This window comes from Streptomyces sp. NPDC048612, assembly GCF_043199295.1.
Classification (GTDB): Bacteria; Actinomycetota; Actinomycetes; order Streptomycetales; family Streptomycetaceae; genus Streptomyces.
In genome coordinates, this window is record NZ_JBICVV010000020.1 from 56,825 (window position 1) to 158,266 (window position 101,442).

The following is a 101,442-nucleotide window of genomic DNA, read 5'->3' on the forward strand; positions in this document are numbered from 1 at the left end:
CGGTGGGAGCTCGGACCGGTCGTCAGCGTCTGGCTGCCGGCCCGTGGCCGTACCGCGCGCAATCTGGCGGTACGCCCGGACGTGGTCTTCAATCTGCCGCCGGACGGGACGCGGACCGAGGAGGGGGCGGGTGCCCCGCCGTCCGCGGACGCGCCGTGGACGGAGCCGTCCGAGCTGGTGCGGCCGCCCCGACTGGTGCACTGTCCGGTGCAGTTGGAGGCGCGCCGGGTCGGCGAGCGGACGGTCACCGACGGCGCGTGGACGCAGATCGAGGCGCAGGTGCTGCGGGTGCACGCCGATCCGCGGTGGGTGCTGCCGCCCGGCGGCCGGCGGACCGACCTGGGGGCCTGGCATCCGCCGGTGCACGACTTCCGGCCGCCGGGCACTCCCCCGCCGCGGCCCGTACCGGCGCCCGCGCGGGAGATGGCACGGCAGTGGGAGCGGCGCTTCCCGGCCGCCCGCGGCGGTGCGTAGCCGCCGCACCCGGGGGTGAAGACGCCGCGGCGCCTGTCCTCCGGTCGGGGGAGGAGGCAGGCGCCGCGGTTGTTCCGCACGACGTTGTACGGGACATCGGGGGACGTCCGGTCACACGGTCAGTGCCCGGTCCGTCGGCTTGATGGGAGCCGGCAGGGCGCTGGCTCCGGTCAGGAAGCGGTCCACGCCCTTGGCGGCGGAACGGCCCTCGGCGATGGCCCACACGATCAGCGACTGGCCGCGGCCCGCGTCACCGGCGACGTACACGCCGGGGACGTTGGTGGCGAACTCCTTGTCGCGGGCGACGTTGCCGCGCTCGTCGAGCTCCAGGCCGAACTGCTCGACCAGGCCGTTCTCCTGGTCGGTGCCGGTGAAGCCCATCGCGAGGGTGACCAGCTGGGCCGGGATCTTCCGCTCGGTGCCGGGCTTCGGCTCCGGGCGGCCGTCCTTAAACTCCACCTCGGTCAGGTGCAGCCACTGGACGTTGCCGTCCTCGTCACCCTCGAAGTGGGTGGTGGAGACGGAGTAGATCCGCTCGCCGCCCTCCTCGTGCGCGGAGGTGACCTTGTAGAGCATCGGGAAGGTCGGCCAGGGCTGGTTGGCGTTCCGCTCGTCGCCCGGCTTGCCCATGATCTCCAGCTGGGTGACGGAGGCCGCGCCCTGGCGGTGGGCGGTGCCGACGCAGTCCGCGCCGGTGTCGCCGCCGCCGATGACGACCACGTGCTTGCCCTCGGCGGAGATCGGGGCGACGGTCAGGTCGCCCTCCTGCACCTTGTTGGCGAGCGGGAGGTACTCCATCGCGAAGTGGATGCCGTTCAGCTCGCGGCCGGGCACCGGCAGATCGCGGGAGGTGGTGGAGCCCGCCGCGATGACGACGGCGTCGTAGCGCTTGCGCAGCTTCTTCGCGTCGAGGTCCCGGCCGATCTCCACCTCGGTACGGAACTTGGTGCCCTCCGCGCGCATCTGCTCGATGCGGCGGTTGATGTGGCGCTTCTCCATCTTGAACTCGGGGATGCCGTAGCGGAGGAGACCACCGATACGGTCCGCGCGCTCGTAGACGGCGACGGTGTGGCCGGCCCGGGTCAGCTGCTGGGCGGCGGCCAGGCCCGCGGGGCCCGAGCCGATGACGGCGACGGTCTTGCCGGAGAGGCGCTCGGGCGGCTGCGGGGTGACGTCCCCGTTGTCCCACGCCTTGTCGATGATGGAGACCTCGACGTTCTTGATGGTCACCGGCGGCTGGTTGATGCCCAGCACACAGGCGGCCTCACAGGGCGCGGGGCAGAGGCGACCGGTGAACTCCGGGAAGTTGTTGGTCGCGTGCAGCCGCTCGCTGGCCTCGGTCCAGTCCTCGCGGTAGGCGTAGTCGTTCCACTCGGGGATGAGGTTTCCGAGCGGGCAGCCGTTGTGGCAGAACGGGATACCGCAGTCCATGCAGCGCGAGGCCTGCTTGCTGATGATCGGCAGCAGGGAGCCGGGCTGGTAGACCTCGTTCCAGTCCTTGACGCGCTCCTCGACGGGGCGGGTCTTGGCGATCTCGCGCTCGTGGTTCAGGAAGCCCTTGGGGTCAGCCATTGGTCGCCGCCTCCATCATCTTCTCGTGGGTCTCGGACTCGGAGAGTCCGGCCTGCTCAGCGGCGTCCTTGGCGACGAGCACTGCCTGGTAGGTGGGCGGGATGACCTTGCTGAAGCGCGCGGCCGCGGCATCCCAGTCGGCGAGGAGCTTGGCGGCCACGGTCGAGCCGGTCTCCTCCTGGTGGCGCTGCACGACGTCGTGCAGCCACTGCTTGTCGTCGTCGTTCAGCGGGTTGACCGCGTCGACGAGCTCCTTGTTGACGTTCGCCTTGTCGAGGTCGATGACGTAGGCGAAGCCGCCGGACATACCGGCCGCGAAGTTGCGGCCCGTCTCGCCCAGCACGACCGCGTTGCCGCCGGTCATGTACTCGCAGCCGTGGTCGCCGACGCCCTCGGAGACCACCGTGGCACCGGAGTTGCGGACGCAGAAGCGCTCGCCGACCCGGCCGCGGAGGTACAGCTCGCCGCCGGTGGCGCCGTAGGCGAGGGTGTTGCCGGCGATGGTGGAGTACTCGGCGAGGTGGTCGGCGCCCCGGTCCGGGCGGACGACGACCCGGCCGCCGGAGAGGCCCTTGCCGACGTAGTCGTTGGCGTCGCCCTCCAGGCGCAGCGTGACGCCGCGCGGCAGGAACGCGCCGAAGGACTGGCCGGCCGAGCCGGTGAAGGTGATGTCGACGGTGTCGTCGGGCAGACCCGCGCCGCCGAACTTCTTGGTGACCTCGTGGCCGAGCATGGTGCCGACGGTCCGGTTGATGTTCCGGATCGCGACCTGGGCCCGCACCGGCTGCGCGGCCTCGGCGGTGTCCGCGGAGAGCGCGTCGGCGGAGAGCTTGATCAGCTCGTTGTCGAGCGCCTTCTCCAGGCCGTGGTCCTGCTCGATGACCTGGTGGCGGACGGCGCCCTCGGGCAGCTCGGGGACGTGCAGCAGCGGGGCCAGGTCCAGGCCCTGCGCCTTCCAGTGGTCCACCGCGCGGGCGGTGTTCAGCAGCTCGGCGTGGCCGATGGCCTCGTCGAGGCTGCGGAAGCCCAGCTCGGCGAGGATCTCACGGACCTCCTCGGCGATGAACTGGAAGAAGTTGACGACGTACTCGGCCTTGCCGTTGAACCGCTCGCGCAGCGCCGGGTTCTGGGTGGCGATGCCGACCGGGCAGGTGTCCAGGTGGCAGACGCGCATCATGACGCAGCCGGAGACGACCAGCGGGGCGGTCGCGAAGCCGTACTCCTCGGCGCCCAGCAGGGCGGCGATGACGACGTCGCGGCCGGTCTTGAGCTGGCCGTCGGTCTGCACCACGATGCGGTCGCGCAGGCCGTTGAGCAGCAGCGTCTGCTGGGTCTCGGCCAGGCCCAGCTCCCAGGGGCCGCCCGCGTGCTTGAGCGAGGTGAGCGGGGAGGCACCCGTACCGCCGTCGTGGCCGGAGATCAGGACCACGTCCGCGTGCGCCTTGGAGACACCCGCGGCGACCGTGCCGACGCCGACCTCGGAGACCAGCTTCACGTGGATGCGGGCCTGCGGGTTGGCGTTCTTGAGGTCGTGGATCAGCTGAGCCAGGTCCTCGATCGAGTAGATGTCGTGGTGCGGCGGCGGGGAGATCAGGCCGACGCCCGGGGTGGAGTGCCGGGTCTTGGCGACCCACGGGTAGACCTTGTGGCCGGGCAGCTGGCCGCCCTCGCCGGGCTTGGCGCCCTGGGCCATCTTGATCTGGATGTCGTCGGAGTTGACCAGGTACTCGCTCGTCACACCGAAGCGGCCGGAGGCGACCTGCTTGATGGAGGAGCGGCGCGCCGGGTCGTAGAGCCGCTCGGGGTCCTCGCCGCCCTCACCGGTGTTGGACTTGCCGCCCAGCTGGTTCATGGCGATGGCGAGGGTCTCGTGCGCCTCCTGGGAGATGGAGCCGTACGACATGGCGCCGGTGGAGAAGCGCTTGACGATCTCGGACGCCGGCTCGACCTCCTCGATCGGGATCGAGGGGCGCTCGGAGGCGAAGGAGAACAGCCCGCGCAGCGTCATCAGCCGCTCGGACTGCTCGTTCACCCGGTCGGTGTACTGCTTGAAGATGTCGTAGCGGCGCGAGCGGGTGGAGTGCTGGAGCCGGAAGACGGTGTCCGGGTCGAAGAGGTGCGGCTCGCCCTCGCGGCGCCACTGGTACTCGCCGCCGATCTCCAGCGCACGGTGCGCGGAGGCGATGCCGGAGGCCGGGTAGGCCTTGGCGTGCCGGGCTGCGACCTCCTTGGCGACGACGTCCAGGCCGGCGCCGCCGATCTTGGTGGCGGTGCCGTGGAAGTACTTCTCGACGAACGCCTCGTCCAGGCCGACGGCCTCGAAGACCTGCGCGCCGCGGTAGGAGGCGACGGTGGAGATGCCCATCTTGGACATGACCTTCAGGACGCCCTTGCCGAGCGCCTTGATGAGGTTCTTGATGGCGTCCTCGGCCTCGACGCCGGGCAGGAAGGTGCCGGCCCGGACCAGGTCCTCGACCGACTCCATGGCCAGGTACGGGTTGACGGCCGCGGCACCGAAACCGATGAGCAGCGCGACGTGGTGCACCTCGCGCACATCGCCGGCCTCGACGAGCAGACCGACCTGGGTGCGCTCCTTGGTGCCGATGAGGTGGTGGTGGACCGCGGCGGTGAGCAGCAGCGACGGGATCGGCGCGTGCTCGGCGTCGGAGTGCCGGTCGGAGAGCACGATCAGCCGGGCGCCGTCGTCGATGGCGGCGTCGGCCTCGGCGCAGATCTCCTCGATCCGGGCGGCCAGCGACTCGCCGCCGCCGGAGACCCGGTAGAGGCCGGAGAGGGTCACGGCCTTCATGCCGGGCATGTCGCCGTCGGCGTTGATGTGGACGAGCTTGGCCAGCTCGTCGTTGTCGATGACCGGGAACGGCAGGGTCACGCTGCGGCAGGAGGCCGCGGTCGGCTCCAGGAGGTTGCCCTGGGGGCCGAGCGAGGAGATCAGCGAGGTGACCAGCTCCTCGCGGATGGCGTCCAGCGGCGGGTTGGTGACCTGCGCGAAGAGCTGGGTGAAGTAGTCGAAGAGCAGCCGGGGGCGCTCGGAGAGCGCGGCGATCGGCGAGTCGGTGCCCATCGAGCCGATGGGCTCGGCACCGGCCTTGGCCATCGGGGCGAGGATGACGCGCAGCTCTTCCTCGGTGTAGCCGAAGGTCTGCTGGCGGCGGGTGACCGAGGCGTGGGTGTGCACGATGTGCTCGCGCTCGGGCAGGTCGGCCAGCTCGATCAGACCGGAGTCCAGCCACTCCTGGTACGGCTGCTCGGCGGCGAGCTGCGCCTTGATCTCGTCGTCCTCGATGATCCGGCCCTCGGCGGTGTCCACCAGGAACATCCGGCCGGGCTGCAGGCGGCCCTTGCGGACGACCTTGGCGGGGTCGATGTCCAGGACGCCGACCTCGGAGGAGAGCACGACCAGGCCGTCGTCGGTGACCCAGTAGCGGCCGGGGCGCAGACCGTTGCGGTCGAGGACCGCGCCGACCTGGACGCCGTCGGTAAAGGTGACGCAGGCCGGGCCGTCCCAGGGCTCCATCATCGTGGAGTGGTACTGGTAGAAGGCGCGCCGGGCCGGGTCCATCGAGGGGGAGTTCTCCCACGCCTCGGGGACCATCATCAGCACGGAGTGCGGCAGCGAGCGGCCGCCGAGGTGGAGCAGCTCCAGGACCTCGTCGAAGGAGGCGGAGTCGGAGGCGTCCGGGGTGCAGACCGGGAACAGCCGCTCCAGGTTCTCCGCGTTCTCCTTGCCGAAGAGCTTGGTGGCGAGCTGCGACTCGCGGGCCCGCATCCAGTTGCGGTTGCCCTTGACCGTGTTGATCTCGCCGTTGTGCGCGACGAAGCGGTACGGGTGGGCCAGCGGCCAGCTCGGGAAGGTGTTGGTGGAGAACCGCGAGTGGACCAGGGCGACGGCGGTGGCGAAGCGGCGGTCGGAGAGGTCCGGGAAGAAGGGCTCCAGCTGGCCGGTGGTCAGCATGCCCTTGTAGACGATCGTCCGGGCGGACAGCGAGGGGAAGTAGACCCCGGCCTCCCGCTCGGCGCGCTTGCGCAGCGCGAAGGCCTTGCGGTCCAGCGCCAGGCCGGTGTTGACCCCGTCGCTCACGAAGATCTGGGAGAAGGCCGGCATGGTGGCGCGCGCGCCGTTGCCCAGCAGCTGCGGGGCGACCGGGACGACCCGCCAGCCGATGACGTCCAGGCCCTCCTCGGCGGCGATCGTCTCGATGCGCGAGACGGCCTCGGCCGCTTCCTGGGCCTCGGACGGGAGGAAGGCGATGCCGACGGCGTAGGCGCCGGCGTCGGGGAGCTCGAAGGTGACGTTCTCGCGAAGGAACGCGTCCGGCACCTGGAGCAGGATGCCGGCACCGTCGCCCGAGTCGGGCTCGGAGCCGGTGGCACCGCGGTGCTCCAGATTCGTCAGGACGGTGAGCGCCTGCTCGACCAGTGCGTGGCTGGCCTCGCCGGTGAGGGTGGCCACGAAGCCGACGCCACAGGCGTCGTGCTCATTGCGGGGGTCGTACATCCCCTGCTGGGCGGGGCGGCCGTCCATGGGCGACCAGGCGGCGGCGTCGCTGCTGCTGGTGGTCGCGGAGTGCGTGGACGCGAAACGCATCGGCTCTCCCAACGTCGTAGTGGCAATCGGGGTACCTCCCGGGCCTTCGAGGCCCGGGGGAATTGCCGAGGGACGACGTTGGCCCTCCGCGAAATTTCGTGCAGGTTACAGGATGACTCCCTTCTCAAAAAGCGAAAAGGGGCTTCCAACATGCGGACACCGCACCTGCGGTGAAGTCAGTACGCGGACGGATACGGGGCCGTCCAGCAAGGCGGCGTTGGCGAGCGACATTGCCCGCGACGCCTGAGCCTTATGCCCGGCCGTCAACAAACCGAAACCGCTGGGTAACGCTGTAATTATGCAGTCACCCGTATGACACGTCAGCCTACGACGGTTCCGAACACTGCTCCCAGGACGTACGTCACACCCGCCGCGGCACCGCCGAGGGCGAGCTGCCGCAGCCCGCTGAACCACCAGGAGCGCGCCGTCACCCGCGCCACGACCGCCCCGCAGACGAACAGCCCGGCCAGGGCCAGCAGGACCGCAGGCCAGATCGCGGAGGCCCCCAGCAGGTACGGCAGCACCGGCAGCAGCGCACCCAGCGCGAACGACCCGAAGGAGGAGACCGCGGCGACGGCGGGCGACGGAAGGTCGGAGGGGTCCACACCCAGCTCCTCGCGCGCGTGGATCTCCAGAGCCTGCTCCGGGTCCCTGGAGAGCTGCTCGGCGACCTGCCGGGCGAGCGCCGGCTCGACCCCGCGGGACTCGTAGAGCGCCGCCAGCTCCTCCAGCTCGTCCTTCGGGTGCTTGCGCAGCTCGGCGCGCTCGATGTCCAGCTCGGCCTCCACCAGCTCACGCTGCGAGGCGACCGAGGTGTACTCCCCCGCCGCCATCGAGAAGGCGCCGGCCGCCAGGCCCGCGAGGCCGGTGATGACGATCGCCTGCTGCGAGAGCGCACCGCCGGCGGCGCCCGTCATCAGGGCGACGTTCGAGACCAGCCCGTCCATCGCGCCGAAGACGGCGGGGCGCAGCCAGCCGCCGTTCACATCGCGGTGGGTGTGGTTGTCACGGTGGGCCACATGCGTCGGCGCCGCGGCATCCATGATCTCCATGACGGACATATCGGTACCTACTCCCTGCGAGCGAGGTGTGGGCCGATGGCGGCGCTTCCCCCTCCAACGCTTCGACGCTATGCGGGAATTACCCTCCGCCGCTAGCAAGGAAGGCCGAACTTACCGCGCTGACCTGCGGCTTTTCCGCGCGACCGGGGATGAGATCCGGGTCACACGGGCGCGCGGGGCCGCTCGGACGCGGCGCTCCGGGGCCGTCCGGGCGAGTCGACCGGGTGACCCTGCCGCCCGGGACAGGAGAGCCGGGCCGCCGCGTGGCACGGATACAGCGCAGCGGTCCGCCGTCGCCCCTCCCCCACCGTGGAAGGACTCACCCGCCCATGACCTACGCAAGCGAGCAGACCCCGGCCACGGCGCACGCCCCCGAGGCGCAGGCCACCCGGACACTGCCGGTCACCCCCGTCACCGCGGTCGCGAAGCCGTCACCCGCGCCTCCGGTGCCGTCCCCCGCGCCGGTCCCGCCGTCCCTGGAGGACCGGGCGGTCGGCGCCCTGGTGGGTGCCGCGGTCGGCGACGCGCTCGGCGGGGCGGTGGAGGGCCGGACACCGGAGGAGATCGTGCGGCGGCACGGCGGCCGGGTCGAGGGCGTCGTCGGCCCGTTCCACGACGACTGGCGCACCGCCCGGCCGCTCGCGCCGTACCACAAGGGCGACGGCCACGTCACCGACGACACCCTGATGACCCATGCGCTGGTGCGGGTCTACGAGGCGGTGCGCGATCACCTCGACGCCTACGACATCGCCGACCACCTGGTACCGGATCTGATCGGCACCCCGCGCTGGATTCCGGAACTGGAGGCCGAGGCGCTGCCGGTGCAGCGGATCTTCCTGGCCGAGAAGTGGATCGTGGCGCGGCTGCACTACGGGCACGCCGACCCGCGCGAGGCGGGCGTCGGCAACATCGTCAACGGTGGTGCGGCGATGTACATGGCGCCGGTCGGCATCGTCAACGCCGGCAACCCGGACCGGGCCTACGCGGAGGCGCTGGACATCGCCGGGGCCCACCAGTCCTCGTACGGGCGGGAGGCGGCGGGGGTGTTCGCCGCGGCGGTGGCCGCCGCGTTCGTCCCGGACGCCACGCCGTCCTCGGTCGTCGTCCAGGCGCTGCGGCTGGCCAAGGACGGCACCCGGGCCGCGATCGAGGCGGTCTGCGAGGCCGCGTCCTCGGTGTCCGGCCCCGAGGAGGCACTGCTCCCGCTGCGTGCGGCCGTCGCCCCCTTCGACACCGTGGGCCCGGACTACCGCAACCCGTCGCTGGGCGCCCGGCGGCCCTCCCGGCTGCACGCCGTCGAGGAACTCCCCATCGCCCTGGGCATGCTGCTGATCGGCGGCGGCGACTACCGGACCACGGTCCTCGGCTCGGTCAACTACGGCCGCGACTGCGACGCGATCGCCGCGATGAGCGGCGCGCTGGTCGGCGCCCTGCGCGGCGCTGCGGCGGTGCCGACCGAGTGGAGCGCGGAGGTCGCCCGCGCCAGCCGCCTCGATCTGCAGGCGCCCGGGGCCGCGCTGGCCACCGTCGCCCGCGAGATCTTCACCCGCGACCGGGCCCGCGCCCGCACCCATGAGCAGGCCTTCACCGCGATCTCGGCCATCCCCGCGATGACGGAGACGGGCGAACGGTGACGCCCACGGCGGTGGCCGCCCGGCCGCCGGGGCCGGACAGCACAGCGCCGGGCGGACCCGGTCTCTCGGGTCCGCCCGGCGCGCACGGCGGCCGGTGGCCGCCTCAGGGCTTCTTGGTGCTGCCGCTGCCGGCGGGCTTGGCGTCCGCGTCGGGTGCGTCCTCGGCGTCGGCGTCAACCTCGGCCTTCCGCTCGCCGGGCTCGTCCGGAGCGGTCTCCGCCGCACCGTCGTCGGCCGTGGCCTTCTCCGCCGGGGCCTCGTCCTTCGCGGCGCCGTCGTCCGCGCCGTCCTCGGCGCCCTCGCCGTCCGCGCCCGCCACGGGCTGTGCGCCCGGTTCGACGACCGCTTCCCGACCGGGGGCCTTCTTGGCGGAGATCACGAAGTAGACGACTGCCAGGACGAGGACGATCAGCGCGACCCAGACGTTCAGCCGCAGGCCCAGGATGTGGTGCGCCTCGTCGACCCGCATGTACTCGATCCAGGCGCGACCGGCGCAGTAGGCGGCGACATACAGCGCGAAGGCCCGTCCGTGGCCGAGCCGGAAGCGCTTGTCGGCCCAGATCACCAGCGCCGCGACGCCGATGCACCACAGGCACTCGTAGAGGAAGGTCGGGTGGTAGGTGCCGCCGATGCGGCCGATGGCCGGGTCGGAGCTGATCTCCAGCGCCCACGGCACATCGGTCGGCTTGCCGTACAGCTCCTGGTTGAACCAGTTGCCCCAGCGGCCGATCGCCTGCCCGAGGGCCAGGCCGGGCGCCAGCGCGTCGGCGTACGCGGGGAGCGGGATACCGCGCCGGCGGCAGCCGATCCAGGCGCCGACCGCGCCGAGAGCCACCGCGCCCCAGATACCGAGGCCGCCCTCCCACACCTTGAAGGCGTCGAGCGGGTGGCCGTTCGGCCCGAAGTACGGCTCGTACGTCGTGATGACGTGGTAGAGACGGCCGCCGACCAGCCCGAAGGGCACGGCCCATACGGCGATGTCGGCGACGGTTCCGGAGCGGCCACCGCGCTGCACCCAGCGCTTGTTGCCGAGCCAGACACCGACGAAGACGCCGATGATGATGCAGAACGCGTAGCCGCGCAGCGGGATCGGGCCGAGATGTACGACGCCGACCGACGGGCTGGGAATGAATGCGAGGTCCATGGCAGGGACGACGCTACCGCGCCGGGCGGGGTCGGCGGCAACCCGGCCCGGCTACGGCTGCGTAACGACCCCGTCCCCGCGCCGTGACGCTGTGTGTCCGGCGCGGCCGCGGCGCCCATGGACCCTGGCTCCTCTAGGACGAGGGCCCGGCTCCCGGGCCGGTCAGGCCCGCCGGGGGTGCGGCGTTCCGGCTCGTCGGCTCGGCCCGGGGCGCGGCGCTCCTGCCGTTGTGGTGCCGGCCCTGGGACGACGGGCCCGTGTGCGGTGCCGCGCTCTTCTTCCCGGGGCGTTCGGCCTTGTCGGCGTCCAGCACCATCTTCTTGAGGTCCGCGGGGGTCAGCCGGCCGCCCTTCTCCTTGGAGAGGTCCTTGCCGTTGAGCAGGACGGTGGGCGTGCCGCGGAATCCGGAGCCGGCGAAGGCGTCGCTGGACTTCTGCACGAAGCGGTTGTAGGTGCCGTCGTTGACGCACTTGGTGAAGGCGGGGGTCACCAACCCCTTGACCTTGCCCGCGAGTTGGAGGAGGTACTGCTTGTTCGCGAACTTGTCCTGCGGCTCGGGCGGCTGGTGGGAGTAGAGGACGTCGTGGTAGGCGCGGAACTTCGCGGCGTCCTGCGCGCACAGGGCGGCGTTGGCGGCGTTGCGGGAGCCCTGGCCGCCGGCGTTGCTGTCGATGATGGTCACGAGGTGGTACTCGCTCTTGAGCCGGCCGGAATCCTCCAGCTCATGGATGACCGGGCGGAAGGCGGTCTCGAACTGCCGGCAGGCGGGGCAGCGGAAGTCCTCCCACACCGTGAGTGTGGACGGGGCGCCGGCCGCGCCGACCGGGACGGCGGGCTTGGCGCCGTCGCTGGCCTTCTTGGGGACGGCGACCTCATTGTCGTTGGCGGCGGGTTCCTCGGAGGACGACGACGCCCAGACGGCGATGCCGCCGGCCACCGCCAGCACCACCACCACGGCGCCCGCGACGATCGCCTGACGGCCGCGCCTGGCGCGCGCCCGCTCCCTCGCCCGCTCTTCCTGGAGTCGCTCGCGGGCGGATTTCTTACCCTCATGATTCTTCTGGCTCACGCCCCTGCACAACGAGGCGGAGGGGTGCCGTCGCACCCCTCCGCACCGATGTTCGCCCTATCGAGGGACAGCGACCGGGCTTCCGCCTCTGCCGCCCGGCCGCACGCCGCGCCCCTAGGAGCGCTTGCGGACACCCTCGGCCAGCTCGCCCGCCAGGGCGCGGACCCCGGCGAGACCGGCCGCCAGGTCGCCGTCCGCCGACAGCAGCAGCTTGACGAACGCCGAGCCGACGATCACTCCGTCCGCGAACCGGGCCACCTCGGCGGCCTGTTCGGCGTTGGAGACCCCGAGGCCGACGCAGACCGGCAGCTCGGTGGTCGCCTTGGTGCGCCCCACGAGGTCCTGCGCCTGCTCGCCCACCGACTCTCGGGTGCCCGTGACGCCCATCAGCGAGGCGGCGTACACGAAGCCGGAGCCGGCCGCCGTGATCTCGGCGAGCCGGGCGTCCTTGCTGCTGGGGGCGACGACGAAGACGGTGGCCAGGCCGTGCTTGCCGGCGTGCTCCCGCCACGTCGCGGACTCCTGGACGGGCAGGTCGGGCAGGATGCAGCCCGCGCCGCCCGCCTCGGCCAGCTCGGCGGTGAAGCGCGCGATGCCGTAGCGGTCGATCGGGTTCCAGTAGGTCATGACCAGGACGGGCTTGCCGGTGGCCGCGTGGGCCTCGCGCACGGTCCGCAGGACGTCGGCGATCTTGACCCCGCCCCGCAGGGCGATGTCGTCGGCGGTCTGGATGACCGGGCCGTCGAGGACCGGGTCGCTGTGCGGCAGCCCGATCTCCACGACGTCCGCGCCGCCGTCGAAGACCGCCTTGGCCGCCTCGATGCCGCCGTCGACGGTCGGGAAGCCGGCCGGCAGGTAGGCGACGAGCGCGGACCGGCCCTCGGCCTTCGCCGCGGCGAGGGTGTCGCTCAACAGCTGGATGTTGCCGCTCACTTGGCGTCTCCCTCGATCTCCGCGCCGGCGGCGTCGGTGTCCGCCTCGACGGCGGCGTCGGTGTCGTACAGGCCGAAGTAGCGGGCGGCGGTGTCCATGTCCTTGTCGCCGCGCCCGGACAGGTTGACGACGATCAGGCCGTCGGGGCCCAGCTCCTTGCCGAGCTCCAGGGCACCGGCGAGGGCATGGGCGCTCTCGATGGCCGGGATGATGCCCTCGGTCCGCGAGAGCAGGCGCAGCGCCTGCATCGCGGCGTCGTCGGTGACGGCGCGGTACTCGCCGCGGCCGCTGTCCTTGAGGTAGGCGTGCTCGGGCCCGATGCCCGGGTAGTCGAGACCGGCCGAGATGGAGTACGGCTCGGTGATCTGGCCCTCCTCGTCCTGGAGGACGTAGCTCCGCGACCCGTGCAGGATGCCCGGCTCACCGGCGCTGAGCGTGGCCGCGTGCTCGCCGGTCTCGATGCCGTGGCCCGCGGGCTCGCAGCCGATCAGCCGTACGCCGGTGTCCGGGATGAAGGCGTGGAAGAGGCCGATGGCGTTGGAGCCGCCGCCGACGCAGGCGACCGCGGCGTCCGGCAGCCGGCCGGCCCGCTCCAGGATCTGGCGGCGCGCCTCGACGCCGATGACGCGGTGGAAGTCGCGCACCATCGCCGGGAAGGGGTGCGGTCCGGCGACGGTCCCGAACAGGTAGTGGGTGCGGTCGACGTTGGCGACCCAGTCGCGGAAGGCCTCGTTGATGGCGTCCTTGAGGGTGCGGCTGCCGGACTTCACGGCGATGACCTCGGCGCCGAGCATCCGCATCCGGGCGACGTTGAGGGCCTGCCGCTGGGTGTCGATCTCGCCCATGTAGATGGTGCAGTCGAGGCCGAACAGGGCGCAGGCGGTGGCGGTGGCGACGCCGTGCTGGCCCGCGCCGGTCTCGGCGATGACCCGGGTCTTGCCCATGCGCTTGGTGAGCAGCGCCTGGCCCAGCACGTTGTTGATCTTGTGGGAGCCGGTGTGGTTGAGGTCCTCGCGCTTGAGGAACACCCGGGCACCACCGGCGTGTTCGGCGAACCGCGGCACCTCGGTGAGCGCGCTGGGGCGCCCGGTGTAGTGGACCAGCAGGTCGTCGAGTTCGGCCGCGAACGCGGGATCGCCCTTGGCCTTCTCGTACTCGGCGGCGACCTCGTCGACCGCGGCGACCAGCGCCTCGGGGATGAACTTGCCGCCGAACGCACCGAAATAGCCTTCGGTGTCCGGCACCCGTCCCTCGGGATCGGGAAGGAAGAAATCGGAGGACATCAGTCGCACTCCTCGCCGGGGCTGCATGCCCCGGAAGTCCGGTTAATGGCGGGATGGGCAGGATGGTGCGCGGCGCGCGCCGAGCGGGCGGGCCGTCGCCACCGCGGAGTGGCGCGGGCGCCGGCGGAGGCCCGGCCGGTGCCGTGGGGCCCGGCTTCGGCGCTCCCCCGCCCCCTCCCCCTCTCCCCCTTCGGGGGAGGGGGCGGGGGTGGGTTCGGGGGTGGGGGGGGTGAGCAGGCGGTCAGATGACCGCTGCCTCCCCCCATTTCCCGGCGCCCGTACGGGGTCGGCGCGTCAGCGCGCGGACCCCTGCCGCCATCGCCTGCCGTTGATCTGTCCCGGCTCGGAACCGATGTGATACCTGACCCGGCGCCCGTGGACCCGTCGTGCGGGTGCCCGGCAGCCCCGGTGCCACGGCGGCAGCGCACAGCGCTGCGGGGCGGAGCTGCGGCGCGGTGCGGACGGGACCCCGCGGACCGGCACCGGGCAGGGGACGCGGACGGCCGCCGCCCCGGCGCGCGCACCGGCCGGGCCCGGGTGCGGTACCCGGACCTGGCAGCGGAGGGCGGCGGTGGCGGTCATGTCGGTGGGTGCTCCCGGCCGCTCAGGACCGGCCGTGCCGGATCGCCGGGTGGGAACCCGCGGCGACCAGGTCGGAGACCGCGGTCTTGGGGTCCTTGCCGGTGACCAGGGACTCGCCGACCAGCACCGCGTCCGCGCCGTCGTTGGCGTAGGCGATCAGGTCGTGCGGTCCGCGCACACCGGACTCGGCGATCTTGACGATGTGGTCGGGGATCTCGGGGGCGACCCGGGCGAAGTTGCCGCGGTCGACCTCAAGGGTCTTCAGGTTGCGGGCGTTGACGCCGATGATCTTGGCGCCGGCGTCCACCGCGCGGGCGACCTCTTCCTCGTCGTGCACCTCGACCAGCGGCGTCAGTCCGATCGACTCGGCGCGCTCGATCAGCGAGACCAGCGCCTCCTGCTCCAGCGCGGAGACGATCAGCAGCGCGAGGTCGGCGCCGTAGGCACGGGCCTCCCACAGCTGGTAGGCGGTGACGATGAAGTCCTTGCGCAGGACGGGGATGTCGACCTTGGCGCGGACGGCCTCCAGGTCGGCCAGCGAACCGCCGAACTTGCGCTGCTCGGTGAGGACGGAGATGACGGCCGCGCCGCCCGCCTCGTAGTCGGCGGCCAGACCGGCCGGGTCGGCGATCGCGGCGAGCGCGCCCTTGGAGGGGCTGGAGCGCTTGACCTCGCAGATCACCGTGACGCTCTCGCCCTTGAGGGCGGCGACGCCGTCCTTCGCGGGGCGCGCCTTCTGGGCCCGTTCCTTCAGTTCGTCGAGGCCGACGCGCGCCTGCCGCTCTGCGAGGTCGGCGCGAACGCCGTCGATGATCTCGTCGAGCACACTCACGCGAGCGGCCTCCTTCGGGAGCGGTGGGCGGTGACCCGGACGAGTGGTTTCCTCCGGCACTCCGATGGTATCCGCCAAGGGGTGCGGGTCTCACATCCGGTGGACCGCGATCCCACGACCTGGACTTCTGCGGCTGCCGCGGGGCCGGTGGCAGTGGTTCCGTACCGCCGGCGGGTCATGGCGCGAGCCCGCTGCCGAAGGGGAGGTTGCGGACGAGGGTGAAGGCCAGCAGCAGGCCGCCCAGCGCCCACCAGTGGGCGGCCCGCGGACGGGGACCCGGGGTGCGGCGCCCCCGGACCGCGTTGGTCAGCCAGAGCGCCCAGAAGACCGCACAGACGGCGTACCCGGCCACCGCGAGGGCGTTGGCGCCCAGCGCCGCGAGGAGGTCGCCGTGTGCCACGGCGTGGGCGCTGCGCAGTCCGCCGCAGGCCGGGCAGTAGACGCCGGTGAGGTGCAGCAGCGGGCACACGGGGTAGTGGCCCGGCTCGTTGGGGTCGACGGCGCCGAGGACGGCGAAGGCGGCGGTGGCGGCGGCCAGGGTGCCCAGAGGGGCCGCGAGGCGGCGCGGCAGACCGCCATGCGGGGCGGCGTGCGGCCGGGCCGTGGGTGGGCTCACGTGCCGATTGTCCGGCCGGATGCGCGAAGGCGCAGCTTCTCGGCCGCCGTACGGAACGGTCACGGACGGCGGGTACGGCACCTCGGTGCGTACGGGCCGGGAAGCGGCGCCTTCGAGGGGTGCTGCGGGAGTGGCGCCGGGCCCCGGCGCCACGGGAGCGGGGCTCAGCCCTCCTGCGGCTGGGCCTGTGCCTGCGCCTGCGGGCGGGGCTTGGCCGAGCGCTTGGGCTCCGAGCCCAGACCGGCCATCCGCATCAGACCGCCCACGAGGGCACCGAGGCCGATCAGCGCCATGCCGGCCCAGAAGCCGGGCACGTTCGCCAGCACGATGAAGGCTCCGGCGACGCAGAAGCCGATGAACGAGATGATGACGCCGGTCCAGGCGGCGGGGGTGTGTCCGTGGCCACTGCTCGACATGAATGCTCCTCGATGCTCTGACCGCGCCGGGTCCGGGCGCGATGATCCTCGTCGGCCATTGTCACCGATGCCGGGCGGAGCACCGTTACCGGGTCGGGTCCTCACCGCGGTCCAGGGACTTCCAGATGTCCTCGGGGCGGTCCAGGTCCGGCGGGGCCGGAGTCCGCCGCGGGCCGCGGGCGCCGCCGGGCGTGCGCTCGTATTTGCCCGACATCGCAGGCCAGTGACGCCCGTACAGCAGCGCCAGCAGTCCGGCGACCAGCAGCAGCAGACCGCCGGCCGCGGCCACCCACGGCCATCCGGTGTGCGTGACGTGATGCACATCGGCGCCGGTCAGCCCGACCGCGGTGGCGGCCTTCTCGCGCAGCGCGGAGGTGTCGGAGTTGCCGAGCACGGCGGCGACGGTGATGCCCGCGCCGCTGAGCGTCAGCAGGGCGGCGACCGCGATCCGGCCGGCCCGGCGGACCGCGAAGACAGCGACCAGCGCGGCCAGGCCGACGACGGCCAGCGCGCCGGGCACTCCGGTCACGTCGGCGCCGGTCACCGTGCGCGGCAGCGCGCCCTGGGCCAGCACAGCGGAGCCCTGGGCCCAGGTGCGGCCGGAGGCCAGCAGCGCCAGGCCGGCGCCGGCCGCGCCGGTCAGCAGTGCCAGCGCGAGGCTGCGGTGCGCACGGCGCGCGGGCCGGGCCGGTACGGGCCCGGCATCGCCCGGCGGCACGGCGTCGGTGGGGGTCTGGGATGCGGCACTCACGCGTACCACTATCGCGCACCGGCCGCCGGGGGCCGGTGCGCGGGGGTGGTGCGGGCTACCTGCCCAGGCGGTTGGCGGTGTGCACGGCCCGCAGCACCGCGGCGGCCTTGTTGCGGCATTCCGTGTCCTCGGCCGCCGGGTCGGAGTCGGCGACCACTCCGGCGCCCGCCTGGACGTAGGCGGTGCCGTCGCGCAGCAGGGCGGTGCGGATCGCGATGGCGGTGTCGGAGTCGCCGGCGAAGTCGAGGTAGCCGACGCAGCCGCCGTAGAGGCCGCGCCGGGTCGGCTCCAGCTCCTCGATGATCTGCAGGGCGCGCGGCTTGGGGGCGCCGGAGAGGGTGCCGGCGGGGAAGCAGGCGGTGAGCACGTCGAAGGCGCTGCGGCCCGCGGCGACCTGCCCGGTGACCGTCGAGACGATGTGCATCACGTGGCTGTAGCGCTCGACGGACATGAAGTCGACGACCTCGACGCTGCCCGGTTCGCAGACCCGGCCCAGGTCGTTGCGGCCCAGGTCGACCAGCATCAGATGCTCGGCGCGCTCCTTGGGGTCGGCCATCAGCTCGTCCGCCAGGGCCTGGTCCTCCTGGACGGAGGCGCCGCGCGGGCGGGTGCCGGCGATGGGGTGGACCATGGCCCGGCCGTCCTCGACCTTCACCAGCGCCTCGGGGCTGGAGCCGACCACGTCGAAGGCGCCGTCGTCGCCGCCGTCGGGGCCCTCGAAGCGGAAGAGGTACATGTACGGGCTGGGGTTGGTGGCCCGCAGCACCCGGTAGACGTCCAACGCGCTCGCCGTGCAGGGGGTTTCGAAGCGCTGGGAGGGCACGACCTGGAAGGCCTCACCGGCCCGGATGCGCTCCTTGATGTCCTCGACGGCCTCCTGGTAGGCCACGCCGCCCCACTTGCCGGTGTACGGCGGGACCTCGGACGGCGGCAGTGCGGCGGTGCCGGCGGGCGCGGGCCGGGCGAGGTCGTCGGCCATGGTGTCCAGGCGGGCCACGGCGTCGGCGTAGGCCTCGTCGATACCGGTGTCGAGGTCGTTGTGGTTGATCGCGTTGGCGATCAGCAGGACCGTGCCGCTCCAGTGGTCGAGGACGGCGAGGTCGGAGGTGAGCAGCATGGTGAGTTCGGGCAGCCGGAGGTCGTCCTCGGTCCGCTCGCCGACCTTCTCCAGGCGGCGCACGATGTCGTAGCCGAGGTAGCCGACCATGCCGCCGGTGAACGGCGGGAGCCCCTCGCCCTCGATGAGGTCCCGGGGGGTGTGCAGGGCCTCGACGGTGGCGCGCAGGACGTCGAGCGGGTCGCCCTCGGTGGGCAGGCCGACGGGCGGGGTGCCGAGCCAGCGCGCCTGTCCGTCGCGGGTGGTGAGGGTGGCGGCGCTGCGGACGCCGATGAAGGAGTAGCGCGACCACGTGCGGCCGTTCTCGGCGGACTCCAGGAGGAAGGTGCCGGGGCGCTCGGCGGCCAGTTTGCGGTAGAGCCCGACGGGTGTGTCGCCGTCCGCGAGCAGGCGCCGGGTGACGGGGATGACCCGCCGGTCCTTGGCGAGGGTGCGGAAGGTGTCGAGGTCCGGAAGAGCGGTGCCGGTGGTTCCCGTGGTCATGGCAGCGGAGCCTACTGGTCCCGGTCGTCCTGGGTGGCCAGAACGTCCGCGTCGAAGCAGGTGCGGTCGCCGGTGTGGCAGGCCGCGCCGACCTGGTCGACCCGGACCAGGACGGTGTCGGCGTCGCAGTCCAGGGCCACCGACTTGACGTGCTGGACGTGGCCGGAGGTGTCGCCCTTGACCCAGTACTCCTGGCGGCTGCGGGACCAGTACGTGCAGCGGCCGGTGGTGAGGGTGCGGCGCAGCGCCTCGTCGTCCATCCAGCCGAGCATCAGCACCTCGCCGGTGTCGTACTGCTGGGCGATGGCCGGGACCAGGCCGTCGGCACCGCGCTTGAGGCGGGCGGCGATGGCGGGGTCGAGGGCGGGGGTGCTGTCCGTGGTGGTGGCGCGACTGCTCATGGTGTCCATTGTGCCGTGCGGCATCCTGCAGAGATGCATTCTCAGGAGCCGTCGCCGCCACCGCCGCCGGACCCGGACCGCGCCGCGCGGGTGGCGGCGCGGGTGCTGGGTGCGGTGTTCGCGGCGGCGGTGGTGGTGGCCGTGGTGGTCGCGGTGGTGGTGCTGCGCACGTAGGGCCTGTCGTCAAACTCCCGCCTGCCCCGCGGCGCCTGGCACGCACTCCCCCACGCCTGAAGGGCGCGGGGGGACCCCCATGCTGCGTTGTCGGGTTCACCCCGATACACCCAGCATCGGGGCGACCCTCCGCCTTGCGATCGCGCTCGGCATCCGGTGGCTCTTTGAGGAGCCGAGACGAAGCGAGCGCAGCGAGCGAAGTGCACCAGACACCGCGGGGCCGCCCTTCGGGCGAACGACGGGAGTTTGACGACAGGCCCTAGGCGGGCCGTGGCGCGGGCTCAGACGCCCAGCTTCGCCGCCCGCAGCCGCTCGATCGCTTCCTTGTCCCCGTCCAGCTCGACCTCGGCCACCTGCTGCCGGCCGAAGGCGAACATGGTCAGCTCGCCCGGCTCGCCGACGACGGTGACCACCGGGGTGCCGCGGTGCGCCACCGCCGTCCGCCCGTCCGGCCGCCGCAGCACCAGGCCCACCGGCGATTTCCGGCCCAGTACCCGGGCCATCCGCTCGATCCTGGCCCACAGGGCGTCCGCGAACACGGGGTCCAGCTCCCGCGCGGACCAGTCGGGCTGAGCGCGCCGGACGTCCTCGGCGTGGACGTAGAACTCGACGGTGTTGGAGGCCTCGTCGAGCTGCTTCAGCGCGAACGGCGACATCCGCGGCGGCCCGGTCCTGATCAGCCGGATCAGTTCTTCGTACGGCCGCCCGGCGAACTCCGCCTGCACCCGCTCCAGCCGGACGGCCAGCGGCTTGACGAGCAGCCCGCCGGCCGCGTCGGCGCGCCGCTCGCGCACCACCACGTGCGCGGCCAGGTCCCGCGCGTTCCAGTTCTCGCACAGCGTCGGCGCCTCGGGGCCGGCGCTCTCCAACAGGTCGGCGAGGAGGAGCCGTTCACGCTTCGCATGGGTCGACATGCGGCCAGCCTACGGCGGGCCCCGCACCCCTGCCACGGGACCGCGCCGCGCGCCCGCGCCGCCTTCCCCCGGCCGGGCGGGCCCGCCCGGCTCAGGACGGGCCCGGGTCCACGTGCTCCCTCAGGATGCGGGTCAGCTCCCGGGCGGCGCGCGGCGGGGAGACGTCGCCGCGGTGGGCGACGGAGACCACGCGGTGCATTCCGGGGGTCGAGAAGCGGGTGACGCGCAGGCCGGAGCGGGCGGCGACCATGCTGGGCACCACGGCGAGGCCCAGTCCGGCGCGGACGAAGCCGAGGACCGCGTCCATCTCGCCGCCCTCGACGGTGAAGACCGGTTCGAAGCCGGCCGCCCGGCAGGCCGCGGTGGTGAATTCCCGCAGGTCGTAGCCGCGGCGGAACATGGCCAGCGGCCGGTCGCGGAGGTCTTCCACCCGGATGCGGGTGCGGCGGCCGGCGGGGGCGGGGCGGTCGGGCGCGGAGACCACGACGAGTTCCTCGCGCAGCAGCTCGGTGGTGGCCAGGGCGGGGGCCTGGCCGGGGAGCGGGGTGATGATCAGGGCCAGGTCCAGGGCGCCGTCGGCGAGCGCCCTGACCAGGTCCTGTGAGCCGTCCTCGGTGACGAGCAGGTCCACGCCGGGGTAGCCGGCGTGGAAGGCGCGCAGGACGTCGGGGACGAGGCTGGCGCAGAGGCTGGGCGGGGCGCCGAGGCGGAGCCGGCCGCGGCGCAGCCGGGCGACCTCCTGGACCTCGCGGCGGGCGGTGTCGGCGTCGGCGAGGATGCGCCGGGCGAACGGCAGCAGAGCCTCCCCGGCGTCGGTGAGGGAGATGTGGCCGCGGGCCCGGTGGAACAGCTCGGCCCCCAACTCCCGCTCCAGGGAACGGATCTGCTGCGACAGGGAGGGCTGGGCGACATGCTCGCGGGCGGCGGCGCGGGTGAAGTGGCGGGTGTCGGCCACGGCGGTGAAGTACCGGAGCTGCTGGAGCTGCATGAGGGCCACGGTAGCGCCGTTGATAGGCAGTGGCTATGGAGATGAGCCGCAGCATGTCTTGGACTGATGAGCGGAGCGGTCCCTACGGTCGGGCCCATGGCACTGGACACCCGGACGGACCGACGGCCGTCCTTCGCGGGCCTGCTGTGGCGCTCGACCGTCGGCAAGAAGACCGTGATGGCCGTCAGCGGCCTGGTCATGCTGCTCTACCTGGTCGTCCACATGATCGGGAATCTGAAGATCTTCTTCGGTGCGGACGAGTTCAACGGCTACGCCCACTGGCTGCGGGTGGCCGGTGCGCCGTTCATGCACCACGAGTGGACGCTGTGGCTGGCCCGGGTAGTCCTAGTGGCCGCCGTCGTCGCGCACGCCACGTCCGCCTACCAGCTCAGCCGCCGCGACCTCCGGGCCCGGCCGCACCGCTACGCGCACCGGCGGGCCCGCACCGGCTACGCCACCCGCACCATGCGCTGGGGCGGGATCATCCTCGGCCTGTTCATCGTCTGGCACCTCCTCGACCTGACGACCGGCACCGTGCACACCGGCGGCTTCCAGTCCGGCCGTCCCTACCAGAACGTCGTCGACACCTTCTCGACCTGGTACGGCAACGTCATCTACCTCGTCGCGATGCTGGCGCTCGGCCTGCACATCCGGCACGGCTTCTGGAGCGCCGCACAGACCCTCGGTGTCGGCAGCCCGGCCCGTGAGCGCCTCCTCACAGCCCTCGCCCAGGTCCTCGCGCTGGCGCTGACCGCGGGCTTCGTCTCCGTACCCGTCGCCGTCATGACCGGAGTGGTGAGCTGAGCATGGCCCCCTGCCCGCAGTATCCCGACTACACCGCCTACACGACCGGGGAGCCGGTCGCGGACGCCAAGGCACCGGCCGGGCCGGTCGCCGGGCGCTGGGACACCCGGCGCTTCGAGGCGAAGCTCGTCAACCCCGCCAACCGCCGCAAGCACACCGTCATCGTGGTCGGCACCGGCCTCGCCGGCGGCTCGGCCGGCGCCACGCTCGCCGAACAGGGCTACCGCGTGGTGCAGTTCTGCTACCAGGACTCACCGCGGCGCGCGCACTCGATCGCCGCGCAGGGCGGCATCAACGCGGCGAAGAACTACCGCAACGACGGCGACTCCGTCCACCGGCTGTTCTACGACACCGTCAAGGGCGGTGACTTCCGGGCCCGCGAGTCCAACGTCCACCGGCTCGCACAGATCTCCGTCGAGATCATCGACCAGTGCGTGGCCCAGGGCGTGCCCTTCGCGCGGGAGTACGGCGGTCTGCTCGACACCCGCTCCTTCGGCGGTGTCCAGGTGTCCCGGACCTTCTACGCTCGCGGCCAGACGGGGCAGCAGCTGCTGCTCGGTGCCTACCAGGCGCTGTCGCGGCAGATCGCCGCGGGCCACGTCGAGCTGCACGCCCGGACCGAGATGCTCGACCTGATCGTGATCGACGGCCGGGCCCGCGGGATCGTCGCCCGCGATCTGGTCACCGGGCGGATCGACACCTACCTCGCGGACGCCGTGGTCCTCGCGTCCGGCGGCTACGGCAACGTCTTCCACCTCTCGACGAACGCCATGAACTCCAACGCCACCGCCGTGTGGCGGGCGCACCGGCGCGGCGCCTACTTCGCCAACCCCTGCTTCACCCAGATCCACCCCACCTGCATCCCGCGCACCGGCGACCACCAGTCGAAGCTGACGCTGATGAGCGAGTCGCTGCGCAACGACGGCCGGATCTGGGTGCCGAAGGCCCGGGGCGACGACCGGCCGCCCGCCGAGATCCCCGAGGACGAGCGCGACTACTACCTGGAGCGCGGCTACCCGTCGTTCGGCAACCTCGTGCCGCGGGACATCGCCTCCCGCGCCGCGAAGAACGTCTGCGACGAGGGCCGCGGCGTCGGCCCCGGCGGGCAGGGCGTCTACCTCGACTTCGCGGACGCCGTCCGGCGTCTGGGCCGGGCGGCGGTCGAGGAGAAGTACGGCAACCTCTTCGACATGTACGCGCGGATCACCGCGGAGGACCCGTACGAGGTGCCGATGCGGATCTACCCCGCGGTGCACTACACGATGGGCGGGCTGTGGGTCGACTACGACCTGCAGACCACCGTCCCGGGCCTGTTCGCGGTCGGTGAGGCCAACTTCTCCGACCACGGGGCGAACCGGCTCGGCGCGTCCGCGCTGATGCAGGGGCTGGCCGACGGCTACTTCGTGCTGCCCGCCACCCTCAACGACTACCTGGCGCGCCACCCGCGGCACGACGAGGTCCCCGACGACCACCCGGCCCTCGCGGCGGCCGTGCGGGAGACCGAGGACCGGCTCGCGCGGCTGCTCGCCGTCGGCGGGGACCGTACGCCCGACTCCTTCCACCGCGAACTCGGCGGACTGCTGTGGGAGTTCTGCGGCATGGCCCGCACCGAGGAGGGCCTGCGCAAGGCCCTCGACCGGATACCGCAGATCCGTGCGGAGTTCTGGCGGCGGCTCAAGGTGCCGGGCACCGGCGAGGAGTTCAACCAGTCCCTGGAGCGGGCCAACCGCCTCGTGGACTACCTGGAGCTCGCCGAGCTGATGTGCCTGGACGCCCTGCACCGTGCCGAGTCCTGCGGCGGCCACTTCCGCACCGAGTCGCAGACCCCGGACGGCGAGGCGGCGCGGCAGGACGGGGCGTTCTCGTACGCCGCCGCCTGGGAGTTCACCGGGACCGGCGAGGCGCCCGTCCTCCACAAGGAAGACCTGGTCTTCGAGTACGTCCACCCCACCCAGCGGAGCTACGCATGAGGCTCACCCTGCGCGTCTGGCGCCAGCAGAACGCCGACGCCGACGGCGCCCTGTCCACCTACGAGGTCGACGGCATCTCGCCGGACATGTCGTTCCTGGAGATGCTCGACACCCTCAACGAGGAGCTGACCCTCGGCGGCGACGACCCGGTCGCCTTCGACCACGACTGCCGCGAGGGCATCTGCGGCGCCTGCTCGCTCGTCATCAACGGGGCGGCGCACGGCCCGGACCGCACCACGACCTGTCAGCTGCACATGCGGTCCTTCCGGGACGGCGACACCATCGACATCGAGCCGTGGCGCGCCGCGGCGTTCCCGGTCGTCAAGGACCTGGTCGTGGACCGCTCCGCCTTCGACCGGATCATCCAGGCGGGCGGCTATGTCACCGTGCCGACGGGGGCGGCGCCGGAGGCCCATGCGACGCCGGTGCCGAAGGCGGCCGCCGACGCCGCGTTCGAGCACGCCGAGTGCATCGGCTGCGGCGCCTGTGTGGCGGCCTGCCCGAACGGCGCCGCGATGCTGTTCACCTCCGCCAAGGTGAACCACCTCAATGTGCTGCCGCAGGGCGCGCCGGAGCGGGAGACCCGGGTGCTGGACATGGTGGCGCGGATGGACGAGGAGGGCTTCGGCGGCTGCACCCTCGCCGGTGAGTGCGCCACCGCCTGCCCCAAGGGCATCCCGCTGTTCAGCATCACGGCGATGAACCGCGAGTTCCTGCGGGCGGCGCGGAAGCGGAGCTGAGTCAGACCGCGGCGGTCCCGATGAGCCCCTCCCGGGTGACCAGCGCGGCCAGCTCCGGCTCGCTGTGCCCCTCGGTGCCCGCGGGCCGCCGCGGCAGGACCATGTAGCGGCTCTCCGCGCTGGAGTCCCACACGGTGATCGCGGTGTCGTCCGGCAGCTGAAGCCCGAACTCGGCCAGGACGGCGCGGGGTTCGCGCACCACCCGGGAGCGGTAGGCCTCGCTCTTGTACCAGGACGGCGACGGCCCCAGCAGCCCGACCGGGTAGCAGGAGCACAGCGTGCACACGAGGACGTGGTGGGTGGTGGCGGTGTTCTCGACGACCCGGAGCCGCTGCTCCTGGATACCGCCCGCCATCGACAGCCCCACCTCGGGCAGCGCCGCGTTCGCGTCGGCCAGCAGCCGCTCCCGGAACCCCGGGTCGGTCCAGGCCCGCGCCACGATGCGGGCCCCGTTGACCGGCGAGGCGCCCTTCAGCATCGCGGCCAGCGCCGTGTCCAGCTGCGCCTCGGTGACCACCCCGCCCTCGACCAGCCGGGCCTCCAGCCGTCTGACCCGCGCCGCCACCGGTGCGCTCGTGTGCTCGCCGCTCATGCCCCGTCCTCCCGTACCCGCTCGATGTACGACTCCCAGAGGTCGACCGTGACCTCGTGACCGCCCTCGCCCCACAGGTCGCCCGCGGCGAAGGCCACGGTGTAGACGGGCTCGACCCGCGGCGCGGCGACGCCCGCCGCGCACTCGTCGGCGAGCGGCCAGCGCCCCTGGCACTCGACGATCCGCCCCACCTGTCCGCGCACGTACCGCGGCACCCGGGTGTGCCCCGCCGGGTCGACGGCGCGCACCCGCACCCGCTCCCCCGCCCGGAACTCAGCCATCGCCGAGCAGCCCCCGCTCGGCGAGCAGCGTCTCGATCGCGTACAGCCAGCGCTCGTAGTACGACGCCGCCAGATACTCCTGCGGGGCCATCCGCTCGACGGCGTCGCGGAACTCGTCGAGGCGGTAGACCCCGTTCCGCACCAGCACGGAGTTCAGCGCGAACACCCGCGCCTCCCAGTCCGCGTGGAACGGCGGTTCGTCCGCCTCGATCTCCAGCGCCCCGAACCCGGCCTGGCCACCCACGTCGTTGACACGGCTCATGGCGGAAGCCTAGATCATTGCGGTCAGCGCACGGGGTGTCCCGCACCTCGCAGGGCGTCCTTGACCTGGGAGATGCGCAGGTCGCCGAAGTGGAAGACGGAGGCGGCCAGGACCGCGTCGGCGCCGGCGGCCACGGCCGGGGCGAAGTCGTCGAGCCGGCCGGCGCCGCCGGAGGCGATCACCGGGATACGGACGTGCTGACGGACCGCCTCGATCATCTCGACGTCGTAGCCGTCCTTGGTGCCGTCGGCGTCCATGGAGTTGAGCAGGATCTCGCCGGCGCCCAGCTCGGCGGCGCGGTGGGCCCATTCGACGGCGTCGATGCCGGTGCCGCGGCGGCCGCCGTGGGTGGTGACCTCGTAGCCGGACGGCGTCCCCGCGTCGGTGCGGCGGGCGTCGACCGAGAGGACCAGGACCTGGCTGCCGAAGCGTTCGGCGATCTCGCGGATCACGTCGGGGCGGGCGATGGCGGCGGTGTTGACCCCGACCTTGTCGGCGCCGGCCCGCAGCAGCTTGTCGACGTCCTCGGGGGTGCGGACGCCACCGCCGACCGTCAGCGGGATGAAGACCTGCTCGGCGGTGCGGCGGACCACGTCGTAGGTGGTCTCGCGGTTGCCGGAGGAGGCGGTGATGTCGAGGAAGGTCAGCTCGTCGGCGCCCTCGTCCCCGTAGATCTTCGCCATCTCGACCGGGTCGCCGGCGTCCCGCAGGTTCTGGAAGTTGACGCCCTTGACGACCCGGCCGTTGTCGACGTCCAGGCAAGGGATGACTCGGACCGCCAGGGTCATGTCGGTTCAGGCCTCTCTGACAGTTCTCGGAAAGCTTCCAGCTCTACTTCGACCAGGACGCGGGAGTCGGCGAAGCCGGAGACCACGACCAGGGTCGAGGCGGGCGGCGCGGCGGCGAACAGCTCCCGGTGGGCGCGGCCGGCCGCGTCCACGTCGCGTAGATGGGTGAGGTACAAACGGGTGCGGAGGACCGCTTCGGCGCCGAGGCCGAACGGCGTGAGGGCCTCCAGCGCGTTGGAGAGGGCGGTCCTGGTCTGCACATAGGGGTCGCCCTCCCCCTGGAGGACGCCGTCGACCAGGGGCATCGTGCCGGCGACCAGGACCCGGTCGCCGGCCGCCACGGCGCGTGCGAAGCCGATCTTCTCTTCCCAGGAACCGCCGGTCCGTACGCGCTCGATGGTCATCACGCCGCCTTTCGTTCGCCGTTACGACACTGCTGCCAGCGCCTCTTCGAGGGTGAAGGCCTTCGCATAGAGCGCCTTGCCGACGATCGCGCCCTCCACACCTTCGGGCACCAGGGTGGCGAGTGCCCGCAGGTCGTCGAGCGAGGAGACACCGCCGGAGGCGACGACCGGGCGGTCGGTGGCGGCGCAGACGTTGCGCAGCAGCTCCAGGTTGGGGCCCTGGAGGGTGCCGTCCTTGTTGATGTCGGTGACGACGTAGCGGGCGCAGCCCTCGGCGTCGAGGCGGGCCAGCGTCTCGTAGAGGTCGCCGCCGTCACGGGTCCAGCCGCGGCCGCGCAGCGTGGTGCCGCGGACGTCCAGACCCACCGCGATCTTGTCACCGTGCTCGGCGATGACCTTGGCGACCCACTCGGGGGTCTCCAGGGCGGCGGTGCCGAGGTTGACCCGGCGGCAGCCGGTGGCGAGGGCGGCGGCGAGCGAGGCGTCGTCGCGGATGCCGCCGGACAGCTCCACCTTGATGTCCATGGAGCGGGCGACCTCGGCGATCTGCGCGCGGTTGTCGCCGGTGCCGAAGGCGGCGTCGAGGTCGACGAGGTGGAGCCACTCGGCGCCGGACCGCTGCCAGGCGAGGGCCGCCTCCAGCGGGTCGCCGTAGGAGGTCTCGGAGCCGGACTCGCCGTGGACGAGGCGGACGGCCTGGCCGTCGCGGACGTCGACGGCGGGGAGGAGTTCGAGCTTCGGCATCAGGGGGCTCACAGGGTGTTGATCCAGTTGGTCAGGAGCTGGGCGCCGGCGTCGCCGGACTTCTCGGGGTGGAACTGGGTGGCCCACAGCGGGCCGTTCTCGACGGCGGCCACGAAGGGCTCGCCGTGCGTGGCCCAGGTGACCCTGGGCGCGGCGATGTGCGGGTTGGTGCTCTCCAGCTCCCAGTCGTGCACCGCGTAGGAGTGCACGAAGTAGTAGCGGGCGTCGGCGGGCAGACCGGCGAAGAGCTGCGAGCCCTCGGCGGCGTCGACGGTGTTCCAGCCCATGTGCGGGACGATGTCGGCCTTGAGCGGGCCGACCGTGCCGGGCCACTCGTCCAGGCCCTCGGTCTCCACGCCGTGCTCGATGCCGCGGCCGAAGAGGATCTGCATACCGACGCAGATGCCCATGACGGGGCGGCCGCCGGCCAGCCGGCGGCCGACGAGCCAGTCACCGCGGGCCTCCTTCAGCCCGGCCATGCAGGCGGCGAACGCGCCGACGCCGGGGACCAGCAGCCCCTCGGCGTTCATCGCCCGGTCGTAGTCCCGGGTGATCTCCACGTCGGCGCCGACGTGCGCCAGGGCGCGCTCGGCGGAGCGGACGTTGCCGAAGCCGTAGTCGAAGACGACGACCTTCTTACGGGGTGCCGAGGCGGTCAATTCCACACCCCCAGCCGCAGGACGCCGGCGGCCAGGCACATCGCCGAGCCGATGGACAGCAGCACGATCAGGCTCTTGGGCAGCTCCTGCTTCCAGAAGGAGTAGACGCCGCCGAGGAGGAAGAGCCCGACCAGGATGAAGACGGTCGACAGGCCGCTCACAGGGCTCCCTTGGTGGAGGGGATGATCCCGGCCGCGCGCGGGTCGCGCTCGCTGGCGTACCGCAGGGCGCGGGCCAGCGCCTTGAACTGGCACTCCACGATGTGGTGGGCGTTGCGGCCGTACGGGACGTGGATGTGCAGCGCGATCTGTGCCTGGGCGACGAAGGACTCGAAGATGTGCCGGGTCATCGTCGTGTCGTAGGAGCCGATCATCGGCGCCATGTTCTCCGGCTCGGTGTGCACCAGGTAGGGGCGGCCGGAGAGGTCGACGGTCACCTGGGCGAGCGACTCGTCCAGCGGGACGGTGCAGTTGCCGAAGCGGTAGATCCCGGACTTGTCGCCGAGGGCCTGCTTGAAGGCGGCGCCCAGGGCGAGGGCGGTGTCCTCGATGGTGTGGTGGGTGTCGATGTGCAGATCGCCGTCGGTCTTGACCTTGAGGTCGAACAGACCGTGCCGGCCGAGCTGGTCGAGCATGTGGTCGTAGAAGCCGACCCCGGTCGAGACCTGCACGTCCCCCGTGCCGTCGAGATCGATCTCGACGAGTACGGACGTCTCCTTCGTCGTGCGCTCCACGCGTCCTACGCGGGTCATCGCTTGCTCTCCTTCAGTACTGCGCGAACCGCGTCGAGGAACGCGTCGTTCTCGGCCGGGGTGCCGGCGGTGACCCGCAGCCAGCCCGGTACGCCGTTGTCACGGACCAGGACGCCGTGGTCGAGGATCGCCTGCCAGGTGGCGTGCGCGTCCTCGAAGAGGCCGAACTGCACGAAGTTGGCGTCGGAGTCGACGACCTGGCAGCCGGCCGCCCGCAGCTCGGTGACCAGGCGGTCCCGCTCGGTCTTGAGCTGCTCGACGTACTTCAGGAGCGTGTCGGTGTGCTCCAGTGCGGCCAGCGCGGTGGCCTGGGTGACGGACGAGAGGTGGTACGGGAGCCGGACCAGCTGGACGGCGTCGACCACGGCGGGGTCGGCGGCCAGGTAGCCCAGCCGCAGTCCGGCGGCGCCGAACGCCTTGGACATCGTCCGGGAGACCACCAGGTTCGGCCGGCCCTCGATCAGCGGCAGCAGCGAGGGCCGGTGGCTGAACTCGCCGTAGGCCTCGTCGACCACCACCAGGGCCCCGGCGCCGTCGGCGCGGGCCGCCTGCGCGGCGTCGTACAGCGCCAGCACCGTCGCCGCCTCGACGGCGGTGCCGGTGGGGTTGTTCGGCGAGCAGACGAAGACGACGTCGGGCCGCTGCTCGGCGATGGTCGCGACGGCCGCCGCGACGTCGATGGTGAAGTCGGCGTTGCGCGGGCCGGAGATCCAGCCGGTGCCCGTGCCGCGGGAGATCAGCCCGTGCATCGAGTACGACGGCTCGAAGCCGAGGGCGGTGCGGCCGGGGCCGGCGAAGGTCTGCAGCAGCTGCTGGAGGACCTCGTTGGAGCCGTTGGCGGCCCACACCTGGTCCTTGGCGACCGTGTGGCCGGCGGTGCGGGTGAGGTAGCGGGCCAGCTCGGTGCGCAGCTCGACCGCGTCCCGGTCGGGGTAGCGGTTGAGCTCCCTGGCGGCCTCGGTCACCCGCTCGGCGATCCGCCGGACCAGCGGCTCGGGCAGCGGGTAGGGGTTCTCGTTGGTGTTCAACCGCACCGGGACGTCCAGCTGCGGCGCGCCGTAGGGGGACTTGCCGCGCAGCTCGTCCCGGATGGGGAGGTCGTCGATACGGGTCACGTGCCTGCTCACTTGCTCTGCGGGACCTTCCAGTCGAACCTGGCCTTGAGCGCGGCGCCGTGGGCCGGGAGGTCCTCGGCCTCGGCGAGGGTCACCACATGGTGGGCGACCTCGGCCAGCGCGTCGCGCGAGTAGTCCACGACATGGATGCCGCGCAGGAAGGACTGCACGGACAGGCCGGAGGAGTGGCAGGCGCAGCCGCCGGTGGGCAGCACGTGGTTGGACCCGGCGCAGTAGTCGCCGAGGGAGACCGGGGCGTACGGGCCGACGAAGATGGCGCCGGCGTTGCGGACCCGGGCGGCGACGGCGGTGGCGTCGGCGGTCTGGATCTCCAGGTGCTCGGCGCCGTAGGCGTCGACGACCCTCAGGCCCTCGTCGATGCCGTCGACGAGGACGACGGCGGACTGCCGTCCGGCCAGCGCCTCGGTGATCCGCTCGATGTGCTTGGTGGCCGCGACCTGCTCCTTGAGCGCGTCCTCGACGGCGTCGGCGAGCTCGGCGGAGTCGGTAACCAGGACGGCGGCGGCGAGGGTGTCGTGCTCGGCCTGGCTGATCAGGTCGGCGGCGACGTGCCCGGGGTCGGCGGTGGCGTCCGCGAGCACCGCGATCTCGGTCGGGCCGGCCTCGGCGTCGATGCCGATCCGGCCCTTGAGCAGGCGCTTGGCGGAGGCGACGAAGATGTTGCCGGGGCCCGTGACGAGGTTGACCGGCAGGCACTCGTCGGTGCCGTAGGCGAACATCGCGATGGCCTGGGCGCCGCCGGCCGCGTAGACCTCGTCGACGCCGAGCAGGGCGCAGGCGGCGAGGATGGTCGGGTGCGGCCGGCCGCCGAACTCCTTCTGCGGCGGGGAGGTCACGGCGATGCCCTCGACACCGGCCTCCTGCGCCGGGACGACGTTCATGACCACCGAGGACGGGTAGACCGCGAGGCCGCCGGGGACGTAGAGCCCCACCCGCTCGACCGGCACCCAGCGTTCGGTGACCGTGCCGCCGGGGACGACCTTGGTGGTGACGTCCGTGCGGCGCTGTTCGCGGTGGACGATCCGGGCGCGCCGGATGGACTCCTCCAGGGCGGCGCGGACGGCCGGGTCCAGTTCCGCGAGCGCGCTCTGCAGCGCCTCGGCGGGCACCCGTACCCGCTCGATCTCGACACCGTCGAACCGCCGCGCGTACTCGATCAGCGCCGCGGTGCCCCGATGGCGCACGTCCTCGCAGATGGGCCGCACCTTCTCCAGGGCGGCTTCCACGTCGAACTCGGCACGGGGCAGCAGGTCGCGCAGGGCGCCGCCCTCGGGAAGGGCGTCACCGCGCAGATCGATTCGGGAGATCACGCCCCCAGTGTCTCAGACCCGCTCCGGCGGCCGAGCGGCCGTATCACTCAGTGATACACAGCGGAGCACACCCCGGACGCACCGTGACCCGGCCGTTCGAAGTTGACCGGAGTTGGCCCTGACCGCGCGTGTTCAAGCAGTCACGGGGCGGGCAAGGGCCACACGACGGCGTACGGGGAGACCTGCGGGACGCGGCACGACCACCGCCAACCATGCGTCCGGACAGGTCGCGACACACCACGGGAGAGCAAGGGGGACCCACAGTGACCGAACCCGCGGACGGCGACGCGCCCGCCGAGCTGCAGCTGACCTCCGCGGAATGGAGCATGTGGCAGGCCTTCCGCAACGGCAGCACCTGCGATCTGCACACCGGCGACCCGGCCAGGGACGATCCGCACGGACAGCACCTGTGGGGCCCGGAGCGCCGGGTGCGGGCCCGGGTGGTGGCGCTGCTGCTGCTCGACGGGCCGCCCCCGCAGCCGGGCCGGGTGTCCGCGCTCAAGCTCACCGGTGCGTACATCACGGACACTCTCGACGTTGCGGGCGGTGCGATCAAGCCATTCGTGGAGCTGCGGGACTGCCGCTTCGAGGCCGAGGTGGTGCTCCCGGAGAGCCGGTTCACCACCCTGCGGCTGGTGAACTGTGCGATACCCCGGGTGGAGGCGGCCCGGCTGCAGACCGAGGGCGACCTCCACCTGCCCCGCTGTGTGGTGCAGTCCGGTATCCGGCTCACCGACGCCCACATCGGCACGGACCTGATGCTCAACCAGACCGTGGTGCACAAGGACCGGCAGGGCCGGTCGATCATGGCGGACGGGCTGACCGTCACCCAGGACCTCCAGGCCGAGATGCTGGAGTCCTACGGGGAGCTGTCGCTGCGCGGCGCCACCATCGGCGTGTCGCTGAGCCTGCGCGGCAGCCGGCTGAGCAACCCCTTCGGCCGCCGGGCACTGAACGCCCCGCAGCTGACCGTCGAGCGCACCTTCTACCTGACCGCCGCCGGGCTGCCCAACTCCCCCTTCTCCAGCGGCGCCACTCCCCCGTACGGCACCACCTACACCCCCGCGCGCGGCACCCGCGTGCAGCGCTTCGAGTGCGAGGGCGGGATGCGGCTGGACGACGGGCGGTTCGGCGACGCGGTCGACTTCGAGCACGCCCGGTTCATCATGGAGTCCGACCAGGAGCTGTCGCTGCGCCGCATCCAGACGCCCGAGCTGCGGTTCCTCGGTGAGCGCCCGCAGCGCGGCCGGGTGATCCTCTCCGGCGCCCGGGTGGTCAACCTCGTCGACAAGTCGGCCAGCTGGCCGGGCCTGGGCGGGCTGTGGATGGCCGGCTTCGCCTACGAGACGCTGATCCCGCGCGGCCACTTCCCGCTCTCGCTGCGGCTCCAGTGGGTGGCCGCGGCGACCCCCGAGTACGCGCCCGAGCCGTACGAGATGCTCGCCACCTCGCTGCGCACCACCGGTGAGGACGCCGACGCCCGCGAGGTGCTGCTGGCCAAGCAGCGGCGGCGGCGCGAGACGCTGCCCCTGGCGGCGAAGGCCTGGGGCTTCCTCCAGGACTGGACGGTGGCCTACGGCTACCGCCCCGGCCGGGCCGCGGTGTGGATGGCCATCCTGTGGGCGATCGGCACGATCTACTTCTCGATGGCCCCGCCACCACCCCTCAAAGCGGGCGAGGCACCGCCCTGGAATCCGTACCTCTACGCCCTCGACCTCCTGCTGCCGGTGATAGACCTCAACCAGAGCGCCGCCTGGAAACCCGACGGCGGCGCCCAGTGGGCCGCCGCCGTACTCATCCTGGCCGGCTGGGTACTCGCCACAACGGTCGCCGCCGGTGCGTCCCGGCTACTGCGACGGCAATAGCCTGCTCACTGCGACCACCGAGCCGCACCCGGCCACCGACATGCACCCCCACCGGCCTCACAACCACCCACCACGGGAGGGGACGGGCCGGAGGGGCAGGGGTGTGGGACGTAAAGCGAAGCAGTCCCACACCCCTGCCCCGGAGGCCCGGCCCCGCACCCCGACAGCCCCGCGCAGCGGCAACGCCCGCCGCAGGCGCAACGGCGGGGCAGCCAGAAACACCACCCGCGCCCACGCCCCGCGCAGCGGACCCGAAACGGCGAAAGGCCCCCGCGGCGCGATTCCCGACCACGTGGGAACACAGCAGAGCGCAGCGTCTAGGCTTACGGGCTGTGACCTCCGTACGCCTACCGCTCTTCCCGCTGAACTCGGTGCTGTTCCCGGGCCTCGTGCTCCCGCTGAACGTCTTCGAGGCGCGGTACCGGGCCATGATGCGTGATCTGAGCGCGGTGCCCGAGGACGACCGCCGCTTCGCGGTGATCGCGATCCGGGACGGCCGGGAGGTCGCCGCCACCGCGCAGGGCATGCCCGACACCACCCTGCCGGCCTCGGACGGTCCCGCGGCGGGCTTCGGCGACGACCCGATGCAGGCGTTCCACGCCGTGGGCTGTATCGCCGACGCGGCCACCATCCGGGAGAAGTCCTCCGACGACGACACCGGCTACGAGGTGCTCGCCACCGGCACCACCCGCTTCCGGCTGCTGTCGGTGGATGCCTCGGGGCCGTATCTGACCGGTGAGCTGGAGGAGCTGGCGGACGACGAGGGAGCGGGCGCCGGTGCGCTCGCCTCCGGTGTCGTCCGGGCGTTCCGCACCTACCAGAAGCGGCTGGCCTGGGCGAACGAGCGGACCCTGTCGAGCGGGCAGGACCTGCCGGCCGACCCGGCCGTGCTGTCGTACCTGGTCGCCGCGGCGGCCGTGCTGGACGTGCCCGCCAAGCAGCTGCTGCTGGAGGCGCCGGACACCGCGACCCGGCTGGGCCAGGAGCTGAAACTGCTTCGCCAGGAATCGGCGCTGCTCGGTAAGCTCCCGTCGCTGCCGGCGGTGGATCTGACCCGGCAGCCGACCAGCCCCAACTGACCGAGCGGCCCCCGCTGCCGGGCCCCTGACGCGAGGCACGAAGACGTTGGCGAAGAAGTCCAGGAAGTCCGTCGGCACCCCCGCGACCGTCGCCCTCACCGCGGCCGGTGTCCCGTTCACCACGCACGCCTACGAGCACGACCCGGCCGCCCCGTCGTACGGCGAGGAGGCCGCCGAGGCCCTCGGGCTCGCGCCCGACCAGGTGTTCAAGACCCTGCTGGCGGAGGTCGACGGCACGCTGACGGTCGCCGTGGTCCCGGTGTCGGGGTCCCTGGACCTCAAAGCGCTGGCGGCGGCGGTGGGCGGCAAGCGGGCCACCATGGCCGACCCCGCGGCGGCCGAGCGCAGCACCGGATACGTGCGGGGCGGGATCTCCCCGCTGGGGCAGCGCAAGCGGCTGCGCACGGTCGTGGACGCCTCGGCCGGGGACCGGCCGACGGTGTGTGTCTCGGCGGGACGGCGCGGGCTGGAGGTCGAGCTGTCGCCGCAGGACCTGGTGGCGCTCACGGGGGCGCACCTCGCGCCGATCGCCCGCGGCTGACCGCACGGCGGGGCGGCCGGTCGCCGGCCGCCCCGGGGAGCTGTGGTTCAGCCCTAGGCGGACGGCGGCCCGTCGTGGCCCTTCCGGAGCCATTCCGGCACCTCGGGCTGCTGGGCCCGCGGCCGGCCCGGCGGGTGCTCTCCCGGCCGGCCCTGCTGTCCGTGCTCTGCCTGCTCGCTCTGCTGCCCCTGCTCGTCCTGGAGCCAGTGCGGCACCTCGGGCGCCGGGTCCGGCGGCCCGAACAGCGCGGTCAGCACCAGCTGGGTGACCATCGCCCCGATCGGCCAGGCCAGCAGGGCGCCCTTGGCCTGGAGCCGCAGCGGGCCGTCGAAGACCACTCCGGGGCCGACCTGCTTGGCGTGTGCGGCCATGTCCGGGGTGGGGCCCAGCCACATCCCCGTCAGCCAGCCCACGGTCGCCCCCAGCAGCCCGCCCACGACCAGGGCCACGACCAGCGGAATCCCGCCCTTGCGGCGGAAGAGGAAGACCGCGGCGGTGGTGAGCACACCGAAGCCGAAGGCCAGCAGGAGGAAGGTGCCGTCCGCGCCGATCGACTCCTCGCCCTCGGTGTTCTTGAGGTAGACGTTGCGGGTGTCCGCGACCAGCGGGACATGCGGCGCGAGCCAGTTCCACACCAGGCCGAGCAGCACTCCGGTCACCGCGACCAGGAGCGCGATCAGCGCACCCTCGCGCAGCTCGCGGGCCGGCATCAGGCCGGCGGTGGTGCCGTGCTCGGCGGCGGGCGCGGCGTCGGGGTGCCGGGACTCGTCGGGCGGTTGGTTGTCGCGGGGCGTCAGCGGTGCGGTCACCTTGTCATCGTGCCAGGTGGGACCGGTGGGGCCGGAAGCAGGACGCCCGTTCGGCGCGGGGGCACCGCTCACCGGGTCGCCGCCCGGCGGTAGGCCCAGGTGGCGACGGCCAGCGAGAGCACCCCGACGGCCGCGCAGACGCCCAGGTCGGCGGCGACCACCACCCAGTCCGGGTGCGGGTCGAAGCTGCGCGCCAGCGCCTCCACGCCGTACGTCGAGGGCAGCAGATCGCGGGCCCAGCCGATCACCGCGGGCATCCCGTCGGCCGGCAGCACGCCCAGCAGCAGCGCCGCCGACATCCCCAACTGGCCGCAGAGCGTGGCGAGTTCCTGGCGCGGGGCGAGCAGGCCGAGGGCCGCGCCGAGACCGGCCAGCGCGGCCCCGGCGAGCGGGAGCACCGCGGCCAGCACCCACAGGTGGGTCATCGGCAGCTGGAAGAGGACACAGCCGGTGACCGCGGTGACCACCGTGCCCGGCACGGTGAACGAGGCGTACGCGGCGGCGGCGCCGAGCACCACGGCGGCCGGCGGCACCGGCAGCGTCGCGTAGTGGTCGAGCCCGCCGCCGGCCCGCAGCTGGCCGAAGTACTGGGCGAGGAGGTTGAGCGCCACGAAGGCGACGACCAGCACGCTGGAGCCGGACACCACCGACCGCGCCGGTTCGCCGCCGTCGACCACCCCGCGCAGCAGGACCATGATCCCGATGGACTGGAAGGTCGCGACGAACAGCAGCGGAATGCGTGCGACCCGGGCCCGGGAGAGCTGGGCGCGGTAGACGGCGGCCAGGGCCGGCAGCAGCCGGGCGGGCGGCGCCAGCGGGGCGGCCTCCTCGTCGCGCGCCCCGGTGGCCGGGGCCGCCCCTGCCACCGCCTGCACGGGAACCACACTCACGCCGTCACCACGCCTTCCTCGCTGCCCCCGTGTGTCATACGTCCGCCGGACCTGCCCCCGTTCACGCCTTGACCAGTCCCTCGGCCCGGCCGCCGAGCGCCAGGTACACATCTTCCAGGCTCGGCGTGGCGAGGGTGAAGTCGTCGAGGGCGGCGAAGGCGGGGCCCGCGGTGACCGCGGCGACCGCGGAGCGGGCCCGGTCGGCGGGGAGGCGCAGGGTCCAGCGGCGGCCTGAGGTGTGTGCGGCGGCTTCCAGGGCGGCGACCTCGGGTACGTCCAGCGGCGGGCGGTCGCGCCACACCAGCTCCAGCCGCACCTCGTCGCTCACCATTTCCTTCAGTCCCCCGGGCGTGTCGCAGGCGATGACCCGGCCGCGGTCGATCACCGCGACCCGGTCCAGCACGCTCTCGGCCTCCAGGACGTTGTGCGTCACCAGCACCACGGTGACGCCGTGCTCGGCCCGGCGGCGGTCCACCGCCGCCCAGACGGCGCGCCGCGCGACCGGGTCCATCCCGGTGGTCGGCTCGTCCAGGACCAGCAGCGGCCGGGCGCCGATCAGCGCGGTGGCGAAGCAGGCCAGCCGGCGCTGCCCGCCGGACAGCTTCTTCAGCACCCGTCCGGCCAGGTCCGTGAGGCCCAGCTCGTCGATCACCGCGTCCCGCTCGGCGCGCGCCTCGCGGGCGGCGAGGCCGCGCAACCGGCCGGTGGTCTCCACGGCCAGCGCGACCGTCAGCTCGTCCAGAGCGGTGGACTCCTGCCCCAGGTAGCCGAGCAGCCGGGCGGCCCGCTCCGGGTGACGCACCAGATCATGGCCCAGTACGGAGATCGTGCCGGAGTCGGGGCGCAGCAGCCCGGTGAGCTGGCGCACCAGGGTGGACTTCCCGGCGCCGTTGGGGCCGAGCAGCCCGAAGATCTCGCCGCGGTGCACGTCGAGGGTGATGCCGTCGTTGGCGCGTACGGCGGGTGCCTGTGCCGCCCCGCGGCGCCCGCGCATCGCGGGGTACGTCTTGACCAGGTCCCGCACGGCGCACACCGGCACTCCGCGCTCCACCTGTTGTGTGCCCGTCCTCACGAGCTACGAGGGTACGCGTCCCCGGGCCGCCGCCCGCCCGCGGGGCTCCGGCGGGCGAGCCGGGCCCCGGGGCGCGGGGGCCGTCAGTCCCCGGCCGGAGCGTGCGCGGCGGCCGTCCGCAGATCGACCTCGCGCCAGAATCCGGCCCGGATCGCATAGCGGTCGTGCTCGTCGATCTGGTCGTCCTTGTGGGCGAGCAGGCCGAACCGGGCGGCGTAGCGCAGCAGTTCACCGTCGATCCGGTGCGGGATGCGCGGGTACTCCGTGGACAGCTGCTGGAGGTGGGCGGTGTCGGAGAGCCGGTCGGTCCAGCGGCGGGCGAAGACCTGGCCGACCTCGAAGGGGTCGCCGCTGACGGCGGTGATGTCCTCCTCGCGGTCGGCCCAGCGCTGCTCGGCGCTGGTGAGCTGGGCGAGGGTCGGCAGGGCGGCGGCCCCGTCCGGCTCGCCGGCCGCGCCGCCGCGCTCGACCCAGCCCTTGTCGGACGACCAGCGCAGGGTGGCGCCCGCGGCGGGGGCCGGTCCGCCGGTGCCGGCGGGCTGCTGGCCGGCCGCGTGCGCCCGGCCGAGTCCGGCCAGGTCCTTGGGGGTGGGCACGACCTTGGAGCCGGGGGCCGCGGGCTCGCCGGCGGCCCCCGTTCCGCCCTCGGCGCCGGCCGCCGGACGGGAGACGCCGTTGGCGCCGTTGTGCTCATGGGTGTGCTCGGCGGAGTCGGGCCCGGCGGCTGCGGCGGCCGCCGCCGCTGCCGCCGCGACGGCGGACTCGGGCAGCGGCGCGGAGAGGATCGCGGCGATCTCGGGGCGGGGCGCGGGCGGCGGGGCGCACGGGCCGCCGAGTTCCTTGGCGCGTACCGCGCGGGTGATCCAGGTCCGGTCCAGCACCCGCCGCTCGTCGGCCTCGGCGACCAAGTCCTCGGACTGGTTGTAGTCGCCGTCCGCGGCCTGCACGGCCCAGAGATGGACGGCGACGCCGTGCTCCTTCGCCGACATCAGCCCGGGCAGCAGATCGCCGTCGCCGGTGACCAGCACGATGTCGGAGCAGGCGCGGTTACGGGCGAGTTCGGTCAGCTCGGCGTGCATCGCGGCGTCCACGCCCTTCTGCGCCCAGCGGCCGTCGCTGCGGGTCAGGGCGCCCAGCCGGACGGTGACCCGGGGCATCACCCGCAGCCGCCGGTGCTCGGGCTGCGGGACGCGGTCGGGGGCGCCGTCGAACCAGTAGATCCGCAACAGCGGGCGTTCGGTCTCCGCCTCGGCGCGCTGCCGCAGCCCCTGGATGAGGGCGGCATGGTCGACGGTGATGCGGGAGCGGGCGGGCTCTCCGGCGAGCAGGCTCGCAGCGGCGCCGAGCAAGTAACCGGCGTCCACCAGGACGACGCAGCGATCCACGTTCCACCCTCTTCCCTGAGGTGCTGAAAGTCCGGTCGCCCCCCGGCTCGGCCCATGGCACGAGTTCTCTCGGCTTTCCTTCGAGTCTGCCCGACCGTACGGGCGTTATCTGCCCGAACTCGATCATCGGCGTGGCGGATTCGACGGGGGCGTCGCACACGGTGCGTGATCAACCATATAACGCACGGTAATTGCCCGAAATGCAGGCGTCTGTCCGTCATGTAAGTCTGGTTCCGGCCCAGATCCCGGATTCCCCCCTCAGGAGGCAACGATCATGGCCAAGGACAAGAAGCAGGACCGCAGTCAGCAGAAGGCATCCGCGGCCGAGCGCGGCCAGCAGGAGGCGCAGAAGGCGAGCCTGGAGGCGCAGTCCCAGGCGCGGTCGCAGGCGCAGGGCAGCCCGGCGGATGTCGCACGGAAGCACCAGCGGCGCTTCGGTCACAACTGACACACGGCGCACAGAAGTTGAGGGGCGCGTCCATCACGGACGCGCCCCTCGGGGTAACGGCGGCCCGCACGGGGCCGGGTGGCTCAGCCGGCCAGACAGGACGGGCCGAGCAGCACCTTGAGATCGCCGAAGAGCGACGGGTCGGGCGTGACCCGGTGCCGGTCCAGCCGGAGCACCGTCGTCTTGCGCGCCCCCTGGAGCTTGATCCGCACCTCGGTGGAGCCGCGGTGGCTGCTGAGCACCTCACCGAGCTTCTCGACCATCGGCGGGGTGACCTTGACGGTCGGAATGGTGATCGTCACGGGGGCGTTGGTACCGGCCTCCGAGAGGTCGGGCACCATCATCTCCATGGCCACCAGCCGCGGGATGTCCTCCCGCTTGTCGAGGCGGCCCTTGACGAAGACCACGGTGTCCTCGACGAGTTGGGTGGACACCAGCTGGTAGGTGGCCGGGAAGAACATGCAGTCGATCGAGCCGGCCAGGTCCTCGACGGTGGCGATGGCCCAGGCGTTGCCCTGCTTGGTCATCTTGCGCTGGAGGCCGGAGATGATGCCGCCGATGGTGACGATCGAACCGTCCGAGTAGTCGCCGCCGGTCAGCTGGGAGATGGCGGCGTCCGCCTTGTCGGACAGCACGTGCTCCAGGCCGAAGAGCGGGTGGTCGGAGACGTAGAGACCGAGCATCTCGCGCTCCTGGGCGAGGAGATAGGTCTTGTCCCACTCGATGTCCGAGAACTCGATGTCCAGCCCGAAGCCCGGCCCCTCGTCCGTGCTGTCGTCGCCCATCCCGCCGAAGAGGTCGAACTGCCCCTCGGCCTCCTTGCGCTTGACCTGGACCACGTTGTCGATCATCGGCTCGTAGTGGGCCGTCAGCCCCTTGCGGGTGTGGCCCATCTCGTCGAAGGCGCCGGCCTTGATCAGTGACTCGGTGGTGCGCTTGTTGCAGACCACCGCGTCGACCTTGTCGAGGTAGTCGGGGAAGGAGGAGTACTTCCCCTTCGCCTTGCGGCAGCGGATGATCGAGTCGACGACGTTCTGGCCGACGTTGCGGACCGCGGTGAGGCCGAAGAGGATCACGTCGTCGCCCTGGGCGGCGAAGTTCGCCTCGGACTCGTTGACGTTCGGCGGCAGCACCTTGATGCCCATGCGCCGGCACTCGTTCAGATAGACCGCCGACTTGTCCTTGTCGTCGCGCACGGACGTGAGCAGCGCGGACATGTATTCGGCGGGGTAGTTGGCCTTCAGGTAGGCCGTCCAGTAGGTGACCAGGCCGTACGCGGAGGAGTGCGCCTTGTTGAAGGCGTAGCCGGCGAACGGGACCAGGACGTCCCACAGCGCCTGGATGGCCTGGTCGGAGAAGTTGTTCTTGCGGGCGCCCTCCTGGAAGAGCACGAAGTTCTTCGCCAGCTCCTCGGGCTTCTTCTTGCCCATCACGCGGCGGAGGATGTCGGCCTCGCCGAGGGAGTACCCGGCGATGATCTGGGCGGCCTTCTGCACCTGCTCCTGGTAGACGATCAGGCCGTGGGTCAGGCCCAGGACCTCCTTGAGCGGCTCCTCCAGCTCCGGGTGGATCGGGGTGATCTCCTGGAGGCCGTTCTTGCGCAGCGCGTAGTTGGTGTGCGAGTCCATGCCCATCGGGCCCGGGCGGTACAGGGCCGAGACGGCGGAAATGTCCTCGAAGTTGTCGGGCTTCATCAGCCGCAGCAGCGAACGCATCGGGCCGCCGTCGAACTGGAAGACGCCCAGGGTGTCACCGCGGCAGAGCATCTCGTAGGTCTTGGGGTCGTCCAGCGGGACGGAGAGCATCTCCAGGTCGATGCCCTTGTTCTTCTTCACCATCTTGACGGCGTCGTCCATGATGGTGAGGTTGCGCAGGCCCAGGAAGTCCATCTTCAGCAGGCCGAGCGACTCGCACTGCGGGTAGTCCCACTGCGTGATGGTGACGTTGTCGGTGTGGCGCACCCAGACCGGGGCGTGGTCGACGATCGGCTCGCTGGACATGATCACGCCGGCCGCGTGCACACCCATCTGCCGGACCAGGCCCTCGACGCCCTTGGCGGTGTCGATGACCTTCTTGACGTCCGGCTCGCTCTCGTACATCCCCCGGATCTCGCCCGCCTCGCTGTAGCGCGGGTGCTTGGGGTCGGTGATGCCGCTGAGGTCGATGCCCTTGCCGAGGACGTCGGCGGGCATGGCCTTGGTGAGGCGGTCGCCCATGGCGTACGGGTAGCCCAGGACGCGCGCGGAGTCCTTGATGGCGTTCTTGGCCTTGATCTTGCCGTAGGTGCCGATCATGGCGACCTTGTCGGCGCCGTACTTCTCCGTGACATACCGGATCACTTCGACGCGCCTGCGCTCGTCGAAGTCGATGTCGACATCGGGCATGGAGACGCGCTCGGGGTTGAGGAACCGCTCGAAGATCAGTCCGTGGGTGATCGGGTCGAGGTCGGTGATGCCCATCGCGTAGGCCACGATCGAACCGGCCGCGGAACCACGGCCCGGGCCCACCGCGATGCCGTTGTTCTTGGCCCACATGATGAAGTCGGCGACGACGAGGAAGTAGCCGGGGAACCCCATCTGGATGATGATGTCCATCTCGTACTCGACCTGCTTCTGCCGGTCCTCGGGGACCCCGTCCGGGAAGCGGCGCCGCATGCCGACCCGGACCTCCTCCTGGAACCAGGTGACCTCCGTGAAGCCCTCCGGGATGTCGAACTTCGGCATCAGGTCGCGCTTCTCGAACATCCCGTCGGTGTTGATCTGCTCCGCGACCAGGAAGGTGTTGGCGCAGCCCTCCTGCCAGGCGTCCGAGGAGTCGATGGCGTACATCTCGTCCGTGGACTTGAGGTAGTAGCCGGTGCCGTCGAAGCGGAAGCGGTCCGGGTCGGAGAGGTTCTTGCCGGTCTGGATGCACAGCAGGGCGTCGTGCGCGGTGGACTCGTGGGCGTAGGTGTAGTGCGAGTCGTTGGTGACCAGCGGCGGGATGCCGAGCTTCTTGCCGACCTCCAGCAGGCCGTCGCGGACCCGGCGTTCGATCTCGATGCCGTGGTCCATCAGCTCCAGGAAATACCGGTCCTTGCCGAAGATGTCCTGATATTCGGAAGCGGACTTCAGCGCCTCGTCGAACTGGCCGAGCCGCAGCCGGGTCTGCAGCTCACCGGAGGGGCAGCCGGTGGAGGCGATCAGGCCCTCGGACCACTGGGCGATGGTCTCCTTGTCCATCCGCGGCCACTTCGTCAGCCAGCCCTCGGCGTACGCGTCCGAGGACAGCCGGAAGAGGTTGTGCAGACCGGTCTTATCGGCCGCCCAGATCGTCTTGTGGGTGTAACCACCGGAACCGGAGACGTCATCGCGCTTCTGGTGCGGCTGGCCCCACTGGACCTTGCGCTTGTTGCGCCGCGACTCCGGCGCCACATAGGCCTCGATGCCGATGATCGGCGTCACCCCGGCCTTCTTCGCCGAATGGAAGAAGTCGTAGGCGCCGTGGAGGTTGCCGTGGTCGGACATGGCGATGTGCGTCATGTCCATCTCGTTGCACGCCTTGAACATGTCCGACAGTCGCGCCGCACCGTCCAGCAGGGAGTACTGGGTGTGGACATGCAGGTGCGTGAAGGGGGGCCTGGACGGGGCTGCCACGGCGGAGGACCTCCGGAGAACGGTCGGGCGGGGGCGCCTCCCCGGCGGGACCGGGAGGGGCGGATGGTGGTCACGAAGTCTACGGCTCCCCGCTGACAATCGACGGGCACCGACGAGTAGCCTCGCGCGTTGTCAGTGACAGATCCGCCCCCGGCCGGCGCCGGGTGGACATGCCACGGACACCGAACCGTTCCGCACCTCAGGAGGCACTCAGCGATGCCGTCCCAGCACGCCCCGGCGCAGGACGCCGCGCAGCGCGGCGAGGAGATCCTCGCCGTTTTCGACACCGCCTTCGGGGAGCTGCTCGCCGCCGACCCCGCGGCCTTCCGTGTGAAATTCCGCAAGATGGCGGCCTCCGCCTTCGCCTTCTACCGGGGCACGGCCTGCCTGTTCTACCGGGACCTGGAGGCGTACGCCGCGGAGGACGACGGAGGCACGGACAGCGGCCCGTATCTGGACGAACGGACCGCCCGGGTGTGGATTCACGGCGATCTGCACGCCGAGAACTTCGGCACGTACATGGACGCCACCGGCCGGCTGATCTTCAACGTCAACGACTTCGACGAGGCGTACGTCGGGCCGTTCACCTGGGACCTGAAGCGGTTCGCCGCCTCGATCGCGCTGATCGGCTACGCCAAGGCGCTCGGCGACAAGCAGATCACCGACCTGGTGCGCACCTACGTGGCCGCCTACCGGGAACGCATCCACGCGCTGGCCTCCGGGACGAAGCGCTCCGACAAGGACGAGCTGCCGCCCTTCACCCTGGACACCGCCGAGGGCCCGCTGCTGGGCGCGCTGCGCGACGCCCGCTCGCTGACCCGGTTCGGGCTGCTGGACTCGATGACGGAGATCCGTGACTTCGAGCGGCGCTTCGCGCCGGGCGGCGGCAGCGTCGAGCTGGACGCAGCGACCCGCTACAAGGTCCTCGCCGCGTTCGACGGCTATCTGGAGACACTGCCGGAGTCGAGCCTGAACCGCCCGGACTCCTACCGCGTCAAGGACGTGGTGGGCCGCCGCGGCATCGGCATCGGCTCGGCCGGTCTGCCCTCGTACAACATCCTTCTGGAGGGCAACAGCGACGCCCTGGAGAACGATGTCGTGATCTACATGAAGCAGGCGCAGACCCCGGCCGTCTCCCGGCACATCACCGACCCCGCGGTCCGCGGCTACTTCCGGCACGAGGGCCACCGCACGGTGATCTCGCAGCGCGCCCTCCAGGACCACGCCGACCCGTGGCTGGGCTGGACCGAGCTCGACGGCGCCGGCCAGCTGGTCGCCGAGATCTCGCCGTACGCGGTCGACCTGGACTGGTCCGACATCGACGACCCGGACGAGATCGCGGCGGTGGTCGCCGACCTGGGCCGGGCCACCGCGACCATGCACGCCGCGGCGGACGACGAGAGCGGCCACTCCCTGGTCCCGTTCTCCACGGAGCGCGCCATCGACGCGGCCATCGCGGCCGACGAGGAGGGCTTCGCGGCGCTGCTGGTGGACTTCGCGCACTCCTACGGCGCCCGCGCCCGCGCCGACCACCAGATCTTCGTGGATCTGTTCCGCAACGGCCGGATTCCCGGCCTGTAGGTTCCCGGGGGCCGCAACGTTCCGTACGCACCGGATCGCCCGGTGCGTACGGGTTCGGCCCCCCTTAAGCACCTCTTATCCCTGGTCATGGCACACTCGGCAGCGATGGACATTTCGGCGGGACACCTGCGGGCGCTGCGCGCGGCGCTCTTCACGGCGCTGTGCGTCACGCTGTCCACGACGTCCCATGTGCTGCTGTCCCGTATGCCGCTGCCGCTGGTCACCGTCGCCACGATCGGCGCCGCCGTGTTCGCCCTCGCCTATGCGCTGGCCGGCCGCGAGCGCGGCTACTGGCGCATCGCCGCACTCCTGGTCCCCCTGGAACTCGCCGCCGATCTGGTCTTCAGCCTCGGCCAGCACACCTGTTACGGCGCGGCCGGCGGCCCGGTCGCCGGCCCGCTGCGCTCCCTCGGCGTGGATCTGCTGTGCGGCGGCGACCCGGTCGGAGCCCCGCTGACGCAGCTCCCCACGGACCAGGCCGGGCCGGTGGGCGGCTGGCTCGCGCTGCTCGCCGCGCATCTGCTCATCGGGCTGCTGGCGGCGGGCTGGCTGCGCCGCGGTGAGGCCGCGCTGGGCCGGCTGCTGGGCGCGGTGGCCGGCTTCGCCTTCCGCCCGCTGCTGCTCGCCGTCGCGGTCATCGGCGCCACCGCCGCACCGCGCCGCCCGGCCCCCGCTCCCGTACGGTCCGGGTCTCCCGCCGACGCCCAGCCCCTGCTCGTGCACTGTGTCGTGCGCCGTGGGCCGCCCTGCGCGCTCGCCGCGTAGGCGCCACCGCACCCCTTTCCCACGGATTCCACGGAGCACGAACAGTCATGAGCAATCGCAACAACCAGGCCAACAAGCAGGCGGCCCGCGAGCGGCTGCGCGCCGAGCGCGAGCGGCAGGCGAAGAAGGACCGGCTCCGCCGGCAGCTGATCGTCGGCGGCGCGATCGTCGGCGTCCTGGCGATAGCCGGCGGTATCGCGGTCGTCGTCGCCGGCTCGGGCGACGACGGCGCGGACGCCCCGCTGGTCAAGCCCGCCCACACCAGCGGCGCCAACGGCACCACGATCGTGGTCGGCAAGCCGGACGCCAAGAACACCCTGGACCTCTTCGAGGACCCGCGCTGCCCCGGCTGCGCCGCCTTCGAGCAGACCGCCGGCGCCACCGTCGAGAAGGACATCAAGGCCGGCAAGTACAAGGCCTCGTACCACCTGGGCACGTTCCTCGACAACAACCTCCAGGGCACCGGCTCCAAGAACGCGCTCAGCGCGCTGGGCGCCTCCCTCAACGTGAGCCCGGACGCCTTCCTGAAGTACAAGTACGCGCTGTTCTCGAAGGAGTTCCACCCGGACGAGACCGGGCCGGACAAGTTCGCCGACGACAGCTACCTGATCAAGGTCGCCGACACCGTCCCCGCGCTCAAGGGGAACGCCGCCTTCCAGAAGGCCGTCAAGTCCGGCACGTACGACCGCTGGGCACTGGAGGTGTCGCAGGCCTTCGACTCCGTCAAGGACGTCAAGAGCACCCCGACGATCAAGCTCAACGGCACGGTGCTGGGCACGGACACCCCGCAGGGCAAGGCGGCGCCGTCCAGCGTGGCCGCCTTCAACTCCATGGTGGACAAGGAACTCAAGAAGTGACCCGGGAGGACCGGCGGCCGGCCGGTCCTCCGCCCCGCTTCCCCGGCCGGCGTGCTCCCCGCACGCCGGCCGATGCCAAATCTTGACCCCTCCCGGTGCCGTGCACATGGCAGACTCCGACCGTGCAGGCGACGGGAGGGCGTCCCGGGACCCGGCCGGCGGCCGCGCCGGGGGTCCAGCTCAGGGCGGTGCGGGCGGCGTTGTTCACCGCGCTGTGCACCACCCTGTCCGCCACCTCCCATGTCCTGCTCTCCCGCGCCCCGTTGCCACCCGCTTCGGTCGCCGCGATCTGCGCCGGCGTCTTCGCCGCCGCCTATGCGCTGACCGGACGGGAGCGCGGCTACGGCCGGATCGCCGCGCTGCTGGTGCCGCTGGAACTCGCCGCCGACACGGTCTTCACCGCCGGACAGCACACCTGTTACGGCGCGGCCGGCGGCCCGGTCACCGGCCCGCTGCGCTCGGTCGGCGTCGGTCTGCTGTGCGGCGGCGGCGAGTTGGGCACGCCACTCGCCAGGATCGCCGCCCATACGGGCACCCCGCTGCCGCCGGTCCCGCCGGCCGCCCCCTGGCTGCTGCTCGCCGCCCATCTCGCCGTCGGCCTGCTCGCCGCGGCCTGGCTGCACCGCGGAGACGCCGCGCTGGACGCGCTGCTGCGCGCCGCCGCGGCCGGCGCCTTCCGCCCGCTGCTCTTCGCGGTCACGGCGGTCACCGCCGCGTTCCCGCCGCCCCGCCGGCGCGTCCGCCCGCTGCACCCGTCGCCGCCGGCCCGCCCGCTCCCGCTCCTGGTGCACTGCGTACGGCGCCGTGGCCCGCCCGCCGCGGCCGCCGTCTGACCAGTCCGCAGCAGCAATCACATCGTTGAGGGACGGAACCCCCCATGAGCAACCGCAACTCCCAGGCCAACAAGGCCGCGGCCCGCGAACGCATCCGGGCCGAGCGCGAGCGCCAGAAGAAGCAGGAGAAGCTGCGCCGCCAACTCGTCGTGGGCGGCGCCCTGGCCGGCATCCTGGCGGTGGCCGGCGGCGTCGGATTCCTGGTGATGAAGGCCAACCAGCCCACCGGCTGGGAGGCCGCCAAGGAGGCCAAGCCCGTCGCCCCCGCCCACACCCAGGGCAAGAACGGCACCGAGATCCTGATAGGCGACAAGAACGCCAAGGAGACCCTGGAGGTCTTCGAGGACATCCGCTGCCCGGCGTGCGCCTCCTTCGAGCAGAGCAGCGGCGAGGCGCTGCTCAAGGACGTCGAGGACGGCCGCTACCGGGTCCGCTTCTCGATGTACACCTTCATCGACGACGCCTCGGGCGGCGGCGAGGGCTCGAAGAACGCGCTGAGCGCGCTCGGTGCGGCCCTGAACGTCAGCCCGGAGGCGTTCCTGAAGTACAAGACGGCGCTGTACTCCGCCAAGTTCCACCCCGAGGAGCAGGTGGACGCCTACAGCAAGGACTCCGAGCTGCTCAAGGTCGCGGCCACGGTGCCGGCGCTGAAGGGCAACAAGGCGTTCGAGACGGCGGTGAAGGAGGGCACCTACGACCGCTGGGCGATGGACATGTCCGCGCTCTTCGGCCGTAAGGGCGTCAAGGGCACGCCCAGCTTCCTGCACGGCGACAAGAAGCTGACGCTCCCCCAGATCCCGCAGCAGCAGATGACGCAGGAGCAGTTCAACAAGCTCGCGCAGGCCAACTTCAAGAAGATGATCGACAAGGAGTTCGGCCCGGCGAAGGGCTCCGGCAAGCCGGACCCGGGCAAGGGCATCGCCGAGGGCGAGAAGGACCCCACGGCGTCCCGCTGAGTGCCTTTAGGACAACGGGAGGGCGAATTCTCGGAGTTGCCGTGAATTCGCCCTCCCGGCGCCGCTTACCGGCCAGTAGGGTGATCGGCCGTGACCGATCATGACCAGATCTCGCGCCGCACTGCCGTCACGGCCGTAGCCGCCACCGCCGCACTTCTGCCGTTCGCCGGCGCCGCCCCGGCGCACGCCCAAGAGGCCCCCGGGGCCCAGTACTTCCAGCACGGAATCGCCTCCGGTGATCCGCTCCCGGACGGTGTCCTGCTGTGGACCCGGGTGACGCCGACCCCGGCGGCCACCCCGGGCTCCGGCCGCGGACCGGCCACCAAGGTGAGCTGGCAGGTGGCGACCGACAAGGACTTCGCCTCCGTCGTCGCCCGGGGCAGCCTGACCGCCTCCACGGCCACCGACCACACCGTCAAGGCCGACGTCCGCGGCCTGCGGCCCGCCACCCCCTACTACTACCGTTTCACCGTCGACGGGCAGCACTCCCCCGTCGGCCGGACCCGCACCGCCCCGGCCCACGACACCGCCGCCGGCAACGTCCGCTTCGGCGTGGTCTCCTGCGCCAACTGGGAGTCCGGCTACTTCTCCCCGTACCGGCACCTGGCCGCCCGCACCGACCTGGACGCGGTGCTGCACCTCGGCGACTACCTCTACGAGTACAAGTCCGGCGAGTACCCGGAGTTCAAGTACGTGGTCCGCCCGCACTCCCCCGCCCACGAGCTGCTGACGCTCGCCGACTACCGCATCCGGCACGGCGTCCACAAGACCGACCCGGACGCGCTGGCCATGCACGCCTCGCACCCGGTCATCGCCATGTGGGACGACCACGAGTTCGCCGACAACGCCTGGAAGGGCGGCGCGACGAACCACACCCCGGAGACCGAGGGCCCCTGGTCGGCGCGGATGGCCGCCGCGAAGCAGGCGTACTTCGAGTGGATGCCGGTCCGCCCGTCGACCGCCGGCACCACCTACCGCAGGCTGCGCTTCGGCACCCTCGCCGATCTGCACCTGCTGGACCTGCGGTCGTTCCGCGACGAGCAGGCCAAGACGGGCAGCGGCGCGGTCGACGACCCCAGCCGCACGCTCACCGGGCGGGCTCAGCTGGACTGGCTGAAGGCCGGCCTGGAGCGCTCGGACACCGCCTGGCGGCTGGTCGGCACCTCGGTGATGATCTCGCAGGTCGCCTTCGGTGCCGTGCCCGCGAAGCTGCTCGGGCCGCTCGCCGACATCCTCGGGATACCCAAGGAGGGCCTGGCGATCAACACCGACCAGTGGGACGGCTACACCGACGACCGGCGCGAGCTGCTGAGCCACCTCAGCGACCGCGGCATCGACAACACCGTCTTCCTGACCGGTGACATCCACATGGCCTGGGCCAACGAGGTGCCGCTCCAGGCGGCGACCTACCCCGCCGACCGCGCGGTGGCGACGGAGTTCGTGGTCACCTCCGTCACCTCCGACAACGTGGACGACTTCCTGCACGTCGCCCCGCACACCGTCTCGCTGGCCGGGGTCGCCGCCCTCAAGGCCGCCAACCGCCATGTGAAGTGGCTGGACATGGACTCGCACGGCTACGGGGTCCTGGACGTCAGCGCCGAGCGCACGCAGATGGACTACTTCGGAGTCTCCGACCGGACCGACCCGCAGGCCACCAGCAGCCTGCTGCGCTCGTACCAGACCCGGTCCGGTTCCCAGCAGATCGAGCGGGCGTACCGGCCGGTCGGCTGACGGAGGTGCCTCCCGCGCCTCCCGTGCCCCGCGGCCTGCCGGTCAGAGCCCGGCGAGGAAGCCCAGCGCCACCTTCCAGGCGCGCTCCGCGGCCTCCGCGTCGTAGTCGGGCAGCTCGGGATCGGTGAAGAGGTGGCCGGCGCCGGCGTAGCGGTAGACCTCTACGTCCGCGCCGGCCCGGCGCATGTGGAGGTACCAGGCGTTCAGCCAGTCGTGCGGCTCGTACGGGTCCGGGTCGGCGACATGCAGCTGCACCGGCAGGTCGTCGGCGGCGGCGTCCTCGGGAAGGTCCGAGGTGCCGTGCAGCAGCAGGAGCCCGCGGGTCTTCTCGTCGCCCAGGGCGAGGTTCTGGGCGACCGAGCCGCCGAAGGAGAAGCCGGCGTAGACCAGCCCGCGGTCGGAGTACGGCGCCACGGCCGTGATCGCCCGCTTGAGCAGCTCGTCCTTGCCGATCTCGTCCTTGATCAGGATGCCGTCCGGGACCGAGTCCGCGGTCCGGCCGTCGAACAGATCGGGGACGATCACCTCGTGTCCCGCGGCCCGCAGCCGGTCCGCGGCGGCGTGCACCGCGGGACGCAGCCCGCACACCGAATGAAACAGCACAATCGTCGAAAGCCCGCTGGTCGAGGACTCGGAGGCGGCCGGCACTGACATCACTTCCCTGGGGTTGGATCGCTCTCGCCCCATCCTGCCAGTTACCGTCGCGGGGACCGGGTACCAGCACACCACAGCCCCTCGCACCCCACGGAGGAGGAGTCCCGTGTCCTTGGAGGACGTCCTGCGTCCGGTCGCCGTCATCGGCGGCGCGGTCCTGCTCACGCTCATCCTGGTCTGGCTGACCGACCGCGGTCTGCGCCGGATCGACGCCGCCCATCCCGAGACCCCGTTGTGGGGGCTGCTGCGGCGCTGCCGCATACCGCTGCAGGTGGCCCTGTGCACGGCGCTGCTGCGCGGCTCGTTCGACGAGGCGGGGCTGAAGGCCGCCGCGGACCACGAGGCGGGCGTCGGCCAGGCGCTGACCCTGGTCCTGATCGCGGCCACCGCCTGGCTCGTGGTGCGGGCCGCGGCGGCGATCGTGGAGTCCTCGTACTCGCGCTACGCGGCGAGCGGCCGGGACGCGGCCCGGGTGCGGCGGGTACGGACCCAGGTGACGCTGATCCAGCGGGTGGTGACCGCGGTGGTGATCGTCGTCGCGGCCGCCTCGATGCTGCTGACGTTCCCGGCGATGCGGGCGGTCGGCACGTCCATGCTGGCGTCCGCCGGGCTGCTCGGCATCGTCGCCGGTATCGCCGCCCAGTCCACCCTCGGCAATCTCTTCGCCGGGCTGCAGATCGCCTTCGGTGACATGGTGCGGATCGGGGACACCGTCGTCGTGGACGGCGAGTGGGGCACCGTGGAGGAGATCACCCTGACCTCGCTGACCGTACGGACCTGGGACGAGCGCCGGATCACCATGCCGGTGTCGTACTTCACCGGCAAGCCCTTCGAGAACTGGTCGCGCGGCGGGGCGCAGATGACCGGCACGGTCTTCTTCCACCTCGACCACAGCGCGCCGGTGGAGAAGATGCGCCAGCGGCTGCTGGAGGTCCTCCAGGAGTGCCCGGACTGGGACGGCAGGTCCTGGAGCCTGGTGGTCACCGACACCACACCGTCCACGGTCGTGGTGCGGGCGCTGGTCACCGCCCGGGACGCGGACACCCTCTGGGAGGTGCGCTGCCAGGTCCGTGAGCGGCTGCTGGAGTGGCTGCGCACCGAGCACGCCTACGCGCTGCCGCGGATCGCCACCGCGCCGGCCCCGCTCGGGCTCCCGGAGGCCCGCCACGGCGAGGAGCCGGACGCCCGGCGGCTGCCGAAGGGCTGAGCGGCGGCCGCCCGGCCGGGTGTCAGGGCGTGTGCCGCAGGCTGCGCACGTCCAGGTGCCGCAGCACCCGGTCCACGATCTCCGGGTCGGCGCCCGGCTCGCTCCGGGCGGCCAGCACCTCGTGCCGGGCGGCCGAGAGCATCTCGCCCTGGATGCGCTGCACCTTCTTCATCCGGTGGATGCGCTTCTCGAAGAGTTCGCGCCGCTCGTCGTCGACGATGTCCGGCGCGATCCGGGCGCCCATGTCGTACGCCCGGCGCGCCAGCTGGTCGCTGACCTCGTCGGGCAGCTCCTCGACCTCCAGGATCTCCTTCAGCCGCCGCTTGGAGGCCTTGATCACCCGGAGCGCCAGCTCCCGCTCCAGCGCGTCGACGGCGTCGGTGTCGGCCCGCACCCGCAGCCTGCGCACCAGCCAGGGCAGGGTCAGGCCCTGGATGAGCAGGGTGCTGAGCACCACAGCGAAGGCGATGAAGAGGATGTCGTCACGGGCCGGGAAGCCGCTGCCGCCGTCGACGCCGAAGGGAATCGCCAGCGCCAGCGCCACCGAGGCCACCCCGCGCATCCCCGCCCACCACATGATGAGCGTCTCCCGCCAGCTCATCGGGATCTCCTCGTCGTAGTCGCGGAGCTTGTGCATCCGCTTGGCCAGCCAGGCGGCGGGCAGCAGCCACAGCAGCCGGACCGCGACGACCACCCCGACGACCGCGGCACCGGCCCCGAGCAGCTGGCCCCAACGGTGCGACGCCGCACCGAAGATGTTGTGCAGCTCCAGACCGATCAGCCCGAAGGCGACGCCGGTGACGAGGGTGTCGACGACCTCCCAGAAGGTGTAACCGGCCAGCCGGCCCAGCACGTCGTCCGCGTCGACGGCGTACTCGGCCAGGAACAGCGCGCAGGTCAGCACGGCGAGCACCCCGGACCCGTGGAACTCCTCGGCCAGCACATAGGCGACGAACGGCACCAGCAGCGTCAGCCCGATCTGCAGCGTCGGGTCACCGAGCAGCCCCATCAGCTTGTTGGTGACCCAGCCGAGCAGCAGGCCGACCGCTATGGCCACCACCGCGGACAGCACGAGCGAGCCGACCGCGGCGGGCAGCGAGAAGGTGCCGCTGATCGCCGCGGCGAGCGCGACGTGGTAGAGCACGATCGCGGTGACGTCGTTGAACAGCCCCTCGCCCTCCAGGATGGAGACCAGGCGTCGGGGCAGCCCCAGCTTGCCGGCGACCGCGGTCGCGGCGACCGGGTCGGGCGGTGCGACCAGCGCGCCGAGCACCACCGCAGCGGCCACCGGCATCCCGGGCACCACCGCCTGGGCGACCGCGGCGACCGCGGCCGTGGTGGCGAAGACCAGCGCCACGGCGAGCAGGAAGATCGGCCGCAGGTTGGCGGTGAACTGCCGCCAGGAGGTGCGCTGGACGGCCGCGTAGAGCAGCGGCGGCAGCACCACCGGCAGGATGAACTCGGGCGGCACCTCGACGTTGGGCACGAACGGCAGCAGCGCCAGGACGGCGCCGGCGAGCGTCATCAGCACCGGTGACGGGAGCCCCAGCCGGTCGCCGACCGGAACCATGACCACGGCTCCGAGCAGCAGGACGAACATCAGAGCCAGCTGGTCCACGGTGGCTACGCTCCGGGGTGGGTCCGGTCATTGTCCGTCCCCAGCCTGCCACGAAGCCGCCGCAGGCCCGCCGTGGCGGCCCCGGTACGGCCCGCCCGCGTCAGCTGCTCTCGTGCCGCACGGTGTCGAGGGCGTGCTGCAGATCGTCCGGGTAGCCGCTCTCGAACTCGGCCCAGCGGCCGTCCGAGGGGTGCTCGAAGCCCAGCCGGACCGCGTGCAGCCACTGCCGGCCGAGGCCCAGCCGCTTGGCGAGGGTGGGGTCGGCGCCGTAGGTGAGGTCGCCGACGCAGGGGTGGCGGTGGGCGGCCATGTGCACCCGGATCTGGTGGGTGCGGCCGGTCTCCAGCTTGATGTCGAGCAGGCTGGCCGCGCGGAACGCCTCGATCAGGTCGTAGTGCGTGACCGACGGCTTGCCCTCGGCGGTGACCGCCCACTTGTAGTCGTGCTGGGGGTGGCGGCCGATGGGGGCGTCGATGGTGCCGCTCATCGGGTCGGGGTGCCCCTGGACCAGGGAGTGGTAGCGCTTGTCGACGGTGCGCTCCCGGAACTGCTGCTTGAGCAGGGTGTAGGCGCGCTCGGACTTGGCGACCACCATCAGGCCGGAGGTGCCGACGTCGAGACGGTGCACGATGCCCTGGCGCTCGGCGGCGCCGGAGGTGGAGATGCGGTAGCCGGCCGCGGCCAGGCCGCCGATGACGGTCGTCCCGGTCCAGCCGGGGCTCGGGTGGGCGGCGACCCCGACCGGCTTCATGATCACGACGATGTCGTCGTCGTCGTGGACGATCTCCATGCCCTCGACGGGCTCGGCGACGATCTCGACGGGCGGAGCGGCCTGCGGCATCTCGACCTCCAGCCAGGCGCCGCCGTGCACCCGCTCCGACTTCATCACCTCGGCTCCGTCGACCCGGACCTTTCCGGCGGCGGCGAGTTCGGCCGCCTTCGTACGGGAGAAGCCGAACATCCGGGCCAGCGCGGCGTCGACGCGCTCGCCCTCCAGGCCGTCCGGTACGGGCAGGGTGCGGATCTCGGGAATGGTGCTCACCCCACGAGTATGGCAGTCCCGCGGTGGTGTCCTGCCCGGGGCCGGACCACGGCACCGGGCCCCGGGCAGGGGCCCGCCGGCCGGCACCACCAGCGGCTCCCGGCCCGGCCGGCCCCGCCGCGGGTGTCAGTCCTTGTGCACGGTCCCGTCGGGGTCCAGCCCGCGGAAGGAGAGGATCACGATCAGCACACCGCCGCAGACGATCGCGGAGTCGGCGAGATTGAAGACCGCGAAGTGCGCCGGCGCGATGAAGTCGACCACCGCACCCTCGAAGACGCCGGGCGCGCGGAAGATCCGGTCGGTGAGGTTGCCGAAGGCGCCGCCCAGCAGCAGCCCGAGCGCGATCGCCCAGGGCAGGCTGTAGAGCTTGCGGGCGATCCGGAAGATGACCAGGATCACGGCCGCCGCGATGATGGTGAGGAAGATCGTCAGCGCCTCCCCCATGCCGAACGCGGCACCGCGGTTACGGATCACCGTGAACCGCAGCAGCGTCCCGATCACCTCGATGGGCGCGTGGTGCTCCAGCTTCGCGACGACGAGGAGCTTGCTGCCCAGATCGAGCAGGTAGACGACGAGCGCGACCAGCAGCAGCGCGGCGATCCGCCGCTTGCCACGGCCCTTGCCCTGCTCCGGCTGCACCGGCCCTCCCCCTTCGGCCCCCGTCGCGGGGTCCGCCCCGGAACCCGGCTCGGGTTCCGGCGTACCGGTGATGCGTTCGGCCTCTGCCACGTGTGCGTCCCTCAGCCCGTTTGTGTCCCCGGCCGGGCCGTGCCCGGCTGAACCACGAGAGTACGACACACGCGTGCGGGCGCGGGCGGTACGGGTGCCGTCCGCGCCACCCGATGCCGCGCTCAGCGGCGCTCCTGCTGCTGCTTGCACTCCACGCACAGCGTGGCGCGCGGGAAGGCCTGCATCCGCGCCTTGCCGATGGGGTTCCCGCAGTTCTCGCACAGCCCGTAGGTGCCCGCGTCCAGCCGGCCGAGGGCCCGTTCGGTCTGGTGGAGCATCTCGCGGGCGTTGGAGGCGAGCGCCAGCTCGTGTTCGCGGGTGATGTTCTTGCTGCCGGTGTCGGCCTCGTCGTCGCCCGCGCCGTCCCCGGAGTCGCGCATCAGCCCGGCGATGGCGTCCTCGGCCGAGACGATCTCCAGCCGCAGCCGCGCCGTCTCCTCCATCAGCTCGGTCCGCGCCTCGGCGACCTCCTCGGGCGTCCAGGGGTCCTCGCCGGGGCGTACGGCGAGTTCGCCGGGCGCCGCGGCCACCCGGGCCATGGGCACCGCGGACCCGTCGTCGTGCGCCGTGGCCGCTGCGGCCGCGGTCTTCTTCGCCACCACCGTCTTGGCTCCCGTCTTCTTGGCGGACACCGCGGCCGTCTTGGCCGGCGCCTTCTTCGCGGCCTTCTTGGCCGTCGTCTTCTTGGCCGCCGTCTTCTTCACGGCCTTCTTCGCCGCCTTCTTGGCCGGCGCCTTCTCCGGCGTGGTCGTCGCGGCCGCCGTCTTCCTGGCCGCGGCCTTCTTCGGAGCGGTCCTCTTGGCTGCGGGCTGCTTCGCGACGGCCTCGTCGGCAGGCGTCGTGCTCTTCTCCGCGGCGGTCTTTTTCGCCACCATGGCCGCGACCCCTTCACATATGTGACTTTGTTCGCGAATCGTGACGGGAACGATAAATCGCCACACGCCACGCGGCAACGGGACGCACCGCCCCGCCCGGTCCCGGCCCCGGCCCGGCAGTGCGGTACGCCTCGCCCGTACCCGCTCCCCGCCGGGCCGGACCCGCCCGTGGGAGGAGCGGCGGGCCGCTGGCCATTCGGGTCAGCGCACGGGGCGGGGCCACCGCCCGTGCGACGGTCCGGGTCACCGTCGTACGGCGTCCCGCCCCGGCCCTCCGCCGGAAATCCGGTCGGCCGCTGTGGGGACAGCCCCGTACACTGGCCCCAGCGACAGGCATTGACGGGACGAGTAGCGCCGTACGCAGCCAGCAGCGACCCGGGGACGGTGGAAGCCCGGGGGCGTGCACGACGTGAAGATCACCCCGGAGCCGCCGGAAGAAAGTCCTGGACAGCGGGCCCGGCCCACGGGCCTCGGGCCCCCAGGACGAGTAGAACCGGCAGCGCGACCCCAATGAGGGGGCGGTGCGACGGCACCGCCAAGGAGGGTGGTACCGCGGGAGCCGAGGCTCTCGTCCCTCCGGACGGAGAACGCAGCAGGTGTCCCGCCGGAGGAAGCCCCCGATGAGTCCGCAGCCCCAGTACCGCCAGGTACCCGCCCAGGTAGACCTCCCCGCCCTCGAGCACGCGGTGCTCGATTTCTGGCAGGAGCAGAAGGTCTTCGCCCGTACCCTCCAGCAGTCCGAGGGGCGGCCCGAGTGGGTCTTCTACGAGGGCCCCCCGACCGCCAACGGCATGCCCGGCGCGCACCACATCGAGGCGCGCGTCTTCAAGGACGTCTTCCCCCGGTTCCGGACGATGCAGGGCTACCACGTCGACCGCAAGGCCGGCTGGGACTGCCACGGCCTCCCGGTCGAGCTGGCCGTGGAGAAGGAGCTGGGCTTCAACGGCAAGAAGGACATCGAGGCGTACGGCATCGCCGAGTTCAACGCCAAGTGCCGGGAGTCGGTGACCCGCCACACTGACGCCTTCGCCGAGCTCACGACCCGTATGGGCTACTGGACCGACCTGGACGCCCCGTACCGCACGATGGACCCCGACTACATCGAGTCGGTGTGGTGGTCGCTGAAGGAGATCTTCGGCAAGGGCCTGCTGGTCCAGGACCACCGCGTCGCCCCCTGGTGCCCGCGCTGCGGCACCGGCCTGTCGGACCACGAGCTGGCCCAGGGCTACGAGAACGTCGTCGACCCCTCGGTCTTCGTCCGCCTCCCGCTGACGTCCGGCCCGCTGGCCGGCCGGGCCGCGCTGCTCATCTGGACGACCACCCCCTGGACCCTGGTCTCCAACACGGCCGTCGCCGCGCACCCCGACGTCACCTACGTCGTCGCCACCGACGGCACCGAGCAGCTGGTCGTCGCCGAGCCGCTGCTGGAGAAGGCCCTCGGCGAGGGCTGGACCGCCACCGGCGAGTCGTTCACCGGCCGCGAGATGGAGCGCTGGGCCTACCGGCGCCCCTTCGATCTCGTCGAGCTCGACGGCGCCAACATCGTCGTCAACGCCGAGTACGTCACCACCGACGACGGCACCGGCCTCGTCCACCAGGCCCCGGCCTTCGGTGAGGACGACCTCAGGACCTGCAAGGCGTACGACCTCCCGGTGATCAACCCAGTCCGTCCGGACGGCACCTTCGAGGAGCAACTGGCCCTGATCGGCGGCCAGTTCTTCAAGAAGGCCGACGAGACACTGGTCGCCGACCTGGACGCCCGCGGTCTGCTCTTCCGGCACGTCGCCTACGAGCACAGCTACCCGCACTGCTGGCGCTGCCACACCGCGCTGCTCTACTACGCCCAGCCGTCCTGGTACATCCGCACCACCGCGGTCAAGGACGCCCTGCTCCGGGAGAACGAGAACACCAACTGGTTCCCCGGGTCGGTCAAGCACGGCCGCTTCGGCGACTGGCTCACCAACAACATCGACTGGGCGCTGTCCCGCAACCGCTACTGGGGCACCCCGCTGCCCATCTGGCGCTGCGAGGAGAACCACCTCACCTGCGTCGGCTCGCTCGCCGAGCTGACCGAGCTGACCGGCACCGACCAGTCCGGCCTGGACCCGCACCGCCCGTACATCGACGCGGTCACCTTCCCCTGCTCCCACGAGGGCTGCACGCTCACCGCCACCCGCGTCCCCGAGGTCATCGACGCCTGGTACGACTCGGGTTCGATGCCGTTCGCGCAGTGGGGCTACCCGTACCGCAACAAGGAGCTGTTCGAGAAGCGCTACCCGGCGCAGTTCATCTCCGAGGCCATCGACCAGACCCGCGGCTGGTTCTACACGCTGATGGCGGTCGGCACCCTCGTCTTCGACAAGTCGAGCTACGAGAACGTCGTCTGCCTCGGCCACATCCTCGCCGAGGACGGCCGGAAGATGTCCAAGCACCTGGGCAATATCCTCCAGCCGATCCCGCTGATGGACCAGCACGGCGCCGACGCGGTCCGCTGGTTCATGGCCGCCGGCGGCTCCCCCTGGGCCGCCCGCCGGGTGGGCCACTCCACCATCCAGGAAGTGGTCCGCAAGACGCTGCTGACGTACTGGAACACCGTCGCCTTCCAGGCGCTCTACGCCCGTACGTCCGGCTGGGCGCCCTCCGCCGCCGACCCGGCCCCCGCCGACCGCCCGCTGCTGGACCGCTGGCTGCTCGGTGAGCTGAACACCCTGGTCGAGCAGGTCACCGAGTCGCTGGAGTCCTTCGACACCCAGCGCGCCGGCAAGCTCCTCTCCTCCTTCGTCGACGACCTCTCCAACTGGTACGTCCGCCGCTCCCGCCGCCGTTTCTGGCAGGGCGACGCGGCCGCGCTGCGCACCCTCCACGAGGTCGTCGAGACCGTCACCCGCCTCATGGCGCCGCTCACCCCCTTCATCACCGAGCGGGTCTGGCAGGACCTGGTCGTCCCGGTCACCCCGGACGCCCCGGACTCCGTCCACCTCTCCACCTGGCCGGTCGCCGACCGGACGCTGATCGACCCGGCGCTGTCCGGCCGGATGCAGCTGGTGCGCCGGCTGGTCGAGCTGGGCCGGGCCACCCGCGCCGAGTCGGGTGTGAAGACCCGCCAGCCGCTGTCCCGCGCGCTGGTCGCGGCCCACGGCTTCGCGGACCTGTCCGACGACCTGCGCGCGCAGATCGCCGAGGAGCTCAACGTCAGCTCGCTGGCCTCGCTGTCGGAGGTGGGCGGGTCCCTGGTCGACACCACCGCCAAGGCGAACTTCCGTGCCCTGGGCAAGCGTTTCGGCAAGGGCGTCCAGGCGGTCGCCAAGGCCGTCGCCGCCGCGGATGCCGCGGCCCTCTCCCTCGCCCTGCGCGAGGGCACGGCGAGCGTCGAGGTCGACGGTGAGACCGTCACCCTCGCCCCCGACGAGGTCATCATCACCGAGACCCCGCGCGAGGGCTGGTCGGTGGCCTCCGACGCAGGCGCCACGGTCGCCCTCGACCTGGAGATCACCCCGGAGCTGCGCCGGGCGGGCCTGGCCCGCGACGCGATCCGGCTGATCCAGGAGGCCCGTAAGAACAGCGGCCTCGACGTCGCCGACCGGATCGCGCTGCGCTGGGAGTCCACCGACGAGGAGGTCCGCACGGCGCTGGCCGACCACACCGGCCTGATCTCCGACGAGGTGCTCGCCACGGACTTCACACCCGGCGAGGCGGACGGCTCCTACGGCCCCGCGTTCACCGACGAGAGCCTGGCCCTCACCTTCCGGCTGCGCAAGGCGTAACCGCCCCCGCGGCACACCCGCCGCGACGTCCCGAGCCCCCCGGCGCCACCGCACCGGGGGGCTCGGCCGTCCCCGCCGACCGCACCGCCCCCGCACAAGTCCACACAAAAGGGCCGGGCCCCGAAGGAGTGTTCCTTCGGGGCCCGGCCCTGATTGCCGACTGTGCGCGCTACGCGGACGTCAGTTGTCGTCCTCGTCGATCAGGAAGCCGCGCATCGGCGACGGCGTCTGCTGCATCGGCTGCGGGCTCTGCGGACGCACCGGAGCCATCGGCTGGGTCATCGCCGGCGACATCTGCTGCTGACCGCCGTAGGACGGACCGTTGCCGGACGGACCGGCCATGGAGTGGTTGCCGCCACCCATCGACTGACCGCCACCCATGGTGTGGTTGCCGCCCATGGTGCCCGCACCGGCCGACGCCATCGAGGGCGACGGCGGCAGCGAGGGAGCGGCCGCCGGGGTGCGCGGCGGGGCCAGCGAGTCGTCCGCCTGGTTCTCCAGCTGGCGCAGCTGGCTCTCCAGGTAGGACTTCAGCCGCGTGCGGTACTCGCGCTCGAAGCCGCGCAGGTCCTCGACCTTGCGCTCCAGCGTCGCGCGGGCCGACTCCAGCGAGCCCATCGCCACGCGGTGCTTCTCCTGCGCGTCCCGCTCCAGCGCGTCGGCCTTGGCGCGGGCGTCCCGCTCCAGGCCCTCGGCACGGCTGCGCGCCTCGCCGACGATCTTGTTGGCCTCGGAACGGGCCTCCGCGATCGCCTGGTCGGCGGTCTGCTGTGCCAGCGACAGCACGCGCGCCGCGCTGTCACCGCCCGGGCCGCCCTGCTGGCCACCGGGGCCGGGCAGCTGCGGTCCGCCGGGGCCGCCCATCGGGCCGCCCATGGGGCCACCGGGGCCCATCGGACCGGGGCCGTGACCCTGCGGGCCGTGACCACCGGGACCAGGAGGCAGCTGAGGTGCTCCACCGGGCAGTTGGGGAGGTCCACCCATCCCCTGCTGCTGCGGCGGCACCGGCTGCGGACCGGATATGGCGGCGGGCACCGGAGCCCCCGGACGCTGCTGCTGCTCCTGCTGCTGCTGGTCCGGTCCCTTGCGCATGCCCTGCTGCTGCTGGTTCTGCGCGGCGGCGCGGGTGGCAGCGGCAAGCTTGGCGCGAAGGTCCTCGTTCTCCCGCAGGAGCCGGGTCAGTTCGGCTTCGACCTCATCGAGGAAGGCATCGACCTCGTCCTCGTCATAGCCTTCTCGGAGGCGGACGGTCGTGAACTGCTTGTTCCGCACGTCCTCGGGGGTCAACGGCATCTCTACTTCACCTCAACGTAGTCGTCGGCAATCGGCAAGACCGTATCGTTCACACCAACAACACCGACCTCACGGCGGTGATCAGCAGGTAGACGATGATCATCAATACGAAGAAGGACAGGTCGAGCGCCACGCCCCCGAGACGCAGCGGCGGGATGACCCGCCGCAGAAGCTTGAGTGGCGGATCAGTGACAGTGTAAGCGGCCTCAAGAATGACCACCATCGCCTTGCCGGGTTGCCATGAACGGGCGAACTGGAAGACATAGTCCATCACCAGCCGGAAGATCAACACGATCAGGAAGCAGTACAGCGCGATGTAGATCACCTGACCAAAGACACTCATCTCGCGCGGTCCCTCTCCCCTTGCCTTGCTCCTGTGTTGGCCTCACGGCCTCGGTGTGCCCGGTGTTGCGTCTAGCTCTGGTTGAAGAACCCGCCCTCTGCGATACGGGCCTTGTCCTCCGCCGTGACATCGACGTTAGCAGGCGACAACAGGAACACCTTCTGCGTCACCCGCTCGATGCTGCCGTGAAGACCAAACACCAAACCGGCCGCAAAGTCGACAAGTCGCTTCGCGTCGGTGTCGTCCATCTCCGTCAGATTCATGATCACCGGAGTGCCCTCACGGAAGTGTTCCCCGATGGTACGGGCTTCGTTGTAGGTCCGGGGGTGGAGTGTGGTGATGCGGTAGGGCTCCCGCTCGGACACAACCTTGGGCATGATCACCGGTGCGTTCTTCTCCAGATTCGGACGGTCGGGTGTGATGGATGCCACGGGGGCGATTCGCGCGGGTCGTCCGTTTTCCGCGACAAGCGGGGCCGGTTCACGTTGCGCCGGAGGCGTCACGGCACGGACGGGTTCCTCCCGTTCCGGGGGGATTTCGGCCTGCACCGGGTGCTGTTGACGCCGTCCCCGGTCGGGCTCCGGGTCAAGCTCGGGCTCGAACTCGTCATCGGGGTCGAACCCCCGGCCGTCGTACCCATCGTCCTCCACGAGGCCGAGGTAGACCGCCATCTTGCGCATCGCGCCGGCCATTCTCTGCGTCCTCCGCTCTGTGGTGGATCGGCTCCGTCACCAGGGGCCCTGAATCCACTCGGCCTGCCCCGTTTTTTACGGGAATGACCATATTTTGTGCTGTGGTCCGACTTGCTTGGCGACGTTACCGGAGCCGTGGTCGGACTCCGAGTACCGCAGTGCCGACGCGCACATGTGTCGCTCCGGCCGCCACTGCGTCCTCAAGATCCGCGCTCATGCCTGCGGACACCATGGTGGCAGCAGGATGGTCGGCGCGCAGGTCGGATGAGATTTCCATGAGCCGTTCGAAAGCCGCGAGTTCACGCCCCGCATAGGGCCCGGCCAGCGGCGCCACGGTCATCACGCCGTCCACGCGCAGACCTTGGGCCCCGGCGATCACCTCGGCGAGCGCCGGGACACCGTCCGGTGCCACACCTCCGCGCTCACCCCGCACCCCCGACTCCGCGTCAAGTGCCACCTGGATCAGGCACCCCAGTTCGCGCCCGGCGCGCACCGCCTCCTTGGAGAGCGCGGTGACGAGACGGGCCCGGTCGACCGACTGAACAATTCCGGCATAACCAGCCACCGACCGCACCTTGTTGGTCTGGAGTTGACCAACGAAGTGCCAAGTAAGGGGCAAATCAGCGCATTCCGCGGCCTTGACCGCGGCCTCCTGGTCGCGGTTCTCCGCGACCTGCCGCACCCCCAGCTCCGCGAGCAGCCGGACATCACTCGCGGGGTAGGTCTTGGTGACCACGATCAGGGTCACCTCGTCCCGCGGCCGGCCGGCCTGGGCGCAGGCGGCGGAGATACGTTCCTCCACCCGGGCCAGGTTCTCCGCCAGTTGCGTCTTCCGGTCCTCCGTCACGACGTGGCCTCCCCCGGCCCCGGGCCTGGGGTGTCGTCCCCGAGCCACACATAGCTCGCGAGCCGCCCGGTCGTACGGTCGCGTCGATAAGAGAAATGGTCCGCGGATTCGCGGGTGCAGATGTGGGAATCTTCACGCACCAGCACGCCCTGCGCGGCGAGTTGGGCCCGGACGCCCGCCGTGACGTCCACCGCGGGAGTCCCCCAGCTCGTCGTCGCACGAGCCTCGGGCACCACCGCTGCGACATCGGAACGCATCGCCTCGGGCACCTCGTAACAGCGCCCGCAGATCGCCGGTCCGGTGTACGCGATGATCCGGGCCGGTTCCGCGCCCCGCTTCACCATGGCCTCGACCACCGCCGGGACGACCCCGGCGACCAGGCCGGGCCGGCCGGCGTGCGCGGCCCCCGCGACCCCGGCGACCGGGTCGGCGAGCAGGACCGGGGTGCAGTCGGCGGTCAGGACCGCGAGCGCGAGACCCCGGCGCTCCGTCACCACCGCGTCCACGGCCGGGACGTCGCCCTGCCACGGACCGTCGACCACGGCCACGTCCCGGCCGTGGACCTGGTTCATCCAGACCACCGCGGCCGGGTCGAGGCCGAGTGCCGTGGCGGCGCGGGACCGGTTGGCGTGTACGGCGTGCGGGTCGTCGCCGACCGCGCCGCCCAGGTTGAGCTGATCGTACGGAGCGGCGCTCACCCCGCCCCACCTGTCGGTGAAGGCGAAGTGCGCGCCGCTCTCGTGGTGCTGTTGCCCTATCACTTCAGTGCTTCGGTCACTTCAGGAAGTCGGGGACGTCCAGTTCCTCGGCCGCCGAGTCCGAGTACGGACGGGCCGGGGGAACCTGGGGAGTGCTCGACGGGGTCGACGGGGTCTCGCCCAGCGAGGAGGAGGACTCGGCGGGTGCCGGCTCCTCGTCCCGTACCGGCACCGAACCCAGTCCGCCGAAGGACGACGAACGCGGCTCGGGCGGAGTGGCCGGGCGGCTCGGGGCCGGGGCGGCCGCGGGCTCCTCGCGCTTCGGGGCGGACAGCGCGGAGGACTGCGCATCCCGGCGGGCCGGCGGCTGGCCGCCGTCGAAGCCCGCGGCGATGACCGTGACCCGGACCTCGTCGCCCAGCGCGTCGTCGATGACCGCACCGAAGATGATGTTGGCTTCCGGGTGTGCCGCCTCGCTGACCAGCTGGGCGGCCTCGTTGATCTCGAAGAGACCGAGGTCGGAACCGCCCGAGATGGACAGCAGCACCCCGCGGGCGCCGTCGATGGACGCCTCCAGGAGCGGCGAGGAGATCGCCATCTCCGCCGCGGCCACCGCGCGGTCGTCGCCGCGCGCCGAGCCGATGCCCATGAGGGCCGAGCCGGCCTCCGACATCACGGACTTGACGTCGGCGAAGTCGAGGTTGATCAGGCCCGGGGTGGTGATCAGGTCGGTGATGCCCTGGACACCCGACAGCAGTACCTGGTCCGCGGACTTGAACGCGTCGAGCACGCTCACCTGGCGGTCCGAGATGGACAGCAGTCGGTCGTTGGGGATCACGATGAGGGTGTCGACCTCTTCGCGCAGCTGCGCGATGCCGTCCTCTGCCTGGTTGGCGCGACGGCGGCCCTCGAAGGTGAACGGCCGGGTGACCACACCGATCGTCAGGGCGCCCAGCGAGCGGGCGATGTTGGCGACGACGGGTGCGCCGCCGGTGCCGGTGCCGCCGCCCTCACCCGCGGTCACGAAGACCATGTCGGCCCCCTTGAGGACCTCCTCGATCTCCTCGCGGTGGTCCTCGGCCGCCTTGCGACCCACATCCGGGTTGGCGCCGGCGCCGAGCCCGCGCGTCATTTCGCGGCCGACGTCGAGCTTGACGTCGGCGTCGCTCATCAGCAGCGCCTGCGCATCGGTGTTGATCGCGATGAACTCGACGCCCTTGAGCCCGACCTCGATCATCCGGTTGATGGCGTTCACGCCACCGCCGCCGATGCCGACGACCTTGATGACTGCGAGGTAGTTCTGCGGTGCTGCCACGTCGAAGGCCTCTCGCCTCGAGTTACGTGTCGTCGCCGCACGTGCGTGTGGACGCCGACTGATGCCGATGGGACGGTTCGTATCGCCGACCCGAACCCTAACGTTGAAGTTTAGGGTTACCTGTGCCTGTGTTCCTTGCTTCCATAGTCCCTTTGGAACGAGACACTAAGTCGACAAGGCGCGCCCGTTCAACGAACACGCCGAACCTCCCGTTTTTCTTTTCACCCTATGTGATCACCCATAGTCGTAGCCATCCAGGGTGCTGGCCTGCGGCTCCGGACGTCAACTCCCGGACACCGCAGGGGCGCTGGGCACCGAGATGTCGAAGTGGCGGGCCTCGCGCGCCGCTTTCAGCAGCGCGGTCAGCACCTTTGCCTTCTCGGCGCCCTGTTCGCGGCTGCCCCAGGCGACCGTGCGGCCGCCGGTCAGTTCGAGGGTGATCGCGTCGTAGGACCGTACGCGGACCTTCCGTACGTCCTTGTGCACGGCCGCGGGCAGATCCCGGGCGACCTCGACCGCGGCGCGCCGCAACCGGTCGGTTCCGAAACGGCGCAGACTCGGGGAGTCGGATACGGACATTTCCAGAAGCGGAACACCCCGGGGAGCCGTGCGGACGGTGGCGAACCGGACGCCCCCGGCGTCCACTTCGACAAACTTTCCGCCCGTTCGCAGCAGCAGTTCCGGCACCCTTTCGGTCACCTTCAGGCCGATTGTGTGCGGCCAGGACCGCTCGACGTCCACGGTCTTGATGCGCGGCAGCCGGGCGCGGAGCCGTCGGGCCAGCGCGTCCGTGTCGACCGAGACCAGCGGTGCGTTCATCGGGGCGTCCGCCGCGGCGACGACGTCATGCGGCGTCAGCACCTTGGTGCCGGTGGCGCGGACACGTTCCACCCGGAGCCAGTTCGAGGCGTAGAGGGCCCAGACGCCGAACGCGCCGAGCAGCGCCGCGGCGACCAGGATGATGATCAGACCACGACGGCTCGGCGCGCGTAGCGGAAGGCGTTCCCACCGGAGTCTTCGCCGCGGGGGCGCCGCGGCGGAGGGCGGGCCGGACGGTGACTTCTTCTCGCCTCGACGGGCGGTTGCCGGTCCGGCCACGCTCCCTGCCTTCTCTCGTGCGCTACTTGTTGTGCTGCGCAATCGCCTCGTAGACCATGCCGACCAACAGCTCATCGGCGTCCCGGCGGCCGAACTCGGAGGCCGCGCGCGACATCTCGTACAGCCGGTGCGGATCGGCCAGGACCGGGAGCACGCTGTTCTGCACCCAGTCCGGGGTCAGCTGGGCGTCGTCGACCAGCAGGCCCCCGCCGGCGTTGACCAGCGGCTGGGCGTTGAGCCGCTGTTCGCCGTTGCCGATGGGCAGCGGGACGAAGGCGGCCGGGAGCCCGACGGCGGACAACTCGGCGACGGTCATCGCGCCCGCGCGGCAGAGCATCATGTCGGCCGCGGCGTACGCGAGATCCATCCGGTCCACGTACGGTACCGGGACATAGGGGGGCATCCCGGGCATGTTGTCCGCGTGCGGCAGTTCGTTCTTCGGGCCGACCGCGTGCAGCACCTGGATGCCGGCGCGCTGGAGGGCCGGAACGGCGGCCTGGATGACCTCGTTCAGCCGACGGGCCCCCTGGGAACCACCGGACACCAGCAGGGTCGGGAGGTTGGGGTCGAGACCGAAGGCGGCCCGCGCCTCGGGGCGGACCGCGGCGCGGTCCAGGGTCGCGATGGTGCGGCGCAGCGGGATGCCGACGTAGCGGGCCCCGCGCAGCTTGCTGTCGGGGGTGCTGACGGCGACGAACTTGGCGTACCGCGAGCCGATCTTGTTGGCGAGGCCGGGGCGGGCATTGGCCTCGTGGACGATGATCGGCACGCCGAGCCGCTTGGCGGCCAGGTAGCCGGGCAGCGCCACATAGCCGCCGAAGCCGACCACGCAGTCCGCCTTCGTGCGCTCCAGGATCTGCTCGGCGGCCTTGATCGTGCCGCGCAGCCGCCCGGGGACGGTGATCAGCTCGGGGGTGGGCTTGCGCGGCAGCGGCACGGCCGGGATGAGGCCCAGCTCATAGCCGCGTTCGGGGACGAGCCGGGTCTCCAGGCCCTTTTCCGTACCGAGTGCCGTGATCCCCACGGTGGGGTCCTGCCTCCGCAGTGCGTCCGCGAGGGCGAGCGCGGGCTCGATGTGGCCGGCGGTCCCCCCACCGGCGAGTACGACATGCACCGAAATTCACCGCTCTCCGGACGGCCGCTTCTTGACGCGCCGTCTCATCGTCTTCCATCTCACCCCAGCCCGCTTCCTGCCCAAGGCCGGCTTCCGCGCCGACCGGGCAGACAACGCCGCCCGTGCAGCGGGCTCGTCACGCGCGAAGGCGATCAGCAGCCCGATGGCGAACATCGTCGGCAGCAGGGCGGAGCCTCCGTAGGAGAACAGCGGGAGCGGGACACCGGCGATCGGCAACAGGCCGAGCACCGCACCGATGTTGATCACGGCCTGGGCCGTGATCCAGGTGGTCACGCCTCCCGCGGCGTACCGTACGAAGGGGTCCTCCGTGCGTCCGGCCACGCGGATACCCGCATAGCCTAGAGCCGCGAAGAGGGCGAGCACCGACAGCGTCCCCGCCAGACCCAGTTCCTCCCCGGTGATGGCGAAGATGAAGTCGGTGTGCGGTTCAGGGAGTTCACCCCATTTTTCCATACTGGCGCCGAGGCCGGAACCGAAGAATCCGCCGGAGGCCAGAGCATAGATGCCGTGCACGGCCTGCCAGCACTGGTCCCCGGGTCCCGGATCGGTCGCCCCGATGCAGGCCAGCCGGGACATCCGGTTGGCACTGGTCTTGATCAGCAGCGCCCCGATCAGGGTGGCGGCGCCCAGCACCCCCACGAACAGCCGGGTCGGCGCACCGGCCAGCCACAGCAGCCCGAAGAGGATCGCCGTGAGAATGATCGCGGTCCCCATGTCGCCGCCGAGCATGATCAGCCCGAGCAGCAGGAACGCCACCGGGATCAGCGGCACCAGCAGGTGCTTCCACTGCACCAGCAGCCTTTTGTCCTGTTTGCGAGCCAGCAGATCGGCGCCCCACAGCACCAGGGCGAGCTTGGCGAACTCGCTCGGTTGCATCTGGAAAGGTCCGCCGAGGCTGATCCAGTTCTGGTTGCCGTTGACCGCGACCCCTATCCCCGGGATCTGCACCAGGCACATCAGGAACACCGAGACCGCGAGCAGCGGATAGGCCAGCCCGCGGTGCAGCCGTACCGTCATCCGGGAGGCAGCCAGCAGCAGCCCGCCGCCGAGGACGGCGGCGAGCAGCTGCTTGCGGAAGAAGTACGTCGGGGCGAGACCGGACTGCAGTGCCTTGATCTGGGACGCCGAGTAGACCATCACCAGCCCCAGGACGGTGATCAGCAGGCTGCCGCCGAGGATCAGGTAGTACGCGGTCAGCGGGCGGTCCCAGGCGCGTTTCAGCCGGATGTGGAGGCCCCGGGGGCCGCCCGGGGCGCGCCCGCCGCGCGGCTTGCGCACCGTGGAGGGGCGGCGCGCCGGGCGCGAGGTGGCCGCTTTCGCCGATCGGGCCGTCATCCTCGTCCCCTCCACAGGTGCGCGCGTCGCCGGCGCTCGGCGACAGCGGGGAGAAACGGTCTAGAGGTCCCGTGCGGTCAGCTCACCGACCGCCGCGGCGAAGGCTTCGCCCCGCTTGTTGTAGTTGACGAACATGTCCATCGAGGCACAGGCCGGGGCCAGCAGAACAGTGTCACCGGGCTCGGCCAGACGGGCCGCCTCCCGGACCGCCTCGGGCATCGCCCCAGTGTCGGTCCGGTCGAGGTCGACCACCGGGACCTCGGGGGCGTGTCGCGCCAGGGCTTCCCGGATCAGCGCCCGATCGGCGCCGATCAGCACCACCCCGCGCAGCCGGGCCGCGGACTTCTGCACCAGCTCGTCGAAGGTCGCGCCCTTGGCGAGCCCGCCGGCGATCCACACGATGTGCTCGTACGCCGCCAACGACGCCTCGGCGGCGTGGGTGTTGGTGGCCTTGGAGTCGTCGACGTAGGTGACGCCGTCCAGCTCCGCGACGAGCTGGATGCGGTGCGCGTCCGGGTGGAAGGCGCGCAGTCCGTCGCGGACGGCGGCGGGCCGGACGCCGAACGCACGGGCCAGCGCCGCCGCCGCGAGGGCGTTGGCGATGTTGTGCGGGGCGGGGGTCACGGAGCCGGGCGCGATGTCGGAGACCTCGGCGAGCTCCTGGGCCTGTTGCTGCCGGTTCTCCACGAAGGCGCGGTCGACGAGGATGCCCTCGACGACGCCGAGTTGGGAGGGGCCGGGGGTGCCGAGGGTGAAGCCGATGGCCCGGCAGCCCTCCTCGACGTCGGCCTCGCGCACCAGGTCCTCGGTCGCCTTGTCGGCCGCGTTGTAGACGCAGGCGACGGTGTTGCCCTCGTAGATCCGGCCCTTGTCGGCGGCGTACGCCTCCATGGAGCCGTGCCAGTCGAGGTGGTCGGGGGCGAGGTTGAGGACCGCGGCGGAGTGCGCGCGCAGGGACGGCGCCCAGTGCAGCTGGTAGCTGGAGAGCTCCACGGCGAGCACGTCGTACGGGGCCGCGCCGTCCTGGCCCTGCCCCAGGACGACGTCGATGATCGGGGTGCCGATGTTGCCGACGGCCAGGGTGCGCAGGCCCTCGGCCTCCAGGATCGAGGCCAGCATCCGGACGGTCGTGGTCTTGCCGTTGGTGCCGGTGACCCCGAGCCAGGCCGCTGCGTCGGGGCCCCGCAGCCGCCAGGCGATCTCCACGTCTCCGACGACCTCGACGCCCGCGGCCGCGGCCGCGGCGAACAGCGGGCTGTCCGGCTTCCACCCGGGCGAGGTGACGACCAGGTCGGTGCCCTCGGGGAGGGTGTCGCCGTCGCCGAGGCGGACAATGATCCCCTGCTCCGTCAGCTCACGGGCGGCCGCCCGCTGCTTCTCGCCGTCACCGCCGTCGACGACGGTGACACGGGCGCCGAGGCCGGCCAGCGCGCGGGCGGCACTGCTGCCGCTCACGCCCAGGCCGGCGACGGTGATGTGCTGACCGGAGAACCCCGTGGGAACGCCGGTCGGACCCTGGGTGGTCACTTTGCTGCCTGCCAGCCGCCGTAGAAGATGCCGAGTCCCACAATGACGCACATGCCCTGGATGATCCAGAACCGGACCACCACAAGGACTTCCGACCACCCCTTGAGTTCGAAGTGGTGCTGGAGTGGCGCCATCCGGAAGACCCGCTTGCCGGTCAGCCGGAACGAGCCGACCTGGATCACCACGGACATGGTGATCAGGACGAACAGGCCGCCGAGGATGGCCAGCAGCAGCTCCGTACGGGAGCAGATGGCCAGACCGGCCAGCGCGCCGCCCAGGGCCAGCGAACCGGTGTCACCCATGAAGATCTTGGCGGGCGAGGTGTTCCACCACAGGAAGCCGAAGCAGGCACCCATCAGCGCGGAGGCCACCACTGCGAGGTCGAGCGGATCACGGACCTCGTAACAGGCCGGCCCGGCGGTGATCGGAGTGGCGCAGGACTCCTGGTGCTGCCAGATGCCGATGAAGGTGTACGCGCCGAAGACCATCACCGAGGCACCGGTGGCGAGGCCGTCGAGGCCGTCGGTGAGGTTCACGCCGTTGGACATCGCCAGGATCATGAACAGCGCCCAGATCACGAAGATCACCGGGCCGATCTGCCAGCCGAAGTCCTGGGTGAAGGAGAGCCGGTCGGAGGCCGGGGTCTGCCCGCGCAGGTCGGCGAACTGCAGCGAGAGCACCGCGAAGGCGATACCGACGATCAGCTGTCCGGCCATCTTCGCCTTGGCCCGCAGGCCCAGCGAACGCTGCTTGACGATCTTGATGTAGTCGTCGAGGAAGCCGACCAGGCCCATGCCCGCGAACAGGAAGAGCACCAGCACACCGGAGAAGCTCGGATCACTCGAGGTGATCACCTTCGTCACGGCATAGGCGATGATCGTGGCCAGGATGAAGGAGATACCGCCCATGGTGGGCGTTCCCTTCTTGCTGCCGTGGGTCCGCGGGCCGTCATCGCGGATGAACTGCCCGTACCCCTTCTTGGCCAGCAGCTTGATCAGCAGCGGGGTGCCGATCAGGGTCAGGAAGAGCCCGATCATTCCGGAGAAGAGGATCTGCTTCATCGAGTTCATCGGGACACGGCTCCGCCCTCAGCGCCCGTGGCGCCCAGCATGCCCTCGTCCAGCAAAGCTGCGGCGACCCGCTCCAGCCCCACCGACCTGGACGCCTTCACCAGCACGACATCTCCTGGCTGCAGCTCGCTGCGCAACAGGTCGACCGCCGCCCGCGCGTCGGACACGTGCACCGACTCCTCACCCCACGAACCCTCGTTCTTGGCGCCCATGTCGAGCCAGGCCGCTTCCCTGCCGCCGACCGCCACGAGCTTGCTGACGTTGAGCCGGACGACCAGGCGTCCGACCGCGTCGTGTTCGGCGAGTGACTCCTCACCGAGCTCGGCCATCTCACCGAGCACCGCCCACGTACGACCGCCCTTCGCCTGACGGGCTGCGCCCATCGCGACCAGCGCTCGCAGCGCCGCTCGCATGGACTCGGGGTTCGCGTTGTAGGCGTCGTTGACGACCGTCACGCCGTCCGCGCGCTCGGTGACCTCCATACGCCAGCGGGAGAGCGTGCCGGCTTCGGAGAGCGCAGCGGCGATCTCGTCTACGGGCATGCCCAACTCATGGGCTACGGCGGCCGCGGCGAGCGCGTTCGACACGTGGTGCTCACCGTACAGCCGCATGGTCACATCACTGCACCCGGAGGGTGTGCGAAGCGTGAAAGCGGGCTGACCAAGATCCGTGAGCCGGACATTCTCGGCACGGACCGCGGCCTCGGGGGACTCGCCGAACAGGACCGTGCGGGCACGGGTGCGCGGAACCATGGCGCGGACGTACGGGTCGTCGGCGTTGAGCACCGCGACCCCGCCGTCCTCGGCCGCGGGCAGCGCCTCGACGAGTTCGCCCTTGGCCAGGGCGATCTGCTCACGGCCGCCGAACTCGCCGATGTGCGCGCTGCCGACGTTGAGCACCACCCCGATCCTCGGCGGGGTCAGCCCGGCGAGGTAGCGGATGTGGCCGACGCCGCGGGCGCCCATCTCCAGGACGAGGTGACGGGTGTCCTCCTCGGCGCGCAGCGCGGTCAGCGGCAGCCCGATCTCGTTGTTGAGGTTCCCCTCGGGCCAGACCGTCGGGCCGTGGCGCTGGAGCAGCTGGGCGATCAGGTCCTTGGTGCTGGTCTTGCCGGCCGAGCCGGTGAGGCCCACCACGGTGGTGCCAAGACGTGCGACGACGGCGCGGGCGAGTGCGCCCAGCGCGGCGACCACGTCGTCGACGACGATCGCGGGGACGCCGAGCGGGCGGGCGGCCAGGACGGCCACCGCGCCGGCCTCGACGGCGCCGGGCGCGAAGTCGTGGCCGTCGACGCGTTCACCGGCGAACGCCACGAACAGGGCGCCCGGACACACCGCGCGGGAGTCCGCCACGACCGGTCCGGTCACCCGACGGCCGTCGTCCGGTATGTCGTGCTGCTGTCCTCCGACGATGCTCGCGACCTCGGCGAGCGACAGGGAGATCACAGGTCACCCCCGGCACGGGGCGGGCGGTGACGGTAACGGGGTTGTGCGCGCATGGCGGTGTGTCATCCCTGATGGTTCGGCTGCTGCGACTGCGGTGACTGAGGTGACTTCAACGAGTCCTCGATGGCATGGCGCAGTACCTGGCGGTCGTCGAAGGGGCGGACCACTCCGGCGATGTCCTGGCCCTGCTCGTGGCCCTTGCCGGCGACGATCACGGTGTCACCCGGCTCGGCGCGGGCGACGGCGGCGGCGATGGCGGCGGCGCGCTCCTCCTCGACGAGCACCGTGCCGCGTTCGTGGATGGGGACCTCCGCGGCGCCCGCCAGCATGGTGGCGAGGATCGAGAGCGGGTCCTCGCCGCGCGGGTTGTCGGAGGTCAGGACGGCCGTGTCGGCGAGCCGGGCCACCGCGGCACCCATGGGGGCGCGCTTGTGCGGGTCGCGGTCGCCGCCGCAGCCGAGGACGGCGTGCAGCTTGCCGTCGGTGACCTTGCGCAGGGCGCGCAGAACCGATTCGACGGCGTCGGTCTTGTGCGCGTAGTCGACCACCGCCAGGTAGGACTGGCCGGCGTCGATGCGCTCCAGGCGGCCGGGGACGCCGGGCACCGCGGCGACGCCGTCGGCGGCGGTCTGCGCATCGATACCGGCGACGACCAGCGAGACGATCGCGGCGAGCGCGTTGGCGACGTTGAACGGGCCGGCGATCGGGGACGCGGCGCGCACGGTGACGCCGTCCGGGCCGTGCACGGTGAAGGTCGAGCCGAGCGTGCCGACCTCGACGTCGGACGCCCGCCAGTCGGCGTCGGGGTGGCCCTCGGCGGAGAAGGTGGTGACCGGGACCTCGGACTCGCCCTCGGCCAGCCGCTTGCCGTACTCGTCGTCGAGGTTGACCACGCCGGCGCGGCTGCGGGCCTTGGTGAAGAGCTGGGCCTTGGCCTGGAAGTAGTCCTCCATCCCGGAGTGGAACTCCATGTGCTCCGGGCTGAGGTTGTTGAAGATCGCGACGTCGAAGACGCAGCCGTCGACCCGGCCGAGGACCAGGGCGTGGCTGGAGACCTCCATGGCGACCGCGCGGACGCCGCGCTCGCGCATCACCGCGAACAGCGCCTGGAGGTCGGTGGCCTCGGGGGTGGTGCGCTCGGACTTGATGCGCTCGTCGCCGATACGGGTCTCGACGGTGCCGATCAGGCCGGTCCGTCCTCCGTCGGGCCGCTCGGCGGCCGCGGCCCGCAGGCCGCCCTCGATGAGGTAGGCGGTGGTGGTCTTGCCGGAGGTGCCGGTGATGCCGATCTGGAGGAGGTCCTCGCCCGGCGCTCCGTAGATGGAGACGGCCAGGGCGCCCATCCGTGCGCGCGGATTCTCGACGACGAGGACCGGCAGGCCGGTCGCGGCGGCGCGCTCGGCGCCCGACGGGTCGGTCAGCACCGCGGCGGCGCCGAGATCGGCGGCCTGGGCGACGAAGTCGGCACCGTGCAGCCGGGCACCGGGCAGCGCCGCGTAGACGTCACCGGGACGGACCGCCCGGGAGTCATGGGTGATGCCGGTGACCATCACGGGCTGGGCGGCACCGGCCGCTCCGGCGGGGCCGGCTTCGGGGGCCGGGCATCCCAGCTGCTCGGCGAGGTCCGCCAGGGGGGTGGGGCGGACCCGTTCAGGGCGCGGCGCTCCCGGGTAGGTTCCGGCCCCGCCCTTCTCGGCGTGCTGGGGTTTCGGGGACTGATCAGCGTGTGACACGGCGGTGAGCGTACCGGGCACCACCGGCCCGGGGCGAAGTGAGGGCCTCGGAGAGGAGCAGTTTCCCGGAGTGGAGGTGTCCTCCGGGGTGCCGTCTGGGGTGATGGTCGTCACGGCGGAATTGCCTCGATTTCATTGGCCTGGCGTGAAGGTGACCGGCAGCCGCGGGGGCTTGGCGCCGGTCGGCGGGACCTGGAGGGTTTTCAGCGCGAAGGCCATGACCTGCTGGTAGATCGGGCCGCAGACCTGGCCGCCGAAATAGCTGCCCGTAGTGGGGTTCTGGACGGCGCAGTAGACCGTGATGCGGGGTTTGTCGGCGGGGGCGAAGCCGGCGAACGAGGCGGTGTAGCCGTGGTAGCGGCCGGTCCGGGGGTCCACCCGGTTGGAGGTGCCGGTCTTGCCGCCGACGCGGTAGCCGTCGATCTTCGCCTTCGCTCCGGTGCCCTCCTCGTCGTCCACCACCGATTCGAGCATGGTGGCGAGCGTGCCCGCGGTCCTCTTGCTGATCACCCGGTTCTTCGCGGGCGCGGGCGCCGGCGCGTAGTGCCCGTCGGGGCCGGTGCTGCCGCGGACCAGGGAGGGCGCGATGCGCTCACCGCCGTTGGCGATCGTGGAGTAGACGGAGGCGGCCTGTATGGCGTTGAGGGACAGGCCCTGGCCGAACGGGATGGTGAACTGCTGCGAGGTGTTCCAGTCCTGCGGCTTGGCGAGGATGCCGTCGGTCTCCCCGGGGAAGCCGAGCCCGGTCGGCCGGCCGATCCCGAACTTGCGCAGGTAGGAGTAGAGGACCCGGTTGGCCTCGGGCTGGGTCCGGCCGAGCTGGCCGGTGGCGAGGATCGTGCCGATGTTGCTGGACTTGGCGAGCACACCGTTGAGCGTCAGGTGCCAGGTCTCGTGGTCGACGTCGTCGGCGAAGAGCCGGTCGCCCCGGTGCAGCCGGTTGGGCACGGTGACCCGGGTGGCGGGTGTGGCGGCGCCCTCCTCCAGGACGGCGGCCATCGACATCACCTTGCTGGTGGACCCGGGCTCGAACGCGTCGGTCAGCGCGGCGTTGCCCAGCGCTTCCGGATCGGCCTTCGCCACCTCGTTGGGGTCAAAGCCGGGTGCGTTGGCGAGCGCCAGGATCTCGCCGGTACGGGTGTCCTGGACGACGACATAGCCGCGGTCCGCCCCGGACTTGGCGACCTGCTGGGTGATGGCCTGCTGGGCCGCCCACTGGATGTCGCGGTCCAGGGTCAGCTCGACGTCGCTGCCGGGGACGGCGGGGTGTTCCTGGGTGTCGGCGGTGGGCACCCGGCGGCCGCCGGACTGGGCGTAGACGAGCTTGCCGTCCTTGCCCGCCAGCTGCTTGTCCAGGCGCGCCTCCAGGCCGCCGCCGCCCCGGCCGTCGCCGTTGACGAAGCCGAGCACGCCGGCGGCGAGGTTCTTGTTGGGGTAGAGGCGCTTGCTGTGTTTGTCGGCGAAGATCCCGACCAGGACGTCGGGCCGGGGCGCGTTCCTGGGGGCGGCGGCCGCCTTGGCGTCGAGGGTCCTGCGCAGGTCCCTGATCTTCTTCCAGACCTGCGGGCTCTGCTGCCGGGCGAGCAGGGCGTAGCGCGCCGCGGGCCGGTCGAGCTTCTCGGCGAGGGTGGCCCGGTCCTGGCCCAGGATCGGCGCGAGCAGCGCGGCGGCCCGCTGCGGGGCGTCGTCGATCTTGGTCTTCTCGGGCGCCAGCAGGCTGGGGTCGGCGGTGATGTCGTACGCGTCGACGGTGGTCGCCAGGTCCACACCGTTGCGGTCCTTGATCGCACCGCGCTCGGCGGCCAGCTTGACCGGGACATAGCGGTTCTCGTTGGCCTTGGCGGCGAACGCCGCGGCGTCCACGGCCTGCACCTGGAAGAGCCGTACGACGAAGATCATCATGATCAGCGTCAGCCCGAGGGCGACCAGCCGCAGCCGCGGGCGCGGGCTGCCGAGCCGGAGCGCCGGGGAGCCGGGCCGGGGGCGTACGGGACGGGCGGCGGGCCGGGGCTGACCGGGCCGGGAGCCGGGACGGGGTGCGGGGCGCCGGGCGGCGGGCGGGCGGCCGGTGCCGCTGCCGGCCCGGCCGCCGCGCTGGGCGGGGCGCGGCACCCGGCGGGGGTCCCTGGGCTCGGTCATGCCGCGTTCACCTGCCGGAGGTCGTCGGGGAGGGGGCGGCCGCGGTGCCGGGCGCGGGCGGGGCGGATGAGGTCAGGGGCGCCGGAGGTGCCGGGGAGGCCTGCGGAGCCGGAGCGGCCGCTTCCGCCGCGCCGCCCGGGGCGCTGTCCGGGCCGAGCACGCCGGACAGCGCCGGGACCGGCGGCACGGCCGGGCGGGGCAGGGCGGTGCGGCCGGTCCCGCCCAGGGGCGACGGTCCGGCGGAGCTGCTCAGCGGCGCGCCCTCCGGTCCGGCCACGCTCGTTCTGCCGCGGACCGTGCCGTCCGGGAGCAGGAACGCCGGGCTGCCGCCGGGCACCATCCCCAGCTTCCGGGCCCGCCGCTCCAGCGCGCCCGGGGCGGAGTAGGCGTCCACGTCCTGCTGCAGCGCCTGCTGCTCGTCCGTCAGCTCCTCGGTCCGCTTCTCCAGCTTGCTCAGCTCGAACGAGCCCTGGTTGAGCGCGGAGTTGAGCAGCAGCAGGGTGATCAGTCCGGAGCCGAGGAGGACGACGATGAGCAGCACGAAGGGTGTGCGTGCCGCGGTGCCGCGACCTCCGGCGCCGGACGGGAGCAGCGCGGCGAGACGTTTCTGTCCGCCGCGCTGCCCCGGGGCTTTCATGCGGTGTCCTCGACGTTCTCGCGGATGCGCTCCGCGCCGCGCAGCCGGGCGGGGGCGGCGCGGCGGTTCTCGGCGATCTCCTCCTCCGTGGGGAGTTCGGCGCCGCGGGTGAGCAGCTTGAGCCGGGGCTGGTAGCGCTCGGGGACGACCGGCAGGCCGGGCGGCGCCGTATTGGCGGCGCCGGCCGCGAAGACCTGCTTGACCAGGCGGTCCTCCAGCGAGTGGTAGGCGAGCACGGCGATCCGGCCGCCCACAGCGAGCGCCTTCACGGCCGCCGGGACGGCTCGCTCCACGCTCGTCAGCTCCCCGTTGACCTCGATGCGCAGCGCCTGGAACGTGCGCTTGGCGGGGTTGCCGCCGGTGCGCTTGGCGGCCTGCGGCAGCGCGTCACGGATCAGCTCGACCAGCCGCGCGCTGTTGGTGAACGGCTCCCTGGCGCGCTCACGTACGACGGCCTCGACGATCCGCTTGGCCTGCTTCTCCTCTCCGTAGGAGCGCAGGATGCGGACCAGCTCACCGGGCGCGTAGGTGTTGAGGACATCGGCGGCGCTGATGCCGGCCGACTGGTCCATCCGCATGTCCAGCGGGGCGTCCTGCGCGTACGCGAAGCCGCGGTCGGCCTCGTCGAGCTGCATGGAGGAGACGCCGAGGTCGAACAGCACGCCCTGGACGCGCGGGGTCCCGAGCCGGTCGAGGACCTCGGGGAGCTCGTCGTAGACGGCGTGTACCAGGGTGGCGCGGTCGCCGTACGGGGCGAGCCGCTCGCCCGCCAGCTTCAGGGCCGACGGGTCGCGGTCGAGGGCGATCAGCCGGGCCGCCGGGAAGGTGGACAGCAGCGCCTCGCTGTGCCCTCCGAGGCCGAGGGTGCAGTCGACGACGACCGCTCCGGGCTCGGCGAGCGCGGGGGCGAGCAGGTCCAGACACCGCTGGAGCATGACGGGGACGTGGCGGGTGTTGGCGCTCATGCGGCGGCCTCGCCGTGCCCGGCCCGCCTGCCGGGGCAGAGCGCGCACCTCTTCCTGATTCGCTCGCTACGCTCGCTCATGTGCCTTCCGATGGGCTGGGCGGCAGGTGGGGCCCCGGCCGCTGGCTGGGGGATGCCGCACGTACCGCTTGGTCCCCGCCCGCTCTGAAGGGGAAGTGGCCCTCCGGCGACGGGGAAGTGACGTCGGATGACCAAGGGAGCGGGAGGAGGCCGAGCCGTACGTACGACGCGCGCACGCGAGGAATCCGGTATCCAAGGAGAGCGTCACGCCTCCCACTTCGCGCCACTTTAGTCCACCGGCTGCCCCGGTCAATCAACTGGTTCCGCGCGTCCCCCGACGGCTTTCCCGCCGCCTTTCTCCCGGTCCTGTCACCCGGACGGCGGCGAGACGTGCGGACCTGTGGATTACCTCACAAGGAGTGATGATGACCCCTATGCCCGACCTCTCCTGCGGCTGAATCGACCGCCGCCGATTACGGTGAATCCATGTCCATACCTGCGTCGCAGCCGCTGCCCCCCTCCGCCGACGGCGCCGCCGTCCGTACCGGTGACACGGTCACCGACAGTCTCGTAGCGGCCAACAAGCGCTACGCGGCCGACTTCCGTGACCCCGGGATGGATGCCCGGCCCGTCCGCAACGTCGCCGTCGTGTCCTGTATGGACGCCCGGATCGACCTGCACGCCGCGCTCGGCCTCGAACTCGGCGACTGCCACACCATCCGCAACGCCGGCGGAGTGGTCACCGACGACATCATCCGGTCCCTGACGATCAGCCAGCGCGCCCTCGGCACCCGCTCCGTCGTCCTCATCCACCACACCGGGTGCGGACTGCTCAGCCTGACCGAGGACTTCCGCCACGACCTGGCCGCCGAGGTCGGACAGCGCCCCACCTGGGCGGTCGAGGCGTTCAAGGACCTCGACGAGGACGTCCGGCAGTCCATGCAGCGGGTGCGCACCTCCCCCTTCCTCCTGCACACCGACGACGTCCGCGGCTTCGTCTTCGACGTCACGACCGGCCTGCTGCGGGAGATCGACCCGCAGCGCTGACCCCGCCCCCGGTCCTCCCGGCTCTCCGCACCGGCCCGGAAAGCCGGGTTCGCCCGGAACGCCGGGAGATAACCTTGTGAGTTATCCACAGGTCATGACGCGAAGCCGCGCGGACAGCAAGAATGCGTAGGTGCCGTCGTCCCGGCCCCGGCCGGGTGCGATGCGCGCTGTCGGGGTGGGCCGGGTCCGCAAAGGGGGCATCGGCCCGTAGTACGGGCCGAGGAGGGCCGAGTGACGGCGTATGACGAACGAGCGAGCCTCGGGGGTCCCCCCGCGCGGGCGAAGCCGGGCGCAGGGGGAGAGCTGACCGCCACCGCGGAGCGGGTTCACCGGTCGGTGGAGGAAGTGATCGAGGGCAAGCCGGAGGTCGTACGGCTCGCACTGACCGTGCTGCTGGCCGAAGGACATCTGCTCATCGAGGATGTGCCCGGCGTCGGCAAGACCATGCTCGCCAAGGCACTGGCCCGCTCCATCGACTGCTCGGTGCGCCGCATCCAGTTCACGCCGGACCTGCTGCCCTCCGACATCACCGGCGTCAGCATCTTCGACCAGCAGCAGCGGGACTTCGAGTTCAAGCCCGGCGCGATCTTCTCCCAGATCGTGATCGGCGACGAGATCAACCGCGCCTCGCCCAAGACCCAGTCGGCGCTGCTGGAGTCCATGGAGGAGCGCCAGGTCACGATGGACGGGCACACCTACGAGCTGCCCGAACCGTTCATGGTGGTCGCCACCCAGAACCCGGTGGAGATGGAGGGTACGTACCCGCTCCCCGAGGCACAGCGGGACCGCTTCATGGCGCGGGTGTCGATCGGCTACCCCAGCCCGGCGGCCGAGCTGGAGATGCTGGACGTGCACGGCGGGGCCTCCCCGCTCGACGACCTCCAGCCGGTCGCGCACGCCCACGAGATCGTGAAGCTGATCGACACGGTGCGTACGGTCCATGCCGCCGACACCGTGCGCCGGTACACCGTCGATCTGGTGTCGGCCACCCGCAGCCACCCCGAGCTGCGGCTCGGCGCCTCACCACGGGCGACCCTGCATCTGCTGCGCGCCGCCAAGGCCGCGGCCGCGCTCCAGGGCCGGGAGTACACCCTCCCGGACGACGTCCAGGCACTGGCCGTGCCGGTGCTCGCGCACCGGCTGCTGCCCACCGCCCAGGCCCAGTTGAACCGCCGGACGGCCGAGCAGATCGTGCTGGAGATCCTGCAGCGCGTCCCGGTCCCCGACCCGTCCGCACCGCCGTGGCGGACGCCCGGACGGCGGGCACCCGGCGTACGGGGGCTGTGATGTCCGGCGGGGGGAGCGAGGGCGCTCCGGAGCGGGACGGGCTGCGGGCGGCCCTCGGGGGGCTGACCACCCGGGGCAGGTCGTTCCTGGCGGCCGGGATGGCCGCCGCGGTGTGCTCCTACCTCCTCGGTCAGGCGGATCTGCTGCGGGTCGGTCTGCTGCTCGCCGCCCTCCCGCTGGTGTGCGTCCTGGTCCTGCACCGCACCCGCTACCGCGTCGTGGGCAGCCGGACGCTCGCCCCCTCACGGGTGCCCGCGGCCACCGAGTCCCGGGTGCGGCTGCGGATGGAGAACGTCTCCCGGCTGCCGACCGGCGTGCTGATGATCCAGGACCGGGTGCCGTACGTCCTCGGGCCCCGGCCGCGCTTCATCCTGGACCGGGTCGAGGCCGGCGGCCGCCGCGAGGTCTCCTACCGGGTCCGCTCCGACCTGCGGGGACGCTATCCGCTGGGGCCGCTGCAGCTGCGGCTGTCGGACCCGTTCGGGATGTGTGAGCTGACCCGCTCGTTCAGCGCCGCCGATATCCTGACGGTCGTGCCGCGGGTCGAACCGCTGCCGGCGGTGCCACAGGCGGGCGAGGCCACCGGGTTCGGCGACGGGCGGCAGCACTCCCCGGCGCTGACCGGGGAGGACGACGTCATCCCGCGCGGCTACCGGCACGGCGACGATCTGCGCCGCGTCCACTGGCGCTCCACCGCGCGCCACGGCGAGCTGATGGTCCGCAGGGAGGAGCAGCCGCAGAAGGCGCGCTGCACGGTCCTGCTCGACACCCGCGAGACCGCCCATCCGGGCTCGGGCCCCGACTCGCCCTTCGAGTGGGCGGTGGCGGGCGCCGCCTCCACCGCGGTGCATCTGCTGGAGCGCGGCTACTCGGTGCGGCTGCTGACCGACACCGGCAGCTCGGTACCGGGCCCCGACGGCACCGGCGGCTTCGCGGGCGGCACGGACTCCGCCGACACCGCGGGACTGCTGCTGGACACCCTCGCCGTCGTGGAGCACTCCGAGCGGACGGGCCTGTCGGCGGCGTACGACGCCCTGCGCGGCGGCACCGAAGGACTACTGGTCGCCTTCTTCGGCGATCTGGACGAGGAGCAGGCGGCGGTCGCCGGGCGGATACGGCAGCGCAGCGGCGCGGCCGTGGCCTTCGTCCTGGACGGCGACGCCTGGACACAGGGCCCCGGCGGCATCCGGTTCTCCGACGGCCAGGTCCCGGTGGCCGAGCGTCTGCGGCTGCTGCGGGAGACCGGCTGGACGGCGCTGCCGGTGGCACCCGGCGACAGCCTCGCTGCCCTGTGGCGCGCGGCCGCGGACCGGTCGGGCGCCCCGGAGACGGTGACGGGAGGCCGGCCATGAACGGGGACGTGTGCCGTGGACGTATCAGGGACGGGCGAGCGCTGAGGGACCGGCGGCCGCCCGCCGACGGACAACCGGGAGCGCGGTGCCCCCGCGACCGGACCAGCGGCCGGCGCGGGCCCTGCCCCGGCGGCCCCGAGCGAAGTGAGGCACAGGCATGAGCGGCCGGGCGCGGCTGGCGCTGTGTGCGGCGGTGGCCACCCTGTGTGCCGCCGGCGCGCTGCTGCCGCTGGTGGAACCGATCGACTGGCTGATCGAGGCGGCGGCCCTGCTGGCCGTCGTGACGGGGGTGGGCGCGGCCGCCCGCCGGACGCCGCTGGCCGGACCGCTGGTCATCGGCGCACAGCTGCTGGCCGGGGTGCTGCTGATGACCCTGCTCTTCACGCCGGGCGAGGCGATCCTCGGCATCCTGCCGGGCCCGGACGCGATCGCGGAGTTCGGCCGGCTGGTGGAGGCCGGCGTACGGGACGTCGGCCGGTACGCCTCCCCGGCCCCGGTCACCCCCGGTATCCGGCTGCTGCTGGTCGCCGGGGTGCTGCTGATCGGCCTGATCGTGGACGCGCTGGCGGTCACGTACCGCAGTGCGGCGCCCGCCGGGCTGCCGCTGCTCGCGCTGTACTCGGTGGCGGCGGGGCTGTCCCAGGGTGGCGCGGGCTGGCTGCGGTTCCTGATCGCGGCGGCCGGCTATCTGCTGCTTCTGCTGGCCGAGGGCCGTGACCGCCTCTCCCAGTGGGGCCGGGTGTTCGGCGGGGGCACGGCGGGCGGGCCGGAGCGCCGGGCGGGCTTCGCCGCCCTCGGCGGCACGGCTCTGGCCCCGGTCCGTACGGGCCGCAGGATCGGCGCGCTGGTCCTCGGCATCGCCCTGGCGGTGCCCGCCCTGCTGCCGTCCCTCGGCGGCGGGCTGTTCGGCGGCTCCGGCAGCGGTGGGGGCCCCGGCGGCGGAGGCGGCACGATCTCCGCGGTGAACCCCCTGGTGTCGTTGCAGGACAGCCTCAACCAGCCCGAGGACAAGGAAGTCCTCAACTACCGCACGACCGCCGCCGACACCCGCGATCTGTATCTGCGGATCGTCGCCCTCGACCAGTTCGACGGCACGACCTGGAAGCCGTCCGAGCGCACGGTCACGGACGTCCCCGACCGGCTGCCGGAGCCGCCCGGCCTCAGCCCCACGGTCGACCTCAACCGCGTCAACACCTCGATCTCGACCGCCGAGTGGTACGCGCAGAACTGGCTGCCGCTCCCCTACCCGGCGTCCAAGGTGGACATCTCCGGGCGCTGGCGCTTCGAGCCCAAGGGCCGCACACTCGTCGGGGACCGCGGTCAGAACACCCGCGGCCTGCAGTACCAGGTCGAGAGCATCCAGGTGCGGCCCACCTCCCAGCAGCTGGCCGCCGCCCCCGCGCCCCCCTCCGGGCTGCTGCGCGAGTACACCAAGGTCCCGCGCTCGCTGCCGGAGGTCGTCCGGACCACCGCTCGTCAGGTCACCCGCGGCGCCCCGACCACGTATGCCAAGGCCGTCAAGCTCCAGGACTGGTTCGCGCTCAACGGCGGCTTCAGCTACAACACGGACGTCCGGGCGGGCAGCGGTGCCGAGGCCATCGCGCGGTTCCTGCGGCAGAAGGAGGGCTTCTGCGTCCACTTCTCGTTCTCGATGGCGGCGATGGCCCGGACGCTGGGCATCCCGGCCCGGGTGGCGGTCGGTTTCACCCCCGGCACCAAGCAGCCCGACGGCACGACCTCGGTCGGCCTCAAGGATGCGCACGCCTGGCCGGAGCTGTACTTCCAGGGCATCGGCTGGACCCGCTTCGAACCGACCCCGAGCCGCGGCAGCATCCCGGACTACGCCTACCCCGACGCCCCGGACACCCCCGGCCGGGACAACCCGGCCCCCGAGCCCTCCCGGTCCACGGCCCCCTCGGACAGCCCCTCGGCGGACCCGTCCTGTGGCCCCGATGAGCGGCGGTCCGGCTCCGGTACGGCCTGTGTCACGCTGCCCGCGGAGTCCGGCACCCAGCCGCCGGGCGACGGCTCGTCCCCCTGGACCCTCGTCGCCATGGCACCGGCCGCGCTGCTCGTCCTGCTGCTGCCCGCGGGCCCGCTGCTGTGGCGCCGGCGCATACGCTCCGGACGGCTGGCGGCCCCGGACGGCGACACCGCGGCGGCCACCCTCGCCGCCTGGCGGGAGCTGCTGGACACCGCCTGGGACTTCGGCATCCTGCCGGACGAGTCACTGACCCCGCGCAAGGCCGCCGAGCGGATCGTCCGCCTCGCGGCTCTGCCACCGGAGTCCGCCGCGGCCGCCCGCAGAGTCGCCACGGCGGTCGAGCAGGTCCTGTACGCCCCGCATCCGCGGCCGGTGTCCGGGCTCGCCCCGGACGTGGAGCAGGTGCGGGCCGGGCTGACGGCCGGCGCAAGCCGCGGCCTGCGGCTGCGGGCCCAGCTCGCCCCGCGCTCCGCGGCCCGGCTCCGCTGGGCCTGGTCGGCCCGCTGGGCGGCGCTGACGCTCCGGTGCCGTACCAGCCGCCCGGTGGCCGCGGCCCGGCGCGCACTGGCCGCCGTCCGGCCGGGGCCACGGAGGGTCTGACCGCACGGCACGAAAGTGTGCCGGGCCCGCCCGGCAAGATCGGGCGGGCCCGGCACACAGGGTCTTCCAGCACCGACGGAGAACACTGCCGTGCCCCGAAAGTGCGGGAAATCGGCGGCGAAACCTCAGGCCCGCCCCGGCCCGGCCGAGGGCGAACTGCGGGCCGGAAACGGCGAACTGGGACGGCGGAAACTCAGCCCGGCCGTCGAGAAGCGGCGGGAAAGAATGCGGCACAGCGCTGCGCGGCGCAACTGGAAGGAAAAGGGAAAAGCGAAAGCGACGAAAAGAACGTCTCCCAGGGCGCGCTGAACACGCTCAGGAAGACGCTCTCGACGGGCGCGGCGGGCTCGTTCGCCACTTCACGGTCCCGCCCCGCCCGGTCGTGGCTCAGTGGCCCTGTTGTTCGTCCCGGCGTCGCTGCCAGCGGTCCTCGATACGGTTCATCATCGAGCGCCGCTGCCTGGCCTGACGGCGAACCTGGGCAGCCGTGCCCCCTCCGGAACCCGCACCGGACGGCTGCTCGCCCGGCTTGGGAGCCTTGCGCCAGCCGGTGACCGCCAGCACGGCGCAGCCGAGCATGACGAGGAAGCCCACCACGCTGATCCAGATCTGCTGCGCGACCATGCCGGCCATGAGCAGGGCGATACCCACCAGGAAGCCCGCGACCGCTTGGTAGACCCGTCGCCGGGTGTACGTACGCAGCCCGCTTCCCTCAAGCGCTGTCGCGAACTTGGGATCTTCGGCGTACAGCGCTCGCTCCATTTGCTCGAGCATGCGCTGCTCGTGCTCCGAGAGCGGCACGGAGTCCTCCTACTCGTCGGTCGCGGGGGGCGACCGGGGTGCGACCCTTTCAGGATAGGCAGGGAATCGTCCCCGTGAAACCCGCCCCTCGACGCCAGTTCACCGTCCGGGCCGCCACGGGGACCGGTGGTGATGCTGCCTGCATTCCCCACCCGCCGGTCCGTCATGCCGGAACGTCGTACCCCGATCATACGGGGCGAAGGGGCTGATCGGGTGGTCTGTGGCCGACTGCACGCGGTAGTCGCGTGAGCCGCGTGGGTCAGTCGCGCTCGGCGAGGACGTGCAGCTGGGTGGCCACCGAGTGGAAGGCGGGCTGTTCGGCGGCGGCCGCCTCTAGCTTCAGCAGGGCTTCCATGGCGCCCGGCTCGGTGTCGACGAGCACCCCGGGGACCAGGTCGGCGAAGACCCGTACGCCGTGGACCGCGCCGACCTGCAGGCCGGTGGCGGACACCAGCTCGGTGAGCTGGTCGGCGGTGAAGCGGCGCGGCACCGGGTCGCCCTCGCCCCAGCGTCCGGCCGGGTCGGTGAGGGCCTGGCGCGCCTCGTTGAAGTGGCCCGCGAGGGCGCGCGCGAGGACGGCGCCGCCCAGACCGGCCGCGAGCAGGCTGAGGGTGCCGGCCGGGCGCAGCGCGTCGACGGCGTTGCGGACGCCCTCGGCCGGGTCGTCGACGTACTCCAGCACGCCGTGGCAGAGCACGGCGTCGTAGCCGCCGCGCTCGACGACGTCGAACAGGCCGTGGGCGTCGCCCTGGACCGCCCGCACCCGGTCGGCGACGCCGGCCTCGGCGGCGCGGCGCTCCAGGGCGAAGAGGGCGTTGGGGCTGGGGTCGACGACCGTGACGCGGTGGCCGAGGCGGGCGACCGGCACGGCGAAGTTGCCGGTGCCGCCGCCGGTGTCGAGGACGTCCAGGGCGTCGCGGCCGGCGGCCTTGACCCTGCGCTCCAAGGCGTCCTTGAGGACCTCCCAGACCACGGCGGTACGAAGGGATGCGCGCGGGCGCAGCGGGTCAGACACGGCGGGTGGCTCCTCGGCGGGGGCATGAACGTCTAGGCGTCCACCACCCTATTCCGTCCCGCGCCCTCCGCCGCCTGCAGAGGCAGCCGTGACGCGTGTGGCGCTCGGCGGGAGGGCGGTGGGGCGGGTGTCCACTGTTGCGCTCTCCCCCTTCTCCTCCCTCCCCCGGGCCCCCGCCCCACCCACCCACCCCGCTCCCCCTCCGCCAGCTCGCCCGGCTCAGCCGCTGGTCATCCCGTCCGCTCCCGCTGGGGCGGCAGGGAGGGCTGGAGGAGCAGCATCCGCTCCACCAGGCGCAGGAACATGGCCACGTCCCTCAGGAGATCGTCGGCGTCGCGACGGCTCGCGGCGCCCGCTATACCGGCCTCGGCCTTGGCGCGGCGGGCGGCGCCGGCGGCGAACAGGGCGCTCCACTCAGCCAGTTCGGGTGCGACCTCGGGCAGCACCTCCCAGGCGCTGCGGATACGCTGCCTGCGGCGCAGGGTCGTCTCCGGCCGGCCGCGGACGGCGAGGACGGCGGCGGCGGTCCGCAGTGCGGCCAGATGGGCGGTGGCGAACCGCTCGTTGGGGGTTTCGAGGGTCTGGGCGTCGTCGAGGCCCTGCTGGGCCTGGGCGAGCAGGTCGAGTGCGGCGGGTGGTGCGGCCGACCGCCGCAGGACGGGGTGGACATCGCTCGGGGGACCGTACGCAGCGGAGCTGCCCCCGGTGGGACGAGCTGCCATGACGAACCTCCTGTCGTCGCATGCCGGTTCGGGACCGAATGCCGATTTCGGACCGGATGCAGCCATCGTGACGTACGCCACTGACAATCGGCACTGACCTGCACTTTCGTCAGAAGAGGCGGAATGTGCGCGCGGATTGGCGGGAGCGGGTTCGCGTCATCCCCTTGCGGAACGGGGCGCGGGGTGCGGATACTTTTTGAACTGACCAGTCAGTTCAAGGGAGGGGATCGTGGACAGCACCCCGCACGGGGCGGCGGTCACGGCCGCGGGATTCGGGGTCAAGGGCCCCCGCGGATGGGCGTTCCAGGACATCGGCTTCACCGCCGGACCCGGCTCACTGATCGCCGTACAGGGCCCCTCGGGCTCGGGCCGTACGTGTCTGCTGCTCGCGCTCACCGGCCGGATGAAGACCGCCGCGGGCACCGCCGAGGTCGGCGGGCTGCCGCTGCCGAAGAAGAAGGCCGCGGTCCGCTCGGTCACCGCGCTCGCCCATGTGCCGGGGGTCGCCGAGCTGGACCCGGCACTCACCGTGGGCGAGCATCTGCGTGAACGCGCCCTGTTGCAGGGCCGGTTCGGCGGTTCACTGCGGGCGCTGCTGCGGCCACGGCACGAGCGCAGGGCCGCGGCGCGCGCCCTGGTGGACAGCGCGCTGGCGGCGGCCGGCCTCGATCCGGAGTCGCTGCCCAAGGGGGTGCGGACGTCCGTGCGCGACCTGGAACGGCTGGAGGCGCTGCGGCTGTCCGTGGCGCTCGCGCTGATCGGCGGCCCCCGGCTGCTGGCCGTCGACGACACCGATCTGAAGCTGTCCGACGAGGAGCGCGGCGCGGCCTGGACGATGCTGCGCGGCCTCGCGTCGGCCGGCACCACGGTGCTCGCGGTGTGCAGCGAGCCGCCGGAGGGCGACGAGGACGTGGTGCTGGTGCGTACGGGCGGGCGCCCCGAACCGACCGCCCCCGAGGACGCGCCCGGCACCTCCACCGCCACCACGGACGGCGAGGACGGCAAGGGCAGCGAGGGCGGCTCCGACAGCAAGGACAGCGGAGAGGGCGCGGACGGCGAGGGCGGCACGGGCGGTCCGTCCTCGGCGGGCGGCGCCGCGGGCGCGGACCGCACACCGGGCGGCGCGCCCGCCGGCGACGGGGACGACGAGGAGGGGGCGGCCGATGCGCTCGCCGAAACTGGCCGCGCTTGAGCTGAGGCGGTTCGGGAGGGGCAAGATGCCGCGCGCCGCGCTGGCCGCCCTCCTGTTGTTGCCGCTCCTGTACGGCGCGCTCTACCTGTGGTCGTTCTGGGACCCGTACGGGCGGCTGGACAAGATCCCGGTCGCGCTGGTCAACGAGGACACCGGCGCGGCCGTCGACGGGAAGCGGATCTCGGCGGGCGACAGCATCGTCTCCGGGCTGCGGGACAGCCACACCTTCGACTGGCGGCCGGTGGACGCCAAGGAGGCCGCACGCGGCGTCGAGGACGGCTCGTACTACCTGTCGCTGTCCATCCCGGGGGACTTCAGCCGGCGGATCGCCTCCAGCTCCGGGGACCATCCGGAGACCGGCGCCCTCAAGGTGCGGACGAACGACGCGAACAACTACATCGTCGGGCAGATCTCCCGGACGGTGTTCTCCGAGGTGCGCTCCGCGGCCTCCACGAAGTCGGCGCGCACCTTCCTCGACAAGATCTTCGTCTCGTTCTCGACGCTGCACGGCAAAACCGAACAGGCCGCGGACGGCGCCGACCGGCTCGAGGACGGCATCGGGCAGGCCCGGCACGGCACGGGCAAGCTGGCCGACGGCCTGGGCACCGCCAAAGACGGCAGCGGCAAGCTGGTCACCGGCCTGGGTGACCTCGACGCGGGCGCGGGGCGGCTCTCCCGGGGCAGCTCCGATCTCGCCCGGGGAGCCGGGACCGCGGCCCGGGGCTCGCGCCAACTGGCCGAGGGTTCGGGGCAGGTGGCGCAGGGCACGCAGCAGCTGGCCGACAAGGTCAACGGAGTCGTCGGCAAGGTGGGGCCGTTCGTGCGGGCGCACGGCAAGGAGATCGGTGAGGCGGCGCGGCTCGTCGCCGACGGTTCGCAGGCGATCCGTGACCACCTGGACAAGCTGCCCGCCGCGGCCTCCACGGGGGCGAAGCTCTCCCGGGGGATGTCCGACCACCTGTCCTCCTACTACCGGCTGCGCTGTGAGGGCGGAATACGGCTCGACACGTCCTGCGCGGAGCTGAAGCAGCTCAAGGAGGAGGCGGCCACCGCGGCGGACAAGGCCGAGGAGATCAGCGGGTACGTCCACGACCAGAAGAACCTCGACCAGCTGGACCGGGACCTGGGCACGCTGCACTCCCTGGCGGACGAGCTGGCGCGGCGCGGGCCCACGCTGGGCGCCGACATGGACGCCGCGGTCAAGAAGATCAACGCGCTGAACGACGGGGCGCACAAGGTGTCCGAGGGGGCGCGCAAACTGTCCGCCGGCAACGCCCGGCTGGCCGACGGCGCGGACGAGCTCAACGACGGTGCGCACCGGCTGCACGACGGTACGGGCCGCGCGGCGGACGGGATCGGCGACCTCGACTCCGGTGTGGGCCGGCTCAAGGACGGCGCGCAGACACTGAACGGCGGCATGTTCAAGCTCTCGGACGGCTCACAGAAGCTGGCCGGCGGGCTGCACGACGGGGCGAAGCAGATCCCCGACTACGGCAGGAAGGACCGCGACGCGCGCACCCTGGTCATGTCCGACCCGGTGCAGCTGTCCTCGGACGCCGCGCACAAGGCGCCCAACTACGGCACCGGGTTCGCCCCGTACTTCATCCCGCTGTCCCTGTGGGTCGGCGCCATGGTGGCGTACATGCTGATCCAGCCGCTCAACCGGCGGGCGCTGGCGATGGGCGCGGCCTCCTGGCGGGTGGCGCTGTCCGGCTGGCTGCCGGTGTTCGGTGTGGGGGTGCTGCAGACCGCGGCGCTGATGTCCGTACTGCACTTCGGGCTCGGTCTGGAGATGGTGCGGGCGGCCGGCACGATCGGCTTCCTCGTCCTGGTCACGGCGTGTTTCTCGGCTCTGGTGCAGTGGCTGAACGCGCAGTTCGGACCGGCCGGGCGGATCTTGGTGCTGGCGCTGCTGATGCTCCAGCTGACCTCGGCGGGCGGCACCTACCCGGTGCAGACCAGTCCCGGCTTCTTCGCCGCCATCCACCCGTATCTGCCGATGAGTTACATCGTGGAGGGGCTGCGCCGGCTGATCACGGGCGGTGATCTCGCGCCCGTGTGGCAGGGCAGTGTGGTGCTGCTGGCGTTCACCGCGGGGGCACTGGCGCTGACGTCCCTGACAGCGCGCGGCCGCCAGGTGGTGCGGATGAAGGACCTCCATCCAGAACTGAGCCTGTGAGCGCACACCCGCCGGGGGCGGCACAATCGCCCCCATGGACAGCTCCACTACACGCCGCGACGCGACCCGGCGCAAACTCTTCGAGGCCGCGGTCACGCTCATCGCCGAACAGGGATTCTCCTCCACCACGGTGGACGAGATCGCCGAGCGGGCGGGGGTCGCGAAGGGCACCGTCTACTACAACTTCGCGAGCAAGAACGTGCTCTTCGAAGAGCTGCTGCGGCACGGCATCGAGATGCTGGCGACCTCGTTGCAGGAGGCCGCGGAGGAGACGGCCGCCCGTGGCGGCAGCCGGGTCGACGCGCTGGACGCGATGATCCGGGCCGGGCTGGACTTCATCTCCCGTTACCCGGCGCTCACCCAGCTCTACGTCGCGGAGCTGTGGCGCACCAACCGGGCCTGGCAGTCGACGCTGATGGTGGTGCGGCAGCGGGCCATCACGGTGGTGGAGGACGTGCTGCGGGAGGCGGTGGCCCGTGAGGAGCTGAGCGAGGAGATCGACATCCCGCTGACCGCCTCGGCGCTGTTCGGGATGGTCCTGGTGGCCGCCCTGGACTGGCAGTCGTACCAGCCGGACCGGTCGATCGACGACGTGCACGCGGCGCTGTCGCGGCTGCTCCAGGGGCGGATCAGCGGCCGGCCCTCGCAGTGACGGAAACGCTCCCGGAGACGGGAGAGTGCGCGCCGTAGTGGTCGGGTACGCCGCGCACCCCGTGTCGTTCCCCCCGGGCACGCGCAGAAAAGTGCGCTGCCCTGGCACGGATCGTTCCCCCATCGATCCGACCAGGACAGCGCTTCCCCCGTGCTCCCCCGTGTTCCCCCGTCACGTCCGGGAGCCGCGCCGCTCCGCCGCCCCGTGTCGGCGGTGCGGCGCCGCTTCCCTTCCGTGGTCCCCACTCTTCCGTCCGGGCGGGCTCCGGCCCATCCGCGTACCTACTCATCTCGGCGTCTGAGTACGGATACTCAAAGCTGAGCACCGGCCCCCAGCCCGGGGCCTACGATCTGCGGCGTGTCCGTACTTCCCTTGGTGTTCACCAGTGGCTGGGCGAGCGGGATCAACGCCTATGCCGTCGTCCTGCTCTTCGGGCTGCTCGGCGCGGCCGGCCTCACCGACGAGGTGCCCGCCGCGCTGCAGCGCCCGGACGTGCTGATCGTGGCCGGGGTGCTGTTCGTGGCCGAGGCCGTCGCCGACAAGGTCCCGTACGTGGACTCGGCCTGGGACGCCGTGCACACGGTGGTCCGGCCGGTCGCGGGCGGTGTGGTGGCGGCGCTGCTGGCCGGCCACGACGGGTCGCTGCCCGAGCTGGCGGCGGGCGCGGTGGGCGGTTCCACGGCGCTGCTGAGCCATCTGGTCAAGGCGGGCACGCGGATCGCGGTCAACACCTCGCCGGAGCCGGCCAGCAACATCGTGCTGAGCCTGGCCGAGGATCTGGGCGTCGCGGGGCTCATCGCCCTCGCCGTGTTCCACCCGGTGGCCGCCGCGGTCATCGCGGGGACCCTGCTGGCCGCGGGGATCGCGGTGGTGGTGTTCCTGTGGTCGCGCATCCGCCGGTTCCTCCAGCGGCGGCGGCAGCGGCGCACGGAGAAGCGGCTCGCCACGGCGGGCGGTGCGGCGCCTCCGGTGGCCTGACGGCGGGCTTCCACCGGTGGCGTGCGGCCGCCGGCAGGCCCGTTCTCCACAGCCGTGCGGGCGTTGTCAGTGGGTCCGGATAAAGTCGCAGGCATGGCACGGATTGCGGTGATCGGCGCCGGGATGGGCGCGATGGCGGCCGCTGCCCGGCTGGCCGTCGCGGGCCACCGGGTGGCGGTGTTCGAGCGGGACGCGACGTACGGCGGCGCGGTGCGGCGGCTGGCCCGGGACGGCTTCGCCTTCGACACGGGACCCGGACTGCTGCATCTGCCGGCCGTCTACCGCGACCTGTTCCTCAAGACCGGACGGGAGCCGCTGGAGAGCTGTGTCGACCTGTCCCAGGTCGACCCCGCCGCCCGCCATGTCTTCGCCGACGGCACCGCGTTCTCGCTGCCGAACGCCTCGCGGGCCGGCGTGCTGGCGGCCCTGGACGAGGCGCTGGGCGCGGGCTCCGGGGAGCGCTGGAGCGACCTGGTGGCCCGCGCCCGCGACGCCTGGGACGCCACCCGGCGACCCCTCCTGGAGGAGCCGCTGTGGCAGGACTGGCGGGTGCTGGGGCGCGATCCGTATCCGGCGGTCCGCAGGCGCGGCCTGTTCGGCCGGGGCAAGGGGCCCACCACCGCCACCCTCGCCGAGGTGGCCCGCCGCGAGCTGGCCGATCCCCGGCTGATCGCACTGCTGGAGAGCCATGCGCTGGCGTACGGCTTCGACCCGCGCAGCGCCCCGGCGAGCGCCGTCGTGCTGCCGTACATGGAGCAGACCTTCGGCAGTTGGTATCCGCGCGGCGGGATGCGGGCGCTGGCTGAGGCGCTGTACGAGCGCTGTGTGGCGCGCGGGGTGGAGTTCGGTTTCGGGGCGGCGGTGACCGGGATCGTGGAGAAGGACGGCCGGGCGGCGGGCGTGGAGCTGGCCGACGGCCGGGTGTCCGAGGCGGAGTTCGTGGTCGCGGGCGTCGACCCGGTACGGCTCGTGGAGCTCTGCCGGGGGCGGGAGCCGTGGGGTGCGGAGGATGTCCGCCCCGCCCTGGGGCCGGGCGACCGCGCCACCGCACGGCTCACGGTCTGCCTCGCGCTGCGCGGCGCGCGCCCCGGGGACGCCGCTCACCGGACGGTGGTCCATGCCGCGGACCGCACGGCCGAGCTGGCGGGCGTGTTCGGCGACGGGTACGGCCTGCGGACCCCCTGCGAGCGGCCCACGGTGACGGTGCTGCGTCCGGACGACCCGGCCACGCGGCCCGACGACGCCCATGAGGCCGTGACCCTGACGGCGACGGTGGCTCCGCCCGGACCGGTCGACTGGTCCGACGGGGAGGCCCTCGCGGCCGACGCGGACCGGATGACCGAGGCCGCCGAGGCCGCGGTTCCCGGGCTGCGGGAGCGGGTGCTGTGGCGGGAGGTGCTGCCGCCGTCGGATGAGGCGCTGGTGCCGGGTCCGGCACTGGCGGGCCGGGAGGGCCGGTTCCTGCGGCCCGGCAACCGCACCCGGATACCGGGGCTCTACGCGGTCGGCGGCTGGTCGCACCCGGGCGGCGGCCCGGCCCATGCCGGGATGTCCGGTGCGATCGTCGCGGGCCTGATCGTGAACGGCGACGACTGGCACGGCTCCACGTGACGCACCACGGGAGTTGAGGGCCCACGGCAGGCCGGGCGCGCACCACCACAGGTGAGCAACGGCCTTGCGAGCGGCGCCACTTGCCGCGGAGGCCCGTCGCCCCGTCGTCTGTGACGGGATCGCAGCGGCCGCGGCCCCGGCTCCGGCGCCCGTCACGGTCACCCGCCCGGCCGTCGCGTCACCGGCCCGGCCGGCGGCTCAGTAGCGGTACTGCTGCCCGTCGTAGCCCGGCTGCTGGTAGGGCGGGTAGGGCTGCTCGGGCGGGAGGTCGCCGTCGCGCTGCTGGGGGACCCAGACGCCGCCGGGCGGGGTCTCCCCGTAGCCCTGGCCCGGGTACTGGCCCAGCGGCTGCCCCTGAGCGTCGTACTGCTGCGCCGCGTAAGGCGGTTGGGCGTAGGGGTCGGACTGCTGGTACGGGTCGTAGGCGTACGGCTGGGTGCCGAGGTAGGGGTCGGCGTAGGGCGCCTGTCCGCCCTGGCCCGCGGCGTCGCCGTATCCCGCGTAGGGGTCGGCGTAGGGGTCCTGCGCGGCCGGGCCGCCCTGGCCGTAACTCCCGTCGTACGCATAGCCGTTGCCGTTGGCGGCGGCGCCGTTGTAGGCGTCGTAGCCGTAACCGTCCTGCTGACCGCGGGCATCGGGGCTGTAGACGCCGTACTGGCCGGTCTCCTCGGGCATCGGCTGCGGAGCGTAGACCGCGGCGGCTTCGGCCCGTGTGTAGTCGTCCTGGACGGCGAACGCCTGCGTCGCGTACGGGTCCTGGTCCTGCTGCGGCTGGTAGGGGTCCTGGCCGCGGTAGCCGTCGTCGGGGGTGTACGGGTAGCCGCCCGGCCCGCCGTAGGAGCCCTGCCCGACGAAGGTCTCCTGGGCGGCGAAGGCCTCCTGCCCCGCGGTGGTCTGCTGCTGTGCGGCGAAGGTGTCCTGGGGCGCGAACACGTCCTGCCCGGCGGCGGTTTCCTGCGCGGCGAAGACGTCGCGGCTCTGGAAGCCGCCGGTGCTCTCGAAGGTGTCCGGGCCGCCGTCGGGGACCGGGCCGCTGCCGCCGGTGGGCGGTACCGCCTCCAGGCCGGAGACCTGGAGGGTGGGTTCCGCTGCCGCCGGGCCGGACGGGCGGGCCCGCCGGCGCCGGCTGTCGCCGGACTTGCCGACGCCCAGCGCCCAGCCGGTGGTGAAGCCGCGGCGGAAGGAGAGCGTGACCTGCGTCTGCCCGAGGGCGAAGGCGATCAGGCCCAGCCCGATCACGATCACCGAGGGGATGACCACGCCGATGACCACACCGAGGAAGCCGGAGAAGGCGAGCAGCCGCCAGCGCAGCCGTGCCTTGTTCTGGAGCAGCACCTCACCGAGCAGCCACAGGGCGACCAGACCGAACGCGATGTAGAGGATCGTCCAGCCCATATACGCCCCTCTTCCGCCGCCTCGCCGGCCACCGTGATCAGGACTGCTGGTGCAGCCCCAGATTCTCGTAGATTTCCAGGGTCGCCGTGGAGTGGTTCAGGGTAATGAAGTGCAACCCGGGAACATCCTCGGCCATCAAGCGTGCGCACAGTTCCGTTGCGTACTCGATCCCAATGGAGCGTACCGCCGCGGGGTCGTCCTTGACGGCCAGGATGCGCTCGGCCAGCTCCGGCGGGAACGCCGCATTGCTGAGCTGAGCGAACCGTTCGATCTGGCGCACGTTCGTCACCGGCATGATCTCCGGAATGATCGGCGTGGAGCAACCCGCAGCCGTGACCCGGTCCCGGAGCCGGAAGTAGTCCTCCGGGTAGAAGAACATCTGCGTGATGGCGAAGTCCGCACCGGCCCGGCACTTGGCGACGAAGTGTGCCACATCGGCGTCCCAGTCGGTCGAGCGCGGATGCATCTCGGGGAAGGCCGCGACGCCGACGCAGAAGTCGCCGGACTCCTTGATCAGCCGGACCAGGTCGGCCGCGTAGTCGACGCCGTCGGGGTGCCGGACCCACTCGCCCATCGGGTCGCCGGGCGGGTCCCCGCGCAGCGCGAGCATGTTGCGGATTCCGGCGTCGGCGTACTGGCCGATGATGTTGCGCAGGTCCGCGGTGGAGTGGTTGACGGCGGTGAGGTGGGCGACCGGGGTGAGGGTGGTGTCGGTGGCGATGCGCTCGGTGGCGCGCACCGTGCCGTCACGGGAGGTGCCACCGGCGCCGTACGTCACGGAGACAAACGTCGGGGAGACGGCCTCGATCCGACGAATGGCGTTCCACAGGGTCCGCTCACCCTTCTCGGTCTTCGGGGCGGCGAACTCGAACGAATAGGACTGCTTGCCGGAAGCGAGCAGTTCGCGCACCGTGTGCGCACGATCAGTCCTGGTGGAAGCTGTACCTAGGGCCATACCGGCAGGTTAACCAGCGGCGGGGCGCGTACCAACCGTCTTCGGCGTAATGCCTGGTTGGTCGGGTTCGTGTCCACTGGCTGGACATTTCCCGGTGGCCCGGACGACGGAGAACCGCCACTCGCGCGCCGGCCGCACGCCGGGACGTGATTCCGGTCACCCCGGGTGCCGCGGCCCGCGGGACGCGTGTGCCTAGGCGTCCCAGGACCGGATGCGCTTGGCCAGGGACGCGGCCGCCGCTCCCGGGTCGTCCGCCTCGGTGATCGCGCGGACCACGACGACCCGCCGGGCACCGGCCCGCAGCACCTCGTCCAGATTCCCGGCGTCGATCCCGCCGATCGCGAACCAGGGGCGCTCGGGGGCGCGGGCCGCGGTGTAGCGGACCAGGTCGAGGCCGGGGGCGTGACGGCCCGGCTTGGTGGGCGTGGGCCAGCAGGGGCCCGTGCAGAAGTAGTCCACCCCGTCCTCGGTGAGCGCGGCGTCCACCTCCGGCTCGGCGTGGGTGGAGCGGCCTATCAGGACGTCCTGGCCGAGCAGGGCGCGGGCGGCCGGGACCGGCAGATCACCCTGGCCGAGGTGCAGCACCGCGCTGCCGGCCGCGTGCGCGACATCCGCCCGGTCGTTGACCGCGAGCAGTGTGCCGTGCCGCCGGCAGGCGTCCGCGAAGACCTCCAGGTGCCGGAGTTCCTCGCCGGCCTCCATGCCCTTGTCGCGCAGCTGGACGATGTCCACGCCCGAGGAGAGCACCGCGTCCAGGAACTGCGGGAGGTCGCCCTGCCGCTTCCGGGCGTCCGTGCAGAGGTAGAGCCGGGCGTCGGACAGGGCCTGTCGTGCGGTGGTCATCGGGCGGCTTCCCCCCAGGTCGGGGGCGTACGGGCCGGGCCTTCCGGCACGTACGCCCCTCGGGTGCGGTTACGGATGCGGGTACGGCGGCCTCAGGGGGGCGCGCCGGGCGGGTCAGACGGCGAGCGCCTGGGCCCGGCGCTTCACCTCCGTGCCGCGATTCTCGCGCAGCGCCTGTGCGGGCGTGCCGGGCAGGCTCTCATCCGGGGTGAACAGCCACTCCAGCATCTCCGCGTCGGTGAAGCCGTCGTCCTTGAGGAGGGTGAGGGTACCGACGAGGCCCTTGACCACCTTGTCGTCCTGGATGAAATCGGCGGGCACGTGCAGCGCCCTGTTCTCGCCGCGGCGCACCGCGATCAGCTGGCCCTCCTTGACCAGCTGCCGGACGCGCGTCACCTCGACGCCGAGCTGTTCGGCGATATCGGGGAGGGTGAGCCAGGCGGGGACGAGTCCATCGATGTTTGCGTCAATCTCGGTCACAGGACAAGCCTGCCACCTCGCACTGACAGCCGGTAGCCGGGCATCGCCATCAGGGGCTTCCTGCACACCGGAGGGTGACGGCGGCCGCCCGGCAACCGGCGGCCCGGAGTCCGCTACACGGCCGCGGCCTTCAGCGGTACGGACGCGTTCGCCGCCCGCTCCCGGTCCAGTGCGACGCCCCGCTCGATCAGCTTGCGCCCCTGGGCGAGGTCCCGCGGCCGCCCCACGGCCAGCAGCGCGACGAGCCGTCCCTGACGCAGCCAGATCACCGACCAGGCGGCGCCGGCCGGGTCGCCGCGCCAGACCAGTTCGTCGGCGTTCCCGTGGTGGCCCGCGTACTGCACGAAGCGGCCGAACTGCTCCGACCAGAAGTACGGGACGGGGTCGTAGACCATCCCTTCGGCGTCGCCGCGGGCGATGTTCTCGGCGACCGTACGGGGGCCCTGGAGGGCGTTGTCCCAGTGGTGGATCAGCAGGCGGGTGGCGTAGCGGGCGGACGGGAAGGAGGCGCAGTCGCCGACCGCGTAGACGTCGGGGACGGAGGTGCGCAGCCGGTCGTCGGTGAGGACGGAGCCGTCCTGCGGGGAGACCTCGACGCCGGAGCCGGCCAGCCAGGCGGTCGCGGGGCGGGCGCCGATGCCGATGACCACCGCGTCGGCGGGCAGCGTCGCGCCGTCCGCGAGGGTGACCGCGCCCGCGGTGACGGACGCGACCCGGGCGCCGGTGCGCAGCTCGGCCCCGGCGTCCGCGTACCAGCCGGTCATGTGGGCGGCCACCTCGGCGGGCAGCGCACCGGCCAGCGGGCGGTCGGCGGCCTCGACGACGGTGACCGCGCAGCCCGCCTCACGGGCCGCGGTCGCGAACTCGGCGCCGATCCAGCCGGCCCCGACGACCACGATCTCGTGCTGCGCGGCGAGCACCGGGCGCAGCCGTTCGGCGTCGTCGAGGGTACGCAGCAGGTGGACGCCGGGCATGCCCTCACTGCCGGGCAGCACGACCGGGTCGGCGCCGGTGGCGATGACCGCGTAGTCGTAGGGGACGGGCCCCTCGGCCGTCTCGACGAGGTGGGCGTCCGGCACCAGGCGGGTGACCGGGCGGCCCAGGTGGAGGTCGATGTCGAGCCCGGCGAAGTCGATGTCGAAGGCGGCGCCCTCGGTCTTGCCCAGCAGGAGGGCCTTGGACAGCGGCGGGCGGTCGTAGGGCTGGTGCGGCTCGTCACCGAGGAGCGTGATCTCGCCGCGCCAGCCCTGTTCGCGCAGGGCGACCGCGGTCTGCACACCCGCGATTCCGGCGCCGACGATCACGACGCGCGGCGTGTGGTCAGGGGCCTGGGAGGACTTGCTCTGCTCGCTCACCCGATCACTCTAGGACGGCCCGTGACGCCGCCCGCAGCAGCACGCAAGGAGATCTCTGACACACCGTCACCGCCGCGGGACCCGGAGTACCGGCCCCCGGGGGCCGGAGGACGGTCCCTTACGGCCCGTCGCGGCACCGTACTAGGGTGACGGTTACACGCACTCGCGGGAGCCCGGACGTACCGGGCTGAGAGGGAGGCTGGCCGGCCTCCGACCGTACGAACCTGATCCGGGTCATGCCGGCGAAGGGAGGGGCTGAACTCTCATGCACGCATCTGCCACACCGGCGGGACCGGCCGCGCCGCGTCCTGATGTGCTCGTCCTCGGCGGCGGTGTCATCGGCCTGGTCACCGCCTGGCGGGCGGCCGGCCGCGGGATGACCGTCGCGCTGGCCGACCCCGCGCCCGGCGGCGGCGCGGCCCGGGTCGCGGCCGGGATGCTGGCCGCGGTCACCGAGCTCCACTACGGCGAGCAGACCCTGCTGGGCCTCAATCTCGCCTCGGCGCAGCGCTACCCCCGCTTCACCCAGGAGCTGGAGGAGGCCACCGGGCAGCGGATCGGCTACCGGCGCTGCGGCACCCTGGCCGTCGCGCTGGACGCCGACGACCGTGCCCACCTGCGCGAGCTGCACGCCCTGCAGACCCGCTCCGGGCTGGACTCCCAGTGGCTCACCGGCCGCGAGTGCCGCCGCCTGGAGCCGATGCTGGCCCCCGGGGTGCGCGGCGGGCTGCGAGTGGACGGCGACCACCAGGTCGATCCGCGGCGGCTGGTGAGCGCCCTGCTGGCCGCCTGTGAGCGCGCCGGAGTGGCGTTCCACCGGAGCGCGGCGGCGCGGCTGACGGTCGGCGGCGGGCGCGCCACGGGCGCCGAACTCGCCGACGGCACACGGCTGTCGGCCGGCCAGATCGTCCTGGCCACGGGCAGCCACAGCGGCCGGCTCGCCGGGGTCCCCGACGAGGTGCTGCCGCCGGTGCGGCCGGTCAAGGGCCAGGTGCTGCGGCTGCGGCTGCCACGGGTGCCCGCGGGCAGTCCCGCCTTCCTGTCGCGCACCGTACGGGCCGTGGTGCGCGGCGGGCCCCTCTACCTGGTGCCGCGGGAGAACGGCGAGCTGGTCGTCGGCGCCACCAGCGAGGAGCTGGGCTGGGACACCACGGTGACCGCGGGCGGGGTCTACGAGCTGCTGCGGGACGCTCATGAGCTGGTCCCGGGCATCACCGAGCTGGCGCTGACCGAGACCTGCGCCGGGCTGCGCCCCACCTCCCCCGACAACGCGCCGCTCCTGGGGCCGACCGCCCTGCCCGGCCTCCACCTGGCCACCGGCCACCACCGCAACGGTGTGCTGCTGACACCGGTCACCGGTGACGCGATGGCCGAGGCGCTGGCCACCGGGAGCCTCCCCGAAGAGGCCCGCCCCTTCTCCCCCGCGCGTTTCTCCCCCACGCCTGAACGGCGCGGGGGGACCCCCATCGCCACGACGGGGCCGGAGCGCACCCGCGCCCCCGAGGAGCAGCCCGTATGAGCAAGCGAACCGTGACCAGGTGCCCGGGTGGCGACGGCGCACCCGCCGAACGAAGCGAGGCCGGCGCATGAGCGCGTCCACCGTGTCCGTGTCCGTCAACGGCGAGACCCGGGAGATCCCCGGCGGGCTCACCCTCGACCGGCTCGTCGCGACCCTGTCCCAGGCACCCGCCGGGGTGGCCGCGGCGGTCAACGAAACCGTGGTGCCGCGCACCCAGTGGCCCGCCACCCCGCTCGGCGACGGCGACCGCGTCGAGGTGCTCACCGCGGTCCAGGGAGGCTGATCCGCAGACATGACCGACGATCCGTTCACCCTCGCCGGCACCACCTTCGCGTCCCGGCTGATCATGGGGACCGGCGGCGCGCCCAGCCTCGACGTGATGGAACGGGCGCTGCTCGCCTCCGGTACGGAGCTGACCACGGTCGCCATGCGGCGGCTGGACCCGACCGTGCAGGGCTCGGTGCTGTCCGTACTGGAACGCCACAAGATCCAGGTGCTGCCGAACACCGCGGGCTGCTTCACCGCCGGTGAGGCGGTGCTCACCGCCCGGCTCGCCCGCGAGGCGCTCGGCACGGACTGGATCAAGCTGGAGGTCGTCGCCGACGAGCGGACCCTGCTGCCCGACCCCATCGAGCTCCTCGACGCCGCCGAGACCCTGGTGGACGACGGCTTCACCGTGCTGCCCTATACGAACGACGACCCGGTGCTGGCCCGCAAGCTGGAGGACGTGGGCTGCGCCGCGATCATGCCCCTGGGCTCGCCGATCGGCTCCGGCCTGGGCATCCGCAACCCGCACAACTTCCAGCTGATCACCGAACGGGCCACCGTCCCCGTCATCCTCGACGCGGGCGCCGGCACGGCCTCGGACGCCGCCCTGGCCATGGAACTGGGCTGCGCCGCGGTGATGCTGGCCTCCGCGGTGACCCGGGCCCAGGAGCCGGAGCTGATGGCGACGGCCATGCGGCACGCGGTGGCGGCGGGACGCTTGGCCCACCGAGCCGGCCGTATTCCGCCCCGGCGGTTCGCGGTGGCGTCCTCGCCGGCGGAGGGTGTGGCGGCCTTTGACCCTGAGCGGCCCGCTTTTTAGCCCCCACGTTTTCGGCTTTCCCGCCGTGGTGGCTCGCGCCGTTTCGGCTCCGCTGCGCGGGGCGTGGGCGCGGGTGATGCTTGCGCTTCCCCGCCGTTGCGCCTGCGGCGGGCGGGGTCCGCTGCGCGGGGCTGTCGGAGTGCGGTGACGGGCCGGAGGGGCCTGGTGTGTGGACTGCTTCGCTTTACGTCCACACACCAGGCCCCTCCGGCCCCCCCCCACCCCTTGGGGGGCGGGGTAAAAGGGGAGTGGGGGCGGATTGCAGTGGT

At 72.4% G+C, this 101,442-nt stretch carries 91 protein-coding genes and 1 riboswitch (1 of these 92 running past the window's edge); of the genes, 30 read left to right on the forward strand and 61 right to left on the reverse strand.

Annotation, left to right across the window (positions count from 1 at the left end; all coding sequences use genetic code 11):
* Nucleotides 1–474: the 3' portion of a hypothetical protein gene (locus tag ACGFN2_RS26330; protein ID WP_362610301.1), read on the forward strand. It extends 96 nt beyond the left edge of the window; the window shows 474 of its 570 coding nt (coding positions 97–570); the start codon falls outside the window, past its left edge; its stop codon occupies nucleotides 472–474.
* A gap of 111 nt (nucleotides 475–585) precedes the next feature.
* Here the strand turns inward: ACGFN2_RS26330 and ACGFN2_RS26335 are convergent, their stop codons facing one another.
* From ACGFN2_RS26335 to ACGFN2_RS26345, 3 genes are all read right to left on the reverse strand, one after another.
* Nucleotides 586–2,046 carry a glutamate synthase subunit beta gene (locus ACGFN2_RS26335; protein ID WP_362610299.1) on the reverse strand — a complete coding sequence of 487 codons (1,461 nt, stop codon included), beginning with the start codon at nucleotides 2,044–2,046 and terminating at the stop codon, nucleotides 586–588.
* Complete coding sequence (gltB, locus tag ACGFN2_RS26340; protein ID WP_362610296.1) at nucleotides 2,039–6,652, reverse strand: glutamate synthase large subunit; 4,614 nt, start codon at nucleotides 6,650–6,652, stop codon at nucleotides 2,039–2,041. Before gltB ends, ACGFN2_RS26335 begins: the two co-directional genes overlap by 8 nt.
* A 320-nt stretch (nucleotides 6,653–6,972) precedes the next feature.
* Nucleotides 6,973–7,704, reverse strand: a complete 732-nt coding sequence (locus tag ACGFN2_RS26345) for a VIT1/CCC1 transporter family protein (RefSeq protein WP_393364664.1) — start codon at nucleotides 7,702–7,704, stop codon at nucleotides 6,973–6,975.
* Between the two features lie 338 nt (nucleotides 7,705–8,042).
* Between ACGFN2_RS26345 and ACGFN2_RS26350 the strand changes: the two genes are divergently transcribed.
* Nucleotides 8,043–9,347 (forward strand): ADP-ribosylglycohydrolase family protein, encoded by a 1,305-nt coding sequence (locus ACGFN2_RS26350; protein WP_393364521.1) that lies wholly within the window; start codon nucleotides 8,043–8,045, stop codon nucleotides 9,345–9,347.
* Nucleotides 9,348–9,450: 103 nt separating this feature from the next.
* Here the strand turns inward: ACGFN2_RS26350 and lgt are convergent, their stop codons facing one another.
* From lgt to hisI, 11 genes are all read right to left on the reverse strand, one after another.
* Nucleotides 9,451–10,491, reverse strand: a complete 1,041-nt coding sequence (gene lgt, locus ACGFN2_RS26355) for a prolipoprotein diacylglyceryl transferase (protein ID WP_393364524.1) — start codon at nucleotides 10,489–10,491, stop codon at nucleotides 9,451–9,453.
* Between the two features lie 133 nt (nucleotides 10,492–10,624).
* Complete coding sequence (locus ACGFN2_RS26360; RefSeq protein ID WP_393364527.1) at nucleotides 10,625–11,560, reverse strand: DsbA family protein; 936 nt, start codon at nucleotides 11,558–11,560, stop codon at nucleotides 10,625–10,627.
* A 114-nt stretch (nucleotides 11,561–11,674) separates the two neighbouring features.
* Nucleotides 11,675–12,493: a tryptophan synthase subunit alpha gene (gene trpA, locus ACGFN2_RS26365; protein WP_362610286.1), complete on the reverse strand. Its 819-nt coding sequence runs from the start codon at nucleotides 12,491–12,493 to the stop codon at nucleotides 11,675–11,677.
* A complete protein-coding gene (gene trpB, locus ACGFN2_RS26370; protein WP_393364531.1) occupies nucleotides 12,490–13,776 on the reverse strand; it encodes a tryptophan synthase subunit beta in 1,287 nt (428 codons plus the stop codon). Before trpB ends, trpA begins: the two co-directional genes overlap by 4 nt.
* A 294-nt stretch (nucleotides 13,777–14,070) precedes the next feature.
* Nucleotides 14,071–14,358, reverse strand: coding sequence for a tryptophan biosynthesis modulator TrpM (gene trpM, locus ACGFN2_RS26375; RefSeq protein ID WP_393364534.1), 288 nt, complete (start codon nucleotides 14,356–14,358; stop codon nucleotides 14,071–14,073).
* Nucleotides 14,359–14,380: 22 nt separating this feature from the next.
* Nucleotides 14,381–15,190: an indole-3-glycerol phosphate synthase TrpC gene (gene trpC / locus ACGFN2_RS26380; protein WP_127150377.1), complete on the reverse strand. Its 810-nt coding sequence runs from the start codon at nucleotides 15,188–15,190 to the stop codon at nucleotides 14,381–14,383.
* 175 nt (nucleotides 15,191–15,365) lie between these two features.
* On the reverse strand, nucleotides 15,366–15,806 hold the full coding sequence (locus ACGFN2_RS26385; protein WP_362610282.1) for a DUF2752 domain-containing protein: 441 nt from the start codon (nucleotides 15,804–15,806) through the stop codon (nucleotides 15,366–15,368).
* A 164-nt stretch (nucleotides 15,807–15,970) separates the two neighbouring features.
* Nucleotides 15,971–16,222, reverse strand: a complete 252-nt coding sequence (locus ACGFN2_RS26390) for an HGxxPAAW family protein (RefSeq protein ID WP_362610280.1) — start codon at nucleotides 16,220–16,222, stop codon at nucleotides 15,971–15,973.
* Between the two features lie 85 nt (nucleotides 16,223–16,307).
* The gene (locus ACGFN2_RS26395; protein ID WP_362610279.1) at nucleotides 16,308–16,973 is read right to left on the reverse strand and encodes a TIGR02234 family membrane protein; all 666 of its coding nucleotides are present in this window, start codon (nucleotides 16,971–16,973) and stop codon (nucleotides 16,308–16,310) included.
* A gap of 55 nt (nucleotides 16,974–17,028) precedes the next feature.
* Nucleotides 17,029–18,573: an anthranilate synthase component I gene (locus ACGFN2_RS26400; protein ID WP_393364538.1), complete on the reverse strand. Its 1,545-nt coding sequence runs from the start codon at nucleotides 18,571–18,573 to the stop codon at nucleotides 17,029–17,031.
* Between the two features lie 11 nt (nucleotides 18,574–18,584).
* Nucleotides 18,585–18,974 carry a phosphoribosyl-AMP cyclohydrolase gene (gene hisI, locus ACGFN2_RS26405; RefSeq protein ID WP_362610274.1) on the reverse strand — a complete coding sequence of 130 codons (390 nt, stop codon included), beginning with the start codon at nucleotides 18,972–18,974 and terminating at the stop codon, nucleotides 18,585–18,587.
* 33 nt (nucleotides 18,975–19,007) lie between these two features.
* Here hisI and ACGFN2_RS26410 point away from each other — a divergent pair, with 33 nt between their 5' ends.
* A complete protein-coding gene (locus tag ACGFN2_RS26410; RefSeq protein ID WP_362610272.1) occupies nucleotides 19,008–19,148 on the forward strand; it encodes a hypothetical protein in 141 nt (46 codons plus the stop codon).
* A gap of 281 nt (nucleotides 19,149–19,429) precedes the next feature.
* On the opposite strand, the gene ACGFN2_RS26415 is transcribed toward ACGFN2_RS26410, so the two are convergent.
* On the reverse strand, nucleotides 19,430–20,062 hold the full coding sequence (locus ACGFN2_RS26415; protein WP_393364542.1) for a TIGR03085 family metal-binding protein: 633 nt from the start codon (nucleotides 20,060–20,062) through the stop codon (nucleotides 19,430–19,432).
* A gap of 91 nt (nucleotides 20,063–20,153) precedes the next feature.
* On the reverse strand, nucleotides 20,154–21,050 hold the full coding sequence (locus tag ACGFN2_RS26420; RefSeq protein ID WP_393364545.1) for a LysR family transcriptional regulator: 897 nt from the start codon (nucleotides 21,048–21,050) through the stop codon (nucleotides 20,154–20,156).
* Nucleotides 21,051–21,146: 96 nt separating this feature from the next.
* Between ACGFN2_RS26420 and ACGFN2_RS26425 the strand changes: the two genes are divergently transcribed.
* The 3 genes from ACGFN2_RS26425 to ACGFN2_RS26435 are packed head-to-tail and all read left to right on the forward strand — an operon-like array spanning nucleotide 21,147 to nucleotide 24,564.
* On the forward strand, nucleotides 21,147–21,854 hold the full coding sequence (locus tag ACGFN2_RS26425; protein WP_393364548.1) for a succinate dehydrogenase: 708 nt from the start codon (nucleotides 21,147–21,149) through the stop codon (nucleotides 21,852–21,854).
* 2 nt (nucleotides 21,855–21,856) lie between these two features.
* Nucleotides 21,857–23,824 (forward strand): fumarate reductase/succinate dehydrogenase flavoprotein subunit, encoded by a 1,968-nt coding sequence (locus tag ACGFN2_RS26430; RefSeq protein WP_393364551.1) that lies wholly within the window; start codon nucleotides 21,857–21,859, stop codon nucleotides 23,822–23,824.
* Nucleotides 23,821–24,564 (forward strand): succinate dehydrogenase/fumarate reductase iron-sulfur subunit, encoded by a 744-nt coding sequence (locus ACGFN2_RS26435; RefSeq protein WP_362601650.1) that lies wholly within the window; start codon nucleotides 23,821–23,823, stop codon nucleotides 24,562–24,564. Before ACGFN2_RS26430 ends, ACGFN2_RS26435 begins: the two co-directional genes overlap by 4 nt.
* Nucleotide 24,565: 1 nt before the next feature.
* Here the strand turns inward: ACGFN2_RS26435 and ACGFN2_RS26440 are convergent, their stop codons facing one another.
* From ACGFN2_RS26440 to hisD, 11 genes are read right to left on the reverse strand one after another with little or no spacing between them, the layout of a single operon-like run.
* Nucleotides 24,566–25,156 carry a nitrile hydratase subunit alpha gene (locus ACGFN2_RS26440; protein WP_393364554.1) on the reverse strand — a complete coding sequence of 197 codons (591 nt, stop codon included), beginning with the start codon at nucleotides 25,154–25,156 and terminating at the stop codon, nucleotides 24,566–24,568.
* On the reverse strand, nucleotides 25,153–25,437 hold the full coding sequence (locus ACGFN2_RS26445; protein WP_393364557.1) for an SH3-like domain-containing protein: 285 nt from the start codon (nucleotides 25,435–25,437) through the stop codon (nucleotides 25,153–25,155). The genes ACGFN2_RS26440 and ACGFN2_RS26445 overlap by 4 nt, the downstream gene beginning before the upstream one ends.
* On the reverse strand, nucleotides 25,430–25,699 hold the full coding sequence (locus ACGFN2_RS26450) for a hypothetical protein (RefSeq protein WP_362601642.1): 270 nt from the start codon (nucleotides 25,697–25,699) through the stop codon (nucleotides 25,430–25,432). Before ACGFN2_RS26450 ends, ACGFN2_RS26445 begins: the two co-directional genes overlap by 8 nt.
* A 23-nt stretch (nucleotides 25,700–25,722) precedes the next feature.
* Complete coding sequence (gene hisF, locus ACGFN2_RS26455; protein ID WP_362601639.1) at nucleotides 25,723–26,487, reverse strand: imidazole glycerol phosphate synthase subunit HisF; 765 nt, start codon at nucleotides 26,485–26,487, stop codon at nucleotides 25,723–25,725.
* Nucleotides 26,484–26,891 carry a Rid family hydrolase gene (locus tag ACGFN2_RS26460; RefSeq protein WP_362601637.1) on the reverse strand — a complete coding sequence of 136 codons (408 nt, stop codon included), beginning with the start codon at nucleotides 26,889–26,891 and terminating at the stop codon, nucleotides 26,484–26,486. The genes hisF and ACGFN2_RS26460 overlap by 4 nt, the downstream gene beginning before the upstream one ends.
* A 21-nt stretch (nucleotides 26,892–26,912) precedes the next feature.
* Nucleotides 26,913–27,635 (reverse strand): bifunctional 1-(5-phosphoribosyl)-5-((5-phosphoribosylamino)methylideneamino)imidazole-4-carboxamide isomerase/phosphoribosylanthranilate isomerase PriA, encoded by a 723-nt coding sequence (gene priA, locus ACGFN2_RS26465; protein WP_362602075.1) that lies wholly within the window; start codon nucleotides 27,633–27,635, stop codon nucleotides 26,913–26,915.
* An 8-nt stretch (nucleotides 27,636–27,643) separates the two neighbouring features.
* Complete coding sequence (gene hisH, locus ACGFN2_RS26470; RefSeq protein ID WP_393364561.1) at nucleotides 27,644–28,294, reverse strand: imidazole glycerol phosphate synthase subunit HisH; 651 nt, start codon at nucleotides 28,292–28,294, stop codon at nucleotides 27,644–27,646.
* Nucleotides 28,291–28,455 carry a hypothetical protein gene (locus tag ACGFN2_RS26475; RefSeq protein WP_362601632.1) on the reverse strand — a complete coding sequence of 55 codons (165 nt, stop codon included), beginning with the start codon at nucleotides 28,453–28,455 and terminating at the stop codon, nucleotides 28,291–28,293. The genes hisH and ACGFN2_RS26475 overlap by 4 nt, the downstream gene beginning before the upstream one ends.
* Entirely contained in the window at nucleotides 28,452–29,045 is a 594-nt protein-coding gene (gene hisB, locus ACGFN2_RS26480; protein ID WP_362601629.1) for an imidazoleglycerol-phosphate dehydratase HisB, read from the reverse strand. Before hisB ends, ACGFN2_RS26475 begins: the two co-directional genes overlap by 4 nt.
* Nucleotides 29,042–30,160 (reverse strand): histidinol-phosphate transaminase, encoded by a 1,119-nt coding sequence (locus tag ACGFN2_RS26485; RefSeq protein ID WP_362602072.1) that lies wholly within the window; start codon nucleotides 30,158–30,160, stop codon nucleotides 29,042–29,044. Before ACGFN2_RS26485 ends, hisB begins: the two co-directional genes overlap by 4 nt.
* Before the next feature lie 8 nt (nucleotides 30,161–30,168).
* Nucleotides 30,169–31,491 (reverse strand): histidinol dehydrogenase, encoded by a 1,323-nt coding sequence (hisD, locus tag ACGFN2_RS26490; protein ID WP_362601626.1) that lies wholly within the window; start codon nucleotides 31,489–31,491, stop codon nucleotides 30,169–30,171.
* A 263-nt stretch (nucleotides 31,492–31,754) separates the two neighbouring features.
* Between hisD and ACGFN2_RS26495 the strand changes: the two genes are divergently transcribed.
* The 3 genes from ACGFN2_RS26495 (at nucleotide 31,755) to ybaK (ending at nucleotide 34,976) form a co-directional block, all read left to right on the forward strand.
* Nucleotides 31,755–33,356 carry an oxidoreductase gene (locus tag ACGFN2_RS26495; protein ID WP_393364566.1) on the forward strand — a complete coding sequence of 534 codons (1,602 nt, stop codon included), beginning with the start codon at nucleotides 31,755–31,757 and terminating at the stop codon, nucleotides 33,354–33,356.
* A gap of 332 nt (nucleotides 33,357–33,688) precedes the next feature.
* Nucleotides 33,689–34,435: an LON peptidase substrate-binding domain-containing protein gene (locus ACGFN2_RS26500; RefSeq protein WP_362601621.1), complete on the forward strand. Its 747-nt coding sequence runs from the start codon at nucleotides 33,689–33,691 to the stop codon at nucleotides 34,433–34,435.
* A 46-nt stretch (nucleotides 34,436–34,481) separates the two neighbouring features.
* The gene (gene ybaK / locus ACGFN2_RS26505; protein ID WP_362601618.1) at nucleotides 34,482–34,976 is read left to right on the forward strand and encodes a Cys-tRNA(Pro) deacylase; all 495 of its coding nucleotides are present in this window, start codon (nucleotides 34,482–34,484) and stop codon (nucleotides 34,974–34,976) included.
* 53 nt (nucleotides 34,977–35,029) lie between these two features.
* On the opposite strand, the gene ACGFN2_RS26510 is transcribed toward ybaK, so the two are convergent.
* From ACGFN2_RS26510 to ACGFN2_RS26525, 4 genes are all read right to left on the reverse strand, one after another.
* Nucleotides 35,030–35,785 (reverse strand): ABC transporter permease, encoded by a 756-nt coding sequence (locus ACGFN2_RS26510; RefSeq protein ID WP_393364568.1) that lies wholly within the window; start codon nucleotides 35,783–35,785, stop codon nucleotides 35,030–35,032.
* Between the two features lie 68 nt (nucleotides 35,786–35,853).
* Nucleotides 35,854–36,660, reverse strand: coding sequence for an ABC transporter permease (locus ACGFN2_RS26515; protein WP_393364669.1), 807 nt, complete (start codon nucleotides 36,658–36,660; stop codon nucleotides 35,854–35,856).
* A 76-nt stretch (nucleotides 36,661–36,736) separates the two neighbouring features.
* Complete coding sequence (locus tag ACGFN2_RS26520; RefSeq protein ID WP_393364570.1) at nucleotides 36,737–37,747, reverse strand: ABC transporter ATP-binding protein; 1,011 nt, start codon at nucleotides 37,745–37,747, stop codon at nucleotides 36,737–36,739.
* Nucleotides 37,748–37,830: 83 nt separating this feature from the next.
* Nucleotides 37,831–39,132 carry an NYN domain-containing protein gene (locus tag ACGFN2_RS26525; protein ID WP_393364572.1) on the reverse strand — a complete coding sequence of 434 codons (1,302 nt, stop codon included), beginning with the start codon at nucleotides 39,130–39,132 and terminating at the stop codon, nucleotides 37,831–37,833.
* Between the two features lie 274 nt (nucleotides 39,133–39,406).
* Here ACGFN2_RS26525 and ACGFN2_RS26530 point away from each other — a divergent pair, with 274 nt between their 5' ends.
* Nucleotides 39,407–39,580, forward strand: a complete 174-nt coding sequence (locus ACGFN2_RS26530) for a hypothetical protein (RefSeq protein WP_362601611.1) — start codon at nucleotides 39,407–39,409, stop codon at nucleotides 39,578–39,580.
* Nucleotides 39,581–39,663: 83 nt separating this feature from the next.
* Here ACGFN2_RS26530 and dnaE read toward each other — a convergent pair whose 3' ends face one another.
* Nucleotides 39,664–43,215, reverse strand: coding sequence for a DNA polymerase III subunit alpha (gene dnaE / locus ACGFN2_RS26535; RefSeq protein WP_362601608.1), 3,552 nt, complete (start codon nucleotides 43,213–43,215; stop codon nucleotides 39,664–39,666).
* Between the two features lie 216 nt (nucleotides 43,216–43,431).
* On the opposite strand from dnaE, the gene ACGFN2_RS26540 reads away from it, so the two are divergent.
* The 6 genes from ACGFN2_RS26540 (at nucleotide 43,432) to ACGFN2_RS26565 (ending at nucleotide 49,938) form a co-directional block, all read left to right on the forward strand.
* On the forward strand, nucleotides 43,432–44,796 hold the full coding sequence (locus tag ACGFN2_RS26540; RefSeq protein ID WP_393364575.1) for a DUF2252 domain-containing protein: 1,365 nt from the start codon (nucleotides 43,432–43,434) through the stop codon (nucleotides 44,794–44,796).
* A gap of 105 nt (nucleotides 44,797–44,901) precedes the next feature.
* On the forward strand, nucleotides 44,902–45,561 hold the full coding sequence (locus ACGFN2_RS26545; RefSeq protein WP_362601602.1) for a hypothetical protein: 660 nt from the start codon (nucleotides 44,902–44,904) through the stop codon (nucleotides 45,559–45,561).
* 47 nt (nucleotides 45,562–45,608) lie between these two features.
* Nucleotides 45,609–46,418, forward strand: coding sequence for a thioredoxin domain-containing protein (locus tag ACGFN2_RS26550; protein ID WP_393364578.1), 810 nt, complete (start codon nucleotides 45,609–45,611; stop codon nucleotides 46,416–46,418).
* A gap of 122 nt (nucleotides 46,419–46,540) precedes the next feature.
* The gene (locus tag ACGFN2_RS26555) at nucleotides 46,541–47,251 is read left to right on the forward strand and encodes a hypothetical protein (protein WP_362601596.1); all 711 of its coding nucleotides are present in this window, start codon (nucleotides 46,541–46,543) and stop codon (nucleotides 47,249–47,251) included.
* Between the two features lie 44 nt (nucleotides 47,252–47,295).
* Nucleotides 47,296–48,207: a thioredoxin domain-containing protein gene (locus tag ACGFN2_RS26560; RefSeq protein ID WP_393364581.1), complete on the forward strand. Its 912-nt coding sequence runs from the start codon at nucleotides 47,296–47,298 to the stop codon at nucleotides 48,205–48,207.
* Between the two features lie 90 nt (nucleotides 48,208–48,297).
* Complete coding sequence (locus ACGFN2_RS26565; RefSeq protein ID WP_362601591.1) at nucleotides 48,298–49,938, forward strand: alkaline phosphatase D family protein; 1,641 nt, start codon at nucleotides 48,298–48,300, stop codon at nucleotides 49,936–49,938.
* A gap of 42 nt (nucleotides 49,939–49,980) precedes the next feature.
* On the opposite strand, the gene ACGFN2_RS26570 is transcribed toward ACGFN2_RS26565, so the two are convergent.
* Nucleotides 49,981–50,592: a dienelactone hydrolase family protein gene (locus ACGFN2_RS26570; RefSeq protein ID WP_362601588.1), complete on the reverse strand. Its 612-nt coding sequence runs from the start codon at nucleotides 50,590–50,592 to the stop codon at nucleotides 49,981–49,983.
* Between the two features lie 112 nt (nucleotides 50,593–50,704).
* Here ACGFN2_RS26570 and ACGFN2_RS26575 point away from each other — a divergent pair, with 112 nt between their 5' ends.
* Nucleotides 50,705–51,799, forward strand: a complete 1,095-nt coding sequence (locus tag ACGFN2_RS26575) for a mechanosensitive ion channel domain-containing protein (protein ID WP_362602063.1) — start codon at nucleotides 50,705–50,707, stop codon at nucleotides 51,797–51,799.
* 22 nt (nucleotides 51,800–51,821) lie between these two features.
* On the opposite strand, the gene ACGFN2_RS26580 is transcribed toward ACGFN2_RS26575, so the two are convergent.
* The 4 genes from ACGFN2_RS26580 to ACGFN2_RS26595 form a co-directional block, all read right to left on the reverse strand.
* Complete coding sequence (locus ACGFN2_RS26580; RefSeq protein WP_362601585.1) at nucleotides 51,822–53,417, reverse strand: Na+/H+ antiporter; 1,596 nt, start codon at nucleotides 53,415–53,417, stop codon at nucleotides 51,822–51,824.
* A gap of 100 nt (nucleotides 53,418–53,517) precedes the next feature.
* Complete coding sequence (locus ACGFN2_RS26585) at nucleotides 53,518–54,459, reverse strand: RluA family pseudouridine synthase (protein WP_362601583.1); 942 nt, start codon at nucleotides 54,457–54,459, stop codon at nucleotides 53,518–53,520.
* A 126-nt stretch (nucleotides 54,460–54,585) separates the two neighbouring features.
* Complete coding sequence (lspA, locus tag ACGFN2_RS26590) at nucleotides 54,586–55,188, reverse strand: signal peptidase II (RefSeq protein ID WP_362601582.1); 603 nt, start codon at nucleotides 55,186–55,188, stop codon at nucleotides 54,586–54,588.
* 122 nt (nucleotides 55,189–55,310) lie between these two features.
* Nucleotides 55,311–56,063: a TraR/DksA family transcriptional regulator gene (locus tag ACGFN2_RS26595; RefSeq protein WP_393364587.1), complete on the reverse strand. Its 753-nt coding sequence runs from the start codon at nucleotides 56,061–56,063 to the stop codon at nucleotides 55,311–55,313.
* Nucleotides 56,064–56,683: 620 nt separating this feature from the next.
* On the opposite strand from ACGFN2_RS26595, the gene ileS reads away from it, so the two are divergent.
* Nucleotides 56,684–59,827, forward strand: coding sequence for an isoleucine--tRNA ligase (ileS, locus tag ACGFN2_RS26600; protein WP_393364590.1), 3,144 nt, complete (start codon nucleotides 56,684–56,686; stop codon nucleotides 59,825–59,827).
* A 180-nt stretch (nucleotides 59,828–60,007) separates the two neighbouring features.
* Here ileS and ACGFN2_RS26605 read toward each other — a convergent pair whose 3' ends face one another.
* From ACGFN2_RS26605 to rsmH, 16 genes are all read right to left on the reverse strand, one after another.
* Nucleotides 60,008–61,120: a DivIVA domain-containing protein gene (locus ACGFN2_RS26605; RefSeq protein ID WP_362601573.1), complete on the reverse strand. Its 1,113-nt coding sequence runs from the start codon at nucleotides 61,118–61,120 to the stop codon at nucleotides 60,008–60,010.
* 49 nt (nucleotides 61,121–61,169) lie between these two features.
* Nucleotides 61,170–61,463, reverse strand: coding sequence for a YggT family protein (locus tag ACGFN2_RS26610; RefSeq protein WP_362601570.1), 294 nt, complete (start codon nucleotides 61,461–61,463; stop codon nucleotides 61,170–61,172).
* A 71-nt stretch (nucleotides 61,464–61,534) separates the two neighbouring features.
* Nucleotides 61,535–62,155 (reverse strand): cell division protein SepF, encoded by a 621-nt coding sequence (locus ACGFN2_RS26615; RefSeq protein ID WP_362601567.1) that lies wholly within the window; start codon nucleotides 62,153–62,155, stop codon nucleotides 61,535–61,537.
* 124 nt (nucleotides 62,156–62,279) lie between these two features.
* Complete coding sequence (locus ACGFN2_RS26620) at nucleotides 62,280–63,002, reverse strand: YggS family pyridoxal phosphate-dependent enzyme (protein WP_362601565.1); 723 nt, start codon at nucleotides 63,000–63,002, stop codon at nucleotides 62,280–62,282.
* Complete coding sequence (gene pgeF, locus ACGFN2_RS26625) at nucleotides 62,999–63,763, reverse strand: peptidoglycan editing factor PgeF (protein WP_393364595.1); 765 nt, start codon at nucleotides 63,761–63,763, stop codon at nucleotides 62,999–63,001. Before pgeF ends, ACGFN2_RS26620 begins: the two co-directional genes overlap by 4 nt.
* Nucleotides 63,764–63,776: 13 nt before the next feature.
* The gene (ftsZ, locus tag ACGFN2_RS26630; RefSeq protein WP_362601560.1) at nucleotides 63,777–65,015 is read right to left on the reverse strand and encodes a cell division protein FtsZ; all 1,239 of its coding nucleotides are present in this window, start codon (nucleotides 65,013–65,015) and stop codon (nucleotides 63,777–63,779) included.
* A 282-nt stretch (nucleotides 65,016–65,297) separates the two neighbouring features.
* Entirely contained in the window at nucleotides 65,298–66,113 is an 816-nt protein-coding gene (locus ACGFN2_RS26635) for a cell division protein FtsQ/DivIB (protein WP_393364598.1), read from the reverse strand.
* Nucleotides 66,114–66,135: 22 nt separating this feature from the next.
* A complete protein-coding gene (gene murG / locus ACGFN2_RS26640; RefSeq protein WP_190146619.1) occupies nucleotides 66,136–67,227 on the reverse strand; it encodes an undecaprenyldiphospho-muramoylpentapeptide beta-N-acetylglucosaminyltransferase in 1,092 nt (363 codons plus the stop codon).
* 6 nt (nucleotides 67,228–67,233) lie between these two features.
* Nucleotides 67,234–68,583: a putative lipid II flippase FtsW gene (gene ftsW / locus ACGFN2_RS26645; RefSeq protein WP_362601552.1), complete on the reverse strand. Its 1,350-nt coding sequence runs from the start codon at nucleotides 68,581–68,583 to the stop codon at nucleotides 67,234–67,236.
* Between the two features lie 60 nt (nucleotides 68,584–68,643).
* Nucleotides 68,644–70,110, reverse strand: coding sequence for a UDP-N-acetylmuramoyl-L-alanine--D-glutamate ligase (gene murD, locus ACGFN2_RS26650; protein WP_393364604.1), 1,467 nt, complete (start codon nucleotides 70,108–70,110; stop codon nucleotides 68,644–68,646).
* Nucleotides 70,107–71,171 carry a phospho-N-acetylmuramoyl-pentapeptide-transferase gene (gene mraY / locus ACGFN2_RS26655; protein ID WP_129298830.1) on the reverse strand — a complete coding sequence of 355 codons (1,065 nt, stop codon included), beginning with the start codon at nucleotides 71,169–71,171 and terminating at the stop codon, nucleotides 70,107–70,109. Before mraY ends, murD begins: the two co-directional genes overlap by 4 nt.
* Nucleotides 71,172–71,176: 5 nt before the next feature.
* Nucleotides 71,177–72,625, reverse strand: a complete 1,449-nt coding sequence (gene murF / locus ACGFN2_RS26660) for a UDP-N-acetylmuramoyl-tripeptide--D-alanyl-D-alanine ligase (RefSeq protein ID WP_362601547.1) — start codon at nucleotides 72,623–72,625, stop codon at nucleotides 71,177–71,179.
* 62 nt (nucleotides 72,626–72,687) lie between these two features.
* Complete coding sequence (locus ACGFN2_RS26665; protein ID WP_362601544.1) at nucleotides 72,688–74,472, reverse strand: UDP-N-acetylmuramoyl-L-alanyl-D-glutamate--2,6-diaminopimelate ligase; 1,785 nt, start codon at nucleotides 74,470–74,472, stop codon at nucleotides 72,688–72,690.
* Nucleotides 74,473–74,490: 18 nt separating this feature from the next.
* The gene (locus ACGFN2_RS26670) at nucleotides 74,491–76,497 is read right to left on the reverse strand and encodes a peptidoglycan D,D-transpeptidase FtsI family protein (RefSeq protein ID WP_393364609.1); all 2,007 of its coding nucleotides are present in this window, start codon (nucleotides 76,495–76,497) and stop codon (nucleotides 74,491–74,493) included.
* Nucleotides 76,498–76,504: 7 nt separating this feature from the next.
* Nucleotides 76,505–77,134 carry a septum formation initiator family protein gene (locus ACGFN2_RS26675; protein WP_362601538.1) on the reverse strand — a complete coding sequence of 210 codons (630 nt, stop codon included), beginning with the start codon at nucleotides 77,132–77,134 and terminating at the stop codon, nucleotides 76,505–76,507.
* The gene (rsmH, locus tag ACGFN2_RS26680; protein WP_393364614.1) at nucleotides 77,131–78,099 is read right to left on the reverse strand and encodes a 16S rRNA (cytosine(1402)-N(4))-methyltransferase RsmH; all 969 of its coding nucleotides are present in this window, start codon (nucleotides 78,097–78,099) and stop codon (nucleotides 77,131–77,133) included. Before rsmH ends, ACGFN2_RS26675 begins: the two co-directional genes overlap by 4 nt.
* Before the next feature lie 506 nt (nucleotides 78,100–78,605).
* On the opposite strand from rsmH, the gene ACGFN2_RS26685 reads away from it, so the two are divergent.
* The 4 genes from ACGFN2_RS26685 to ACGFN2_RS26700 all read left to right on the forward strand — a co-directional run bounded on the left by ACGFN2_RS26685 (nucleotide 78,606) and on the right by ACGFN2_RS26700 (nucleotide 84,389).
* Complete coding sequence (locus ACGFN2_RS26685; protein WP_362601532.1) at nucleotides 78,606–79,166, forward strand: carbonic anhydrase; 561 nt, start codon at nucleotides 78,606–78,608, stop codon at nucleotides 79,164–79,166.
* Between the two features lie 231 nt (nucleotides 79,167–79,397).
* Entirely contained in the window at nucleotides 79,398–80,453 is a 1,056-nt protein-coding gene (locus ACGFN2_RS26690) for an AAA family ATPase (RefSeq protein ID WP_393364618.1), read from the forward strand.
* The gene (locus ACGFN2_RS26695; RefSeq protein ID WP_393364621.1) at nucleotides 80,453–81,805 is read left to right on the forward strand and encodes a DUF58 domain-containing protein; all 1,353 of its coding nucleotides are present in this window, start codon (nucleotides 80,453–80,455) and stop codon (nucleotides 81,803–81,805) included. Before ACGFN2_RS26690 ends, ACGFN2_RS26695 begins: the two co-directional genes overlap by 1 nt.
* A 157-nt stretch (nucleotides 81,806–81,962) precedes the next feature.
* Nucleotides 81,963–84,389, forward strand: a complete 2,427-nt coding sequence (locus ACGFN2_RS26700) for a transglutaminaseTgpA domain-containing protein (protein WP_393364624.1) — start codon at nucleotides 81,963–81,965, stop codon at nucleotides 84,387–84,389.
* Between the two features lie 387 nt (nucleotides 84,390–84,776).
* On the opposite strand, the gene ACGFN2_RS26705 is transcribed toward ACGFN2_RS26700, so the two are convergent.
* The 3 genes from ACGFN2_RS26705 to ACGFN2_RS26715 all read right to left on the reverse strand — a co-directional run bounded on the left by ACGFN2_RS26705 (nucleotide 84,777) and on the right by ACGFN2_RS26715 (nucleotide 86,927).
* Nucleotides 84,777–85,190, reverse strand: coding sequence for a DUF3040 domain-containing protein (locus ACGFN2_RS26705; RefSeq protein ID WP_362601521.1), 414 nt, complete (start codon nucleotides 85,188–85,190; stop codon nucleotides 84,777–84,779).
* 259 nt (nucleotides 85,191–85,449) lie between these two features.
* The gene (locus ACGFN2_RS26710; RefSeq protein WP_362601519.1) at nucleotides 85,450–86,205 is read right to left on the reverse strand and encodes a methyltransferase; all 756 of its coding nucleotides are present in this window, start codon (nucleotides 86,203–86,205) and stop codon (nucleotides 85,450–85,452) included.
* A 230-nt stretch (nucleotides 86,206–86,435) separates the two neighbouring features.
* Nucleotides 86,436–86,927: an SAV_6107 family HEPN domain-containing protein gene (locus ACGFN2_RS26715; protein ID WP_362601516.1), complete on the reverse strand. Its 492-nt coding sequence runs from the start codon at nucleotides 86,925–86,927 to the stop codon at nucleotides 86,436–86,438.
* 229 nt (nucleotides 86,928–87,156) lie between these two features.
* On the opposite strand from ACGFN2_RS26715, the gene ACGFN2_RS26720 reads away from it, so the two are divergent.
* The 5 genes from ACGFN2_RS26720 (at nucleotide 87,157) to ACGFN2_RS26740 (ending at nucleotide 93,539) form a co-directional block, all read left to right on the forward strand.
* The gene (locus tag ACGFN2_RS26720; protein WP_393364629.1) at nucleotides 87,157–88,119 is read left to right on the forward strand and encodes an ATP-binding cassette domain-containing protein; all 963 of its coding nucleotides are present in this window, start codon (nucleotides 87,157–87,159) and stop codon (nucleotides 88,117–88,119) included.
* Nucleotides 88,091–90,298 carry a YhgE/Pip family protein gene (locus ACGFN2_RS26725; protein WP_393364632.1) on the forward strand — a complete coding sequence of 736 codons (2,208 nt, stop codon included), beginning with the start codon at nucleotides 88,091–88,093 and terminating at the stop codon, nucleotides 90,296–90,298. The genes ACGFN2_RS26720 and ACGFN2_RS26725 overlap by 29 nt, the downstream gene beginning before the upstream one ends.
* A 34-nt stretch (nucleotides 90,299–90,332) precedes the next feature.
* Nucleotides 90,333–90,950, forward strand: coding sequence for a TetR/AcrR family transcriptional regulator (locus ACGFN2_RS26730; RefSeq protein WP_393364635.1), 618 nt, complete (start codon nucleotides 90,333–90,335; stop codon nucleotides 90,948–90,950).
* Between the two features lie 357 nt (nucleotides 90,951–91,307).
* Entirely contained in the window at nucleotides 91,308–91,928 is a 621-nt protein-coding gene (locus ACGFN2_RS26735) for a DUF4126 domain-containing protein (protein WP_393364638.1), read from the forward strand.
* 93 nt (nucleotides 91,929–92,021) lie between these two features.
* On the forward strand, nucleotides 92,022–93,539 hold the full coding sequence (locus ACGFN2_RS26740; RefSeq protein ID WP_393364641.1) for a phytoene desaturase family protein: 1,518 nt from the start codon (nucleotides 92,022–92,024) through the stop codon (nucleotides 93,537–93,539).
* Nucleotides 93,540–93,737: 198 nt separating this feature from the next.
* On the opposite strand, the gene ACGFN2_RS26745 is transcribed toward ACGFN2_RS26740, so the two are convergent.
* From ACGFN2_RS26745 to ACGFN2_RS26765, 5 genes are all read right to left on the reverse strand, one after another.
* A complete protein-coding gene (locus ACGFN2_RS26745) occupies nucleotides 93,738–94,934 on the reverse strand; it encodes a hypothetical protein (RefSeq protein WP_393364644.1) in 1,197 nt (398 codons plus the stop codon).
* A 37-nt stretch (nucleotides 94,935–94,971) separates the two neighbouring features.
* Nucleotides 94,972–95,889 carry a methylenetetrahydrofolate reductase [NAD(P)H] gene (gene metF, locus ACGFN2_RS26750; protein ID WP_393364647.1) on the reverse strand — a complete coding sequence of 306 codons (918 nt, stop codon included), beginning with the start codon at nucleotides 95,887–95,889 and terminating at the stop codon, nucleotides 94,972–94,974.
* 192 nt (nucleotides 95,890–96,081) lie between these two features.
* Nucleotides 96,082–96,732 (reverse strand): thiamine phosphate synthase, encoded by a 651-nt coding sequence (gene thiE, locus ACGFN2_RS26755; protein WP_393364651.1) that lies wholly within the window; start codon nucleotides 96,730–96,732, stop codon nucleotides 96,082–96,084.
* 114 nt (nucleotides 96,733–96,846) lie between these two features.
* Complete coding sequence (locus tag ACGFN2_RS26760) at nucleotides 96,847–97,212, reverse strand: Rv2175c family DNA-binding protein (protein WP_362601492.1); 366 nt, start codon at nucleotides 97,210–97,212, stop codon at nucleotides 96,847–96,849.
* Between the two features lie 113 nt (nucleotides 97,213–97,325).
* Nucleotides 97,326–98,567: an NAD(P)/FAD-dependent oxidoreductase gene (locus ACGFN2_RS26765; protein WP_393364654.1), complete on the reverse strand. Its 1,242-nt coding sequence runs from the start codon at nucleotides 98,565–98,567 to the stop codon at nucleotides 97,326–97,328.
* A 155-nt stretch (nucleotides 98,568–98,722) separates the two neighbouring features.
* Nucleotides 98,723–98,835, forward strand: a riboswitch (TPP riboswitch).
* On the opposite strand from ACGFN2_RS26765, the gene thiO reads away from it, so the two are divergent.
* The 3 genes from thiO (at nucleotide 98,833) to ACGFN2_RS26780 (ending at nucleotide 101,173) form a co-directional block, all read left to right on the forward strand.
* The gene (gene thiO, locus ACGFN2_RS26770) at nucleotides 98,833–100,086 is read left to right on the forward strand and encodes a glycine oxidase ThiO (RefSeq protein WP_393364657.1); all 1,254 of its coding nucleotides are present in this window, start codon (nucleotides 98,833–98,835) and stop codon (nucleotides 100,084–100,086) included. (Overlaps the previous riboswitch by 3 nt.)
* A 67-nt stretch (nucleotides 100,087–100,153) precedes the next feature.
* On the forward strand, nucleotides 100,154–100,369 hold the full coding sequence (gene thiS, locus ACGFN2_RS26775) for a sulfur carrier protein ThiS (RefSeq protein ID WP_362601484.1): 216 nt from the start codon (nucleotides 100,154–100,156) through the stop codon (nucleotides 100,367–100,369).
* A gap of 9 nt (nucleotides 100,370–100,378) precedes the next feature.
* Nucleotides 100,379–101,173, forward strand: coding sequence for a thiazole synthase (locus tag ACGFN2_RS26780; RefSeq protein ID WP_362601481.1), 795 nt, complete (start codon nucleotides 100,379–100,381; stop codon nucleotides 101,171–101,173).
* The last annotated feature ends 269 nt before the right edge of the window (nucleotides 101,174–101,442 follow it).

What these genes read in the sequence shown, in the direction of transcription:
- ACGFN2_RS26335 (WP_362610299.1), bottom strand. Translation starts at nt 2,046, where the DNA reads ATGGCTGACCCCAAGGGCTTCCTGAACCACGAGCGCGAGATCGCCAAG.
- gltB (WP_362610296.1), bottom strand. Translation starts at nt 6,652, where the DNA reads ATGCGTTTCGCGTCCACGCACTCCGCGACCACCAGCAGCAGCGACGCC.
- ACGFN2_RS26345 (WP_393364664.1), bottom strand. Translation starts at nt 7,704, where the DNA reads ATGGAGATCATGGATGCCGCGGCGCCGACGCATGTGGCCCACCGTGAC.
- ACGFN2_RS26350 (WP_393364521.1), top strand. Translation starts at nt 8,043, where the DNA reads ATGACCTACGCAAGCGAGCAGACCCCGGCCACGGCGCACGCCCCCGAG.
- lgt (WP_393364524.1), bottom strand. Translation starts at nt 10,491, where the DNA reads ATGGACCTCGCATTCATTCCCAGCCCGTCGGTCGGCGTCGTACATCTC.
- trpB (WP_393364531.1), bottom strand. Translation starts at nt 13,776, where the DNA reads ATGTCCTCCGATTTCTTCCTTCCCGATCCCGAGGGACGGGTGCCGGAC.
- trpM (WP_393364534.1), bottom strand. Translation starts at nt 14,358, where the DNA reads ATGACCGCCACCGCCGCCCTCCGCTGCCAGGTCCGGGTACCGCACCCG.
- ACGFN2_RS26390 (WP_362610280.1), bottom strand. Translation starts at nt 16,222, where the DNA reads ATGTCGAGCAGTGGCCACGGACACACCCCCGCCGCCTGGACCGGCGTC.
- ACGFN2_RS26400 (WP_393364538.1), bottom strand. Translation starts at nt 18,573, where the DNA reads ATGACCACGGGAACCACCGGCACCGCTCTTCCGGACCTCGACACCTTC.
- hisI (WP_362610274.1), bottom strand. Translation starts at nt 18,974, where the DNA reads ATGAGCAGTCGCGCCACCACCACGGACAGCACCCCCGCCCTCGACCCC.
- ACGFN2_RS26410 (WP_362610272.1), top strand. Translation starts at nt 19,008, where the DNA reads ATGCATTCTCAGGAGCCGTCGCCGCCACCGCCGCCGGACCCGGACCGC.
- ACGFN2_RS26415 (WP_393364542.1), bottom strand. Translation starts at nt 20,062, where the DNA reads ATGTCGACCCATGCGAAGCGTGAACGGCTCCTCCTCGCCGACCTGTTG.
- ACGFN2_RS26420 (WP_393364545.1), bottom strand. Translation starts at nt 21,050, where the DNA reads ATGCAGCTCCAGCAGCTCCGGTACTTCACCGCCGTGGCCGACACCCGC.
- ACGFN2_RS26425 (WP_393364548.1), top strand. Translation starts at nt 21,147, where the DNA reads ATGGCACTGGACACCCGGACGGACCGACGGCCGTCCTTCGCGGGCCTG.
- ACGFN2_RS26430 (WP_393364551.1), top strand. Translation starts at nt 21,857, where the DNA reads ATGGCCCCCTGCCCGCAGTATCCCGACTACACCGCCTACACGACCGGG.
- ACGFN2_RS26435 (WP_362601650.1), top strand. Translation starts at nt 23,821, where the DNA reads ATGAGGCTCACCCTGCGCGTCTGGCGCCAGCAGAACGCCGACGCCGAC.
- ACGFN2_RS26440 (WP_393364554.1), bottom strand. Translation starts at nt 25,156, where the DNA reads ATGAGCGGCGAGCACACGAGCGCACCGGTGGCGGCGCGGGTCAGACGG.
- ACGFN2_RS26445 (WP_393364557.1), bottom strand. Translation starts at nt 25,437, where the DNA reads ATGGCTGAGTTCCGGGCGGGGGAGCGGGTGCGGGTGCGCGCCGTCGAC.
- ACGFN2_RS26450 (WP_362601642.1), bottom strand. Translation starts at nt 25,699, where the DNA reads ATGAGCCGTGTCAACGACGTGGGTGGCCAGGCCGGGTTCGGGGCGCTG.
- hisF (WP_362601639.1), bottom strand. Translation starts at nt 26,487, where the DNA reads ATGACCCTGGCGGTCCGAGTCATCCCTTGCCTGGACGTCGACAACGGC.
- ACGFN2_RS26460 (WP_362601637.1), bottom strand. Translation starts at nt 26,891, where the DNA reads ATGACCATCGAGCGCGTACGGACCGGCGGTTCCTGGGAAGAGAAGATC.
- priA (WP_362602075.1), bottom strand. Translation starts at nt 27,635, where the DNA reads ATGCCGAAGCTCGAACTCCTCCCCGCCGTCGACGTCCGCGACGGCCAG.
- hisB (WP_362601629.1), bottom strand. Translation starts at nt 29,045, where the DNA reads ATGACCCGCGTAGGACGCGTGGAGCGCACGACGAAGGAGACGTCCGTA.
- ACGFN2_RS26530 (WP_362601611.1), top strand. Translation starts at nt 39,407, where the DNA reads ATGGCCAAGGACAAGAAGCAGGACCGCAGTCAGCAGAAGGCATCCGCG.
- ACGFN2_RS26540 (WP_393364575.1), top strand. Translation starts at nt 43,432, where the DNA reads ATGCCGTCCCAGCACGCCCCGGCGCAGGACGCCGCGCAGCGCGGCGAG.
- ACGFN2_RS26545 (WP_362601602.1), top strand. Translation starts at nt 44,902, where the DNA reads ATGGACATTTCGGCGGGACACCTGCGGGCGCTGCGCGCGGCGCTCTTC.
- ACGFN2_RS26550 (WP_393364578.1), top strand. Translation starts at nt 45,609, where the DNA reads ATGAGCAATCGCAACAACCAGGCCAACAAGCAGGCGGCCCGCGAGCGG.
- ACGFN2_RS26560 (WP_393364581.1), top strand. Translation starts at nt 47,296, where the DNA reads ATGAGCAACCGCAACTCCCAGGCCAACAAGGCCGCGGCCCGCGAACGC.
- ACGFN2_RS26570 (WP_362601588.1), bottom strand. Translation starts at nt 50,592, where the DNA reads ATGTCAGTGCCGGCCGCCTCCGAGTCCTCGACCAGCGGGCTTTCGACG.
- ACGFN2_RS26595 (WP_393364587.1), bottom strand. Translation starts at nt 56,063, where the DNA reads ATGGTGGCGAAAAAGACCGCCGCGGAGAAGAGCACGACGCCTGCCGAC.
- ileS (WP_393364590.1), top strand. Translation starts at nt 56,684, where the DNA reads ATGAGTCCGCAGCCCCAGTACCGCCAGGTACCCGCCCAGGTAGACCTC.
- ACGFN2_RS26605 (WP_362601573.1), bottom strand. Translation starts at nt 61,120, where the DNA reads ATGCCGTTGACCCCCGAGGACGTGCGGAACAAGCAGTTCACGACCGTC.
- ACGFN2_RS26610 (WP_362601570.1), bottom strand. Translation starts at nt 61,463, where the DNA reads ATGAGTGTCTTTGGTCAGGTGATCTACATCGCGCTGTACTGCTTCCTG.
- ACGFN2_RS26615 (WP_362601567.1), bottom strand. Translation starts at nt 62,155, where the DNA reads ATGGCCGGCGCGATGCGCAAGATGGCGGTCTACCTCGGCCTCGTGGAG.
- ftsW (WP_362601552.1), bottom strand. Translation starts at nt 68,583, where the DNA reads ATGACGGCCCGATCGGCGAAAGCGGCCACCTCGCGCCCGGCGCGCCGC.
- mraY (WP_129298830.1), bottom strand. Translation starts at nt 71,171, where the DNA reads ATGAAGCAGATCCTCTTCTCCGGAATGATCGGGCTCTTCCTGACCCTG.
- ACGFN2_RS26670 (WP_393364609.1), bottom strand. Translation starts at nt 76,497, where the DNA reads ATGACCGAGCCCAGGGACCCCCGCCGGGTGCCGCGCCCCGCCCAGCGC.
- ACGFN2_RS26675 (WP_362601538.1), bottom strand. Translation starts at nt 77,134, where the DNA reads ATGAAAGCCCCGGGGCAGCGCGGCGGACAGAAACGTCTCGCCGCGCTG.
- rsmH (WP_393364614.1), bottom strand. Translation starts at nt 78,099, where the DNA reads ATGAGCGCCAACACCCGCCACGTCCCCGTCATGCTCCAGCGGTGTCTG.
- ACGFN2_RS26685 (WP_362601532.1), top strand. Translation starts at nt 78,606, where the DNA reads ATGTCCATACCTGCGTCGCAGCCGCTGCCCCCCTCCGCCGACGGCGCC.
- ACGFN2_RS26695 (WP_393364621.1), top strand. Translation starts at nt 80,453, where the DNA reads ATGTCCGGCGGGGGGAGCGAGGGCGCTCCGGAGCGGGACGGGCTGCGG.
- ACGFN2_RS26700 (WP_393364624.1), top strand. Translation starts at nt 81,963, where the DNA reads ATGAGCGGCCGGGCGCGGCTGGCGCTGTGTGCGGCGGTGGCCACCCTG.
- ACGFN2_RS26715 (WP_362601516.1), bottom strand. Translation starts at nt 86,927, where the DNA reads ATGGCAGCTCGTCCCACCGGGGGCAGCTCCGCTGCGTACGGTCCCCCG.
- ACGFN2_RS26725 (WP_393364632.1), top strand. Translation starts at nt 88,091, where the DNA reads ATGCGCTCGCCGAAACTGGCCGCGCTTGAGCTGAGGCGGTTCGGGAGG.
- ACGFN2_RS26730 (WP_393364635.1), top strand. Translation starts at nt 90,333, where the DNA reads ATGGACAGCTCCACTACACGCCGCGACGCGACCCGGCGCAAACTCTTC.
- ACGFN2_RS26740 (WP_393364641.1), top strand. Translation starts at nt 92,022, where the DNA reads ATGGCACGGATTGCGGTGATCGGCGCCGGGATGGGCGCGATGGCGGCC.
- ACGFN2_RS26745 (WP_393364644.1), bottom strand. Translation starts at nt 94,934, where the DNA reads ATGGGCTGGACGATCCTCTACATCGCGTTCGGTCTGGTCGCCCTGTGG.
- metF (WP_393364647.1), bottom strand. Translation starts at nt 95,889, where the DNA reads ATGGCCCTAGGTACAGCTTCCACCAGGACTGATCGTGCGCACACGGTG.
- thiE (WP_393364651.1), bottom strand. Translation starts at nt 96,732, where the DNA reads ATGACCACCGCACGACAGGCCCTGTCCGACGCCCGGCTCTACCTCTGC.
- thiO (WP_393364657.1), top strand. Translation starts at nt 98,833, where the DNA reads ATGCACGCATCTGCCACACCGGCGGGACCGGCCGCGCCGCGTCCTGAT.
- thiS (WP_362601484.1), top strand. Translation starts at nt 100,154, where the DNA reads ATGAGCGCGTCCACCGTGTCCGTGTCCGTCAACGGCGAGACCCGGGAG.
- ACGFN2_RS26780 (WP_362601481.1), top strand. Translation starts at nt 100,379, where the DNA reads ATGACCGACGATCCGTTCACCCTCGCCGGCACCACCTTCGCGTCCCGG.